This is a genomic window from Streptomyces sp. NPDC001351 (genome assembly GCF_042896045.1).
In the GTDB taxonomy this organism is placed as follows: domain Bacteria; phylum Actinomycetota; class Actinomycetes; order Streptomycetales; family Streptomycetaceae; genus Streptomyces.
The window spans coordinates 1-114,102 of the sequence record NZ_JBIAWS010000011.1 but is presented as its reverse complement, the minus strand read 5'-3'; the positions used below and the strand labels follow the sequence as shown (position 1 = coordinate 114,102).

The 114,102-nt window shown below is 68.8% G+C and carries 100 protein-coding genes and 11 pseudogenes (1 of these 111 only partly in view); 85 read left to right on the top strand and 26 right to left on the bottom strand.

Translation table 11 applies throughout. From position 1 onward, the window contains the following. On the top strand, positions 1 to 175 hold the end of the coding sequence (locus ACFY1U_RS35025; RefSeq protein ID WP_389085411.1) for a helix-turn-helix transcriptional regulator. The gene continues 725 nt to the left of window position 1, outside the view; the window shows 175 of its 900 coding nt (coding positions 726-900); its start codon lies off the left edge, out of view; its stop codon occupies positions 173 to 175. Positions 176 to 242: 67 nt separating this feature from the next. Here ACFY1U_RS35025 and ACFY1U_RS35020 read toward each other — a convergent pair whose 3' ends face one another. The 3 genes from ACFY1U_RS35020 to ACFY1U_RS35010 are packed head-to-tail and all read right to left on the bottom strand — an operon-like array spanning position 243 to position 3,124. Beyond that, entirely contained in the window at positions 243 to 1,418 is a 1,176-nt protein-coding gene (locus tag ACFY1U_RS35020; RefSeq protein ID WP_389085409.1) for an amidohydrolase family protein, read from the bottom strand. A 29-nt stretch (positions 1,419 to 1,447) separates the two neighbouring features. After that, positions 1,448 to 2,563 (bottom strand): MAB_1171c family putative transporter, encoded by a 1,116-nt coding sequence (locus ACFY1U_RS35015; protein WP_389085406.1) that lies wholly within the window; start codon positions 2,561 to 2,563, stop codon positions 1,448 to 1,450. A 3-nt stretch (positions 2,564 to 2,566) separates the two neighbouring features. Then, positions 2,567 to 3,124 carry a hypothetical protein gene (locus ACFY1U_RS35010; RefSeq protein ID WP_390698105.1) on the bottom strand — a complete coding sequence of 186 codons (558 nt, stop codon included), beginning with the start codon at positions 3,122 to 3,124 and terminating at the stop codon, positions 2,567 to 2,569. Between the two features lie 671 nt (positions 3,125 to 3,795). Here ACFY1U_RS35010 and ACFY1U_RS35005 point away from each other — a divergent pair. The 10 genes and pseudogenes from ACFY1U_RS35005 to ACFY1U_RS34960 all read left to right on the top strand — a co-directional run bounded on the left by ACFY1U_RS35005 (position 3,796) and on the right by ACFY1U_RS34960 (position 12,768). Continuing rightward, positions 3,796 to 4,224: a pyridoxamine 5'-phosphate oxidase family protein gene (locus ACFY1U_RS35005; protein WP_389085401.1), complete on the top strand. Its 429-nt coding sequence runs from the start codon at positions 3,796 to 3,798 to the stop codon at positions 4,222 to 4,224. Beyond that, positions 4,218 to 4,397 (top strand): annotated as a pseudogene (locus tag ACFY1U_RS35000) (catechol 2,3-dioxygenase); the annotation flags it as partial. The gene ACFY1U_RS35005 and the pseudogene ACFY1U_RS35000, both read left to right, overlap by 7 nt. A gap of 289 nt (positions 4,398 to 4,686) precedes the next feature. Then, the gene (locus ACFY1U_RS34995) at positions 4,687 to 5,031 is read left to right on the top strand and encodes a hypothetical protein (protein ID WP_390698104.1); all 345 of its coding nucleotides are present in this window, start codon (positions 4,687 to 4,689) and stop codon (positions 5,029 to 5,031) included. Positions 5,032 to 5,437: 406 nt separating this feature from the next. Further along, entirely contained in the window at positions 5,438 to 6,751 is a 1,314-nt protein-coding gene (gene glnT, locus ACFY1U_RS34990) for a type III glutamate--ammonia ligase (RefSeq protein WP_390698103.1), read from the top strand. A gap of 51 nt (positions 6,752 to 6,802) precedes the next feature. Further along, on the top strand, positions 6,803 to 7,657 hold the full coding sequence (locus tag ACFY1U_RS34985) for a glutamine amidotransferase (protein ID WP_390698102.1): 855 nt from the start codon (positions 6,803 to 6,805) through the stop codon (positions 7,655 to 7,657). Continuing rightward, positions 7,645 to 8,319, top strand: coding sequence for a glutamate synthase (locus ACFY1U_RS34980; protein WP_389085392.1), 675 nt, complete (start codon positions 7,645 to 7,647; stop codon positions 8,317 to 8,319). The genes ACFY1U_RS34985 and ACFY1U_RS34980 overlap by 13 nt, the downstream gene beginning before the upstream one ends. Positions 8,320 to 8,344: 25 nt before the next feature. Then, positions 8,345 to 9,664 carry an FMN-binding glutamate synthase family protein gene (locus ACFY1U_RS34975; protein WP_389085390.1) on the top strand — a complete coding sequence of 440 codons (1,320 nt, stop codon included), beginning with the start codon at positions 8,345 to 8,347 and terminating at the stop codon, positions 9,662 to 9,664. Beyond that, the gene (locus ACFY1U_RS34970) at positions 9,661 to 10,746 is read left to right on the top strand and encodes an FAD-dependent oxidoreductase (RefSeq protein ID WP_390698101.1); all 1,086 of its coding nucleotides are present in this window, start codon (positions 9,661 to 9,663) and stop codon (positions 10,744 to 10,746) included. The genes ACFY1U_RS34975 and ACFY1U_RS34970 overlap by 4 nt, the downstream gene beginning before the upstream one ends. A 9-nt stretch (positions 10,747 to 10,755) precedes the next feature. Further along, complete coding sequence (locus tag ACFY1U_RS34965; protein ID WP_059190389.1) at positions 10,756 to 11,370, top strand: XRE family transcriptional regulator; 615 nt, start codon at positions 10,756 to 10,758, stop codon at positions 11,368 to 11,370. A 102-nt stretch (positions 11,371 to 11,472) separates the two neighbouring features. Beyond that, positions 11,473 to 12,768, top strand: a complete 1,296-nt coding sequence (locus ACFY1U_RS34960; protein WP_390698100.1) for an ammonium transporter — start codon at positions 11,473 to 11,475, stop codon at positions 12,766 to 12,768. 277 nt (positions 12,769 to 13,045) lie between these two features. On the opposite strand, the gene ACFY1U_RS34955 is transcribed toward ACFY1U_RS34960, so the two are convergent. Then, the gene (locus tag ACFY1U_RS34955; protein WP_390698099.1) at positions 13,046 to 13,198 is read right to left on the bottom strand and encodes a hypothetical protein; all 153 of its coding nucleotides are present in this window, start codon (positions 13,196 to 13,198) and stop codon (positions 13,046 to 13,048) included. A 965-nt stretch (positions 13,199 to 14,163) separates the two neighbouring features. Between ACFY1U_RS34955 and ACFY1U_RS34950 the strand changes: the two genes are divergently transcribed. From ACFY1U_RS34950 to ACFY1U_RS34920, 7 genes are all read left to right on the top strand, one after another. Further along, a complete protein-coding gene (locus tag ACFY1U_RS34950; RefSeq protein WP_389085383.1) occupies positions 14,164 to 15,762 on the top strand; it encodes an MFS transporter in 1,599 nt (532 codons plus the stop codon). Between the two features lie 188 nt (positions 15,763 to 15,950). Next, the gene (locus ACFY1U_RS34945) at positions 15,951 to 16,586 is read left to right on the top strand and encodes a TetR/AcrR family transcriptional regulator (protein ID WP_389085381.1); all 636 of its coding nucleotides are present in this window, start codon (positions 15,951 to 15,953) and stop codon (positions 16,584 to 16,586) included. Positions 16,587 to 17,311: 725 nt separating this feature from the next. Further along, entirely contained in the window at positions 17,312 to 18,238 is a 927-nt protein-coding gene (locus tag ACFY1U_RS34940; protein ID WP_389085378.1) for an alpha/beta hydrolase, read from the top strand. A gap of 12 nt (positions 18,239 to 18,250) precedes the next feature. Then, the gene (locus tag ACFY1U_RS34935; RefSeq protein ID WP_389085376.1) at positions 18,251 to 19,135 is read left to right on the top strand and encodes a short-chain dehydrogenase/reductase; all 885 of its coding nucleotides are present in this window, start codon (positions 18,251 to 18,253) and stop codon (positions 19,133 to 19,135) included. A gap of 6 nt (positions 19,136 to 19,141) precedes the next feature. Continuing rightward, entirely contained in the window at positions 19,142 to 20,023 is an 882-nt protein-coding gene (locus ACFY1U_RS34930; protein ID WP_389085374.1) for an SDR family NAD(P)-dependent oxidoreductase, read from the top strand. Positions 20,024 to 20,088: 65 nt separating this feature from the next. Next, positions 20,089 to 20,703 (top strand): TetR/AcrR family transcriptional regulator, encoded by a 615-nt coding sequence (locus tag ACFY1U_RS34925; RefSeq protein WP_389085372.1) that lies wholly within the window; start codon positions 20,089 to 20,091, stop codon positions 20,701 to 20,703. Position 20,704: 1 nt separating this feature from the next. Then, complete coding sequence (locus ACFY1U_RS34920; RefSeq protein ID WP_389085369.1) at positions 20,705 to 21,166, top strand: alpha-L-rhamnosidase C-terminal domain-containing protein; 462 nt, start codon at positions 20,705 to 20,707, stop codon at positions 21,164 to 21,166. A gap of 79 nt (positions 21,167 to 21,245) precedes the next feature. On the opposite strand, the gene ACFY1U_RS34915 is transcribed toward ACFY1U_RS34920, so the two are convergent. Next, positions 21,246 to 21,878, bottom strand: a complete 633-nt coding sequence (locus ACFY1U_RS34915; protein ID WP_389085367.1) for a TetR-like C-terminal domain-containing protein — start codon at positions 21,876 to 21,878, stop codon at positions 21,246 to 21,248. Between the two features lie 149 nt (positions 21,879 to 22,027). Between ACFY1U_RS34915 and ACFY1U_RS34910 the strand changes: the two genes are divergently transcribed. The 3 genes from ACFY1U_RS34910 (at position 22,028) to ACFY1U_RS34900 (ending at position 23,766) form a co-directional block, all read left to right on the top strand. Next, positions 22,028 to 22,633, top strand: a complete 606-nt coding sequence (locus tag ACFY1U_RS34910) for a TetR/AcrR family transcriptional regulator (RefSeq protein ID WP_389085364.1) — start codon at positions 22,028 to 22,030, stop codon at positions 22,631 to 22,633. 333 nt (positions 22,634 to 22,966) lie between these two features. After that, positions 22,967 to 23,221 carry a hypothetical protein gene (locus ACFY1U_RS34905; RefSeq protein ID WP_389085362.1) on the top strand — a complete coding sequence of 85 codons (255 nt, stop codon included), beginning with the start codon at positions 22,967 to 22,969 and terminating at the stop codon, positions 23,219 to 23,221. Then, on the top strand, positions 23,167 to 23,766 hold the full coding sequence (locus ACFY1U_RS34900) for a hypothetical protein (protein WP_389085360.1): 600 nt from the start codon (positions 23,167 to 23,169) through the stop codon (positions 23,764 to 23,766). Before ACFY1U_RS34905 ends, ACFY1U_RS34900 begins: the two co-directional genes overlap by 55 nt. Before the next feature lie 11 nt (positions 23,767 to 23,777). Here ACFY1U_RS34900 and ACFY1U_RS34895 read toward each other — a convergent pair whose 3' ends face one another. The 3 genes and pseudogenes from ACFY1U_RS34895 to ACFY1U_RS34885 form a co-directional block, all read right to left on the bottom strand. Next, positions 23,778 to 24,071 (bottom strand): DUF4193 domain-containing protein, encoded by a 294-nt coding sequence (locus ACFY1U_RS34895; protein ID WP_389085358.1) that lies wholly within the window; start codon positions 24,069 to 24,071, stop codon positions 23,778 to 23,780. Positions 24,072 to 24,150: 79 nt separating this feature from the next. Continuing rightward, entirely contained in the window at positions 24,151 to 26,181 is a 2,031-nt protein-coding gene (locus tag ACFY1U_RS34890; RefSeq protein ID WP_389085355.1) for a HelD family protein, read from the bottom strand. Positions 26,182 to 26,792: 611 nt separating this feature from the next. Then, positions 26,793 to 27,849 (bottom strand): annotated as a pseudogene (locus ACFY1U_RS34885) (NAD(P)-binding protein); the annotation flags it as partial. 265 nt (positions 27,850 to 28,114) lie between these two features. On the opposite strand from ACFY1U_RS34885, the gene ACFY1U_RS34880 reads away from it, so the two are divergent. The 3 genes from ACFY1U_RS34880 to ACFY1U_RS34870 all read left to right on the top strand — a co-directional run bounded on the left by ACFY1U_RS34880 (position 28,115) and on the right by ACFY1U_RS34870 (position 34,297). Continuing rightward, entirely contained in the window at positions 28,115 to 30,709 is a 2,595-nt protein-coding gene (locus ACFY1U_RS34880; RefSeq protein ID WP_389085353.1) for an alpha/beta hydrolase fold domain-containing protein, read from the top strand. A 225-nt stretch (positions 30,710 to 30,934) separates the two neighbouring features. Continuing rightward, on the top strand, positions 30,935 to 31,684 hold the full coding sequence (locus ACFY1U_RS34875; RefSeq protein ID WP_389085352.1) for an SDR family NAD(P)-dependent oxidoreductase: 750 nt from the start codon (positions 30,935 to 30,937) through the stop codon (positions 31,682 to 31,684). Between the two features lie 327 nt (positions 31,685 to 32,011). Further along, positions 32,012 to 34,297: an ATP-binding protein gene (locus ACFY1U_RS34870; RefSeq protein WP_390698098.1), complete on the top strand. Its 2,286-nt coding sequence runs from the start codon at positions 32,012 to 32,014 to the stop codon at positions 34,295 to 34,297. A 93-nt stretch (positions 34,298 to 34,390) separates the two neighbouring features. On the opposite strand, the gene ACFY1U_RS34865 is transcribed toward ACFY1U_RS34870, so the two are convergent. Continuing rightward, positions 34,391 to 35,884: a long-chain fatty acid--CoA ligase gene (locus ACFY1U_RS34865; protein WP_389085347.1), complete on the bottom strand. Its 1,494-nt coding sequence runs from the start codon at positions 35,882 to 35,884 to the stop codon at positions 34,391 to 34,393. Positions 35,885 to 36,037: 153 nt separating this feature from the next. Here ACFY1U_RS34865 and ACFY1U_RS34860 point away from each other — a divergent pair, with 153 nt between their 5' ends. The 15 genes and pseudogenes from ACFY1U_RS34860 (at position 36,038) to ACFY1U_RS34790 (ending at position 47,616) form a co-directional block, all read left to right on the top strand. Then, entirely contained in the window at positions 36,038 to 37,204 is a 1,167-nt protein-coding gene (locus ACFY1U_RS34860) for a PucR family transcriptional regulator (protein ID WP_389085345.1), read from the top strand. 63 nt (positions 37,205 to 37,267) lie between these two features. Then, the gene (locus ACFY1U_RS34855) at positions 37,268 to 38,173 is read left to right on the top strand and encodes a LysR family transcriptional regulator (protein WP_390698097.1); all 906 of its coding nucleotides are present in this window, start codon (positions 37,268 to 37,270) and stop codon (positions 38,171 to 38,173) included. Between the two features lie 179 nt (positions 38,174 to 38,352). Continuing rightward, positions 38,353 to 38,751, top strand: a complete 399-nt coding sequence (locus ACFY1U_RS34850; RefSeq protein WP_389085340.1) for a hypothetical protein — start codon at positions 38,353 to 38,355, stop codon at positions 38,749 to 38,751. Between the two features lie 51 nt (positions 38,752 to 38,802). Next, positions 38,803 to 39,819 (top strand): hypothetical protein, encoded by a 1,017-nt coding sequence (locus ACFY1U_RS34845; RefSeq protein WP_389085338.1) that lies wholly within the window; start codon positions 38,803 to 38,805, stop codon positions 39,817 to 39,819. Continuing rightward, on the top strand, positions 39,816 to 40,103 hold the full coding sequence (locus ACFY1U_RS34840) for an MmoB/DmpM family protein (protein WP_389085335.1): 288 nt from the start codon (positions 39,816 to 39,818) through the stop codon (positions 40,101 to 40,103). Before ACFY1U_RS34845 ends, ACFY1U_RS34840 begins: the two co-directional genes overlap by 4 nt. A gap of 1 nt (position 40,104) precedes the next feature. Next, a complete protein-coding gene (locus ACFY1U_RS34835) occupies positions 40,105 to 41,649 on the top strand; it encodes a phenol 2-monooxygenase (RefSeq protein ID WP_389085333.1) in 1,545 nt (514 codons plus the stop codon). A 1-nt stretch (position 41,650) separates the two neighbouring features. Next, complete coding sequence (locus ACFY1U_RS34830) at positions 41,651 to 41,971, top strand: phenol hydroxylase subunit P4 (RefSeq protein ID WP_389085330.1); 321 nt, start codon at positions 41,651 to 41,653, stop codon at positions 41,969 to 41,971. An 86-nt stretch (positions 41,972 to 42,057) separates the two neighbouring features. Continuing rightward, entirely contained in the window at positions 42,058 to 43,110 is a 1,053-nt protein-coding gene (locus ACFY1U_RS34825) for an NADH:ubiquinone reductase (Na(+)-transporting) subunit F (RefSeq protein ID WP_390698096.1), read from the top strand. 9 nt (positions 43,111 to 43,119) lie between these two features. Further along, the gene (locus ACFY1U_RS34820) at positions 43,120 to 44,223 is read left to right on the top strand and encodes a mandelate racemase/muconate lactonizing enzyme family protein (protein ID WP_390698095.1); all 1,104 of its coding nucleotides are present in this window, start codon (positions 43,120 to 43,122) and stop codon (positions 44,221 to 44,223) included. Positions 44,224 to 44,253: 30 nt separating this feature from the next. After that, complete coding sequence (gene catA / locus ACFY1U_RS34815) at positions 44,254 to 45,123, top strand: catechol 1,2-dioxygenase (RefSeq protein WP_390698094.1); 870 nt, start codon at positions 44,254 to 44,256, stop codon at positions 45,121 to 45,123. An 18-nt stretch (positions 45,124 to 45,141) separates the two neighbouring features. After that, positions 45,142 to 45,438 (top strand): muconolactone Delta-isomerase, encoded by a 297-nt coding sequence (gene catC, locus ACFY1U_RS34810; protein ID WP_390698093.1) that lies wholly within the window; start codon positions 45,142 to 45,144, stop codon positions 45,436 to 45,438. After that, positions 45,438 to 45,836 (top strand): annotated as a pseudogene (locus ACFY1U_RS34805) (CoA transferase subunit A); the annotation flags it as partial. The gene catC and the pseudogene ACFY1U_RS34805, both read left to right, overlap by 1 nt. Then, positions 45,836 to 46,162, top strand: a pseudogene (locus ACFY1U_RS34800) (3-oxoadipyl-CoA thiolase); the annotation flags it as partial. The pseudogenes ACFY1U_RS34805 and ACFY1U_RS34800, both read left to right, overlap by 1 nt. A gap of 20 nt (positions 46,163 to 46,182) precedes the next feature. Beyond that, positions 46,183 to 46,995, top strand: a complete 813-nt coding sequence (locus ACFY1U_RS34795; RefSeq protein WP_389085319.1) for an alpha/beta fold hydrolase — start codon at positions 46,183 to 46,185, stop codon at positions 46,993 to 46,995. Positions 46,996 to 47,004: 9 nt separating this feature from the next. After that, a complete protein-coding gene (locus tag ACFY1U_RS34790; RefSeq protein WP_390698092.1) occupies positions 47,005 to 47,616 on the top strand; it encodes a helix-turn-helix domain-containing protein in 612 nt (203 codons plus the stop codon). Positions 47,617 to 47,794: 178 nt separating this feature from the next. Here ACFY1U_RS34790 and ACFY1U_RS34785 read toward each other — a convergent pair. The 3 genes and pseudogenes from ACFY1U_RS34785 to ACFY1U_RS34775 all read right to left on the bottom strand — a co-directional run. Then, a pseudogene (locus ACFY1U_RS34785) lies at positions 47,795 to 48,073 on the bottom strand (IclR family transcriptional regulator C-terminal domain-containing protein); the annotation flags it as partial. A 197-nt stretch (positions 48,074 to 48,270) separates the two neighbouring features. Beyond that, positions 48,271 to 48,321: pseudogene (locus ACFY1U_RS34780) on the bottom strand (hypothetical protein); the annotation flags it as partial. 377 nt (positions 48,322 to 48,698) lie between these two features. Continuing rightward, positions 48,699 to 49,544 carry an IclR family transcriptional regulator gene (locus ACFY1U_RS34775; protein WP_389085314.1) on the bottom strand — a complete coding sequence of 282 codons (846 nt, stop codon included), beginning with the start codon at positions 49,542 to 49,544 and terminating at the stop codon, positions 48,699 to 48,701. 187 nt (positions 49,545 to 49,731) lie between these two features. Between ACFY1U_RS34775 and ACFY1U_RS34770 the strand changes: the two genes are divergently transcribed. The 9 genes from ACFY1U_RS34770 (at position 49,732) to ACFY1U_RS34730 (ending at position 58,220) form a co-directional block, all read left to right on the top strand. Next, positions 49,732 to 50,760 carry a 2-keto-4-pentenoate hydratase gene (locus tag ACFY1U_RS34770; protein ID WP_390698091.1) on the top strand — a complete coding sequence of 343 codons (1,029 nt, stop codon included), beginning with the start codon at positions 49,732 to 49,734 and terminating at the stop codon, positions 50,758 to 50,760. Next, positions 50,757 to 52,130, top strand: coding sequence for an aromatic ring-hydroxylating dioxygenase subunit alpha (locus ACFY1U_RS34765; protein WP_390698090.1), 1,374 nt, complete (start codon positions 50,757 to 50,759; stop codon positions 52,128 to 52,130). The genes ACFY1U_RS34770 and ACFY1U_RS34765 overlap by 4 nt, the downstream gene beginning before the upstream one ends. Further along, positions 52,127 to 52,474 (top strand): bifunctional 3-phenylpropionate/cinnamic acid dioxygenase ferredoxin subunit, encoded by a 348-nt coding sequence (locus ACFY1U_RS34760; protein ID WP_390698089.1) that lies wholly within the window; start codon positions 52,127 to 52,129, stop codon positions 52,472 to 52,474. Before ACFY1U_RS34765 ends, ACFY1U_RS34760 begins: the two co-directional genes overlap by 4 nt. Beyond that, positions 52,471 to 53,691, top strand: a complete 1,221-nt coding sequence (locus ACFY1U_RS34755) for an NAD(P)/FAD-dependent oxidoreductase (protein WP_390698088.1) — start codon at positions 52,471 to 52,473, stop codon at positions 53,689 to 53,691. The genes ACFY1U_RS34760 and ACFY1U_RS34755 overlap by 4 nt, the downstream gene beginning before the upstream one ends. Before the next feature lie 95 nt (positions 53,692 to 53,786). Beyond that, on the top strand, positions 53,787 to 54,350 hold the full coding sequence (locus tag ACFY1U_RS34750; protein ID WP_389085304.1) for a 3-phenylpropionate/cinnamic acid dioxygenase subunit beta: 564 nt from the start codon (positions 53,787 to 53,789) through the stop codon (positions 54,348 to 54,350). 24 nt (positions 54,351 to 54,374) lie between these two features. After that, positions 54,375 to 55,241 (top strand): alpha/beta fold hydrolase, encoded by an 867-nt coding sequence (locus tag ACFY1U_RS34745; protein ID WP_389085302.1) that lies wholly within the window; start codon positions 54,375 to 54,377, stop codon positions 55,239 to 55,241. A gap of 3 nt (positions 55,242 to 55,244) precedes the next feature. Beyond that, positions 55,245 to 56,084 (top strand): 3-(cis-5,6-dihydroxycyclohexa-1,3-dien-1-yl)propanoate dehydrogenase, encoded by an 840-nt coding sequence (gene hcaB, locus ACFY1U_RS34740; RefSeq protein ID WP_389085299.1) that lies wholly within the window; start codon positions 55,245 to 55,247, stop codon positions 56,082 to 56,084. A 50-nt stretch (positions 56,085 to 56,134) separates the two neighbouring features. Further along, the gene (locus ACFY1U_RS34735; RefSeq protein WP_389085297.1) at positions 56,135 to 57,712 is read left to right on the top strand and encodes a long-chain fatty acid--CoA ligase; all 1,578 of its coding nucleotides are present in this window, start codon (positions 56,135 to 56,137) and stop codon (positions 57,710 to 57,712) included. 7 nt (positions 57,713 to 57,719) lie between these two features. After that, a complete protein-coding gene (locus ACFY1U_RS34730) occupies positions 57,720 to 58,220 on the top strand; it encodes a GNAT family N-acetyltransferase (protein ID WP_389085294.1) in 501 nt (166 codons plus the stop codon). Between the two features lie 8 nt (positions 58,221 to 58,228). Here ACFY1U_RS34730 and ACFY1U_RS34725 read toward each other — a convergent pair whose 3' ends face one another. Continuing rightward, positions 58,229 to 60,595 carry a SpoIIE family protein phosphatase gene (locus ACFY1U_RS34725; RefSeq protein WP_390698087.1) on the bottom strand — a complete coding sequence of 789 codons (2,367 nt, stop codon included), beginning with the start codon at positions 60,593 to 60,595 and terminating at the stop codon, positions 58,229 to 58,231. Between the two features lie 253 nt (positions 60,596 to 60,848). Here ACFY1U_RS34725 and ACFY1U_RS34720 point away from each other — a divergent pair, with 253 nt between their 5' ends. From ACFY1U_RS34720 to dmpG, 5 genes are read left to right on the top strand one after another with little or no spacing between them, the layout of a single operon-like run. After that, on the top strand, positions 60,849 to 61,832 hold the full coding sequence (locus tag ACFY1U_RS34720; protein ID WP_389085289.1) for a zinc-binding dehydrogenase: 984 nt from the start codon (positions 60,849 to 60,851) through the stop codon (positions 61,830 to 61,832). A gap of 12 nt (positions 61,833 to 61,844) precedes the next feature. Continuing rightward, positions 61,845 to 62,783, top strand: coding sequence for a 3-carboxyethylcatechol 2,3-dioxygenase (locus tag ACFY1U_RS34715; RefSeq protein WP_389085287.1), 939 nt, complete (start codon positions 61,845 to 61,847; stop codon positions 62,781 to 62,783). 5 nt (positions 62,784 to 62,788) lie between these two features. Further along, a complete protein-coding gene (locus ACFY1U_RS34710; protein ID WP_030928114.1) occupies positions 62,789 to 63,586 on the top strand; it encodes a 2-keto-4-pentenoate hydratase in 798 nt (265 codons plus the stop codon). Then, a complete protein-coding gene (locus tag ACFY1U_RS34705; RefSeq protein WP_389085284.1) occupies positions 63,583 to 64,557 on the top strand; it encodes an acetaldehyde dehydrogenase (acetylating) in 975 nt (324 codons plus the stop codon). The genes ACFY1U_RS34710 and ACFY1U_RS34705 overlap by 4 nt, the downstream gene beginning before the upstream one ends. Next, positions 64,554 to 65,582, top strand: a complete 1,029-nt coding sequence (gene dmpG, locus ACFY1U_RS34700; protein ID WP_389085281.1) for a 4-hydroxy-2-oxovalerate aldolase — start codon at positions 64,554 to 64,556, stop codon at positions 65,580 to 65,582. Before ACFY1U_RS34705 ends, dmpG begins: the two co-directional genes overlap by 4 nt. Positions 65,583 to 65,837: 255 nt before the next feature. On the opposite strand, the gene ACFY1U_RS34695 is transcribed toward dmpG, so the two are convergent. Further along, a complete protein-coding gene (locus ACFY1U_RS34695; RefSeq protein ID WP_389085279.1) occupies positions 65,838 to 66,887 on the bottom strand; it encodes an alpha/beta hydrolase in 1,050 nt (349 codons plus the stop codon). 92 nt (positions 66,888 to 66,979) lie between these two features. Here ACFY1U_RS34695 and ACFY1U_RS34690 point away from each other — a divergent pair, with 92 nt between their 5' ends. The 7 genes and pseudogenes from ACFY1U_RS34690 (at position 66,980) to ACFY1U_RS34660 (ending at position 73,543) form a co-directional block, all read left to right on the top strand. After that, the gene (locus tag ACFY1U_RS34690; RefSeq protein WP_389085276.1) at positions 66,980 to 68,842 is read left to right on the top strand and encodes a flavin-containing monooxygenase; all 1,863 of its coding nucleotides are present in this window, start codon (positions 66,980 to 66,982) and stop codon (positions 68,840 to 68,842) included. Positions 68,843 to 68,999: 157 nt separating this feature from the next. Continuing rightward, positions 69,000 to 69,363: pseudogene (locus ACFY1U_RS34685) on the top strand (acyl-CoA dehydrogenase family protein); the annotation flags it as partial. A gap of 32 nt (positions 69,364 to 69,395) precedes the next feature. Beyond that, a complete protein-coding gene (locus ACFY1U_RS34680) occupies positions 69,396 to 70,574 on the top strand; it encodes an acyl-CoA dehydrogenase family protein (RefSeq protein WP_389085274.1) in 1,179 nt (392 codons plus the stop codon). Between the two features lie 353 nt (positions 70,575 to 70,927). Further along, positions 70,928 to 71,230, top strand: coding sequence for a hypothetical protein (locus tag ACFY1U_RS34675; RefSeq protein WP_389085271.1), 303 nt, complete (start codon positions 70,928 to 70,930; stop codon positions 71,228 to 71,230). After that, positions 71,227 to 71,769, top strand: a complete 543-nt coding sequence (locus tag ACFY1U_RS34670) for a MarR family winged helix-turn-helix transcriptional regulator (RefSeq protein WP_389085269.1) — start codon at positions 71,227 to 71,229, stop codon at positions 71,767 to 71,769. The genes ACFY1U_RS34675 and ACFY1U_RS34670 overlap by 4 nt, the downstream gene beginning before the upstream one ends. Before the next feature lie 239 nt (positions 71,770 to 72,008). Then, positions 72,009 to 72,515: a cytochrome P450 gene (locus tag ACFY1U_RS34665; RefSeq protein ID WP_389085267.1), complete on the top strand. Its 507-nt coding sequence runs from the start codon at positions 72,009 to 72,011 to the stop codon at positions 72,513 to 72,515. A gap of 170 nt (positions 72,516 to 72,685) precedes the next feature. Further along, a complete protein-coding gene (locus ACFY1U_RS34660) occupies positions 72,686 to 73,543 on the top strand; it encodes a TIGR03084 family metal-binding protein (protein ID WP_390698086.1) in 858 nt (285 codons plus the stop codon). 31 nt (positions 73,544 to 73,574) lie between these two features. Here the strand turns inward: ACFY1U_RS34660 and ACFY1U_RS34655 are convergent, their stop codons facing one another. After that, positions 73,575 to 73,748 (bottom strand): hypothetical protein, encoded by a 174-nt coding sequence (locus ACFY1U_RS34655; RefSeq protein ID WP_389085262.1) that lies wholly within the window; start codon positions 73,746 to 73,748, stop codon positions 73,575 to 73,577. Between the two features lie 34 nt (positions 73,749 to 73,782). Between ACFY1U_RS34655 and ACFY1U_RS34650 the strand changes: the two genes are divergently transcribed. The 6 genes from ACFY1U_RS34650 to ACFY1U_RS34625 all read left to right on the top strand — a co-directional run bounded on the left by ACFY1U_RS34650 (position 73,783) and on the right by ACFY1U_RS34625 (position 79,237). Continuing rightward, a complete protein-coding gene (locus ACFY1U_RS34650; RefSeq protein ID WP_389085259.1) occupies positions 73,783 to 74,940 on the top strand; it encodes an acyl-CoA dehydrogenase family protein in 1,158 nt (385 codons plus the stop codon). Between the two features lie 90 nt (positions 74,941 to 75,030). Then, positions 75,031 to 75,330, top strand: coding sequence for a hypothetical protein (locus ACFY1U_RS34645; RefSeq protein WP_389085257.1), 300 nt, complete (start codon positions 75,031 to 75,033; stop codon positions 75,328 to 75,330). After that, the gene (locus ACFY1U_RS34640) at positions 75,300 to 76,229 is read left to right on the top strand and encodes an SDR family NAD(P)-dependent oxidoreductase (protein WP_389085254.1); all 930 of its coding nucleotides are present in this window, start codon (positions 75,300 to 75,302) and stop codon (positions 76,227 to 76,229) included. Before ACFY1U_RS34645 ends, ACFY1U_RS34640 begins: the two co-directional genes overlap by 31 nt. A gap of 23 nt (positions 76,230 to 76,252) precedes the next feature. Then, positions 76,253 to 77,182, top strand: a complete 930-nt coding sequence (locus ACFY1U_RS34635) for an amidohydrolase family protein (RefSeq protein ID WP_389085252.1) — start codon at positions 76,253 to 76,255, stop codon at positions 77,180 to 77,182. Next, positions 77,179 to 77,634 (top strand): MaoC family dehydratase, encoded by a 456-nt coding sequence (locus ACFY1U_RS34630; RefSeq protein WP_389085249.1) that lies wholly within the window; start codon positions 77,179 to 77,181, stop codon positions 77,632 to 77,634. Before ACFY1U_RS34635 ends, ACFY1U_RS34630 begins: the two co-directional genes overlap by 4 nt. A gap of 73 nt (positions 77,635 to 77,707) precedes the next feature. Next, complete coding sequence (locus tag ACFY1U_RS34625) at positions 77,708 to 79,237, top strand: AMP-binding protein (RefSeq protein ID WP_389085247.1); 1,530 nt, start codon at positions 77,708 to 77,710, stop codon at positions 79,235 to 79,237. A 158-nt stretch (positions 79,238 to 79,395) separates the two neighbouring features. Here ACFY1U_RS34625 and ACFY1U_RS34620 read toward each other — a convergent pair whose 3' ends face one another. Beyond that, entirely contained in the window at positions 79,396 to 79,899 is a 504-nt protein-coding gene (locus ACFY1U_RS34620) for a ribosome-inactivating family protein (protein WP_389085245.1), read from the bottom strand. Positions 79,900 to 80,458: 559 nt separating this feature from the next. On the opposite strand from ACFY1U_RS34620, the gene ACFY1U_RS34615 reads away from it, so the two are divergent. The 5 genes and pseudogenes from ACFY1U_RS34615 to ACFY1U_RS34595 all read left to right on the top strand — a co-directional run bounded on the left by ACFY1U_RS34615 (position 80,459) and on the right by ACFY1U_RS34595 (position 83,113). Beyond that, the gene (locus tag ACFY1U_RS34615; protein WP_389085242.1) at positions 80,459 to 80,914 is read left to right on the top strand and encodes a hypothetical protein; all 456 of its coding nucleotides are present in this window, start codon (positions 80,459 to 80,461) and stop codon (positions 80,912 to 80,914) included. A 481-nt stretch (positions 80,915 to 81,395) separates the two neighbouring features. After that, on the top strand, positions 81,396 to 82,061 hold the full coding sequence (locus ACFY1U_RS34610) for a hypothetical protein (protein WP_389085240.1): 666 nt from the start codon (positions 81,396 to 81,398) through the stop codon (positions 82,059 to 82,061). 4 nt (positions 82,062 to 82,065) lie between these two features. Then, entirely contained in the window at positions 82,066 to 82,620 is a 555-nt protein-coding gene (locus ACFY1U_RS34605; RefSeq protein WP_390698085.1) for a barstar family protein, read from the top strand. A 59-nt stretch (positions 82,621 to 82,679) separates the two neighbouring features. Continuing rightward, positions 82,680 to 82,964, top strand: a pseudogene (locus ACFY1U_RS34600) (barstar family protein); the annotation flags it as partial. A 26-nt stretch (positions 82,965 to 82,990) separates the two neighbouring features. Continuing rightward, positions 82,991 to 83,113 (top strand): hypothetical protein, encoded by a 123-nt coding sequence (locus ACFY1U_RS34595; RefSeq protein WP_389085526.1) that lies wholly within the window; start codon positions 82,991 to 82,993, stop codon positions 83,111 to 83,113. Positions 83,114 to 83,130: 17 nt separating this feature from the next. On the opposite strand, the gene ACFY1U_RS34590 is transcribed toward ACFY1U_RS34595, so the two are convergent. Together ACFY1U_RS34590 and ACFY1U_RS34585 are read right to left on the bottom strand one after the other, a co-directional pair. After that, positions 83,131 to 86,139, bottom strand: a complete 3,009-nt coding sequence (locus ACFY1U_RS34590; protein WP_390698084.1) for a winged helix-turn-helix domain-containing protein — start codon at positions 86,137 to 86,139, stop codon at positions 83,131 to 83,133. Positions 86,140 to 86,720: 581 nt separating this feature from the next. After that, entirely contained in the window at positions 86,721 to 87,056 is a 336-nt protein-coding gene (locus ACFY1U_RS34585) for a hypothetical protein (RefSeq protein WP_389085231.1), read from the bottom strand. A 99-nt stretch (positions 87,057 to 87,155) separates the two neighbouring features. Here ACFY1U_RS34585 and ACFY1U_RS34580 point away from each other — a divergent pair, with 99 nt between their 5' ends. The 3 genes from ACFY1U_RS34580 to ACFY1U_RS34570 all read left to right on the top strand — a co-directional run bounded on the left by ACFY1U_RS34580 (position 87,156) and on the right by ACFY1U_RS34570 (position 91,697). Further along, entirely contained in the window at positions 87,156 to 87,770 is a 615-nt protein-coding gene (locus ACFY1U_RS34580) for a hypothetical protein (RefSeq protein WP_389085228.1), read from the top strand. Positions 87,771 to 87,780: 10 nt separating this feature from the next. After that, entirely contained in the window at positions 87,781 to 89,595 is a 1,815-nt protein-coding gene (fadD11, locus tag ACFY1U_RS34575; protein WP_390698083.1) for a fatty acid--CoA ligase FadD11, read from the top strand. An 89-nt stretch (positions 89,596 to 89,684) separates the two neighbouring features. Continuing rightward, on the top strand, positions 89,685 to 91,697 hold the full coding sequence (locus ACFY1U_RS34570) for an FAD-dependent oxidoreductase (RefSeq protein ID WP_390698082.1): 2,013 nt from the start codon (positions 89,685 to 89,687) through the stop codon (positions 91,695 to 91,697). A gap of 21 nt (positions 91,698 to 91,718) precedes the next feature. On the opposite strand, the gene ACFY1U_RS34565 is transcribed toward ACFY1U_RS34570, so the two are convergent. Beyond that, a complete protein-coding gene (locus ACFY1U_RS34565) occupies positions 91,719 to 91,850 on the bottom strand; it encodes a muconolactone Delta-isomerase family protein (RefSeq protein ID WP_389085221.1) in 132 nt (43 codons plus the stop codon). A gap of 253 nt (positions 91,851 to 92,103) precedes the next feature. Further along, positions 92,104 to 92,211, bottom strand: a pseudogene (locus ACFY1U_RS34560) (LysR family transcriptional regulator); the annotation flags it as partial. An 80-nt stretch (positions 92,212 to 92,291) separates the two neighbouring features. Between ACFY1U_RS34560 and ACFY1U_RS34555 the strand changes: the two are divergent. From ACFY1U_RS34555 to ACFY1U_RS34520, 8 genes and pseudogenes are all read left to right on the top strand, one after another. After that, positions 92,292 to 92,549 (top strand): annotated as a pseudogene (locus tag ACFY1U_RS34555) (3-oxoadipyl-CoA thiolase); the annotation flags it as partial. A 346-nt stretch (positions 92,550 to 92,895) separates the two neighbouring features. After that, complete coding sequence (locus ACFY1U_RS34550; RefSeq protein WP_389085218.1) at positions 92,896 to 93,639, top strand: IclR family transcriptional regulator; 744 nt, start codon at positions 92,896 to 92,898, stop codon at positions 93,637 to 93,639. Positions 93,640 to 93,714: 75 nt separating this feature from the next. Then, the gene (locus ACFY1U_RS34545; RefSeq protein WP_389085216.1) at positions 93,715 to 94,707 is read left to right on the top strand and encodes a PDR/VanB family oxidoreductase; all 993 of its coding nucleotides are present in this window, start codon (positions 93,715 to 93,717) and stop codon (positions 94,705 to 94,707) included. Continuing rightward, entirely contained in the window at positions 94,682 to 95,983 is a 1,302-nt protein-coding gene (locus tag ACFY1U_RS34540; RefSeq protein ID WP_389085213.1) for a cytochrome P450, read from the top strand. Before ACFY1U_RS34545 ends, ACFY1U_RS34540 begins: the two co-directional genes overlap by 26 nt. Positions 95,984 to 96,870: 887 nt before the next feature. Next, positions 96,871 to 97,407, top strand: coding sequence for a hypothetical protein (locus tag ACFY1U_RS34535; protein WP_389085211.1), 537 nt, complete (start codon positions 96,871 to 96,873; stop codon positions 97,405 to 97,407). Between the two features lie 204 nt (positions 97,408 to 97,611). After that, positions 97,612 to 98,772 (top strand): Helicase associated domain protein, encoded by a 1,161-nt coding sequence (locus ACFY1U_RS34530; protein ID WP_389085208.1) that lies wholly within the window; start codon positions 97,612 to 97,614, stop codon positions 98,770 to 98,772. A 236-nt stretch (positions 98,773 to 99,008) separates the two neighbouring features. Further along, a complete protein-coding gene (locus tag ACFY1U_RS34525; RefSeq protein WP_389085206.1) occupies positions 99,009 to 100,151 on the top strand; it encodes an AAA family ATPase in 1,143 nt (380 codons plus the stop codon). Between the two features lie 20 nt (positions 100,152 to 100,171). Then, positions 100,172 to 102,391 carry a S8 family peptidase gene (locus ACFY1U_RS34520; RefSeq protein ID WP_389085204.1) on the top strand — a complete coding sequence of 740 codons (2,220 nt, stop codon included), beginning with the start codon at positions 100,172 to 100,174 and terminating at the stop codon, positions 102,389 to 102,391. A 60-nt stretch (positions 102,392 to 102,451) separates the two neighbouring features. Here the strand turns inward: ACFY1U_RS34520 and ACFY1U_RS34515 are convergent, their stop codons facing one another. After that, positions 102,452 to 103,603: a hypothetical protein gene (locus ACFY1U_RS34515; protein WP_389085201.1), complete on the bottom strand. Its 1,152-nt coding sequence runs from the start codon at positions 103,601 to 103,603 to the stop codon at positions 102,452 to 102,454. 96 nt (positions 103,604 to 103,699) lie between these two features. Between ACFY1U_RS34515 and ACFY1U_RS34510 the strand changes: the two are divergent. Beyond that, positions 103,700 to 103,786: pseudogene (locus tag ACFY1U_RS34510) on the top strand (hypothetical protein); the annotation flags it as partial. Between the two features lie 174 nt (positions 103,787 to 103,960). Further along, the gene (locus tag ACFY1U_RS34505) at positions 103,961 to 104,170 is read left to right on the top strand and encodes a hypothetical protein (RefSeq protein WP_389085199.1); all 210 of its coding nucleotides are present in this window, start codon (positions 103,961 to 103,963) and stop codon (positions 104,168 to 104,170) included. 203 nt (positions 104,171 to 104,373) lie between these two features. On the opposite strand, the gene ACFY1U_RS34500 is transcribed toward ACFY1U_RS34505, so the two are convergent. From ACFY1U_RS34500 to ACFY1U_RS34480, 5 genes are all read right to left on the bottom strand, one after another. Next, positions 104,374 to 105,285, bottom strand: coding sequence for a hypothetical protein (locus ACFY1U_RS34500; protein ID WP_389085196.1), 912 nt, complete (start codon positions 105,283 to 105,285; stop codon positions 104,374 to 104,376). Positions 105,286 to 105,574: 289 nt separating this feature from the next. Beyond that, entirely contained in the window at positions 105,575 to 106,507 is a 933-nt protein-coding gene (locus ACFY1U_RS34495) for an RNA polymerase sigma factor SigF (RefSeq protein WP_390698081.1), read from the bottom strand. 71 nt (positions 106,508 to 106,578) lie between these two features. Then, the gene (locus ACFY1U_RS34490) at positions 106,579 to 107,130 is read right to left on the bottom strand and encodes an RNA polymerase sigma factor (protein WP_389085192.1); all 552 of its coding nucleotides are present in this window, start codon (positions 107,128 to 107,130) and stop codon (positions 106,579 to 106,581) included. Positions 107,131 to 107,624: 494 nt separating this feature from the next. Then, positions 107,625 to 111,467: a DUF4365 domain-containing protein gene (locus tag ACFY1U_RS34485; protein WP_390698235.1), complete on the bottom strand. Its 3,843-nt coding sequence runs from the start codon at positions 111,465 to 111,467 to the stop codon at positions 107,625 to 107,627. A gap of 634 nt (positions 111,468 to 112,101) precedes the next feature. Further along, a complete protein-coding gene (locus ACFY1U_RS34480) occupies positions 112,102 to 112,305 on the bottom strand; it encodes a hypothetical protein (protein WP_389085184.1) in 204 nt (67 codons plus the stop codon). A 92-nt stretch (positions 112,306 to 112,397) separates the two neighbouring features. Between ACFY1U_RS34480 and ACFY1U_RS34475 the strand changes: the two genes are divergently transcribed. Then, a complete protein-coding gene (locus ACFY1U_RS34475) occupies positions 112,398 to 114,074 on the top strand; it encodes a helix-turn-helix domain-containing protein (protein WP_390698080.1) in 1,677 nt (558 codons plus the stop codon). Positions 114,075 to 114,102 lie beyond the last annotated feature (28 nt).

The window sequence follows — 114,102 nt, the reverse complement described above, 5'->3', positions numbered from 1 at the left end:
CGTGGCCCGCCAGGTCTACGAGGGCCTCCAGCTCCTGTCCGCATCGAGGAAGGGGACCGTGGGCCGAGTGAAGGGGCGCGGGATGGGCTCTCAGGGTCTGCCGACGAACGTCATGGAGTTCGTCAACAACCTGGTCACGGAGTTGGAAGAACGAGAGCCCGACGCAGACGAGTAGCGCCTGTCCGAAGCCCGAGAGCGAAGGCTTCGGACAGCATGCGGGTCAACTGCGCTGGGTCGGTTCTCTACGGTTCGTGGTGCTGGCCGCCAGCGACAACGGCGCGAATCGCTCGTAGCGCGTCGAGGTTTTCGAGCGGATCCCCTTCGATCACCAACAGGTCTGCTCGGAATCCCGGGGCGATCCGGCCTGTCGTCTCACCCAGGCCCAGCGCGTCGGCCGCGTCAGCAGTCGCCATGTCAATGATCTTGCTGCTCGGCAGGCCCAGGTGCGCGTAGAACGACAGGGCCGGCACCAGCCCGTCGAACCCCGCGCGTTGGACACCCGCGTCGGTTCCGGCGATGAGCCTGGCGCCGGCTTCCGCCATCTGCCGGACCAGATCGAACATGGCCGCCGCCCGCTCCTCGCCAAAGAAGCGAGGGAGCATCTGCCAGTGAGGGCTCACAGCCGGGCAGACTGCGATGCCGTCGTCGACGATTCTCTTCAGGACGTCCTGCCGGAGGTCGAAGCCGTCGCCCGTCATCCACGTGCAGTGCTCGATCGTGTCCACACCCGCTTCCACGGCCGCGGCGATGCCGTCCGCACCGTGCGCGTGCGCGGCCACCGGCACACCGACCTTGTGGGCCTCGTCCACCAAGGCCCGCAGCTCTTCCGGGGTGAACTGGCTCTCCCAGCTCTTCGGCCCGTCCTTGGTCAGACCGCCTCCGGTCACCATGGCCTTGATCACGCCAGCGCCTGCCGCCAGGTTGCGTCGTACGAGATCTCGGACCTGGTCCACGCCGGAGACCTCGCCTCCCAGGAAGTGGCAGTGCCCTCCTGGAGGGGTGGCCGGTGTACCCGCAGACACGATGCGGGGGCCGGACGTGCCTCCCTTGCAGACCTCCTCGGCCAGGCGAAGCGCCAGGCCATTTCGGTCTCCCAGGTCCCGGACCGTCGTGACCCCGCTGCGCAGGAGCTGCTCCGCGCGTCGGCGCATGTCCTCCAGCAGTGTCTCGTCGCTCGACTCGGCGAGGGTGGCCACTGGGTCACTGCCGCCGTCAAATACGAGATGCACGTGGGCGTCGATCAGTCCGGGCACGACCGTCGCGTTGGGAAACGCCAGGTGCTTCACGTCCGCGCCGACACGGTCAACGAGTTGTGCGCGCGGTCCGACTGCGGCGATCGTGTCGCCCTCGACGAGGACCGCGCCGTCCTCCAGGTATGTCCCGGAGCCGGTCAGGACCCGGCTGGCGGTGATCAGCATCTCGTTACTTCTCCCTCGTTCTTCCACAGTCATGCGGTCAGCCGGAGCGCTTCCGACACCGCGATCAGCTGTCGTACGTCCGCGTCCCGGTCGTCCTCCTTCGGCACCGCGAGCGGCACTGCCTGTCCCGGGGCAGGAGAGCCCTGCCGGATCGTGACTGCGGCACGCCGCAGCCGGCTCGCCAGTTCCGCCGGCTCCAGGCGGAGCAGGTCGGCGTCATCGTCCTCGTCCACCAGATACGGGCTGATGTCGACCAGGCCGTCCCGGCATTCCACTATCCGCCGGTGGTAACGGCGGTGCACGCCATGCGCCCGCCACCGGTCCCACAGCCCGCTGGAGGCCGGACGCAGTTCGTTCCCCGGGTAGACCTCGATCAGCAGTTGCCACAGCGGCGTCAGCCGACGGTGATCCCGCCGTCGGCGCAACCACAGGCGCATCGCCGTGATCCTGGCACGGACCCCCGAATAGGTGACGCCTGTGACGAAGAGCAGACTCGACACCACCAGCCCGGCCGCAACACTGTTCATGAGCCGGTCCGGAACGGCGCCGCCGGTCCATCGCACGGCGACGAAGACCGCACGGACGGCGCAGGCCACCGCCATCGCGCCGAGGCCGATCGCGGTCATCCACAGCCCCGTCGCGTGGGGGCGACCTGACATGCGGGCATAGCGGGCGGACCACCGTCCGGCAGCACCGAGGGCGTACATCAGATACAGGCCGGCGCCGGCGTAGAAGAAGGCGACCTGCGGGATCGTCATGTCCGCCGTGCTGAACGAGCCAGCGAGGGCCTCGTGCGGCACGCTCACCGCCGCCAGCATGATCGCCGTCGCGACCACCGACACGACCAGGGCCTCCCACCGGGCGCGACGGCGTGCTGCCTGCCCGTCGGCCGAGTACAGGTAGAAGCACATCAGGAAGTAGACCGTCCCCAGCAGCAGGACGTTCTGCGCCAGCTTTGCCGCGCCGTGCCCGGCCACGGTGTCGATGCCGGTTGCTCCCCCGGGCATGGCCACGGGATAGGACAGACCCGCGCACAGCAGCGACAAGGCGACCGACCGGGTCGGAGCGTCGTGCGGGGCGCGCGACCACAGATAGAGCCGCCAGATGACCGCGGCCGCGATGATCAGCAGGAGGGTCTCGCTCACGGACTACAGCCACCCTCGCCGGTCGCCCAGAGCGGACTGGACCCGACGTACCGCCGGGTCTTCCGACAGCGGGGGAAGTTCATCGAGCACCGATGACCACTCCAGGATAATCGTGGCCGCGAGTTCGACCGAGCACTCCTCCCGGTCTTCGTACGAGCAGCGGCGGGCGACCCGTCGGATCAGCTTGGGGTCGAGCACTGGGATGAGGGACGCCCAGCCCTCAACGAAGTCGTCGGGTGACTCCTCCGGCGCCTTGGCCTGGTCCTCCTCCCACTCGGCGACAAGGATGTGGAGGATCTCGTGGAGGATGATCTGTCGCTGGTGGAGCCGGGTCGTCTCCTGCTGGTAGAGGATGACGTCCATCTGCGGCGTATCGATCCACAACCCGGAGGGCCCCGGCTTCCCCAGCGGGAAAGGTCGCAGGACGATCGGGCGCCCGCGCCTCTCGCTGAGCGCCTTGACCAGTTCCTCCACGTCCAGAGGTGGGTGGATGCCGAGCGTGCGCAGTTCCTGCCGCAGCCGACGGTGGAGGTCGCGCTCCACGGTCCGCCTCTCAGCCATCCGCCAGCGCCCGAGCCTCCGGCGTGCCACCCTCTCCCGGGCAGGCACCGTAGGTTGCGAAGAGCGACGACTCTCTTCCGCAGACATTTGAGCAATCCCTTCGTACCGGCCGATCGGGGCCCTTGCTCGGGGCCAGGCGCCAGCCACCACGGGTCAACGATGTTCTGGCCCTCGGACCGCATATGGGGGTGGCGTCGGCGCCGAGACCAGCGCCGAAGGACGCACGCCTGCCTCAGAGATCGAGCCGCGAGGAACACGCGAGGGCTTCTGCGGACTCACTGGATCGCTAACGCGAACAGCTAAGCCACCGATAGGAAGCCCTCGCAAGAACAATCTCGGACCCTACGTGAAGTTCAGATGAGATCAAGGCCGGATTGCTACATCCCAGATGGCCGACGACGGGAGGTGGCCACCCTCAACAAAACCCCACAAACCGACAATTTCATCTTTTGATCATGGCCGTGAGCTGCTGATTCACTTGCGTTCATATTGACCACCGCCGCGCCTCACGACGAGCACTTCCGTTATCTTTTTGAGATACCTAGAGGGATCTCAATCTGTATATTGAGCATCTATCGGTGCAATATGACGCCACCTCAGGCTCAGGTAGGTGTGTGTAAGGGGTCACTTCTGCGCGAATCTGTACATCACTCCGCGTTACGCTCCTGGGTATGCCTAGCGAGATATTCAGCCAGACCCCTGAACACTCAGCGTTCTGGAGCGAGTACCACTTGTGCACGCTGACCACGCTTCGCCCCGACGGAAGTCCACATGTAGTGCCCGTGGGCGTGACGCTCGACGCGAACAACGGAGTCGCCCGGGTTATCACACGCAAATCAAGTAAGAAGGTCGCCAACATCCAGGCGTCCCGCCCCGGCGAAGCCCGCGTGGCCGTCTGCCAGGTCGACGGTGGCCGCTGGGCCACCTTGGAAGGCACGGCCGAAGTGCTGACAGACGCGGAAGCGGTGGACGACGCCGTGACCCGCTACGCCGACCGTTACGGGCGGACTCCGGCTCCGGATCCGGAGCGCGTGGTCATCGAGATCACAATCGACCGGGCCATGGGCCTGGTGAACCTCACCCGGCCGAAGACTTCCTGAATGTCTACGAGCCGGGCGGCAACCGCATCGAGTTGTGCCTTCTCACCCGCCTCGTCCTCGCGCCCGACTGGCCGCTGATCACCTGGACCGAGGGCGAGCGCAAGAAGGGGCAGGCCTGGGGCCTGAAGACCATCGAGTCGTTCCACGTGCACGGGACGCCGTCCGTCGCCTAGCCGGCGGGCGGACGGGACATTGGGCTCATGCGGGAGCCTGTACGGGGGCGGCTCGTCCGTGGGTCGTGCTGAGCCTCGCGGTCTCGCCGGACGCGAACCGGCGGGTGCCGGCGGTGCTGCGCTACCTGGGCGGATGAGCCGACGACGCCTGAAGAGGACTGCTGACCAGCGAAAACACCGAACCGCTCCTAAACTTGCAGCGGAAGCGAGCCCTCCAGTGGTGCGTCCTGGCGCGTCCGGTGCTGGAAGGCGGCGGTGGCGCTCTATGTAGTACGTCGCGGTGAGGGCGGTGAGCCATCCTGGGCTGCTGCGCGAACGGAACGAGGACAGCCTCGTCGTCGGTGCCGGCGCTGCTGGTGGCGATTCCTGCCTCGCCCTGTGCGGTGCCCCCCGCGGTAGCGCTGCGTCCGGCCGGCAGGTTGCTGGACTGTTCGGGCTGATCAGCACGCACCGCGACGGCTGGCGCATCACCGTCGCCGACCTGGCACGCCACAGCCGCGACGGCGAGGGGGCGGTCAAGAGCGGCCTCAAAGAGCTTGAACACCACGGCTTTGTGGTGCGAGTACGCACCCGCCAAGACGACGGCACCCTCGGCGGGGTCGTGTACGTCATCACCAACCAGCCGGATGTGTAGTCGTGCAGGTCGCATCCGGAGCCGGGTTTTCCACCAGTAGATGAGCCGACGTCGGCTGACCCGCCGCTCGCACCGGCTGCCGACGAGCTGCATCCCGGGATCCGCCTGCTGCTCGACATCGCAAACAGCCGCCCCGAGTTCCTGCTGACGGCAAGGCGCTGACTGACCAGGGGCGGGTGGTGACCGTGATGCTGGAGAGCGGCTGGAGTCCCGAACTGCTGCGCCACGTCATCACCAGCAGGCCGCTCCCGCACCCGGTACGCGGTTGGCCCGTGCGCTGCGGCCGAGTGTGTCGGCTAACGGAGACCTTGCCCAGCGGAAATCGTCCTGTAATACCGACACCGTCTACTCGTATGCAACAGCGGTTCACTACAGGAAACATCTTCTACTGGGCAGGGAGGAACCCGTGCGGACCGATCCCGATCTCGCGGAGCTGGTTCATGCCGACAACACCGAGTTCGTTCTAGCGGTCTTCGTCGACCTGACCGGCAAGCCGTGCGCCAAGCTCGTCCCGGCCCAGGCCGTCGAGGAACTCCGCGACGAGGGCGTCGGGTTCGCCGGGTACGCGGCCGGCGCGCTCGGCCAGCAGCCCAGCGACCCCGACGTCATCGCTCGGCCCGACGCCCGCTCGTACACGCCCGTCCCCTTCGTCAAGCCCGGCCTCGCCCTCGTCCACTGCGACCCGTACGTGGAGGGCGAACCCTGGCCCTACGCCCCGCGCGTCATCCTGCGCAGGCTGCTGGAGCGGGCCGCGGAGCAGGGACTGTCGATGTCCGTCGGTGCCGAGGTCGAGTACTTCCTCGTCAACCGGGACGAGCACGGCGTACTCAGTGTCGCCGACGCCAAGGACACCGCCGCCCAACCCTGTTACGACGCCCGCGGGCTGACCCGTATGTACGACCACCTCACCTCCGTCTCCAGCGCCATGAACTCCCTCGGCTGGGGCAACTACGCCAATGACCACGAGGACGGCAACGGCCAGTTCGAGCAGAACTTCAAACACGCCGACGCCCTCACCACGGCCGATCGGGTCATCACCATGCGGTATCTGGTGTCGGTGCTGGCCGAACAGCGGGGCATGACCGCCACGTTCATGCCGAAGCCGTTCACCGACCGCACCGGCACGGGCATGCACCTGCACATGTCGCTGTGGCGGGGCGAGGAACCCACGTTCCCCGCCACCACCGACGAGCGCGGACTCGGCCTGTCCCCGCTCGCCTACTCCTTCGTCGCGGGCATCGTCGAGCACGCGCGGGCGCTGCAGGCCGTCATCGCACCGACGGTCAACTCCTACAAGCGCACCGGCGCGGTCTCCACCCGCTCTGGCGCCACCTGGTCGCCACGCGTTGCGAGTTACGGCGGCAACGACCGCACCCACTTCGTCCGCGTCCCCGACGGCAACCGCATCGAGCTGCGCGGCGGAGACGGCGCCGCCAACCCTTACCTCGCCGCTGCCGCCGCCCTCGCCGCCGGTCTCGACGGCATCGAGCGCGGCCTCGACCCGGGCGAACCGGGCGCGGCGGGCAAGGGCCCTGAACTCCCGCCCACCCTGCTGCACGCCGTCGAGGCTCTCCAGGCCGACGAGGTGATCAGCGGCGCCCTGGACGCGGCCGGGACCGGGGTGAGCCGGTACTTCGCCGACCTCAAGCGCGAGGAGTTCTTCGACTGGCACGCCACGGTCGGCCCCTGGGAGCTCGACCGTTATCTGACCGCCTTCTGACCGCCTCCGTCTTCCGGCCGCATTCCGAAGGGACTTGAGATGTGCGGAATCGTGGGGCTCCATCTTCGGGAGCCCTCACTCGAACCCCGGCTGGGCGAGCTGCTGGCCGCCATGCTGGGTCAGGTCGTCGAGCGTGGCCCCGACTCGGCGGGTGTCGCGGTCTACGGCGACCCGCGGTTGTCTCCGCCGGGACGCGAGGTCGTCTCCCTGCTCGGGGTCACCCCCGCCGAGGCGGAGGCCGCGCTGCCGGGTGCTGTCGCCGTCCAGGCCGACGCGACGACGGTCGTGCACGCGGACACGGACGTGCTCGCCACGGTGGCCGATGCGCTGCCGCACGCCACCCTCATCGGGTCCGGTATGGATATGGCTGTGCTCAAGGGCACTGGAAATCCGGTGGAGTTGGCGCAGTCCTTCGGGCTCGCGTCCGTCACCGGCTGGCAGGGGGTCGGGCACACGCGCATGGCCACCGAGTCGGCCGTGACGCCCGAAGGCGCCCACCCCTTCTCCGTCGGTCCCGGACAGTGCCTGGTGCACAACGGCTCCTTCGCCAACCACGCCACCATCCGCCGTGAACTGCGCGCCCAGGGCGTTGAGTTCGACAGCGAGAACGACTCCGAGGTCGGCGCCCGCTTCGTCGCCCATCAGTTGGCACAGGGCGCCGACCTGGAGAAGGCGCTGCGGCTGCTGTGCGAGCGGTTCGACGGTTTCTACACGCTGCTGGTGTCCACCGGCGACTCCTTCGCGGTCGTCCGCGACGCCATCGCCTGCAAGCCGGCCCTGATCGCCGAGACCGACGCGTGGGTGGCGATGGCCTCCGAGTACCGGGCGCTGGACGTCCTCCCCGGCATCGAGAACGCCCGCATCTTCGAACCCGAGCCGGAAGAGGTGTACGTATGGCGACGCTGATCGACCTGGCCGAGACCCCGGTACGGGAGCTCAACCAGGCCCTGCACGACCCCGAGGTCACGTCCTGGCGTGTCCTCAACCCGCGCGGCGCGCACGCTGTGGCCTGCGGCATCCGGGACGATCTCGCCGTCGACATCGAGGGGCACGTCGGCTACTACTGCGCCGGCATGAACCAGCGCGCCACGGTGACCGTCCACGGCAACGCGGGCACCGGAGTCGCCGAGAACATGATGTCCGGCACGGTGCGCGTGCGCGGCAACGCGTCCCAGTCGGCCGGGGCCACCGCCCACGGCGGCCTCCTGGTGATCGACGGAGACGCCTCCGCCCGCTGCGGCATCTCCATGAAGGGCGTGGACATCGTCGTCGGCGGCAACGTCGGCCACATGAGCGCCTTCATGGGGCAGGCCGGGCGGCTGGTGGTCTGTGGGGACGCGGGAGACGCGCTCGGGGACTCCCTGTACGAGGCACGCCTCTACGTCCGCGGCACGGTCAAGTCTCTCGGTGCCGACTGCGTGGAGAAGGAGATGCGTCCAGAACACCTAGCGGAACTCGCCGAACTGCTGAAAGCGGCTGAGCGGGACGAGGACCCGGCGGACTTCCGCCGTTACGGTTCGGCCCGCGAGCTGTACCACTTCAAGGTCGACAACACGGCGTCGTACTAGTCGTTCTGAGGGAGTTCGAACAACCATGGACACCGCATCCCACGGTCTGCGTGAGTCGGCGACCTTCGACCGCGCCACCATTCATGCCATCCAGCGCGCCGCCGAGACCGGCATCTACGACATCCGTGGCTGGGGCGCGAAGCGGAGGCTTCCGCACTTCGATGATCTGTTGCTGCTCGGCGCCTCCATGTCCCGGTATCCGCTGGAGGGTTACCGCGAGCGCTGTGACACAGACGTCGTGCTCGGTACCCGGCACGCCAAGAACCCTCTGCGGCTCGCGACCCCCGTCACCATCGCCGGCATGAGCTTCGGTGCCCTGTCCGCCCAGGCGAAGGAGGCCCTCGGGCGCGGGGCCAGCGAGGTGGGCACGTCCACGACCACCGGTGACGGCGGTATGACGCCTGAGGAACGCGGCCACTCCAAGCACCTCGTCTATCAGTATCTGCCGTCGCGCTACGGCATGAACCCCGACGACCTGCGGGCGGCCGACGCCATCGAGGTCGTCCTCGGCCAGGGCGCCAAGCCCGGCGGCGGGGGCATGCTGCTTGGCCAGAAGATCACCGAACGGGTCGCGGGGATGCGGACATTGCCTGTCGGTGTCGACCAGCGCAGCGCCTGCCGCCACCCCGACTGGACGGGCCCCGACGACCTCGCCATCAAGATCCTGGAGCTGCGCGAGATCACCGACTGGGAGAAGCCGATCTATGTGAAGGTCGGCGCGACCCGGACGTACTACGACGTGAAGCTCGCCGTGCACGCGGGCGCGGACGTCGTGGTCGTCGACGGTATGCAGGGCGGCACGGCCGCCACCCAGGACGTCTTCATCGAGCACGTCGGCATCCCCACCCTCGCCGCGCTGCCCCAAGCCGTGCGCGCCTTGCAGGAGTTGGGCGTGCACCGCGAGGTCCAGCTGATCGTTTCCGGCGGCATCCGGGGCGGCGCCGACATGGCCAAGGCCCTCGCGCTCGGCGCGGACGCGGTCGCCATTGGCACGGCGGCACTGATCGCGCTCGGGGACAACCACCCGAAGTACGACGCCGAGTACCGCGAACTCGGCTCCGCCGCAGGTTACTTCGACGACTACCAGGATGGCCGCGACCCGGCCGGCATCTCCACCCAGGACGAGGAACTCGCCGCCCGCCTCGACCCCGTCGACGCCGGTCGCCGGCTCGCCAACTTCCTGCGGGTGATGACCATGGAGGCGCAGACCCTCGCCCGCGCCTGCGGCAAGGGGCACCTGCTGAATCTTGAGCCCGAGGACCTGGTGGCGCTGACGATCGAGTCCGCCGCCATGGCCCGTGTCCCGCTCGCGGGCACGAACTGGATCCCCGGGGAGGGCCTGTGATCGCAGTCGTGGGTGCCGGTCTGATGGGTGCGGCCACCGCCTGGCAACTGGCCCGCCGCGGCCACGAGGTCACGCTGATCGAGGCGTACGACATCGGCCACAAGCGGGGGAGTTCGCACGGCAGCTCGCGGATCTTCCGACGGGCCTACGGCGAGAAGCTCTACGTGGACCTGACCGGGCAGGCATACGAGGAGTGGCGCGAGCTGGAGCGCGACAGCTCGACTCCCTTGCTGCGCCTGACCGGTGGGCTCGACTTCGGGGCGGGACGTGACCCGAAGGGCCTGGGCCAGGTGTTGGGGAAGGCCGGTGTGCCGCACGAAGTCCTTTCCGCCGAGGAGGCGTCGGAGCGCTGGCCGTACGTGCGCTTCGACGGACCGGTCCTCCACCACCCGGGCGCCGGGGTGATCGACGCCGACGAGACGGTCGCGGCGTGTCTGCGCAGGGCCATCGAGCACGGGGCGGACGCGTGGATCGGGGTGCGGGTGACCGGCTTCGAGGTGGGGGAGAAGGTGCTCCTGCGCACGGACGACGGCCGTGAACTGACCGCCGACACCGTGGTGATCACCGCCGGAGCCTGGCTGCCCGAACTCGGACTGCCGGTCCCGCTGCCGCTGTTGAAGGTGACCCAGCAGCAGGTCTTCCACTTCCGTCAGCGCGACCCCTCGGTCGTGTGGCCGACGCTGGTCTTCAAGGACGACACCCTGCAGACGTACGGTCTGCCGTCGGGCGGCGACGGCGGCCCGCTGCCCGCGGTGAAGGTCGCCGAGCACGACCGGGGCACCCCCACCACCGCCAGTACCCGCAACGGTGTCGTCGACCCGTCGTCGCGCACCCGCGTGAGCGACTTCGTCCGCGACCGGCTGCCCGGCCTCGACCCCGACCCGGTCGCGGAGGCGACCTGTCTGTACACCACCGCCCCGAACGACGACTTCGTCCTCGACCGGCACGGTCCGCTGGTCATCGTCTCCCCGTGCTCCGGCCAGGGCGCCAAGTTCACCCCGCTCATCGGCGCGATGGCCGCCGATCTCGCCACCGGCCGGGCCGAGCCCCACGACCGCTTCCGCCTGAAGCCCACCGCGTAGGATGCGGCGGTGACCGATCAACCGGAACCCGCGGCGGACCTCGACGACAAGGCCCTGGAGCGCATCATCGCGGTCCGGGCCCGCGAGTACCGGCAGGCGGCCGGGCTGTCGGTCGGCGAGATGGCACAGCGGGTCGGCATCTCCAAGGCCATGCTGTCGAAGATCGAGAACGCCCAGACCGCGTGCAGCCTCACCACCCTCTCCCGGCTCGCGCGCGGTCTCGACGTCCCGGTCACCGCCCTGTTTCGCGGCATGGACGACGAACGCGAGGCCGTCTTCGTCCCCGCCGGGCACGGCGCCCGGATCGTCCGGCGCGGCACCAAGGTCGGCCACGAGTACGCCCAGCTCGGCTCGCTGCGCGGCGCGCACAAGCGGATGGACGCCCTGCTGGTCACGCTCACCGAACAGAGCGAGGTCTTCCCGCTCTTCCAGCACGCCGGCACCGAGCTCCTCTACATGCTGGAGGGCGAGATGGTCTACGGGCACGGCAAGTCCCGCTACACCCTGCGCCCCGGTGACGCCCTCCAGTTCGACGGCGAGGCCCCGCACGGCCCGGAGCGGCTGGTGGAGTTGCCGATCCGCTTCCTGACGGTGACGGCCTTCGGGGACAGCCCGCAGCACTGAAACCCGGCTTTAATCGGCCAAGAGCGTGTCCTGTAACGCACCTTGTGTCTACTGCGGTGAAACGAAGTCTCCTGCAGCTGGACCTCTCCGTGGAGTGTGCGCATGGACACCGGAAGTACCGCTTGGATGCTCGCCAGCACGGCACTGGTCTGTCTGATGGTGCCCGGACTCGCGCTCTTCTACGGCGGCATGGTCGCCGCCAAGAGCGTCCTCAACATGATCATGATGACCTTCGGGGCCGTCGCCCTCGTCGGCTGCATCTGGGTCGTCTACGGCTACTCGGCCTCCTTCGGCGACTCGATCGGCGGCGCTGGCATCCTCGGGGACGTCACCGAGTACTTCGGCCTCGGCGGCGTCATGAAGGACGACCCGAAGGCCGTCATCCCGCTCTCCGTCTTCGTCGCCTTCCAGGCCCTGTTCGCGGCTCTCACCGCCGCCCTGATCTGCGGCGCCATCTCGGACCGCATCAAGTTCGGCGCCTGGATGGCCTTCACCGGCATCTGGGTCACCCTCGTCTATCTGCCGGTCGCGCACTGGGTGTTCGCCTTCGACGGCAAGAACGTCACCGGCGGCTGGATAGTCAACAAGCTCGGCGCCATCGACTTCGCCGGCGGCACGGCCGTCCACATCAACTCCGGCGCCGCCGCCCTCGCCGTGATCCTCGTCCTCGGCAAGCGCATCGGCTGGGGCAAGGAGGGCGCCCAGGAACGGCCCCACAACCTCCCCCTGGTGATGCTCGGCGCGGGCCTGCTCTGGTTCGGCTGGTTCGGCTTCAACGGCGGCTCCGCCCTGACGTCCTCGAACGCCGCCTCGGTCGTCGTGCTGAACACCTTCACCGCCACCTGCTCCGCGATGCTCGGCTGGCTCCTCGTCGAGAAACTCCGCGACGGCCACCCCACCAGCCTCGGCGCCGCGTCCGGCGCGATCGCCGGACTCGTCGCGATCACCCCGTCCTGCGGCGCAGTCTCCCCGGTCGGCGCGCTCGTCCTCGGCGCCATCGGCGGCGGAGTGTGCGCCCTCGCCGTCGGCCTCAAGTACAAGTTCGGCTACGACGACTCCCTCGACGTCGTCGGCATCCACCTCGTCGGAGGCGTCACCGGCACCCTCCTGGTCGGCGTCCTCGCCACGTCGGACGCCCCCAACGGCGTCGACGGCCTCCTGTACGGTGGCGGTCTCTCCCTCCTCGGCAAGCAGGCCGTCGGCGCCTTCGCCGTACTCGCCTACTCCTTCGCCATCACCTGGCTCATCGCCAAGGCGCTCGACAAGACGATGGGCCTGCGGGTCCGCCCCGAGGCGGAGCGGGAGGGCGTCGACGTCCACCTGCACGCGGAGAGCGCCTACGACCTCACGCACACGCCGGCCACCGCCCCCGCCCCGGAGCCTGCCGCTGCCGGGTGAGCCAGGCGCGGCCTCCGTCGTAGGACTGGCACCAGGCGACCGGATGGACCGACCCGTGCCCGGGGTGGTGGTAGTTGCCTGCCACACCCTGGGCACGGGTGCTCCCGTCGAACTCGGCCAGGACACGCACCTTCGACGGGGCGGGGACGAAGGTTGCACCACTCGTCGCTGAAGGCCCAAGCCGACAGCAGCCCGCCGCCCGTACGGCCCCGCCATGCGTACGATCCCCGGCCGCTCGGGCCCGTGGTCGTAGAAGTTCGCCCCGCCCAACAGGCCATCATGGCAAGGCCAGTTGGTACTTCCCAAAAGCGCTGCGGATGCCGACGAAGCCGGCGCCGTGCGTGGTCGCGTTGCCCGCGGGGTTGGCGAAGGCGACCGTCGTGCCGCGCTGGATGCTCCAGTACTGCGGTGCCACGGCATGTTGTGCCACCAGGTTCTCGGTGGCTCCGGGGCTCTGCGTCGTGCTGTCCCAGAGGTGGGTGGACCGGCGCCGGTCTTGGCCTCGCCGGGATAGAGGTCGGCGATCCGCCGTATCGTCAGGCACTGCAGATAGGCGACCTGGCACGTTGCCGTGCTTGGCCTGCAGTTTCGTGCCGCAAGTGTCAGGTGCTCTCACATGCTCAGTGGTCGTTGATCGAGACGATCGTGGAGCGGCCAACGGGTTGGCCGCAGTGGGAGACCCGGCCCCGTGCCCGCCGTCGAAGGCCCTGGAAAACGGCACCAAGAGCCGCTCACCAGGCTTGTCCTCACCCACGACGCCAAGTTCGACGTCCCGCTGCTGGTGTGGGCCCTGCGTCTGCCCCTCGCGTACGTCGGGGCCATGGCGTCCCGCCGGACTCATGCGCATGAAAGCCGACCGCGGGGTCGATCGCGGCCGACCTCGTTGCAGCCAGCCGACGCCCCGGGACATCCGCTCAAGGCCACCCAGGGTCCGATCCACCGCCGCTCGCGTACGAGGCGCAGCGGCCAGGAGGGGGCGGGGCTCGGCCCGGCTGAGGGCGCTGAACGGCGCCGGGATGGGGTTCGCATGCGTGGGATCTTGTTCGGACGGCACGCCTCAGAACCGCGTTTCCGCAGGTAGGAGTGGTGTGCCGAGAGCTTCGCGGCGGACGTCTGCGCCGTCCACGCTTCACGAGGGCCCGCATCGATGACCGGACCGCCGTAGTCCTGTGCGTCGGCGCCATCGATGAGGCAGACGCACGGGAGCTGGGTATGCCGCTGCCGGGCCGCGGAGCTGCTCGCCGACCTCGCTGTGCAGCCGCCGAGCCTCCCACCCTGACGGCATCACATGCCATATGTCACTCCGAATTAACTTGGCACTCGAATGCCACATGGCACTTAGTGCCATAAGCTGAGCTCATCCGATCGAACCGTGAGTTCAGGAGACCCCTCACCGTGAGCAAGCCCACCCTTGCCGAGGCTTCCGTCCAGAAGCCGGCCCCAGCCGCCCCGGGCATTCGCCGACTGCGCGGCCATCCGTGGCTGTCGCTGCTGGCCGTCGCGCTCGGCGTGATGCTCGTCGCGCTGGACGGGACGATCGTCGCCATCGCCAGCCCGGCCATCCAGAAGGACCTGGACGCCTCACTGTCCGACATCCAGTGGGTGACCAACGCCTACCTGCTGGCCCTCGCGGTCAGCCTGATCACCGTCGGCAAGCTCGGCGACCGCTTCGGCCACACGAGGATCTTCCTGATGGGCGCGGTCGGCTTTGTCGCCTCCTCCGTCGGCATCGGCCTGACCACTGACATCAAGGTCATGATCGGCCTGCGCGTGGTGCAGGGTTTGTTCGGCGCGATGCTCCAGCCGACCGCGCTCGGCATCGTCCGCGCCACGTTCCCGCCCGAGAAGCTGAACTCCGCGATCGGCATCTGGGGCGCGGTGGTCGCCGCGTCCACCGCGGCCGGCCCGATCGTCGGCGGTCTGCTGGTCGAGCACGTCAACTGGGAGTCCTGCTTCTACATCAACGTGCCTGTCGGCATCGTCGCCGTCGCTATGGGTCTGCTGTTCCTGAAGGACACCGAGCGAGACCAGGACTCCAAGTCCTTCGACGTCCCTGGGATCGTGCTGCTGTCCGGTGCCCTGTTCCTGCTGGTGTGGGCCCTGATCAAGGCCCCCGACTACGGGTGGGGCGACGCGAAGACCCTTGGCTTCTTTGGCGCCACCCTGGTCGTGGGCCTGCTGTTCGTGCTGCGTGAGAGCCGCACGAAGGAGCCGCTTCTGCCGCTGCGCCTGTTCCGCTCCCTGCCCTTGTCGGCGGGCACCGTACTGATAGTCATGCTGGCGTTCTGCCTGTTCGGCGCCATGTTCTACATGACCTTCTACCTGCAGAACGTGCACGGCATGAGCGCCGTCGACGCCGGCGTGCGGATGCTCCCCCTGACGGGCCTGATGGTTGTCGGCTCACCGCTGGCCGGTGTGCTCATCAACCGGTTCGGTCCACGGCCGCCGATCGTCGTCGGCATGCTCGTGACGGCCGGAGCCCTGTTCGGTCTCGGCGGCCTCGACACCGGTTCGGGCGCCAACGACACCCTGGTGTGGTTCGGCATGCTGGGCCTCGGCCTGGCCCCGATCATGGTCGGCGCCACCGAGGTCATCGTCGGCCACGCCGAGGTCGAGCTGGCCGGTGTGGCCGGCGGTCTGCAGTCCACCGCCATGCAGGTCGGCGGAACCCTCGGCACCGCGGTCCTGGGCGCGGTGATGACCGCCAAGGTCAACGACGTCTTCACCGAACGCTGGTCGGACGCCCACCTGCCCCCGCTCCGCGGCGAGCAGCTCGCCCAGGCCAAGGAGGCGGTCTCCGTCGGCGTCGCCCCGGTCGCCCCCAAGACCCCGGCGCCCGTCGCCGAGGTCATCACGGACATCACGCACCACGCCTTCATGGACGGCATGAGTCTCGCGTTCGTCGTCGCCGGCGTCGTCGCCCTCGTGGGCGCTGCGATCGGTCTGCTGACCAAGCAGGGCCGCAAGGTCGAAGGCACGGCAGTGCACATCTGACGTCCTGCCAGGCGGGTTTAGCGGCCCGCCCCTAGACGCGGGGAGCGCACCGCCCGGTCTGAGCGGCGCCGGGCGGGTCTTCTTCTGGCGCTCCCCGTCCGGCCGGGGCCCTCGTGGGGACGGCGGGCCCCGGCCTCTCCTTGTGACCTGTGGCAGACTTCCCGCGGAAAGAGCGGAGGCAGGACGATATGACGACTGCGGCGAAGCCCGGTCTGCGGGAGCGCAAGAAGATGCGCACCCGGTATGCGATCATCTCGACCGCCGTGACCCTGTTCGTGGAACGCGGTTACGACGAGACCACCGTCGCCGAGATCGCCGAAGCCGCCGAGGTCGCTCCCCGCACCTTCTTCCGCTACTTCGCCACCAAGGACGAGGTCGCCCTGGCCCTGATCACCGAGGTGGACGAGGCTATCTTTCCCGCCCTGGAGGCACGCCCGGCCGAGGAGCCGCCGGTCACCGCGTTGGCCAATGCGGCCCGTACCGTCGTAGAGCAGCTGATGCAGGCGGACGACAGCACTGGGGAGCTGTGGACGCGCATCGTGTGGCTGCTGGAGTATTCCCCGCCGCTGCTGGCCGCCCACTACCAGCGTGCCCTTTCGATCGAGGACCGTCTCGCGCGCAAGCTCGCCGAGCGCGAGGGTGTCGACCCGGACATCGACCTGCGCCCCTTCCTCGCCGTCGGCGCCGTCGGCACGGCCCTGCGCGCGGCCCATCACCACTGGGCGGCTCTTCCTCAGGGCACGGCGGAGGATCTGGCTCGGCTGCGCGAGCACGCCCTGCAGATTTTGAACGAGCCCCTCGACCGCCACTGGGCAGAGGGCTGAGCCCGGAGCCGAGGCGCCAGGCGATGCCGCCGGGGTGACGGGAGCCTGCTGTGGTGCGATGCGACGAGCTCCTTGACGTCAGTGCGGAAAGCCGGTCGAAGACGTCCTGGGCGGCTTCCGTGTAACGGAGGCCGTAAGGGGGCGGAACTCCACACCTTGGCGTCCATCTCATCGAGTTCCGGGTACCGCACACGCAGTGTGTCCGCGAGATGGTCCTCCCGGACGACCGTGTGGAGGTTGACGGTCGCCATGAGGGTCTCGGGCTGCTCGATCACCGGAGCCGGGGCGGGGAAGAGGCCCCCCGTATACGCGACACCGGGTCACGACGGCCTCGGCATCGGCGGCACCTCGGCCTCAGGTTGCCCACGGTCTCGATCAGCTCCATGAGACGGGCGTTCGTCTGCTCCCAGATGTCGAGGATCACGGTTTCCTTCGACGGGAAGCCGCGCCCAAAGAACCGCTGAAGGCGCAGGGGGCAACAACACACCTGCCATGAGGGGCGCGGCCCGCGTGCAGTACTCCGCGCCCTCGATCGGTGATCGCCCCACAGGCCGGCACATCCTCCGCGAAGGGCAGAGCGTGGCTCCAGAGCCCAGTGGAGACGTGACGGGTTCGTTGCCGTCGATTTGCTTTACAGCCCCGAAATGTTGGATTAACTTCTAATGTTGGAAGTGGTTCCAACTTTTCGCGATCCCAACAAGGTGAGCGGTTGTTACGGAGGTCCGATGACCGACCGATTGAATGTGACGTTTCCTTCGGGGCCGGACGAGTGTCACGCCTGGCTGTACCTGCCCGAGGGCGGGGGTCGGCGTCCCGTGGTGGTCATGGCACACGGTCTCGGTGGGGTCCGCGAGATGCGGCTGGACGCCTACGCCGAGCGTTTCGCCGCTGCCGGCTACGCGTGCCTGGTGTTCGACTACCGGCACTTCGGGGCCAGCGGCGGTCAGCCGCGACAGCTCCTGAGCATCAGACGACAGCTCCAGGACTGGCGGGCCGCCGTGGCGTACGCGCGCTCCCGGCCGGAGACCGATCCCCGGCGCGTGGTGCTGTGGGGCACCTCTTTCGGCGGCGGCCATGTCCTGGCGACAGCCGCCCAGGACCCGGCCGTCGCCGCCGTCATCGCCCAGGGCCTGTTCACCGACGGTGTCGCCTCTGCCCTGGCGATGCGCCCGGACACCTCGGTGAAGGTGATGGCCCGCGCGGTCCGTGACGTGGTCGGCGCCCGCCTTGGGCGCCCTCCCGTCATGGTCGCGACGGCGGGGCCGCCCGGATCCGCCGCGTTGATGACCGCTGCGGACGCCGAGCCCGGCTACCTGGCCCTCGTGCCCGACGACGCGCTCTTCTCCAACCAGGTTGCGGCGCGGTTCGCCCTGGACATCCTTCGCTACCGGCCGGGCCGCCGGACCGCGAAGATCGCATGCCCGGTGCTGTTCTGCGTATGCGAGCACGACAGCGTGGCCCCCGCGCGGCCGACCCTGCGCCATGCCCGCAGGGCGCCGCGCGGCGAGATCCGCCTCTACCCCGACGGCCACTTCGACATCTACCTCGGCGAGCCCTTCGAACGCGTTGTCACGGACCAGCTCGCCTTCCTGGCGCGGCACGTCCCCATCGGCTCCGCACCTGGTGAAGCCCCGGGACCCACGACACTCTGAAAGAGGTACGAGATGCCCACCTACCCGATTGCGGGGAAGACCGTCTTCATCACCGGCGCCGCCGGAGGCATCGGTACGGCCACCGCCCGCACGCTGCACTCGCGCGGAGCCAACGTGGTCCTCGCCGACCGGGGCATCGACGCCACATCGGCCCTCGCCCGCGAGCTCGGCGGCGACCGGACACTGGCGCTGTCGGTGGATGTCACCGATCGCGCCGCACTGGCCGACGCGGTGGGCCGTACGGTCGACCGGTTCGGCGGCCTGGATGTCGTCTTCGCCAACGCGGGGATCGCGGCCGATCCGCCGGCGACGATCGCCACCATCGACCCGGCCATGTTCGAGCGCGTCGTCGAAGTGGACCTGCTGGGCGTCTGGCGCACCGTTCGCGCCGCACTGCCGCACGTTATCGCGGCGCGCGGGCACGTCCTGGTCACCGCTTCGGTGTACGCCTACTTCAACGGCATGACCAACGCCCCCTACGCCATGTCGAAGGCCGGCGTCGAGCAGTTCGGCCGCGCCCTGCGCGCCGAACTCGGCATCCACGGCGCCAGCGCCGGGGTGCTCTACCCCGGCTGGGTCCACACGCCCATCGCTGGAGCAGCATTCGGAAGCCACGACATCACCACCCGCATGCGTGAGATCGCCTTCCCGTCCCTGCTCGGCAAGGCCATCGCCCCCACGCGCGTCGCGGACGCCGTCGTCCGCGGCATCGAGAACCGGTCGGCCCGTGTCATGGTCCCCCGCAGATGGGTACCGTTTTCGGCCCTGCGCGGCGTCCTCAACCCCGTCACCGATCTCATCGCCGAACGTCACCCCGAACTGCGCCGACTCCTGCGCCGACTCGAGGAATCCGCCGACCCCGCAGGCAAGTCCCCGCAGACCAACTCACCGAGGTAGGCCGTCATGACCCGTTACGACCTGGCGGGGCGCACCGTAGCCCTCACCGGTTCCACCGGCGGCCTCGGCATCGCCCTGGCCAACGCCCTGCGCGAACGGGGTGCCAACCTCGCACTGCTCGACCTCGACGCCGAGGCGGCCCAGGCCCAGGCGGAGAAACTGGGGGGCGACACAGTCGCCCGGGGCTGGGCCGTGGACGTCCGTGATCTCGCCGGACTGCAGGCGGCCATGGACGAGGCCGCCGCGCACTTCGGGCGCCTTGATGTCGCCGTCGCCGGCGCGGGCATCGACACCATAGCCCCCCTGGCGACGATTGACCCTGCCGCCTACGAGCGGGTGATCGACATCAACCTCAACGGCGTCTGGCGCACCTTCCGGGCGGCTCTGCCCCACGTCGAGGCCGAACGCGGCTATCTCCTCGCGATCTCCTCCATGGCCGCCTTCGTGCACTCGCCGCTCCAGGTCTCCTACACCGCGAGCAAGGCCGGCGTGTGGGCGATGTGCGACAGCCTTCGCCTGGAGGTTCGCCACCTGGGGGTCGGTGTCGGCAGCGCCCACCCCACGTTCTTCCGCACTCCGATGATGGACGACGTGACCGCGGACCCGGCCGGGCACGCCCTCTGGAGCGGCAACTCCAAGGGGATTTGGAAGATGGTGCTGCTGGAGAAGGTCATCGCCGGCATCGTCCGCGGCATCGAGCGCCGCGCTGACCGCGTCGTCGTCCCCCGGTCCCTCACCCTGACCGCGAACGCTCCCGGTCTGTTCCGGCCGGTACTCGAACGTGTCGGCTTCCGCCCTCAGACGGTCCAACGCGCCCTCGGCCTCGCCTCGGCGTCAGGCTGGCACGACCCGGCGGCGCATGAGCGCCACCAGGCCGGTTCCCGCTGAATTCCAGGCTGAAGGAAGCGGCCCAGGGGTCGGCCGTTCGGGCACCTCGTAAAGTAGCGAAGACCATGACAACCAAGGTCACACGCACGACACGTCGGGCCGCCGCAACCCGTGCGGCCATCGTCGACGCCGCCGAGGAACTGCTGGCCTCCGGAGGCCCCGAGGCGGTCACCTTGGAAGGCATCGCCGAACGCGCGGATGTCGCCGTGCAGACGGTGTACAACCGGGTAGGCGGCCGCGCGGCCGTTCTCATCGCGGTTGCCGAGCGGGCACTCGAGGACAACCGGACCTACATGGACGACGCCTACGCTGCCCCGGGCACCCCCGTGGAACGCATCAGGGCCGCCTCGGCCGCGTACGTCCGCTTCGCCGCCGAGCGCCCGCACCAGTTCCGCCTGCTGGCCGAGCCGCCGGACGAACCCGCGGCCCTGGAACGGGTCGCCGCGCTCGTCGACGAGCAGAACGCCAAACTCGCCGCCGCCCTGGCCGACGGGGTGGCCGACGGCTCGCTCGCCGCCGACCTCGACCCCGTCACCACCGCCACCGCTCTGTGGGCTGCCATGAACGGCGTTCTCGGCCTCTCCTGGCGCGCGGACCGACTCCGCGCTGACGCCTCCCATGTGACGGAACTCGTCGCAGCTGTGGAAAGGGTGGTTCTCCGCGGGCTGCTCGCCCGCTGAAGTGCGTGCGGGGCCGCGTCACCGTACGGCGGCCGGCCTGGCTTCCGCCACGCTCGGATACCGCCGCCTGCGGATCGGTCCCCCTCCGGGTGGCGGTGTCACCCAGGCCGGAGCACGTCTGTGCACGCCGTACGGCACCGCCGAGGTGTCCTGGGCGCTATCCGGGCGTGAACCCACCGTGGAGGCCGTCGTCCCTCCGAACACCACGGCCGACGCCGTACTGCCGGACGGCAGGGCGTCATCGAGGTGGGCTCCGGAGCCGCGGCGAGACCACCGTACGGGTGCTCGCCGGAGTGATGCGCGACGGCGAGAAGTTCCTGACCGACCTGGAAGGGCGGGCTTTGAGTCGCTTCCTGCGGCGGCCTTCTCCGCGATCTCGGCGAGGACCTCGGAGGTGCTTGCATCGAGTCCGTCGGTGGACGGAGCAGGGCTCCTCACGGAACACCTCCCCAGCTCGACCTGATGGAGGAGTGGCGTGACACGTCCGGCGCGTGGCTGTCGGGGTGGGGGGTCAAGTTCGGCCTCCGCGGTGGTCCGGAAGCTCATTCGCGGGGGTCGTGGGCGCACAGCCCGTGCAGGAACATGTCGAGGAACTGCTCGCGGACACCGTACGCACTGACCCCGCGGAGCCGGGCAATGTGCGAGCTGTACCCCGCGATGGAACCGGTGAAGGTCTCGGCGGCCACGGAACGGTCGATGCCGGCGCGCAGTTCACCGCGGAGTTGCGCGTCCCGGAGGACGTCCTCGACGACGGCGAGGGGCTTGTCGATGCAGTCGCGCTGGAATCTCGCGTACAGCTCGGGATGGTCGGGCAGCTCGAAGGAGCAGCGGGCGGCGATGAGCCAGCGTGGGCTGTCGAGGGCGTCGGCGATGTCGTCGTAGAGGGCGTTGAGGTCACCGACGAGACTGCCGGTGCGGGGCGGGACGAGGTCGAGGGCGAGGGTGTTGAGCCCCGCGATGATGAGCTCGTCCCGCTCGGTCCAACGGCTGTAGAGGGTGCGCTTGGCGACCTTGGCGCGGGCGGCGACGTTGTTGATCCGGAAGCCAGCGACACCATGGTCGGAGAGTTCGTCGACGACGGCGCGGAGGATGCGGTCGTCGGCGGTGGTGTCGCGGGGGCGGCCCGGTTTGGCGGGGCCGGGTTCGGCCGGGACCGGCGACGCGATGGCTGCCATGACTGGCTCTCCCCTCATCCCGAGACGACCCACGGCTCAGGACCCGTGCCCCTATTATGCGACCGAAACGGTTTCGTATTCACCGCAGCCTAGGTTACCGTGAACACGTGCGAAACCGTTTCGCTCGAAGCTCGAACGAGGTGCCTCGGATGACAGCGACGGACCAGGCCACCACGCCACGCACGCGCCGCAGCCGCATCGCCCCGGAACGCGAGGAGGAGCTCTTCGCCGCCGTCCTCGACCTCCTCCGCGAGGTCGGTTACGAGGCCCTGACCATGGACGCGGTGGCGATCCGCACCCATTGCAGCAAGGCCACGCTCTACCGCCAGTGGTCGGGCAAGCCGGAACTGGTCGCCGAGGCACTGCGCCGGACCAAGGGCAAGGTCGTCGGCGACATCGACACAGGTTCCCTCGAAGGCGACCTGCGCGCGGTGATCGAACAGCTGGACGACGAGCAGCTCCGCAGAGAAGCCGCCCTGGTCCGCGGCCTGATGCACGCCGTCCACACCCACCCCGACCTCATGCGGGCCCTGCAGAACCTGATCGTCGACCCCGACCCCGCCGGCCTCGCGGCGATCCTCCGGCGAGCGGTGGCTCGGGGTGAGGTACGAGCGGACTGCCCGGCACTGCAGTACGTGCCGTACGTATTGATCGGTGCCTTGGTGGCCCGGCCACTGGTGGCCAACCGGCCACCGGACCGGGCGTTCCTGCTCCACTATCTGGACTCGGTGGTCATGCCGTCCCTGACTACCTGACCCTGAGAGGTAAACAGCAACCTGATACAGCACATCCGCGATCAAGCAGCATGATGCAGCAGTTGGGGATAGCTGCGCATCCAACGGAGGTGTGAGCGACCGCCTGGCCGTTCTCCGGGCGTTGGTTCACGGCAACGTGCGCCAGCTCGTCGCGGTGCATCGCCGGGTGCTGGCCGAGCTGGCGGAGCGGCGCCCCTGCTGCCCGGCGCGGCCGCGCCGGGCGTATATCGATGTCGACTCGTTGCAACGGCGGGTGTTGGGCGGCACGAAGCAGCGCGCGGCGTTCGGGCACGGCAAGATCGCGTCGAAGCCGCTGCTGCGCAGGCTGAACGTGTGCTGGCCGCCACTGTGTCCACGCCGCTGGCCGCGTGCCGCCGCAACGGGGAGTACTTCTCGGTCACCGTGCGGATGGGTCCCAAGGCCGAACAGGCGATCACCGGCATCGCTGACGACGCATGGACCGCGATCAACTACGCCAACGCCACCTACGACGATCCCACCGACACCTGGATTTCCGACCCGAGATCGCCGAAGTGCCCTACACCGCGTTCGACTCCAAGGCCGCACACCGCACCGAAGGCAGCATGAGCGTGCGGCGGGCGAAGCGGCTCAAACGCAAGGCCGCCGCGCAGGGCCAGGGCGAGCTGTTCGCCACCTACCGGTATCACGCGCTGTTCATCGACAGCCCGTTCCCACTCCTCCGCGCCGAGTCCGACCACCGCGGCCACGCCGTCGTTGAGCAGGTCTTGCTCGCGGTCACCGCCCACACGCTCACCCGAGCACTGGGTGCACTGGCCTCGGCTCGCCACGCGAAGGCCCGCGGCGCCACCATCCGCACCGAACTGATCGCCGTCGCCGCCAATCCCGCCCGCAGCGGACGCGACCAGATCACCCCGTCACGGGCGCCCGTGGTCACGCCCATGGCGGTTACCGCGATGCTGGGGGCTCTTGCTGCCAGCTTGTTCACAGCGATGGGGCGGACAGTGGGAACCGCGCTCCGGCTCGAGAGAGGTCTCTCACCGGTAGCGCGCCGCTCGTCCTCACCTACGCCGTGGTCCACTGCGAAGGGATCACGGCCGGTGCCGGCAGGAGCACATGGCGATGCCGGGACGGGTCGTGGGGCATTGTCGTAGTCGGCGTGATGTCAGGTGTGGTCGCAGTCACGGCAGATGCGGAGAGTGCTGTTTCCGCTGGCAAGTTGGCTGCGGTGGTACACGAGGAAGCAGGCCGTACAGACGAATTCGTCGTCCAGCGGCGGAAGTACCGGGATGGCCAGTTGCTCGCTGGAGAGGTCGGCGCCGGGCAGTTCGAGGCCCTCGGCGGCCTCGAACTCATCGATGTCGATGGCGGGAGCGGATGTGGGTGTGCTCCGGGCGTTGAGCTCCTCGAGGTTGTCGATGACGCCGTCATTGCGTGGGGCGTCGTAGTCCTTTGCCATGCCACCTTCTCTGTCTTGATGCTTACGGTGCCTGCGCATGTCTGTGGCGCATGCGCGATAGGAAGCGGACGGTGATACGTCAGGCGGGCTGGGCGGTGATCGTGCAGAGCCTCTTGGTGGCCCGGGTCAGGGCTACGTACAGGTCCCTTTCCCCGCCGGGGCGGGCTGTGATGATCTCCGCGGGGCTCATGACGACGACCCCGTCGAACTCCAGACCGCGCGCTTGGGACGCCGGCACGACGCGTGCGAGCTGCGCGATGCCCGCGGCCGTCAGTTCGTCCACCCTCGTGTCCGCGCAGATCACCCCGACCAGTTCTCCCGGGTGGGCGGTGTGCTGGGCACGAATCTCCTGGGCGACGGTGGCGACCAGCCCGTCCAAAGGTGCGGTCAGGGTGCGCGGAGCCTCACCACGTCGCAGCGACCGTGTCGGCGTCTGGTCCGGAGCGATCCGCGCGAGCAGGTCGCGCACACTGTCCAGGACTTCCTGGGTGGTGCGGTAACTGACGGTCAGGTTGTGGAGGTTGAACCGCAGGCCGACATGCGGACTCAATGCCTCCTTCCAATCGCGTGCTGTCGCGACCGGGCCGGCCTGGGCGAAGTCGCCCACGAGCGTCATCGCCCGTGCCGGGCAGCGGCGCACGATCATCCGCCACTGCATGGCGGTCAACTCCTGTGCCTCGTCGACGACGACGTGCCCATACGTCCGCTCCGGCGGCCCGTCGATCAGGCTCGCCGCCTCGTCCAGCAGTGGTACGTCGGCATCCGTCCACGGGGCGTCCGGACTGCGCAGCAGACCTGACCGCTCGTCCGCGGTCAGCCGGGGCAGATGCTCGGCGAGAGAGGCAGGGTCCGTCAGGAGAGCCCTCACGAGGTCGCCGGGTACCAGCCGCGGCCACAGCGCCTCCACTGCTCGGTCGACGGCGGCGTCGTCGAGGAGATCGGCCCGGACGGCGTCCGCGTCGAACTCGTCGGCCGGTCCCGGGGCGGGCGCGCCGTCGTGGCCGTGGCGCAGGTCGGCCGCTGTGAACCGGTCGAGGTTCCTGCCCGTCAGCTGGGCGACCTCGGCATCGATCTGCTCCAGGAGGTCGCCCATATTGCGTTCCAGCGCATCGGTGACGGCGTCGACCAGGAGCTCCTTGAACACCTGGCGTGCGGGGTTGTGCCCCAGCCCGGTCGCCACGGCGGCGTCGCGTGCCACGGCGACTCTCTCGCCCGAGAGGTGAACCACATCCTCTCCGACCCGCACAGCGAAGTCGCCGTCCGGAGCCTGGTGGACGCGCAGCAGAGAGGCCAGAGCGTCGGCGAGGACGGAGCTGCCCTTGATACGCGCCGCATCGAACGGCTCCACCGCGTCCGGGAACACTCCGGCCAGTTCCTGGCAGGTCGCCAGGACGACGTCGTTCTCGCCGAGCGAGGGCAGGACCTGGGAGATGTAGTCGAGAAACCGCGAGTTCGGCCCGACCACCAGAACACCCTGCTCCGCGGCGCGCGGGAACGCGTACAGGACATACGCTGCCCGGTGCAGGGCGACCACCGTCTTCCCCGTGCCGGGCCCGCCTTGTACCACCGTCACCCCGCGGTGCGCGGAGCGAACGATCTCGTCCTGCTCGGCCTGCAGCGTCGCGACTGCCGCTTGCATCCGGCCCGTACGCCGTGCCGAAAGAGCGTCGGTCAACGGGCCGTCGCCCACTACGTCTTCGGCAGTCGGGGCGGAGTCGTCCAGCAGTTCGTCGCTCACTGCGACCACCGTGCGATCCTCCAGGCGCAGATGCCGACGCCGCCGCAGGTTCATCGGGTGAACCGGCGTCGCCTCGTAGAAAGGCCGCGCCGCGGTCGCACGCCAGTCCACGAGCAGGGGCAGGTCGTCGGCCTCCGTCTGCAGTCCGATCCGGCCGATACGCAGAGCGGTGCCGTCCGTCCAGTCAATGCGGCCAAAAACCAGCCCATTCTCGGCGCCCTCAAGCCGACCGATCTCCTTGGCCAGACGTGCAGCGGCGACCTCTCGCTCATATACCTCACCGGCACTCTCGGCCGGAGCCGTGAGTACATCCGCCCGGCGCGCCCGCGCCTCGGAGAGCCGCTCGGCGAGCAGTTCGTACAAGGCGGACACATGAGCTCGTTCCAATTCGACCTGACGCACAGCGAGGTCGTTGACCTGCGACAACAGGGGGCTCCTCTCGGCTCGAGCCACCACTATGCGGTCGAAATTATTCAAAAGTAAGTCTTGACTTACTTGGCTTGATCATCACCTACGGGAGGGGAATATGGATGACCTGGGGGAATGCGGATATGCGTTTGGCTCGGCTTACTCAATTTGCTTTAACGCCGCATGTGTGTCCCCAGATCGGTCGTGGACGGCTGAAGACGGCTGCTCACCCACCGCTGAATTCCGGCGGAACCTGCTGTGACATGTGACAAAGCCGCCGCGTTGCGGAGGCAGGCATCGGCTCACCGTGCGGGTGGGCACGAAGGCCACGTCGCGGGTTGGTCATCGACGGTGCTCCCCTTCGCCACGGTCCAAACGAGACGGCCGCGGCGACCGCCGCCCGGTCGAAGAGGAAGTGTCGGCGCAGGTTTGAGGGGCTGATGGGATTGCCGCCGCGTCCGAGGAGTCCCTGGGCGGCGAGGTGGGTGGAGAGTCGTTCGGGGGTGGGCTCGGCGCCGTGTCGGGACTGGTAGTTCATGCACTCCAGGTAATAGCGGTCGGTCAGGGCCAGACGGCCGCTTGGCCGGGATCCGCCGGGCGATGTTGAGCTGGCCGCCGATCTTGTCGTCGGCGTCGAACAACGTGACGTCGTGGCCGCGTTGGGCGGCCGTGACCGACACCGCCGGCCCGGCCGGACCTGCCCCGACCACGGCCAGGCGCTTGCGGCGGCGCGTCGGGGACAGCACCAGCTCTGTCTCGCGGCAAGCTCGCGGGTTGACCAGACAGGAGGTGATCTTTCCGCTGAAGCTGTGGTCCAGGCAGGCCTGGTTGCAGCCGATGCAGGTGTTGATCGTGTCTGGGCGTCCGGCGCGTGCCTTGGCGACGAAGTGGGGGTCGGCGAGGAACGGAAGGGCCATCGAGACCATGTCTGCTCGGCCTTCCGCCAGCAACTCCGCCGCGATCTCCGGGTGTTGATGCGGTTGCTGGGCACCAGGGGGACAAAAACGGATCCCTTCAGGCGCTCGGTGATCCACGAGTACGCGCCGCGGGGTACTGAGGTCGCGATGGTGGGGACGCGTGCCTCGTGCCAGCCGATCCCGGTATTGATGATCGTGGCGCCGGCCGCCTCGACCGCCTTGGCGAGCGTGACCACCTCGTCCAGGGTGCTGCCGTCGGGGACGAGATCGAGCATGGACAGGCGATAGATGAGGATGAAGTCGGGGCTGACACGTTCGCGTACGCGGCGGACGATCTCCAGGGGGAAGCGAACCCGGTTCTCGTAGCTGCCGCCCCAACGGTCGGTGCGGTGGTTGGGCGCCGGGGCGATGAACTCGTTGATCAGGTAGCCCTCGGATCCCATGATCTCGACGCCGTCATAGCCGGCTGCCCCGGTGAGCGCAGCCGCCAGGACGAACGCCTCGATCGTCTCCTCGATCTCATCATCGGTGAGCGCCTGCGGCACATAATTGTTGATCGGCGCCTGGCGGGCGCTGGGGCGACCAGGTCGGGGTGATGGGCATATCGGCCGGTGTGCAGGATCTGCATCGCGATCCGGCCACCCTCGCGGTGCACCGTCTCGGTGACGAGCGCGTGCTGCTCCGCCTCAGCCTCTGTGGTCATCTTGGCACCCGGCAGCGGGACATCGGCAGGGCTCCTGCCGCTGCGTCGTGCTGCGACATGTGAGCAGTTGTATGACCCCGGAGGATGTTATGCAATCAGTTGCAGAAGATCGCCGAAGTCTCGCGAATCCGGCTGTTCACCCCATTCACCAGCGGTTTCGCATCTGAACCGGGTCGCCGAAGCCGACCGACCCGGCAGAAGACAGGTAGGGGATCAGGTATGCCATCAGGTATCCCTACCCGTAGCCCTCGCAACGTGCCGAACTCAGAGTCGGTACATGACCGAAACACATGTCGACGCAGTCGTCGTGGGTGCCGGCTTCTCCGGCCTCTACGCCACCCACCGCCTCCGCAACCAGCAGGGCCTGTCGGTTCAGTCCTTCGAGGCGGCCTCGGGACCGGGCGGCGTCTGGCACTGGAACCGGTACCCCGGCGCGCGCTGCGACTTCGAGAGCATCTTCTACTCCTTCTCCTTCGACGAGGACCTGCAGCGTGAGTGGCGCTGGAAAGAGCGGTACGCCGCGCAGCCGGAGATCCTGGCCTACCTGGAGCATGTGGCCGACCGGTTCGACCTGCGCCGCAGCTACCGGTTCAGCACGCGCGTCACGTCTGCGGTCTGGGACGAAGCCGCTCAGCGCTGGGTTGTCGGTACGGACGACGGCGGCGTCACCATCGCGCGGTTCTTCATCAACGCGGCCGGCGCCTTCTCGGTGAACAAGCCGAACGACTTCCCGGGCCAGGAGACGTTCCGAGGCACGGTCGTCCACACCAGCCGGTGGCCGGCCGACGGCGTCGATCTGGCGGGCAAGCGTGTCGCCGTGATCGGCACCGGCTCGACCGGTATCCAGGTCATCCAGACGATCGCCCCGCAGGTCGCCGAACTGACCGTGTTCCAGCGGACCGCGAACTTCGCCTGTCCCCTTGGGAACCGTCCGCTCACCGATGAGGAGTTCGAGCAGGTCGTCGCCGACTACCCGAGGCTGCGGGAGGAGTCGCGCAACAGCCTGGCAGGCGCCGCGTTCCCGCGCGCCACGCGCTCCGCGATGGCAGACAGCCCCGAGGAACGCCGTAAGACGTACGACACGTACTACAACGGCGGCGGCTTCCGGATGCTCGCGTCCACCTACTTCGACCTGACCTTCAATCCGGCCGCCAACGAGACGGCGGCGGACTACATCCGGGACCGGATCCGGGAGCGGGTCAAGGACCCGAAGACCGCGGAACTGCTGACTCCGAAGGGGCACCCGTACGGTGCCAAGCGCGCCACGTTCGAGACGAACTACTTCGAGACGTTCAACTTGCCGCACGTGCGTCTCGTCGACGCCCGGACGACCGCGATCGAGCGGATCACCGAGAAGGGCATCGCCACCACGGCCGAGGAGTACGAGTTCGACGTGATCGTGCTCGCCACGGGCTTTGACGTGGGCGCGGGCGCCCTGATGCGGATGGGCGTGGTGGGCCGCGACGGCCTGAAACTGACCGACCACTGGGCGGACGGGCAGCGCGCGTACGTCGGAATGGCCAACCACGGCTTCCCGAACCTGTTCCACGTCAACGGTCCGCAGAGCGCGGCGGCCCTCTTCAACAACCCGACCGCCATCGAGGACAGTGTCGACTTCATCGCCGACCTCATCGCCTATACGGACGCGCACGGGCACCGGACGGCCGAGGTGACGGCTGCGGCCGAGGACCGGTACAACGACCTGGTCCTGGAGGTCGCCGAGGCGACCCTGTTCCCCAAGGCGGTCACCTGGTACATGGGCGACAACATTCCGGGCAAGCCGCGGAGGCCGATCTCCCTGTTCACCGGCGCGCCGATGTACCGCGCCATCTGCGCCGAGGTCCAGGCGACCGAGTACGCCGGCTTCTCGCTCGACGGGGACGAGCGAGCCCTGCCGAACACGATCAAAATCGACGGTGCGGCGGTCTTCCTCCTCGCCGGCCAGATGAACATGGGCGCCAAGCCGCTCGAGGAGTCCTCCCTGGAGGAGATCCGAGGCGCCATCGAGACCTTCAAGCACCTGCAGCTGCCGGTTCCCGAGGATGTCGGCATCACCGACACCCAGTACCCGACGGACGGTGGTGAGCGGACGGTGCGCCTGTACCGGCCGCCGGTCGAGGGCCCGCTGCCCGTGGTCGTCTTCCTCCATGGCGGCGGCTGGATCGCGGGCAGTCTCGATGCGTACGACGAGCCCTGCGCGTCCCTCGCCCGGCGCCTCGGCGCTCTCGTCGTGTCCCCGGACTACCGGCTCGCCCCCGAGCACCCGTTCCCGGCGGCGGTCGACGACACGATGGCGGCGCTGCGCTGGGCGGCGGAGAACATCGCCGAGTACGGCGGCGACCCGGAGCGGATCGCCGTCGGTGGCGAGAGCGCCGGTGCGAACCTGGCCGCAGTGGCCGCGCTCCGCGCCCGGGACGAGGGCGGACCGCGCCTTGCCGCCCAGGTCCTCGTCACTCCGCCCGCCGATTTCACCGCCGACACCGAGTCCCGCAAGACCTTCGCGCGCGGCCCGATCATCTCCACTGAGCTGGGCGCCCGCATGGCGGCCTGGTATCTCGGCGACCCTGCCAACGTGACCTCCCCGTGGGCTGCTCCAGCACGGGCGCGGGACCTGTCGAACCTGCCGCCCGCACTGGTGATCACCATGGAGATCGATCCGCTGCGCGACGAGGGGGAGGACTACGCGCGAGCGCTGACGGAAGCCGGTGTACCCACCGTCTGCCGGCGCCTCGACGGTCTGATCCACACCACGTTCGTGCTCTCCGGTGCGATTCCGCGCGCCGCCGAGATCCAGGACGCCATCCGCGACTTCCTCGCGCCGCTGCTGTCGGCCGAGGCCCGGACGGCGAAGGCCGCGGCCACCCTCGGCTGAACAGGCCCGTCGCTCACGGCACACGAGCCGTGAGCGACGGGTCCCAATGGCTTGCCCGGCGTCTGGCCGGGCCTGTGCCTCGCGCGGCATCGATGGCTTGATGCCCACGGCGCACCGCTTCTGACGCTCGCTCAACGCACGCCAGGGATACCAATCACCGTCCGGCATGCGATGACGGGGCACCACAACACGATCACCATGACGTAGATAGGAGAGGAAATCAGCATGACCGGAATTCTGGAGGGCAAGCGTGCACTGCTGACTGGCGCGCACCGGGGCCTCGGCCTGGCGGTCGCCGAAGCGTTCGTCGCCGCCGGCGCCCGCGTCGTGATCGCCGACATTGAGGGGGCCGACAAGGCAGCTGCGGAGATCGGCCACGACACCGTCGGCGTCACCTGCGACGTCCGCTCCAGTGACAGTGTGGCCGCGGCGGTCGCCGAGGCCACGCGTGCCCTGGGCGGACTCGACGTGCTGGTCAACAACGCCGGTGTCGAGTCCTTCGGTCCCCTCCACGAACTGACCGAGGACGAGTTCGACCGGATGTACTCGGTCAACCTGCGGGGGACATGGCTGGTCTACAAGCACGCGGTTCCCGCCCTGACGGACGGCGGCGGCGCGATCGTCAACATCGCCTCGCTGGCCGGCGTCGTCGGGCTCCCCCTGATCGGCGCCTACTCGGCGGTCAAGGCCGGTGTCGTGCGCATGACCGAGGTGATGGCGCTTGAGCTGCGCGACCTTGGAGTGCGCGCCAACGCGATCTGTCCCGGCGTCATCGAGACCCCCATGAGCGAGCGCCTTTTCACAGAGAGCGAGGCCGGAACGCAGCTGAAGGAGCTGTTCATCCAGGGGCAGGGACGGCTCGGCACACCTGGGGAAGTGGCCTCTGTGGCCACCTTCCTGGCCTCCGAGGGCGCCTCGTTCGTCAACGGCACCGCCACCGTGATCGACGGGGGGTGGAACGTGAAGCGAATGTGAGAGGGCTGATCTGCTCACCGCCGGCGCAGCCGTGCTCTCCGGCGGTGTCAGGCGCCGAGACTCTTGGCGAACCTGAAGGCGGCGACCCTCACTCATCGGACCGGGACGGCCCACGCCCCGGGTGAACCCGATGTTCACGTCATCACAGAGACGGCGGCCCGGCGGGCCGCCGCCGGGGCAGGGCCGAAGGCAGCGATCGCCGGTGTTCGCGAGAATTGATCAGAGCCACGAGGGTGTGTTCGGGTTGGACTCGCCTAAGATCTCTGCATGACTAGCGCCCAAACCCCTCAACGAGGAGGGAACCGGGTCGGTCCGTCTCTGAATCGCTTGATCGCGCGAAGGAGCGATCTCGACGTCGCACAGCGGACACTGTCGGAATCCAGGCTGCTGACCTTCGTCGGGGCGGGCGGTGTGGGTAAGACGCGGCTGGCCCTGGAATTGGCCTATCGAGCTCGCAACGGCTTCCCCGACGGCGCGTGGCTGGTCCGACTGGCCGATCTGAGCATCGGTGCAGGGGGCGCGGAGGTGGAGGCCGCGGTGGTCAGCGCCTTGGGCATCAACGATCAGTCCGCCACGCAGCCGCGTGAGAAGCTGCTGTCCTTCTTGAGCAACCGCAAACTGCTGCTGGTTCTGGATAACTGCGAGCACGTGCTGGATTGGGTGCGGGCGGTGGTGCCGGTCATGCTGCGCGAGGCTCCGCAGTTGCACGTGGTGGCCACGAGCCGGGAACCCCTCGGTGTCGAGGGGGAGGTGCTGCGGCCGGTGCTGCCACTGAGCGTCCCCGAAACTGCCACCCCGGCTGCGCAGCTGATCGCGGACGGGTCGGTGAGCCTGCTGGTGGAGCGGGCGCGTGCCGTCGATCCCGAGTTCGATGTCACCGAAGACAACGCTGAGGCCGTGGTCGAGCTGTGCCGACTGCTGGAAGGCATACCGCTGGCCATCGAGCTGGCAGCAGCGAAGCTGCGAGCGCTGACCGTCGAGCAGGTGGTGGAACGGTTCGGCCGACGACTGGCGTCGTTGACCGCGCCGGATGCCGAGTCCCGGTCGCGGCACGGATCACTGCGGGCGATGGTGGACTGGAGCTACCAGCTTTGCCCGCAGACCGCGCAGATCCTCTTGCGCCGTTTGTCGGTGTTTCCCGCAACCTTCGATCTTGAGCTCGCTGAAGAGGTATGTGCTTTTGGCGAACTGCACCCCGACGACGTCTTTGATTCCATCGAGCGTCTCGTAGGGCAGTCGATCCTGCTGGCCGAGCGCGACGTCGGCACCATGCGGTACCGCCTGCTCGCTCCCGTCCGTGAGATCGCGGCCGAAAAAGCCGAACAGGCTGGCGAAGCGGACGAGTTGCGGCGCAGACATCGCGACGTGATGCTGCGCCGGGCCCAGCGGGTCCTCGACCAGTGGTGCGGTCCCCAGCAGGAAGCCCTGCTGGAGCGGATGCGCCTGGAGCACGCGGACCATGTCGCAGCGGTGCAGTGGAGCCTGTCCACTCCGGGGGAGGAACGAGCCGCTCTGCGCCTGATGGCACGGCTGCGCTACCACTGGCTGTCCGGAGGGTTCCTCGCCGACGGCCGGACGCGGATGGAGGCGGCGCTCGCCGCGGTCACCGCGCCGTCGCCGGAGCGGGCCGAGAGCGTGTGGGTGATGATCTGGATCGCGTTGCTCCAGGGGGACCACCACAGTGCCGGACGGTGGCTCAGCACACTTGCGGACCTCGCCGAGGAACTGGACGACCCCGGCGCGAAGCTGCGTGTCACCCACTGGGGGGCGCTGTGGGCGCTCTTCACCGGAGACGCCGACACCGCGGTGCAGGGCTTGCGGACCGCTGTCGACGGACACCGCGACCACGGTGATCGTGAGTTGGAACTCGCCGCTCGCTATATGCTCGCCACCGCGCTCGCCTGCGCCGGCCGGGCAGCCGAGGCCGTGGAGATCAGCCGCAGCACGGTGGCGTTGTGCGAGACGTACCCAGACAGGTCCGCCCGCGCCTTCTCCCTCTGGGCTGCGGGCCTGGCCGAGTGGACGTTGGGCCACCTGGAGGAGGCGGAGCGATCGGCCCGTGCGGCACTGCGAGTTCAGCTCTCGTCCGAATGGATCGGCGTCGCTCTGTGCACCGACCTGCTGGCTTGGGTGGCCTACGACCGTGGTGAGGCGGACCGCGCGGCCGCCCTGTGTGAGGCGGCACGGCGAGTGTGGTGTTCCCTCGGCACGTCGATCGCCGCATTCGGGCCGCAGCTGTCAGAGTTCGCGGAACGCCACTGCGCCCACCGGCCCGATCCGCCGAGTTACGGGGGTGGCGAGCCCTCCGTTCCTCTGTGGCGCCTGCGGGATGTGATCGATCTGGCCTTGGGCGCCGAGGGGAGTACGGCCGTGGCCCGGCGCGCCGATGCGACCGAGCCACTCACCAAGCGGGAGCTGGAGGTCGCCGCCCTGATCGAATCCGGCTTGTCCAACCGGGAGATCGCCCATCGGCTGGTGATCGCGAAGCGCACCGCCGACGGTCACGTCGAGCGGATCCTCGCCAAGCTCGGGTTCACCTCGCGGGCCCAGATCGCCGCGTGGATGGCCCGGCGACGCGCACAGTTCGCCGGGCGTACGGGCGGGATCGCATAGCGCCGACCGCACCTGGCTGCGACCGCTGTTCGCCCGTCAGACGTGAGGGCCTCCGAGCCGCCACAGCTGCTCGGAGGCCATCATCCGTTGTCCTCAGATGCTGGGTGCGGTGATCTCCCGCTTGAGGATCTTGCCGGTGGGCCCGGTCGGCAGCGAGTCGGCCAGCCACACGCGGCGCGGGTACTTGTACGCCGCCACCCGCTCCTTGACGAACTCCTGCAGCTCCTCCGGCGTGGCCTGCCCACCGGGGCGCAGTACGACCGCGGCGGCCACCTCCTCACCGAGCTTGTCGTCCGGCACACCCACGACGGCGGTCAGGGCGACGGCGGGATGCTCGTGCAGGACCTCTTCGATCTCGCGCGGATAGACGTTGTAGCCGCCCCGGATGATCAGGTCCTTCTTGCGGTCGACGATGTACAGGTCACCGTCCTCGTCCCGCCGGGCCATGTCACCGGTGCGAAACCAGCCGTCGGAGATGGCCGCCGCAGTCTCCTCGGGACGGTTCCAGTAGCCCTTCATCACGTTCGGGCCGCGCACGACCAGCTCGCCCACCTCGCCCGTGGCCACTTCCTGCCCGTCGGCGTCCAGCAGCCGTACCTCGACGTCACGGACGGGCGTCCCCACCGAGCCGGGCTTGCGCGGGCGGTCGGGGCGGCAGGCGGAGACGGCGGGGCTGGTCTCGGACAGGCCGTAGGCCTCCGACACCATGCAGCCGAAGTGGCGCTCGAAGCCGTGCAGGATCTCCACCGGCAGTGCGGCCCCGCCCGAGATGCACGTACGCAGGGCGGACACATCGACGTTCGCGGCAGCCGGGTGCTGCAGCAGCGCCGCGTACATGGTGGGGACGCCCTCGAACACGGTGGCGCCCTCGCGAGCGAGGATGTCGAGCACGGTCTCCGCGTCGAACCGGGGGACGAGCACGAGCAGAGCGCCACTCTTCACCGCGGCGTTGAGGGTGGAGGTCTGGCCGAAGATGTGGAAGAGGGGTAGGCAGCCCACCACCACGTCGTCCGAGCTCATCCTGGCCAGGTCGGTGACGATGATCTCGGTGTTGTGGCGCAGGTTCGCATGGGTCAGCGAGGCGCCCTTGGGGCGGCCGGTGGTACCGGAGGTGTAGAGCAGGACCGCGATGTCATCCCCGTCGACCGCGGCGACCTGTCGATCGGGCTCGTGCCGCCCGAGACGCTCGGCGAAGTCGGCGGGCTCGACGACCAGGTGCCGCACACCGGCGGTGGCAGCGCCCTTGTCGCCCTCACCCGGCGCCTCGTGCCACTCGAAGAGCAGCACGGCACCGCAGTCCCCCAGGTGGTAAGCGACCTCCCGCTCCTTGAGCAGCGGGTTCAGCGGCAGGACTATGCCGCCGGCGCGCAGGACGCCGTAGTAGAGGATGACGAACTCGGGTGAGCTGGGCAGCATCAGGGCGACCCGGTCGCCGGGCCGGACCCCCTCGGCGCGCAGCAGTGCGGCGGCTCGGGCGCTCGCCTCGTCCAGTTCCGCGTAGCTGATGGTCGCCGTTCCCAGCCGCAGCGCCGGGCGCTCGGGCTGTCGGGCGGCCGTCGCCACCAGGAACTCCGCGAGATTGGGCATGCCTGTCTCCTCTTGCGACTACGTGCATCGCGCGTCCCAGCGATGCTTGGCGGCATGCTGCCGCCCGTGATGAGGAGGGTCTATGGCAGCGCATACAGCCTCGCTGTGGACTGCTTGTTCCCAGGAACAAGGACACCGCCATAAGCTGCGGAGATGGACCTCTCCGCTGTCGCTTCGGTGCTGCAGGAGCGCCTTCACGAAATCAGTGAGGTGTTGGCGGTGCGCATTCGTGCCGAGGTTGATTCCTACGCCGATGATTCGGTTGTTCCCGGGGAATCGCTTCGATTTTCCCTAGAAAGCAATGCGCGCGTCGTCCTGGCGTATTTGGCCGAGGGCGGCGAGCCCGACGTACACCCGGCACGCGAGACCGGGCGGATCCGTGCCGAGCAAGGCGTCCCGTTGGCGGAAACCCTGCACGCCTACCGGACCGCGTTCGACTCCCTCTGGGCGCAGATCGTCGATGAGGCCCGGCAGTACCCCGAGATCGATCAGGCGCAGCTCGCAGCCGGGTCCTCGGAGATCTGGGTGTTGTTCGGCCGATACGCGGAGGTGCTCGCCACCGCATACCGGGAGACCTCCGCCGAGTTGAGTCGGCAGCGGGAGGCGAGACGTTCAGCAGTGGTCGAGGCCCTGTGCAGGGGTGACATCGCGGACCGTGTCGGCCTCGACGACGCGGCTCGCCATCTCGGGCTGCCCCAGGAGGGACCGTATGCGGTGGTGGTGGCCACGGGCCTCGGGGCGGGAGAGGAACCGTTGCCCGGTATCGAGGCGGCGTTGCGCGAGGCCCAAGTGTCCTCGGCCTGGCGGCTGCTGCCGGATCAGCAGATCGGCCTGCTGTCCCTCGCCCTGCCGGACGCCGAGACGCTGAGCCTGCGGACCCTGCGGCGGCGCCGCGCCCGGGTCGGGATCAGCCCTCTTTTCGACTCACTCAGCGACACCCCCCAGGCATTGCGCTTCGCACGGCTGGCGCTCACCGGGCTGCCCGGGGAGTCGGCGGGCGTGGCCCGCTTCGACGACTGTCCGCTGGCTATGGTCGTCGCGGCGGCGCCTGAGGAGGCGACCCGCCTGGTGCGCCTCGTCCTGGAACCCGTGCTCGCTCTGCCCTCGCGCGACCGGACGCGTCTCCTGGAGACTCTTGGCCACTGGTTCGCCGCGGGCGGTCGGGCGCCGGACGCTGCAGAGCGTATGTTCCTGCATCCGAACACCGTCCGTTACAGGCTGCGCCGGGTGGAGGAACTGATCGGTCGCCCCCTGTCCGATCCCCGCACCCTGGCCGATCTGGGGCTGGCGCTTGAGGCCTTGCGTGCCCTTCCTCGCTGATCAGCCTGTACGGGCCGGGAGCATCGAAGAGAAGGGGTCAAGCGCCCACCTATGCTCGCCAGCATGGAACTACGGCACATCCGGTACTTCGTCGCAGTTGCCGAGGAGTGCCACTTCGGGCGCGCCGCGGAGCGTCTGCGCATCGCGCAGCCTCCGCTGTCGCAGCAGATCAAACAGTTGGAGACCGAACTCGGGGTTCAACTGCTGACCCGGTCGACCCGCCGGGTCGAGCTCACACCCGCCGGTGCCCGGTTCCTGGAGCGGGCGCGCGGCATCCTCGCCGCGGTGGACGCCGCTGCGGACGAGGCGGGACGCGTCGCCGCGGGCCTGGTCGGCAAGCTGGCCATCGGTTTCACCGGTTCGGCGACGTACGAGCTGCTGCCGACGGTGGCTCGCGCGCTGCGCGAGGAGTTCCCGGGGATCGAGCTGGAGCTCAAGGGGGAGATGCTCACGCCGCGACAAGTGGAAGCCCTGCACGACCGGTCCCTGGACATCGGCTTCCTGCGCCCCCCGGTGCGCGACCCCGGGCTGAACGTCCTGGTTTTTCGCCGGGAACCGCTCATCGCCGTGCTGCCGGAGGGGCACGAACTCGCCGACCGGAAGAGCGTGCCGCTGGTCGAACTGCAGACCGAGCCATTCATCTGTTACCCCTCCCACAACCGATCGGTGGTGTACGACGCCGTTTTCGATGCTTGCCAGCGGGTGGGCTTCCGGCCTTCGGCGCTGCAGGAGGTGACCGAGACCTCGACGCTCGTTGCCTTCGTGGCCGCCGGACTCGGCGTCGCGCTGGTGCCCGCCTCGGTGCAGCACCTGCACATCACCGGGGTCACGTACCGGCCCCTCGCGGGCACGACGGAGGAGGTCGAGTTGGCCGTCGCCACCCGAGCCGGCGAGGACTCCGCGCTGCTCGCCCAGGTGATGCCTCGCCTGCGATGGCTGCTGGGCGGTGGCCGACCTGCCACGCGCTGACGGCCGCGGCCCCGCCCACCGCGGAGCGGTCGAGTGTGACGCGCCAGATATCAATCCATTAGTAATCGATATTTCACACGTCATTGCGGCTCTGTAACACTCGGAGCAACCGCAGGCCGCGGCAGTGGCGCACCGCCCGAGCGGCCCGGCGGACGTCAGCTCGGACCAAGGAGCGCGCGATGACGCCGTTCATGATTTCCGTGATGTCCCTGCTCGACGGGGCGCCACCGCCCGTGCCGGAGACCGAACCGAGCCAGGCCGGCCCGGTGGCGGTCGTCACCGACACGCAGGTCGTCGTCCGGTCCCTCGCCGAGCAGCTGGTCTCTGAGGCGAACGCGGTCCTCCGGGACCACGGCACCGCCTTCACCCTGGCGGACGAGACCGGTCCCGGGAGCCTGTCCTTCACCATCGGCTGCGGCGAAGCCGAAGCCCGGGTGGAGACCGCCGTCTCCGGCCGTACCGCCGTCGCCCGGCTCACCGCCGCCGGTCTCCCGGACGACGGACCGCGCCGCCTCACCAGCGAGGACGAGCTTCAGGCACTCCTGCTCGGCCTGATCGCCGCCTCCGTACGCCGCTGATACAACGCGGCAACCGTCCCTGATGCCGATGAAGCCCGTCAGGAGAAGCTCGTGCAATACGAACTGCGCTACCGGGTCCTCGAACCGAGGCGCCAGACCTACCAGAACGTGATCGACCGCCTCGGCGACCAGCCGGCGAGCCGCTATCTCGAAGCGACACTCGACGTCGAGCCGAGGGAGAACTTCCACTACCGGCCCACCTGGGCGCAGGACCGCGAGCTGTATGACGAGCGGTTCTCCGCCCTGCGGCTGACGGATCCGTACAGCTACACCGATCCGCGCCAGTACTACTACACGCCGTACGTGACCCAACGGGCCGCGCTGCACGACGAGTTCGGCAAGACGCTGGGCTACCTGGAGGCGCGCGACCTGCTCGCGAAGCTGCCCGAGGGGTGGCACACGGTCTTGACCTCGGTGGTCGTCCCGCTCAGGCACTACGAGTCCGGGGCCCAGCTGGTGAGCGTCTCCGGCGCCCGCTTCGCCTACGGCACATCCCTGGAGCAGTGCTGCACCTTCGCAGCGTTCGACCGGATCGGCAACGCGCAGATGCTCTCCCGGGCCGGGATCGCCGCCGCCGGCGGCACCGCCGAGGCGCTCAAGGAGGCCAAGCGGCAATGGCTTGAGGGCGAGCACCTCCAGCCACTGCGCCGCCTGACCGAGGAGATCATGGTCGTCGAGGACTGGGCGGAGGGCCTGCTGGCCGTCGACCTCGTCGACTCACTCATCTACCCGCTGCTGTACCAGCACCTCGACGAGACCGCGCTGCTCGGCGGGGCCGGCGCGTACAGCCTGGTCGCACAGCACCTGGCCACGTGGTTCGCCGACCAGCGCCGGTGGCTGGACGCGCTGCTCACCTGCTGGGCGAACGACCCGGAACGCGGCGAGGACAACCGCGCAGCACTGACCCGGATCGCCGCCACCTGGTCCGACCGGGCACACGACGCGGTCGCGGCCCTCACCGAATCGATCGACCGGACGCTCCCGCAGGCGGCCAGCACCACTGTGCTCGGCGACCTCGCCGGCGCCCACGCCACCGCATGGACCAAGACCACCGGAGGCGCCGCATGAGCACCGGAACACTGCGCCAGGTCGGCATCGACCTCCAGGAGTCCGAGGAGAATCGGGCCTTGATCGAGGCGATCAAGGACGACAACCCCGAACTGACCCTCCGTCACCTTCCCGGCCTCGTCAAGCTGCAGGCGGCGGGCCGGATCGTCATCAACCGCGAAAGCGTCGAGAGCCGCCTCGGGCGGGAGTGGGAGACCGGCGAGTTCCAGCTGGCCATCGTCTCCTACACCGGCAACTTCTCCGAGTGGGACGACGACCAGATCGTCGTGAGTTGGGAGCACTGACATGAGCGTGCCCACGAAGAAGGCCGCCTCGAAGCCGGCCCGCAAGCTGCCGCTCAAGGAGCGCTATGCGCTGCTTACCCGCGACCTGGACTGGGAGCCGGGCTACGTCGACCGTGAGCAGCTCTTTCCGCACACCCGCTACGAGGGCATCAAGATCCACGACTGGGACGGCTGGCAGGATCCCTTCCGGCTGACGGTGGACGCCTACTACAAGTACCAGGCCGAGAAGGACAAGCGGCTGTACGCCGTGCTGGACGGCTTCGCGCAGAGCCAGGGGCACCTGTCGCTGTCGGACGCCAGCTACCTGAACGCCATCAAGCTGTTCATCCAGGGCGTCACGCCCCTGGAGTATGCGGCACACCGGCACTTCGCCTACCTGGCCCGCCACCTGGAGGGCCCGGCCCCCCGGTTCGCGGCGCTGTGCCAGAGCGTGGACGAACTGCGCCACTGCCAGACGCAGATCCACACCATCAGCAACTACAACAAGTACTACGGCGGCTTCCACAGCTGGTCGAAGATGCACGACCGGGTCTGGTACCTGTCGGTGACCAAGTCCCTCTTCGACGACGCGATGACCGCCGGGCCGTTCGAGTTCCTCATCTCCATCTCGTTCAGCTTCGAGTACCTGCTGACGAACCTCCTGTTCGTGCCGTTCATGAGCGGCGCCAGCTTCAACGGCGACATGCCCACCATGTCGTTCGGCTTCTCCGCCCAGTCCGACGAAAGCCGGCACATGACCCTGGGCCTGGAGGCCATCAAGTTCCTGCTGGAGCAGGACGAGGGCAACGTGCCGATCATCCAGGACTGGATCGACAAGTGGTTCTGGCGGGCGTACCGGATGTCCGCGCTGGTCGCGGCAATGATGGACTACATGCTTCCCAAGCCGGTGATGAGCTGGCGCGAGGCATTCGAGCTGTACTTCGAGGAGCAGATGCTCGGCGGGCTCTTCCCCGACCTGGAGTACTACGGCATCCAGCCGCCCCGGCACGTGAGCGCTGCGATCGCCGAGAAGGACCACCTCTCGCACCAGGTCTACAAGATCCTGCACAACTTCTCGTTCGCCGCCGCCTTCACCACCAAGACGCCCGACGAGGCCCACATGGCGTGGCTGGCGGAGCAGTACCCGGACTCCTTCAACCAGTCCTACCGGCCGGTGTGGGAGAAGCACCGCAAGATCGAGGCCGACGGCGGCCGGGTGTTCTTCCAGGGACTGCCGCAGCTGTGCCAGGTCTGCCAGGTACCGATGGCCTTCACCGAGCCCGGAAATCCGGCCCAGATCTCCTTCCGGCGCAGCACCTTCCGCGACGAGACCTTCCACACCTGCAGCGACGGCTGCCAGTGGATCTTCGAACGGGAGCCGGAGAAGTACGTCCAGGCCTGGCTCCCCGTCCACCAGATCTACCAGGGCAACTGTGGCGGCCCCACCATTCCCGAAGTGCTCGCTTGGTACGGCATCCAGGAGGGTGACAACGGCGAGTACACGGGTTCCCCCGACCAGCTCGCCTGGGCCGCATGGCACAGCGACGGCGACGGCAAGGCGGTGTGAGATGACGGTCAAGGCGCTGTACGACTACGAGTTCCCGTCGGCCGACCGAGCCGAGGTGTTCGGCGACGACCAGCTGGTCTACGTGCACTGGCGGGGCAACCCGCTGTTCTGCTCGGCCGCCTGCTTCCGGGTGCCGAAGACCATGACGTTCGCGGCGTTCGTCACCTCGACGGTGCACGGCTGGGCCGCGTCCGATCCCGACTTCGACCCGGACTCGGTCACCGAGTGGCGGCTGTTCGACGAACCGCTCTCCGGCGGGCAGGACAAGTCGCTCGCGGATCTCGGCATCGGACACAAGGCGCTGCTCAGCTTCGCGGCCTGAGCGGCCACCGCAATCACCCGCGGGTGCGGGCGCCGGCTGGCCCGTAGCCCCTCCCGCACCCGCGGGTCCGGCAAGGGAGAACCGCAGTGACCACTCACACCGTCCGCATCGAGCCGCTCGGCGCGGAGATCGAGTGCCGTGAGGACCAGACGGTGCTGGATGCCGCTCTGCGTGAGGGCATCTGGCTGCCGCACGCGTGCACGCACGGCACCTGCGGAACCTGCAAGGCACAGATCCTCGAGGGCGACGCCGACCTCGGTGACGCCTCTCCGTACGCGCTGCTGGAGAGCGAGCGGGAGGAGGGTTGCGCACTGCTGTGCGTGGCCTGCCCCCGAAGCGACCTCGTCGTCGAGGGCGAGGTGGACGTCGAGGAGGGCGTGGACATCCATCCGGTGCGGGACCGGGCGGGCCAGGTGGCCGTCGTCGACGACATCGCCCCGGACGTGCGGCGGGTCGTCATCACGCTGGACGAGCCGCTGGCATTCAACCCGGGACAGTACGTCCTGCTGGACGTGCCCGGCGGCGAGCAGCGGCCGTACTCCATCGCCAGCAGCCCCGCCGACGGCGGTCGTATCGAACTGCACATCAAGCGTTCCGAGGACGGGTTGTGCACCGACGGCTGGATCTTCAAGAGCCTGACGGCGGGGGAGCGGGTGACACTGTCCGGCCCCTACGGCCAGTTCTCCTTCCGGCCGCTGCGCGAGGAACCCGTCTTGTTGCTGGCCGGCGGCACTGGTCTCGCCCCGATGGTGTCGATGCTCCGGCACCTGGTCGAGACCGGCATCGAGCGCGAGGTCGTGCTTTACCACGGCGTCGCCCGCCAGGACGACCTCTACGACGCGGAGTGGTTCGAGACGCTTCAGGCGGAGCACGACTGGTTCACCTACCGTCCCGCGCTCTCCCGTGACAGCTGGCGGGGCCGCAGTGGGCGTGTCCCCTCCCTGCTGGCCGAGGACTACCCCCGCGCCTCCGGCCACGTGGCCTACGTCTGCGGCAGTCCGGCAATGGTCGCCGACACGATGAAGGCCCTGATGAAGGCGCGCCTCTTCCCACGTGACATCTACCGGGAGGACTTCTTCGACGCGGCCGACCGCGCTGCCGGCACTCACGTCGTGCGCAGTCCGCTCATCCGCCGATAAGGACCAGACGTGAAGATCACCAGGATCGAGACGATCCCGTTCGCCATCCCCTACCGCAAGGCGCTGCGCTTCGCGAGCGGAGAGGTGGGCACGGCCGAGCACGTACTCGTCCGCGTCCACACCGAGGACGGGATCACCGGCACGGCGGAGGCGCCACCCCGCCCCTTCACCTACGGCGAGACCCAGACGTCGATCATCGCCGTGATCGACACCGTCTTCGCCCCGCAGATCCTGGGCGAGTCCGCGCTGCGCCGCGAGGCGATCTGGGCCCGGCTGGCCAGGACGGTCGGCAACCCCACCGCCAAAGCCGCCCTCGACATGGCCCTGTGGGACGTCATAGGCCAGTCGCTGGGCGTGTCGGTGACCGAGCTCCTCGGCGGGTTCACCGACCGGATGCGGGTCGCCCACATGGTCGGCTTTGCCCCGGCAGCCGAGATGGTGGCCGAGGCCGAGAAGCTACGCGCCGAGTACGGCATCACCGCCTTCAAGGTGAAGGTCGGGCGCCGCCCCTACCGGGACGACGTCGAGGCCACCCGCGCCCTGCGGGAAGCCCTCGGCGAGGACGTGGAGCTCTACATCGACGGCAACCGGGGCTGGACCGCGGCCGAATCGGCCCGGGCCCTGCGCGAGCTGGAGGACGTGGGTCTCACCTTCGCCGAGGAGCTGTGCCCGGCCGACGACGTCCTCGCCCGGCGCTGGCTCGCCGAGCACAGCAGCATCCCGCTGTATGCCGACGAGAGCGCCACCCGGCCCGCCGAGGTCACCCGCGAACTCCTCGCCGGGGCGGCGCACGGGGTGAGCGTGAAGACGGCACGCACGGGCTTCACCCAGTCCCAGCGCATCGTCCACCAGTGCGAGGGCCTGGGCGTCGACGTGGTGATGGGCAACCAGATCGACGGCCAGATCGGTTCCCTGTGCAGCGCCGCGTTCGGAGCCGCCTTCCAGACCACCGCGCGGCGCCCCGCGGAACTGTCCAACTTCCTCGACATGACCGACGACCTGCTCGCCGAGCCGCTGCGGATCGAGAACGGCACGCTCCGCGTACGCCCGGCCGCCGGCCTCGGCATCGAGATCGACGACCACAAGCTGAAGCACTACCGCCAGGACACCTGACCCTTCCACCAGCTCGAAGGAGAGCCGGACATGACCGACGTCACCACACAGCAGAGCACGGAGCAGAAGGCCACCGCCGCTGCCTCGGGAGCCTCGGCGACCGAGCGTTTCCAGGCCAAGGAGCGCAGCGAGGCCGCCAGCAGCAAGGAGCGGGTCAGCACGCTCGCCTCGGAGGTCCTGGCCGCGGTACACGACGTGATCCGCCGTCACGAGGTCACCTACGCCGAGTACGACGCCCTCAAGGCCTGGCTGATCCAGGTCGGCCTCGACGGCGAGTGGCCGCTCTTCCTCGACGTGTGGGTGGAGCACGTGGTCGAGGAGGTCAACAACGAGGTCCGCCCCGGCAGCAAGGGCACCATCGAAGGGCCGTACTACGTGCCGGGCGCCCCAGCCCTGTCCGCGGACGCCACCCTGCCCATGCGTGAGGGCGAGAGCGGTACCCCCCTCGTCTTCCAGGGCCAGGTGCGCAGCGCCGACGGCACCCCGCTGCCCGGCGCCCTGGTCGACATCTGGCAGGCCGACGCCGACGGCCTGTACGCGCAGTTCGCGCCGAACCTCCCGGAGTGGAACCTGCGCGGCAAGGTCACCGCCGACGAGAAGGGCACCTTCCGCATCCGCACCGTCGAGCCGGCCCCCTACCAGATTCCGACAGACGGCTCCTGCGGCCAGCTGATCGCCGCCGCCGGCTGGCACGCGTGGCGCCCCGCCCACCTCCACCTCAAGGTCAGCGCACCCGGCCACCAGACGCTCACCACCCAGCTGTACTTCCGCGGCGGCGAGCACGTCACCGACGACATCGCCTCCGCCGTCAAGCCCGAGCTGGTACTCGACCCCGCCCCGGCGGCGGACGGCAACGGGCACGAGGTCCACTACGACCTCGAGCTCGCGCCAGAGCAGTGAAGGACCGGAGGAAACGCGATGCTGTTCGCGGTGCGCATGGGCGTGGAGATTCCGCGGGACCTCGACCCCGAGGTCCGCGCGGACCTGGTGGCCCGGGAGAAGGCCTACTGCCAGGAGCTGCAGAAGTCCGGTGAGTGGGTGCACATCTGGCGGTGCGTCGGCCAGTACGCCAACATCAGCATCTTCGACGTCGCCGACAACGAGGCGCTGCACCGGATCCTCTGGAACCTGCCGCTCTTCCCCTACATGAGCGTCGAGGTCACGCCTCTGGCCCGGCACCCGTCCGACCTCGCGGCCGGCGAGGAAGCGGCCTGATGGACAAGACGGTGGCCACCGCCTACGGGGCGGTGGCCGACATACCGGATGGTGCCTCACTGGCGGTGGGCGGTTTCGGGTTGAGCGGCGTGCCGAGCGTGCTCATCCAGGCGTTGTACGAGCGCGGGGTGAGCGGGCTGAGCGTGGTGTCGAACAACTGCGGCGCCCTGGAATCCGGTCTCGCGGTCCTGCTGGCCGCGGGCCGGATCGCCCGGGTGACCGGCTCCTACATCGGCGCCAACAAGGAGTTCGCCCGCCAGCACCTGGCCGGGGAGCTGGAGGTGGAACTGATCCCCCAGGGCACGCCGGCAGAGCGGCTGCGTGCCGGGGGCGCCGGGGTCCCCGCCTTCTACACCCCGGCCGGGGTGGGCACGCCGGTCGCCGAGGGCGGGCTGCCCCGCACTACTTCGGACTTGCCCCAGTCGAGGCTGTCAACCGCGCCCTGACCAAGGCCGGCAAGGCCCTCGCCGACCTCGACGTCCTGGAACTCAACGAAGCCTACGCCGCCCAGGTCCTCGGCTGCCTCGCCGAATGGCCCGAGTTCGACCCGGCGGTCCTCAACCCGCAGGGCGGCGCCATCGCCCTCGGCCACCCTCTCGGCGCCTCTGGCGCCCGCCTCGCCGGCACCGTCGCCCACCAGCTCGCCCGCCGGGGCAGGGGCACCGGCATCGCGACCCTCTGCATTGGCGTGGGCCAGGGCCTCGCCCTCCTCCTCGAACGCTGAGAACCTCCACAGGAGCCGCAGTGAAACGCCGCCCTCTGCTGCATCACCGGGTGCTCGGTCCCATCGACGCGCCGCTGCTCGTCCTGGGACCCTCGCTCGGCACGTCGACGACCGTATGGGACCCCCATGTGGCGGTGCTTGCCGCGAGCCACCGCGTGGTGTGCTACGACCTTCCAGGGCACGGCGGCTCGCCGAGCGATCTCGTCCGGGATCACAAGCCCGGCCGTACGACAGTCGGCGACCTTGCCCACATGGTCCTGGACCTCGTCGCCCACCACGGCCGGGACCGGTTCCACTACGCCGGCATCTCGCTCGGCGGCGGTGTGGGGGTGCACCTCGCACTGCATCAGCCGGACCACATCGCCTCGCTGGCGCTGGTCTGTTCCTCGGCGTACTTCGGCCCGCCGCAGTTCTGGCAGGAGCGCGCCGCTCTCGTACGACGCGAGGGAACCGGCGCCCTGCTCGAGGCCATGCCCGGCCGCTGGTTCGCAGATCCCGGCACAGCCGCGACCTCCCTCGGGAAGACGTTCCTGCAGGACCTCGCTACCGCCGACCCGATCGGCTACGCCGCCTGCTGCGACGCCCTCGCCGCCTACGACGTTCGGCGCGACCTGAGAAGGATCACCGCCCCTACGCTCGTGCTTGGTGGCTCCCAGGACACCGCCACACCCCTGCCACATGCCAGGGAACTCGCCGAGGGGATTTCCGGGGCGAAGTTGGGCACGGTGGATACAGGTCATCTCGCCGTGGAAGAGCCACAGGCCGTCGGGGCGGCGTTGCTGGCCCATCTCCGAATGGCGGGCGGTGCGGAGGACGCCGACCGGAGCTCGTAGAGTGGCTGTGTGTCACAAGGAAACGCCGTGGTCGCGCGCAATGTGCGCCTTCTCAGGGACCAGCGCGGCCTGTCCCTGGCCGAGTTGGCCCGCCGGGCGGGGCTGGCCAAGCAGACACTGTCGAATCTGGAGCAGGGCACGGGCAACCCCACGGTCGACACCCTGTTCTCCATCGCCACGGCCCTCGGCGTGCCGGTGACCCGGCTGGTCGCCGAGCAGGAACAGGTCATCACCGTGCAGCGGGGCGACGAGGTTGTCTGGGAGCAGCACGGAAGGTACGAGTCGCGGTCGCTCGACCACATCTACGGCTCAGGTGTCATCGAGAACTACGTGGTGCGCATCGGCCGGCACAGCAACGGTGCGGACATGCCGTCCGAACCGCACCCGGTGGGCACGCTGGAGCACCTCTACGTCATCAGCGGCAAGGTACGAGTGGGGCCTGTCGACAGCCCGCTGGAGCTTGACGAGGGGGATTTCGCGCGCTATCCGGGCGACCGGCGCCACGTGTACGAGTCACTGGCGGACGAGAGCCTGGTGCACATCGTGGTGAGCGTGCCGCGCGTCCAGCCTGGCACCGGCGGTACGAACCTGGCGCGGACCCACGGGAACGAAAGACGCTGAGCTTCGCCGCACCTGCTGTGCCGCATCTCGGCACAACCGACGTGAGCGTCCGGGCATATACCGTGGTGCTCTTGGGCGCACGCCTGGCTGGCCACCGTTCCCCGCGTCCCTTTGCTGCGGTGAGGGCGCGTGCCGCCTCTAAGGCCACGCGGCGCAGGGCCGGGGCGTATCGGGACGGCTCGAAGCGGTGGTGGGCGCCAGCAACCGAGAGCGCCGCCACCGGACGTCCAGAGGGACCCATGATCGGCACTGCGACGCAGGTCAGACCGGGGGCGGCTTCCTGCCGGTCGTACGCGATGCCGTCCTGGCGGATGCGCCGCAGCTCCTCCCGGAACCGTCGCGGGTCGGCGAGGGTGTACTCGGTGCGGGCCGGGAGGTCGGCCGACACGGCAGCCTCGGCCGCGTCGTGGTCGAAGGCCAGCAGGGCCTTGCCGACGCCGGTGCAGTACGCGGGCAGCCGGAGGCCGATCTTGGAGGGGGAGCGGGCGGCCCGGTGGCCGTGGAGCAGCAGCTGCTCGCGGAGCAGTACTGGGTCGCACCGTACACTCGCTCGCCCATGCTGAAGAGCTCGCTGCCCAGTCGGTAGTTGCTGCCGACCCGCTCGACGAGATCGTTGCGCTGGAGGATGCCCAGCAGACGGAAGGCGGTCGACTTGGTCAGCTGCGAGCGGCGGGCCAGTTCGCTGACGCCGATCTCGCCGTCCATCGAGGCGAGGGACTTCAGAAGAACCAACGCCTTGTCGACTGCGGTCTGCTGGCCGTCGGTCGGCGCGCCGTGTGGTGCGTGTGCGGCGGTGTCAGCGTGGCGCGGACGCACGGCGGCGTCCGGCGCTGATCCGGATGCGCTGTGCCGTCTTTCGGCACGTGTTCTCGCCGCGGTAGGCGCCGACCCGCAATGCTGGCGCCAGCCGCCGGTGGACGTCGGGGGCGACATCACCGCTGACCACGCCTGGCAAGGACAGCGGTGAACTTGGACGGGATCAGGCCACTCCGCTGGACCCGGCCCGTCCGTGAGGCGACCTCGGTGCCGCGCACACCGGGGTCGCCGTCCAGGTGGGTGGCCTGTTGGCTCTCGTGCGAGGGTCAAGCCGCAGACAGATTGTCGAGCCTTGAGGGGGCCGCCTGCCGGCTTGCTGTGGCCGCGTTGACCGCGCGTGCCGCTTCGTAGGCCACGCGTCGCAGAGCCGGCGCGAACCTGGCGGGCTCGAAACGGCGGTCGGCGCTCGCGACGGAGAAGGCGGCCACGGGTCGCCCGGCCGAACCCATGATCGGTACGGCGACGCAGGTGAGGCCGGGAACGGCTTCCTGGCGGTCGTAGGCGACGCCGTCCCGGCGGATGCGGCGCAGCTCGGACCGGAAACGGTCGGGATCGGTGCAGGTGTACTCAGTGCGTGCCGCGAGTCCGTCGGCGATCGCGGCCTCGATGGTGTCGTGGTCGAAGGCGAGGAGGGCCTTGCCGACGCCGGTGCAGTAGGCGGGCAGGCGGGCGCCGATCCGGGAGGGGGAGCGGGTCGCTCGGTGGCCCTGGATCTTGTTGACGTACACGATGTCGGTGTCGTGCAGCACGGCCAGGTGCACGGTCTCGTGGGTCATCTCGTACAGGTCCGCCAGATGCGGCATCAGGCACTCCTGCAAGAGCGGGGGATTGGGGCCGTAGACCCGTACGCCGATGTCGAAGAGCTGGGATCCCAGCCGGTAGTTGCTGCCAACACGTTCCACGAGGTCGTTGCGTTGGAGGATGCCCAGCAGTCGGAAGGTGGTCGACTTGGTCAGCCGTGTCCGCCGGGCCAGCTCGCTCACGCCGATTTCCCCGTCCAGTTCGGCGAGGGACTTCAGGAGGAAGAGCGCCTTGTCGACCGCGGTCTGCTGGTCGGGCTCGCCGGTCGCCGTGGCTGAGGGCTGCGCGGAAGGCGGGGAGGGGAGTGGCATGGCGGGCTCCGATGGGGATCCAGGATGGCCATTAAAATGGACGCACGTCCAGCTTAATCGGTCATTTCATCGTTGTAAAACACCGGGGACCCCGCTCGCCTCTGTGTGACGGATCCGATCGTCACCCCGTGCCGTATCTCGGCACGGTGGCTGGGCACAGCGGCCCGGAGCAGCGTCTGCTGTGGCCATGCAGCGACACGCCACCGTGGCGCCGACCGCCGTCCTCGCCGCCCCGGCTTCCCCCGACGCACAGCTCGTCGAGGAGCTGGCGGCGGTGCTGCGGCGTGCCGAGGCCTGGGGGCACCTCCCGGCCGAAGGCTGGGGGAGGATTCCCGTCGCACCACTCACTGAGGAGTACGAGGACCTGGACCTCGCCGGCACCTACGCCGTGCAGGAGGCCAACGTACGGATCCGTCTCGCGGCGGGCGAGCACCTGGTCGGACGCAAGGTGGGCCTCACGTCCTTGCCGATGCGCGAGCAACTCGGCCTGCCCGAAGCGAGCTTCGGGACCCTGTCCCAGTCGATGGTGATCCCGGACGGCGGCATCATCGACACGCGGGAGCTCATCACCCCGCGAGCCGAGGCAGAGGTCGGTCTGGTCCTCGGCCGGCGGCTGTCCGGACCCCGCGTGACGGACGCGGAAGTCCGGGCGGCCGTCTCCCAGGTGGCGCCGGCCGTGGAGATCATCGACAGCCGCATCGCCGACCGGCGCGTCTCCCAGGCCGACACCGTCGCCGACCACGCCTCCTCGGCGCGCGTCGCCGTCGGCCGTCCCGTCGACGCCACGGACGACCTGCTCAACCGGGCTCCGGGACGAGTGCGTCGGGCTGTACGCCGACGGGGAGCGCGTCGCGCTCGGCCTGGGGGCCGAAGTCCTCGGCGATCCGCTTCGGGCCGTGGCCTGGCTGGCCCGGACGCTCCACACGCACGGCAGCCCTCTCCACCCGGGCGAGCTGCTGCTCACCGGGTCTGTGCACGCCGGCGTCCCACTGACACCGGGCTCTCGGCTCGCCGTGCGGTCCGGCACCGGCCGCCTGCCCGAACTGACCGTCACCGTCCGATGAACCACCAGCAAGGAAGCGGGGGAGCCGCCATGCCACCGCGTGAACCGGAGCGCTCCGACCCTTCGGGTGTGCACCTGAACGCATGCCGAACCACCAGCCCACGAGGGCGGCGCAGCACGCGCCCGATCCGGCCCGAGGAGGCCCAGCGATGACAACCACGCCCGCCCGGCTGGGGGCACCTCCCGCCCGAAGGGTGGGGGAGGACCGCCTGGCTCGCGTACCCGAGCCGGCCGTCGACGTCAGCCCTTACTTCGACCTCGACCGCGGTCTGGTCGACCGCACGATCTTCAGCGACCAGGCCGTCTACCGGCAGGAGCTGCGTCGCGTTTTCGCGCCCAGCTGGCTGTTCCTCGCGCACGAGAGCCAGTTCACGAAGCCCGGTGACTTCTTCACCGCCTACATGGGCGAGGACCCGGTCATCGTCACCATGGGCAAGGACCGGAAACTGCGTGCCTTCCTCAACGCCTGCCGCCACCGCGGCATGCGGGTATGCCGCGCCGACGCGGGGGCGACGAAGGCGTTCACGTGCAGCTACCACGGCTGGTCCTACGACACCTCCGGGAAGCTGATCAACGTCCCCAACGGAGGGGACTACCCCGCCCACTTCGAGCAGGACCAGTGGGGACTGATCGAGGTCGCGCAACTCGACACGTACAAGGGACTCGTCTTCGCGACCTGGAACCCCGAGGCCCCGCCCCTGGTGGAGGCGCTCGGCGGACTGACCTGGTACCTGGACGCGATGCTCGACCACGACCCGGAGGGCACCGAGGCCGTCGGCGGGGTGCACAAGTGGGTGCTGGAGGGCAACTGGAAGCTCGCCGCCGAGCAGTTCGCCTCCGACTGGTACCACGTCAACATCTCGCATGCCTCCGCGCTGATGGTCATGTCACCCACCGGCAAGGGACCCAAGACGGACATCGTGCAGACGCCGGGCCGGCAGTACACCGACTCGCTGGGGCACGGGCACGGCTTTCCGACCCACCCCAAGAGCCGTTTCGACGACCGTGTCGTACACGAGTGGACCGACTACGAGGCGCTGCGCGAACGGCTCGGTGACGCCCGGGTCGAGGGACCGATGACCACCGGGCACGGCACCGTCTTCCCGAACTTCTCCTACCTGCCGGTCAACGGCTCCATCCGCGTGTGGCACCCCAAGGGCCCGGACAAGATGGAGGTCTGGGCCTGGACCATCGTCGACAAGTCGATGCCGGACGAGGTCAAGAACGCCCAACGCATCTACAACCTGCGCACGTTCGGACCGAGCGGCATCTTCGAGCAGGACGACGGCGAGAACTGGAGCGAGTGCCAGGCCACCGCGCACGGCTTCGTGGCCGGCTCCATGACGCTCAACTACCAGATGGGACTGGGGCTTCAGTCCGAGGACGGCGTCCACCCCGGCACCACCGGCCGCCTCTACAGCGACGGCGCCGCCCGCGGCTTCTACGCCCGCTGGCGCGACCTGATGAACACGCCCGCCTGGCACGAGAAGAACACCGAGAAGAACCCCGAGGACACCCCATGAGCACCACCGGCACCGGCATCCGGGTCGCCGCCGTCGGCGACATCGAGGAGGGCGAGGCGCTGAAGGTGCCCGCCGAGACCACCGGCCACCCCGACGCCATCGCAGTCTTCCACGAGGCCGGCGCCTACTACGCCCTCGACGACACCTGCACCCACGGCCAGGCATCGCTCGCCGACGGCTGGATCGAGAACGGCGAGGTCGAGTGCCCGCTGCACAGCGCCCGCTTCTGCCTCAAGTCCGGCGAACCGCAGTGCATGCCCGCCACCCTCGCCCAGCGCACCCACCGGGTCGAGGTACGCGAGGGTGAGGTCTGGCTGCACCCCGGCGAGGAGGCCGACGCATGAGCGCGCCACGGCGTATCGCCGTCGTCGGCGCGGGCCTGGCCGCCGTCTCGACCTGTGACGCGCTGCGCGCCCAGGGCTACGACGGCGAGCTCGTGCTGTACTCCGCCGAGCGCGGGCTGCCCTACGACCGCCCGCCACTCAGCAAGGACGTCCTGCTCGGCAAGTCCCGCCGCGAGAACATCCTGCTGCGGCCCGACCAGTGGTACGACGAGCAGGGCATCGAACTCCGCGACGGCGCCCCGGTCCGGGCGATCCGCCCGCACGAGGGCGGACTGGAGCTGGCCGACGGCGAGCTCGCCGCAGCCGACCGGATCGTGCTGGCCACCGGCGGCAGCGCGCGCCCCCTGCCGGTGCCGGGCGGCGACGACCCGGCCGTACACCTGCTGCGCACCTGGGAGGACGCCGAACGGCTGCGGGAGCGGCTGCTGCCGGGCGCCCGGGTGGTCGTGGTCGGGGCGGGGCTCATCGGTGCGGAGACCGCGGCCGTCGCCCACGCCCTGGGCTGCCGCGTCACCCTCATCGACCCGCTACCGGTGCCACTGACCGCAACGGTCGGGGACGACATCGCGAACGCACTGCATCGGAGGCACTCCGCCGAAGGCATCGGCGTCCTGACCGCCGGCGTCCAATGCATCGAGCGCCGTCCAGGCAACCTTGGAGTCCTGCTGCACCTCACCAGCTACGGGGCGCCCGTGCTCGCCGACACCGTGGTGGTCGGCATCGGCATGCGTCCGGCCACGGAACTGGCCGAGGACGCGGGGCTGAACGTCGACAACGGTGTGGTCGTCCACCCCGGTCAGCGCACCTCCCACCCCAATGTCCTCGCCGTCGGCGACGTCGCCCGCCCCGAGGGGCACAAGGTCCGTCATGAGCACTGGGAGGCCGCCCAGCGCGACGGCGAGGCCGCCGCCCACGCCATCCTCGGCCGCCCCCTGCCGCCCTTCGGCGCTTCCTGGTTCTGGTCCGACCGGCACGGCTCCCGGCTGGAGGCGGTCGGCACCATGGCGGACGCCGAGCGCACCGTGCTGCGCGGGGCTCCCGACGACGGCGCCTTCACCGTCTTCGGGCTGCTGGGCGACCGGCTGGTGGCCGCGGCCGCCATCGACCGACCACGCGACATCAAGGCCGCCCGGCGGATCGTCGATCGCGGTGTCGCTGTCGACGCGGCCGTCCTGTCCGACGAGAGTGCGGATCTGCGCACGCTGCTCAAGCGCTGAACCGCCACGTGCCGCCTTGTGGCACACGCGCTCCCCGAACCGCCCCCTCCGCGCTGGAATGGCACCATCCGGCGCGGCCCGCAGGAGGACCCCCGATGAGCATCCACCCCCCGGAGACCCCCCGGACGACCGCACCCGCCGTCGACGAGGACATGCGGCTCCACTTCGAGGTACAGCGCTTGTACGCCCTCGAGGCACAGCTGCTCGACCAGCACCGCTACGCCGACTGGCTGGAACTGTTCACCGACGACCTGCACTATTGGGCGCCGGTACGCACCAACCGCCTGCGGCGCCAGCAGGCCCTGGCCGACGGCGCCCCGGGCGAGGTCGCGATCTTCGACGAGACCAAGGCGAGCCTGGCCTGGCGCATCCGCCGGTTCGACTCGGGCATGGCCTGGGCCGAGGACCCGCCGTCGCGGACCCGGCATCTGATCACCAACATCCTGGTCTGGCCGGCCGACGAGCCCGGCGAGTACGTCGCCGAGTCGTCGTTCCTCTGCTACCGCAACCGCCTGGAACGTGAGGTCGACCTCTACGCCGGCGGCCGTACCGACCAGCTGCGCCGCGACCCGGACGACGGACGGCTGCTGATCGCGCGCCGCACCATCCTGATCGACCAGAACGTCCTGCTCGCCAAGAACATCAGCACCTTCCTGTAAGCCCTTGTGAACCGGAGCCCGCTCGTGACCACTGAACAGACCACAGAGGTGAAGCTCGTCGAGCACACCGCGCAGACCACGCTCGGCCGCATCGCGGTCAGCGAGGCCGGCGAGGGCCCGGTGTTGGTGATGCTGCACGGCGGCGGCCCCGGCGCGAGCGCGGTGGCCAACTACCGCCAGAACCTCCCCGCGCTCACCGAGCACTTCCGCGTGATCCTGCCCGACCAGCCCGGCTTCGGCGGCAGTTACCGCCCCACCGAGGCCGACCTCGACGCCCGCAGCATCACCGAGATCACCGTCGACGCCCTGCTGCAGACCCTGGACGCCCTCGGCATCGACCGCTTCCACCTGCTCGGCAACAGCCTCGGTGGGGCCGCCGCCATCGCCACCGCACTCGAAGTACCCGACCGGGTCGAGAAGTTGGTTCTGATGGCGCCGGGAGGAGGCTGGCTGCCCTTCGGACCGACCCCGACCGAGGGCCAGAAGGCCATGTTCCGCTACTACAACGGCGAGGGCCCCACCCTGAAGAAGATGCGGGACTTCATCGGCGTGATGACCGCCGAGCCGGGGCGCTGGACCGACACCGCGCAGGCCCGCTACGAGGCGTCCCTCGACGAGTCCCACATCGCCTTCTACCACGCCTACAACGCCGCTTTCGCCAAGCGGCACGGCATGGACCCGCTGTGGCAGCGCGTTCACAAGATCAAGGCGCCCACCCTCCTGCTGTGGGGCCGCGACGACCGCACCATCACTCTCGACGGCGCCCAGCTCATGCTCAAGCAGATCCGCGACGTCCAGCTGCACGTCTTCGGCGGCTGCGGCCACTGGGTCCAGCTGGAGCGGCAGGCCGAGTTCGAGCGCCTGGTCACCGACTTCCTCGGGGAGCACTGAATCATGGGTTGGCTGGAGGGCGAAGTCGCCCTGATCACCGGCGGGGGCTCCGGCATCGGTCGTGCCGTCGCCCTGCGCTACCTCGCCGAAGGCGCGAGCGTCGCCGTTCTCGGCCGTGGGGCCGCGCAGTTGCAGGAAGTCGTCGCCGCGGCGGGCGACCTCTCCGACCGGGTGCTGCCCCTCACCGGCGACGTACGCTCCCCGGACGATCTGCACAGGGCGGTGGACGCGACCGTCGAGAGGTTCGGCAAGCTGGACATCCTCGTCCCCAACGCCGGGATCTGGGACTACCACCGCAGCGTCACCAAGCTCGACGGCAAGGAGCTGTCCGAGGCGTTCGACGAGGTCTTCGGCATCAACGTCAAGGGCTATGTCCTCGCCGTCGAGGCGGCCTGGCGGGAACTCGTCGCCACGCGCGGCAGCATCGTGATGACGCTGTCCAACGCCTCATTCCACACCGACGGTGGCGGCCCTCTGTACACCGCCAGCAAACACGCCTGCCTCGGCCTGCTCCGGCAGTTCGCCTACGAGCTGGCGCCGAAGGTCCGGGTCAACGGCGTCGCCACCGGCGGCATGCGCACCAAGCTGCGCGGCCCGCAGAGCCTGGGCCTTCAGGACCGCACGCTGGCCGCGTCGTTCGCCAAGAACGAGGCGTCCGGACAGGAACAGCAACCGCTCATCCCGCTGTACGACTCCAGCGTCGAGCCGGAGGACTTCACCGGCCCGTACGTCCTGCTCGCCTCCCGCGCCAACAGCGGCACCGTCACCGGCGCCGTGATCCCCGCCGACGGCGGCATCGCCGTCCGCGGATTCCGTTCCCCGGCCGGTGGCGCCGGCCTCTGAACCGTCTCCTCTTCTCACTTCCGCACGACAGCCATCGAAGGAGCCGCCGCATGGCCGCCGTCGACATCAGCCCCGCCGCGGCACTGCACCGCAGAGCCCAGTACCCCACCGCCTGCGCACTCGTCTACGAGGGCCATGAGATCTCTGCCGCCCGACTCAGCCACAGGACGGCCGAGTTGGCCGCCGGGCTGGCCGAACGTGGACTGCGGCGCGGCGACCGGGTCGCCTACCTCGGCCTCAACAGCGTGACCTTCTTCGAGACGCTGCTGGCCGCGGCCCACCTAGGGGCGGTCTTCGTGCCGGTCAACTTCCGGCTCGCGGCCGAGGAGGTGCGCCACATCCTCAGCGACAGCGGTGCGCACACCCTGGTCGTCGAGGAGGGCCATCGCGCACTCGTCGAGTCGGTGATGAGCGACATACCCGCCCGCTTCCACGTGCTGGTCGACACAGATCCGCGATGCCCCGCGGCCACCGCGCCCCCCGCCGTCTGGACACCGCTCTCGGAGCTGCTCGGAGCCGACCGACGTGGCACGGAGCCGGTGGCCCTGTACGACGACGACCTGGCGGCGCTCATGTACACGTCCGGCACGACCGGCCGACCCAAGGGTGTCATGCTCACCCACGGCAACCTCTGGTGGAATGCGGTCAACGTCGAAAGTGTCGTGGACACCCGCCCGGACGACGTGAACCTCGCCGTCGCACCGCTCTTCCACATCGGCGGCCTCAACGCCCTCACCCTGCGCACCCTCGTGCGCGGCGGCACCGTCGTCGTGCGCCGCGGCTTCGACCCCGCCCAGTGCCTGGAGGACCTCGTCCAGCACCGCGTGACGACCCTGTTCGCGGTCCCCGCGATGTACGGCGCCCTGACCCGCGTGCCCGGCTTCGCCGCGGCCGACCTCTCCGCCCTGCGATCCGCGATCGTCGCGGGCGCCCCCGTCCCGCCCCAGCTGATCAGGAACTACGAAGAACGCGGCATCCTGCTCCAGCAGGCGTGGGGGCTGACCGAGACCGCGCCCTTCGCCAGCTACCTCCCGGCCGGGCTCACGGCGGAGAAGGCCGGATCGGCCGGCGCACCCATGCCGTACACGGAGATCCGCATCGTCGACCCGGTCACCGGGGTGGGCGTGCAGGACGCGGACACGCGCGGGGAGATCTGCGTGCGCGGCCCGAATGTCACGCCCGGCTACTGGAACAACCCCGAGGCCACCCGTGCCGCCTTCGACGACGCGGGCTGGTTCCACAGCGGCGACATCGCGCATCGGGACAAGGACGGCTTCTACTACATCGTCGACCGCCTCAAGGACATGATCATCAGCGGCGGGGAGAACGTGTACCCGGCCGAGGTCGAGCGCGTTCTCGCCGCTTACCCGGGTGTCCTGGAGGCGGCCGTCATCGGCGTCCCGCATCCGAAGTGGGGCGAGACCGTGCTCGCCGTGCTGACCTGCGAGCCCGGGACCACGCCCACACTGGAGGAGGTGCGCGCCTTCACCGGCGGGCACCTGGCCCGCTACAAGCTGCCCACCCAGGTGCTGATCGCCGAACAACTGCCCCGCAACGCCAGCGGCAAGCTGGTCAAGTCCGAACTGCGGAGCTGGGTCGAGAACCAGCGCCCCGCAGAGACACCGTGAGCCGGCCATGAACATCCACACCGCCGTCGTACCGGCACCGCCCGAACCCGTCCTGGGTACCGACTGGACGCTGCGCCCGCTCGACGAGCCCGCCACGGTGACCCCGCAGACGGCGCGCACGTATGCCGTCACCGAGGCCCAGGGCGGCCCGACGCTGCTCCTGCGCGTCCACCGCGTCGCCCACCACCCGCTGCACAGCTGCTATCCGTACGGCACCCACGACCTTGCCCTGGGCCTGGTCCTCCCCTACCAGGGGCCGTCCGGCCCGGCGCTTGCCGCGAAACTGCTGCGCGCCCTCGTCCCCGCACTCTTCCTCGCCGACCCCCGCTGCCGCCGCATCGTCGCCGCACCGGACGAGAGCGACACCGTCACCCAGGCCGCCCTTGAGGCGGGCGGACTCCTCCGGGTCACCGAGGCCGACCTGCCCGACGCCAGCGTGGTCCTGTTCGCCGCCGAACCGCCGGACCTCGCCGACATGTCCACCGCCCTCGACGACATGCCCCACTGACCACCGCCTCACCGCGTGGAGGGGTGGAGAGGAGCAAGCTCGGCCCAGATGGTCTTGCCGGTGCAGGTGTAGCGCGTACCCCATCTTCGGGTGAGCTCGGCGACCATGAACAGGCCGCGGCCGCCCTCGTCGAACACCCGGGCGCGGCGGAGGTGCGGACTGGTGCTGCTGGCGTCGGAGACTTCGCAGATCAGTGCCTCGTCCTTGATCAGCCTGAGGCGGATCGGGCCGCTGGCGTACCGGATGGCGTTCGTCACCAGCTCGCTGATGACCAGTTCCGTGACGAACGCGGTTTCCTCCAGGCCCCATGCGGCCAGCCGGTCGCAGGCGCGGCGGCGGGTCTCGGCGACGACCGCGGGATCGACGGGAACGTCCCAGGAGGCGACGCGGTCCTCGCCGAAGAGGCGGGTGCGGACCAGGAGCAGGGCGATGTCGTCGGTGCGCGCTTCGGGGCTCAGGGTGCCCAGGACGGTGTCGCACAGCGCTGCGAGCGAGGATGCGGGCCGGGCCAGAGCGTGGCGCAGGGCGTCGAGTCCCTCGTCGAGGTCGCGATCGCCGGCCGAGAGGAGGCCGTCGGTGAACAGGGCGAGCAGGCTTCCTTCGGGCACGGTGACCTCGGCCGCCTCGAAGGGCAGGCTGCCCAGACCCAGAGGCGGGCCGGCAGGCAGGTCGAGGACCGTGCCGGTGCCGTCCGGGTGCACCAGGATCGGCGGGGGATGGCCGGCCCGGGCAAGGGAGCAGATACCGGAGAGGGGGTCGTAGACCGCGTACAGGCAACTGGCTCCGATGGCGCCGGGGATCTCACCGGTGGCGACGGTGTCGTCCTCGGTGTGGGTGACGATGTCGTCGAGGTGGGTGAGAAGCTCGTCGGGCGGGAGGTCGATGTCGGCGAGGGTGCGCACCGCCGTACGCAGGCGGCCCATGGTGGCTGAGGCGTTGATGCCGTGGCCGACGACATCGCCGACGACCAGACCGACGCGGCCGCCGGGCAGCGGGATCACGTCGTACCAATCGCCGCCCGCCTGCGTGCCGCCGCCCGCAGGGAGATAACGGGAAGCCGTCTCCACGGCAGGAAGCGTGGTCGGGCCGTGCGGCAGCAGGTTGCGTTGCAGCGCCAGCGAGATGCCGCGTTCGCGGGTGAATCGGCGGGCGTTGTCCAGGCAGACCGCGGCCCGCGCGACCAGGTCCTCGGTGACGGCCAGATCGTCAGGGCCGAATGGCTCGCGAGGTGAGCATCTGGCGAACATGGCTGCTCCGAGGGTGGTGCCACGGGCGCGGATGGGTACGGCGATCAGCGAATGCACTCCGCGCGCGCGGGCCTGCGCCGCCTGGACAGGGTCGTCGGCGAACCAGCGGACGACCTGGGAGTCGTTGACGTGGTGCCGTTGCGCCCGGCCGCTGGCCAGACACCGGGCGATCGGCGAAGAATCAACATGGTTGCTGATCTCATCCGTGGCCGGATGCTCTCCGGACGTCGCGGACGCCACCCTGTATGCCGCCCGGCGCAGCGGGACGGGACCGGACAGGACAGGTGGGGGCACATCGCCCTGGAAGACGGGGTCGAGCAGGTCCACGCTGACGAGGTCGGCGAAGCGGGGTACGGCGACCTCGGTGAGCTCGCGTGCGGTGCCCACCACGTCCAGGCTGGCGCCGATGTGGGTCCGGGCCTCACTCACACGTGCCAGCCGCTCCCGGGACTCGTACTGCTGGGAGTAGTCGTACGCCGACAGACCCACCCCATGCACCTGGCTGGCTTCGTCCCTGAGCGGGAAGATGTCGAGAGCCCAGGCGTGCGCCTTCGGCTCGCCCGGAAGCCTCGCGAAGGGCTCGGTGAATTCGGGCTTCCCGGTCTGAAGAACCCGGCGGATCCGCTGCTCGACTTCCTCGTATGCGGGGCCCTGAAGGATCTCGGCCATGAACCGGCCGCGGAAGTCGTGCTCGGAGAGGCCCGTCGCCTGCTTCGTCACCTCGTTGCCGAACAGTATGCGTCCCTCGCGGTCATAGATGGAAAGGGAGAGGGGCTGCTCCTGGAACATCCATCGCATGAGTGAGCACTCGTCCGGGGAGTCCGTCCTGGGTACGGCAATCACCAGGTACCCGGTCGGCCGCTTGTCGGACGGCAGCGGATAGAGGCGCACCTGGGCATCCGACAGCCTGCCGTCCCGGTGCCTCAGCACTGCCCAGTCAGCGGTGAACAGATCGGCCAGAGGCTTGCCGATGACCTCTTCGGGGGCATGGCCCCACAGCGTCTGGGCGCCGCTGCTCCAATGGGTCACCCGGCCGTCCGGGTCCGTGACCGCGATGGCCGCGGCCGTGCCGAGGAAGGACCCTGTCGACGCCGGAGGGAGTCGGCCGGGCGGCTCGTCGGACGTCATTGTCGTGTCCTTGGTGGCCTTGTTGTCGTGCCCTAGCGGCCTTGTTGCCGGACTTGCTGACCATGTTCACGATCCCCCTGAGGGTGGCAGGTTTCAAGCCGGGCGGCCACGCCGCGCGCTGGTCGGCGTGCCGGGCGTCCGAGGGGAGTGCAGGGGGCGGGGCACGGGCCGCCGTCCGGCAGGAGCCCGGACGTGTGCTGCACCGTGGCACACGGGCTAGGTCCGGCCTCCGGGTGCGGGTGACCGTGGCTGCGTGCTTGCAGCAACCGCCATCTCCCAGAGCGCCGCCGACCCGCTGTCCGGGCTGGTGCTGCGCGACGTACCGGTACCTCACCCGAAGCCCGGCTGGTCCCGGGTACGGGTCGTGGCCTCTTCCCTGAACATGCACGACCTGTGGACGCTGCGGGGCGTGGGCCATCCCCCGGAGCGCCTTCCCATCGTGCTCGGCTGCGACGCGGCCGGATACGACGAGGACGGCAACGAGGTCATCGTGCATCCGGTGCTTGGCGACCCGGACGCGGGCGGGGGCGACGAGACGCTCGACCCGAATCGTGCGCTGCTGTCCGAACAGCACGACGGGGCCTTCGCCGAGTACCTGACCGTGCCCACCCGCAACCTGGTGCCGAAGCCCGCGTGGCTGTCCTTCGACGAGGCGGCCTGCCTGCCGGTCGCCTGGGGCACCGCCTACCGCATGCTCTTCACCCAGGCCCGGATCACCGCCGGCGACCGGGTGCTCGTACAGGGCGCGGGCGGCGGGGTCGCCTCCGCCGCCATCCGGCTCGCGGTGGCCGCCGGGGCCGTCGTCTACGCCACCAGCCGCAGCGAGGCCAAGCGTGCCGAGGCCCTCACCTGGGGGGTGCGCGCCGCGCTGGCCCCCGGTGAGCGGCTGCCCGAGCGGGTGGACGTCGTGATCGAGACGGTCGGCGAGGCGACCTGGTCCCATTCGCTGAAGTCGCTGCGGCGAGGCGGCACGGTCGTGATCGCGGGAGCGACGAGCGGCGCCAACCCGCCCGCGGACCTGGCCCGCATCTTCTACCTCCAGGGACGTGTCCTTGGCTCCACCGGCTGCACCCGTGGCGAGCTCGTCGCGCTGCTCCGGCTGATGGAGGCCACCGGAGTCCGCCCTGTGATCGACCGCACCCTGCCCCTCACGGACATCCACAAGGGCTTCCAGCTCATGATCGACGGCGGTCTGACCGGGAAGCTCGTCATCCACCCGTCGGCCCCGCAGAGTTAAGGACCCTCTCCCATGACCGCAGCTGTCGTCGGGCTCTCGCACTCGCCCCTGATCGGCAGGAACGACCCCGAGCCCGAGGTTCTGGCCCGCGTCGACGAGGCCGTCGAGAGCGCCAGGGCCTTCGTCCGTCGCTTCGACCCGGAGCTCGTCGTCCTCTACGCGCCCGACCACTACAACGGCTTCTTCTACAAGGAGATGCCCCCGTTCTGCCTGGCCACCGAGGCCCACGCGGTGGGCGACTTCGGTTCCCAGGGCGGGCCGCTGTCGGTCGACACCGACACCGCCAAGACGCTGGCCAAGGGGGTGCTCGACCGCGGCATCGATCTCACCGTCTCGGCCCGGATGACCGTGGACCACGGCTTCGCGCAGCCCCTGGAGGTGCTCTTCGGCGGTATCGACCGCGTGCCGGTGGTGCCCGTCTTCGTCAACGGCGTGGCGACCCCGCTCGGCCCGGTCAGCCGTATCCGCGCACTCGGCACCGCGGTCGGTCAGGCCGCGGCCGACCTGGACAAGCGGGTGCTGTTCGTCGCCTCCGGTGGTCTGTCCCACGATCCGCCGGTGCCGGTGCTCGACGGCGCACCGCCCCGGGTCGCCGACGCGCTCATCGAGGGAAACCCGCCCACCCCGGAGCAGCGTGCGAAGGGCGAGGAGCGGGTCGTCCAGGCCGGCCGCGACTACGCCGCCGGGTCGACGAAGATGATCCCGATCAACCCCGCCTGGGACAACCTCCTCCTCGACCACCTGGAGCGCGGCGACCTCGCGGAGTTCGACTCCTGGACCGTCGACGACATGGCTGCACAGGGCGGCGGCTCCGCCCACGAGGTCCGCACCTGGATCGCGGCGTACGCCTCCCTCGCGGCCACCGGCAAGTACGAGATGACGTCCCGCTTCTACGAGGCCATCCCCGCCTGGATCGCCGGATTCGCCGTGACCACGGCGGAAGGGCGGTGACCGGCATGGCAGTCACACCCGTCGAACTGGCGGCCGCCCGGCTCGCCGCCGCATTCGCCGAGGGACGGCCCGTGGCCCCGGTACGCGATCTGCTCGGTACCCAGGACGTCGACGCCGCGTACGCCGTACAGCAGGAACTCACCCGCAGCAGAGTGGACAGCGGTGCGGTCGTCGTCGGCCGCAAGATCGGCCTGACCTCCCCGGCCGTCCAGCGCCAACTCGGCGTCGACCAGCCTGACTTCGGGGTGCTCTTCGCCGACATGGACGTCTCCGCCGAGGCCGAGGTCCCCTCCGGCAGGCTGCTGCAGCCCAAGGCCGAGGCGGAGATCGCCTTCGTCCTCAAGGAGGACCTGGCCGACGGCGACCTGGACCCGGCGCAGGTGCGCGCTGCGGTCGACTACGCCGTGGCCGCGCTGGAGATCGTCGACAGCCGTATCGCCGACTGGGACATCTCCCTCACCGACACGGTCGCCGACAACGCCTCCAGCGGACTGTTCGTGCTGGCGGAACGCCGCCTCACGCTGGACGAGTTCGAGCCCCGCGAGACCGTGATGCGGCTGTACGCCGACGACGTCCTCGTCTCCGAGGGCAACGGCGCCGCCTGCCTCGGCGACCCCCTGAACGCGCTGGCCTGGCTCGCCCGGACGGCCCGTGACCTGGGTGACCCGTTGCGCGCCGGACAAGTCGTCCTCTCCGGCGCGCTGGGCCCGATGGTCCCGGCCCCGCCCGGCACCCGGATCCGCGCCGAGATCAGCTCGCTCGGCGAGGTCACCGCCGCATTCTCCGAGAAGAGGGACGCATGACTTCCCCCAAGACGTCGAAGACCAAGGTCGCCATCATCGGGTCGGGCAACATCGGCACCGACCTGATGATCAAGATCCTCCGCCTGTCGGACACCCTCGAAGTGGCCGCCATGGTGGGCATCGACCCGGAGTCCGACGGCCTCGCCCGCGCCGCCCGACTGAAGGTCCCGACGACCCACGAGGGCGTCGAGGGCCTGATCGCACTGCCGGACTTCGACGACATCGAAATCGTCTTCGACGCGACCTCGGCCAGGGCCCACCTGGCCAACGCCCACCGGCTCGCACCCTTCGGAAAGCGGCTCATCGACCTCACCCCCGCCGCCATCGGCCCGTTCGTCGTCCCGCCCGTCAACCTCGACGAGCACCTGGCGGCCGGCGCGGACAACCTCAACATGGTCACCTGCGGCGGCCAGGCCACCATCCCCATGGTCGCGGCCGTCTCCGCGGTGACCGACGTCCACTATGCGGAGATCGTCGCCTCCATCGCCTCCAAGTCGGCGGGGCCGGGCACGCGCGCCAACATCGACGAGTTCACCGAGACCACCTCCCACGCCATCGAGAGCGTCGGCGGAGCGGCCCGCGGCAAGGCGGTCATCGTCCTCAACCCCGCCGAACCCCCGCTGATCATGCGAGACACCGTCTTCTGCCTCATCGGGGACGCGGACCACGACGCCATCCGAGCCTCCGTCAAGGAGATGGCCGAGCGGGTCGCCCAGTACGTGCCGGGCTACCGCCTCAAGCAGGAGGTGCAGTTCACCCCGATCGCGGAAGGCGAGCCCGTGCACACCCTGCTCCCCGAGGGCGCGGGCCCGGTGACCACCCGTGTCTCGGTGTTCCTTGAAGTCGAGGGCGCCGCCCACTACCTGCCCGCCTACGCCGGAAACCTCGACATCATGACCTCGGCCGCCCTGCGCACCGCCGAGTCGATCGCCCGACACAGCACCACCGTCACCGCGGAGGCCTGCCGATGACTCACCGGCTCTACATACAGGACGTGACCCTGCGGGACGGCATGCACGCCATCCGGCACCGCATCGATCCTGCCGACGTGGGCCGCATCGCGGCCGCCCTCGACGCAGCCGGCGTCGACGCCATCGAGGTCGCCCACGGCGACGGACTCGCCGGCGGCTCCCTCAACTACGGCCCGGGCAGCCACACCGACTGGGAGTGGATCGAGGCCGCGGCGGACGCGATCGACAACGCCGTCCTCACCACCCTCCTCCTGCCCGGCATCGGCACCATCGCCGAACTGGAGCGCGCCTACGCCCTCGGCGTCCGCTCGGTGCGCATCGCCACCCACTGCACCGAGGCCGACATCTCGGCCCAGCACATCGCCAAGGCGCGCGAGCTGGGCATGGACGTCTCGGGCTTCCTGATGATGAGCCACATGGCCGAGGCGCCCCAACTCGCCGCGCAGGCAAAGCTCATGGAGTCCTACGGCGCCCAGTGCGTCTACGTCACCGACTCCGGCGGCCGCCTCACCCTGGACGGTGTACGCGAACGGGTCCGCGCCTACCGCGACGTACTCGACGAGAGCACGCAGATCGGCATCCACGCGCACGAGAACCTCTCCCTGTCGGTCGCCAACAGTGTCGTCGCCGTCGAGGAGGGCGTCACCCGCGTCGACGCCTCCCTGGCCGGACAAGGAGCGGGTGCCGGAAACTGCCCCATCGAGGCGTTCATCGCCGTGGCGAACATCCAGGGCTGGAAGCACGGCTGCGACCTGTTCGACCTCCAGGACGCCGCCGACGACCTGGTCCGCCCCCTGCGCGACCGCCCCGTGCAAGTCGACCGCGAGACGCTCACCCTCGGCTACGGCGGCGTCTACTCCTCCTTCCTGCGCCACGCGGAGATCGCCGCCGAGCGCTACGGCGTCGACGCCCGAACCCTCCTGCTGGAAGTCGGCCGGCGCGGCCTGGTCGGAGGCCAGGAGGACATGATCGTGGACATCGCACTCGACTTGATGTCCAACCCGGCCACCAGGCCCGTGAACTGACACGGAGGTCCATCAGGCCGGCGTTGCGGTCGCTGTGCACGGCCAGTTCAACCAGCGGGGACCGGGTGCGAAAGGCGCGCACGACGCGGGCAGCAGGGATGCGGCGATGGCGGGGAAGGTGCCGATTTGCAGGCCCGCCGCAACGCCACGCAGTCCGCGCGCTCGGCGGCGGTGATCTGAAACGCCTCGCACATCGTGGTCGCCCGGAGGGCTGGGATCTCGACTGAAGCCGTTGTCGTCGCCGTTCCGCGATCCTTACAACCTGGCGATCCAATCCGTCACGACGCGCAGGGCGTCGGCGTTGTTTTTCTCAATGATCATCCCGTGGCCGTTGCCGTGCACGCCGTGGTCGGCGAGGCGCACCAGCGCGACGTCGCAGCCTGCCTGCTCGAGGAACGCGACGAGGTGGCCGTCGAAGTGCACGAACGGCGACGCGGGCGCGCTGACGACCGCAATCGGGAAACGGCTGAGGTTGGCAAGCCTGCGCGCCGGCTCCTCCTGGAGGGTCATCGGGATCCCGCCGTCCGCGGGCGGCTCGTGCGTCACCAGCCGCAACTCGTCGGCACTCACCGCCGGTGGGTCGAAGGTAAACGGGGCGGAGGCGATGCCCCACGTCAGGTCGAGGCCGGCCTCCGGCATCTTGAGGAACGGCGGGCCGAGGACCTCGAGGGCGACGAAGGCCTTGACGAGGTGCGGCCGCGCGTCGGCGGCCAGGAACGCGCCTGGACCGCCCGCCGAGTGCGCGACGATGACGGCTGGGCCAATGCGGTCGAGCAACGCGGCCAGCCGCGCCTGCTCGAGGGAGTGCATCTCGGGTTGGTTGGCGAGCACCGGGCCGCTCGAGGCCAGCCACTGGTCGGACAGAGGATCGTCGAGCTTGCGGGCACCCGGCCACTGCGTATGCAGGTGCGCGGTCGGATGCGAGCCGGGACCCTCGGTCGGCGGCACGAAGATCGGCTCCAGGAACTCAGTCCCAAGGACCGGGCTCATCGGCCCGAGAACGTCCGGGTGGTGCGGCGACCGTCCGTGGCCCGGCCGATCGACGACGTATACGGCGTAGCCCTGATCAACCAGGAGCGGGGCCCAGCCCGGCCGGCCGTCGGGCGTCGTCAGGTAGTCGAGCCCCTGACCGCCGCCTCCATGCACGAGCACCAGCGGCACCGGGAAGCGTCTTTCTTCCGGCTCGTACCACTCGACGTACATCGGCCCGCGCAGCACGGTTCCCAGCGGTCCCTCGACCCGCTCGCCGCCGACCCAGAACGACCCGCGGCGACCAGACGCCGTCCAGCCGTGATCCTCACCCATGTTGTTCCTCCCGAGCACTGCGTCCCTGTGTGCGAGATCGGTGGCTACCCGACTCTGTACGTCAGGCTACCTGACACTCTACCGTGACCGGCATGACGACAACCGGAAACATCGACACCATCACCGACAGCGAGCTTCAGGCGGCCCGAGAGCGCTACCGCGTCGAACGGGACAAGCGACTGCGGCCTGATGCCAACGACCAGTACATCGAGGTCACTGGTGAGTACGAGAGCTACGTCGCTGACCCCTACGTCGAGCCCGGCTTCACCCGCGACCCCGTCGTTCGCGATGTCCAGGTCCTGATCATGGGGGCGGGGTTCAGCGGGCTGCTCGCCGCAGCGCGTCTGCGCGACGCCGGCATCGATGACTTCGCCATCATCGAGAAGGCCGGCGACGTCGGCGGCACCTGGTACTGGAATCGCTATCCGGGCGCGCAGTGCGACATCGAGAGCTACATCTACCTCCCCCTTCTGGAGGAAACGGGCTACCTCCCGATCGAGAAGTACAGCCGCGCGCCCGAGATCCGACAGCACGCCATCCGGATCGCCCAGTTCTACGACCTCTACCCCCGGCTGCTGTTCCAGACCGAGCTCCGCGAACTCCGCTGGGATCCCACCGACTCGCGCTGGCACGCGAGCACCGACCGTGACGATCGCATCAGCGCCCGTTACGTCATCCTCTCCAACGGGCCGGTGAACCGCCCGAAGCTGCCCGGCATCCCGGGAATCACCACCTTCACCGGCCACACGTTCCACACCAGCCGCTGGGACTACGCCTACACCGGGGGCGATGAGGGCGGAGGCCTCGAAGGCCTCGCCGACAAGCGCGTCGCCGTCATCGGCACCGGCGCCACCGCCATCCAGTGCGTGCCCCACCTCGGCCGCTACGCAGAGCACCTGTACGTCGTCCAGCGGACTCCGTCCGCCGTGGACGTCCGGGGCAATCGGCCCACCGATCCCGAGTGGGCGGCCACGCTCAAGCCCGGTTGGCAGCGCGAGCGGATGCGCAACTTCAACGCGCTCGTCAACCCAGCCTCCCTCTTTCTCGGGTCCGCTCCGAGCGAGGACCTCGTCGCCGACGGCTGGACCTCCCTGTTGGGCAGCACCATGTCGGCGAGCCTCGAGGCCGCGCAGTCCGGTGCCACCGGCGACGACGTCGGTGTCGCCTACGAACGCGCCGACCTCGCCCACATGAACCGGATCCGCCGACGCGTCGACGAGATCGTCGACGACCCTGACACGGCAGAGAAGCTCAAGGCCTGGTACCGGACGTTCTGCAAGCGCCCGACCTTCAACGACGACTACCTGCCCACCTTCAACCGACCCAACGTCACCCTTCTGGACACCGAGGGCCGAGGCGTCGAGCGCGTCACCGAGCAGGGGATCGTCGTCAACGGCGTCGAGTACGAGGTCGACTGCATCATCTTCGCCACGGGGTTCGAGATCGGCACCAACTACACCCGCCGATTCGGGTTCGAGATCATCGGACGAGACGGCGCCACGCTCTCGGCGCACTGGGCCCAGGGGCCGCGCACCCTCCACGGCTACTACAGCGACGGCTTCCCGAACTGCTTCTTCACCGGCCTCAACCAGAACGCCTTCACCCCGAACTTCTGCCACATCCTCGACGAGCAGGTCGAGCACATCACCAGCGTCTTGCTCGAGGCCGAGCGCCGAGGCAGTCACAGCGTCGAGCCCACCGCCGACGCCGTTGAGGGCTGGGTCCAGGAGATCGCCGCGACCCAAATGCCCTTCACCACCGAGCTCCAAACCACATGCACCCCGGGCTACTACAACGGCGAAGGCGCCACTGGGAAGGGGAAAGGGCTCCTCGAAGGGCTCTACGGGTTCGGGTCCGACGCCTACTTCGAAGTCGTCCGCACGTGGCGCGAGAACGGCATGCCCGGTCTCGCCTTCGCCCGACGCGACACGGAGGTGAGTCCAAATGCCGACTGAGCTTCCGCCCAGTCCCCGCACACCAGCCTTCGTGCAGATGCTTGCCGGCTGCTGCGTCCCAACCCGTACATGTCGCGCTGCCGGCGCAAGCACGGCACGACGTTCTCGCTGCGGATCCTCACGCAGTCGCCGATCGTCGTCCTCAGCGGCCGGCACCGAGGCCGGTCACCACGGCATCGGCCTGCTCGTCGTCGAGCGCGGCATGGAGGGTTTCGGGCGCGGCCGCAACCTCGACAAGATCGGGCTGCACGCCCAGGACACCTACCCGAATGTTCGTCGACGACCGCGTGCGTAAGCACGTCGCCGGCCGGCTCGACGCCGTCGGGGCCTCGCAGGCGAAGTACTGGGCCACCGAGCTGCAGAACAAGCTGGTCAACCAGGGCGTCCAGCTGCACGGCGGCTACGGCTACATGCTCGAGTACCGCCTCGGCCGGGCCTACCTCGACGGCCGGATCTCCACCCTCCACGGCGGCACTACCGAGATCCAGAAGGAGATCATCGGCCGCTCGCTCGGCCTCTGAGCCGGCCCCCACCGCTATTCGGAAGGAACACGATGGACTTCAACCTGCCCGAGACCGCGCTGGCCGTGCGGGACGGCGTACGCGCTGTCGCCGCCAGGTACGACCACGCCTACTGGTCGGAGTGCGAGGAGGCGCACCGTTTTCCCACCGAGGTGTTCACCGACCTCGGGAAGGGCGGCTGGTTCGGACTCAACATCCCCGAGGAGTACGGCGGCGGCGGCCAGGGCCTGCTCGAGGTCGCCGTCGCCAACGAGACCCTGTGCGCGTCCGGCGGCGGCGCCGGCACCTTCTTCTACGTGACGACACCCGGGTTCGGGGCGACCACGCTGGTGCGGCATGGCACCGAGGAGCAGAAGAGAGAGATCCTGCCCGGGATCGCCGCCGGCGACGTCCAGTTCTGCTTCGCGCTGACCGAGCCGGACGCCGGCAGCAACGCCATCGAGATCACGACCTCGGCCCGTCGAGAGGGGGACGACTTCCTGATCAAGGGTCAGAAGGTCTGGATCTCCAACGTCGAGAACGCCGACTGGATGGTCGCGGTGACCCGCACGATCCCGGCAGCCGAGGCGAAGCAACGCTACGCCGGCTTCACGCTGTTCCTCATCGACGTCAAGGAGGCGCTCGCCGCGGGCTCGCTGACCTACACGCCGATCCCCAAGATGGGGAGCAACATCCTCTACTCGAGCCAGGTGTTCTTCGACGACGTCCGCGTGCCCGCCCGCAATGTCATCGGCGAGCTCGACCACGGCTTCAAGGTGCTCTGGGACGTGCTCAACCCCGAGCGGATCCTCGCCGCCGCCGGCGGTGTCGGCACCGCCGACGCGGCACTCGCCTACGCCGTGCAGTACGCGACGGAGCGGGAGGTGTTCGGCCGGCCGATCGGCGCCAACCAGGGCCTCCAGTTCCCCCTCGCCCAGATCAAGGCGAAGGCGGAGCTCGGCCGGCTGATGACCTACAAGGCCGCCTGGCTCTTCGATCAGGGCCTGCCCTGCGGCAACGAGGCCAACGTCGCCAAGCTCACAGGCGCCCAGGTGGCGTGGGAGGCCGCCGACCAGGCCTTCCAGACGCTCGGCGGCATGGCGTACTCCAAGGAGTACCCGGTCGAGCGGTGGCTGCGTGATGCCCGCATCGGCAAGAACATCCCCGTTGCCGAGCAGCTCGTCCTCGCGCACATCGGCACGTCGATGCTGGGGCTGCCCAAGTCGTACTGACGCCCGCCCCTCGCCCTGTGGTCGGCGGCGGAGGGTGACCGCCCGGCGTGACCCTGTCGAACCTCGGCTCCTGTGCCATCGGAGCGAGGATCGACAGCGTCGCGTACCAGTACCGAACCCTCCTCATCCCCGCCGTTCAACGAACTCCCTCCAAGACACCGCCATCGCAGACGCCACCGTCAGACGGGACCCGAAAGGCGCCGAGGAGGCAATGCGGCGCCACCCTCGTGTCCGGGCCCGTCACATGGCAAACCTCTGCGACTCAGACGCCGACGAAGCCGCGGCGACGTGCTCAGCGTCGACCCCTCGCACAGAGTTTCTGCTAGCCTGAAACTGCTCTTGGTGGCCCCGTGATGCCAAACAGGAAGCAGGCCAGTGCGGATGAGTTTCAGGTGCTCTTAAACTGTCGCTCGTTCGCGACGCGATGGGAGGGCTTGACGGTGGCAACCGAGGGCGACGTCCTGCTGGTAGGCAGCTTGCCGTTCGACAGCGCGGTGGAGCTCGCCCGGCGATACCTGCCCGCCTTCGGCGTCGCGTCGGCGTGCGGCTTCGGCCGCGTCTCGCGCGAAGAGCTGCCGGCGATCCCGCAGGCCCATCGCGACTGCGCAGTCGAACTAGAGCGCGCCGAGGTAGCGCCAGGAGCGAGCGCATCATGAGCGCCGTCAGGGGAGTAGCGGCCGGTGCGAGCGGGGCGCTCCAGCACGATGAGCTCGCGAGCGACAGCACCCCGGCGACGGCCGAGCCAGGGATCTCGTATGCGATCGGGCGGCTGCAGACGCTCGTGTTCGCCGCCATCACTGAGCGCGTCGCCCCATACGGCCTGACCACCTTGCAGTTCACCTCACTCAGCGTGCTGAACCGCCACGGGACACCGCTCTCGAACTCGCAACTGGCGCGGCGCTCGTTCATGACGCCGCAGTCGATGCACGAGGTGATCAAGCGCCTCGAAGGCGAGGGCCTGATCAAGCGCGACCCGCACCCCGATCACGCCCGCAAGCTGCTCGCAACGCTGACTGCCAAGGGCCGTCGCGTCCTTGCCGAGTGCGAGGCCGCGGTGGCGGAGTGGGAGGAGGCGTTGCTCGAGGGGTTCAGCGAGGAGGAACGCGCGGCGTTCCTGAGAATGATCAAGTGCGCAGTCAATAACGTCCACGGCGGCTTCGAGGATCCGGGGCCGGCAGCGCAGGACCGCCGCTGATGCCGAACCTGCCGGTCTGAGAGAGCTTCGAACCGCTCAGCGCCGAGTTCCTCTGCGACCCGTTCGCAGTGATGCAGTTGCTTCCGCTCGACGACGAACCGGTGTTCTACGCGCTGTCGCTCATGCCTTGCGTGGGGACGGCCGGCGCTGGAAGTGGCCTTTACACCATGCGGAGCAGATGATCGCCTACTGCCGCTACGTAACTGCGCCAGTTCGTCGCGGCCAAACCGAACCAGCGGATGGACGATCTCGCGAGCGCCCTCCTCGGCATCCACGACGAGGACCTCAAGGCCCTGACGCAGGAAGAGGTCGCCTCGATCCTGTTCTCACTCAGCTTCGAGGAGCCCGCGCGGTGGCAGCAGCTGGTCGACTACCCGGATCTCATCCCCGGCGCTGTCGACGAGATCCTCCGGCGCGACCCATCCGTTTCCGTCTGGCGACGCGTCACCAAGGCGCCCGTGACGCCTGGAGGGGTGGATTTGCCCGTCGGAGCAAAGCTCTATCTCTGGCTGGCCGCTGCCGGCCGGGACGCGAGCGCCTTCCCAGACTCCGACCACTGCGAACCCGAGCGAGACAACTCCCGCCCCACCTTGGCCTTCAGGTGCGGGATCCACTTCTGTATCGGCTCCGCGCTTGGGCGGGCGGCTCGTGCCGGAGCAGGACATCCGCTACCACCCGAGCATCTCCTTCCGCGGGCCTCGGCGTCTCATGATCCTGACGTAGGCCTGGAGTATCAGGCTCCCTGATGTATTATTGTCAGGCGACCTTACACACAACGGGAAATGACGATGACCACGACCGGCACCGCAGGGACCGGCCTGCATACCGACGTCATGGGGCTCGCCGCCCACGCGGGCGAACCCGTTGCAGGAGACCCGAATCGACTCGAGGTGCCGCGATGAACATGTTGGACGGCGTGCTGCGCGACCTCGCCGAGGAGAGCGAGTGGCTCGACAGCTACGTGACCGGACTCCCCTCCCGCGCGTGGTTGACGGTCACGACCCCGGAAGGATGGACGGTGGCCCACCAAATCGGCCACCTGCACGACACCGACCTCCTCGCGCTCGCAGCGGTCGTCGATCCAGAAGCGTTCGCGAAGGAGGCCCGCGCCGCGAGCGACGACCCCGTGAAGCGCATCGACACGGGTGCCGACGAGCTGGCGCAACTGGGTCGTGACGAGCTGATGACTCGGTGGCGGGCCGGCCGTGCCTCGCTCGCCTCCGCGCTCGCGGATGCGGCTGAAGGGCGCAGGATCCCGTGGTTCGGGCCGTCCATGGGCGCTGCATCCATGGCCACGGCGCGCCTCATGGAGACCTGGGCTCATGGGCATGACGTCGTCGAAGCGACCGGCGGCACTGTTGTCCCCACTCCGCGGGCGCGTCACGTGTGCCACCTCGGCGTGCGCGCGCGTGACTTCGCTCACGCCTCGAGGGGCGAGCTGCCTCCCGAGGTGGACGTTCGCGTCGAGCTCACTGGTCCCGACGGCGACCTGTGGACGTGGGGCGACCCGTCGGCCACCGACCGCGTGACCGGACAAGGGCACGACTTCGCGCTGCTTGCCACCCGACGGCGGCACCTCGACGACGTCGATGTGCACGCCGAGGGCCCGACGGCGACTCACTGGCTCACGCTGGTTCAGGCCTTCGCTGGACCAGCGGGCAACGATCCGCTGCGACTGGCTGATCGGTACCCCTCCGACCGCGATACGGCCCCTGCTCTAAAGAGGGGCAGGATCCGCACCGCACGTGGCGCACGGGGGTCAGGCGACGGGTAGGACGATCACGCCCCTGCCGCGAACCTTGCCCTCATCCGGCCTGGCGGTGCACGGTCGCGAAGTCGCTGAGCGGTACGTGCCGCGCGATGTCGACCGTGAGGCTGCCGGAGTCGACCAGTGATGCGAGCTTCGAGACCACGACTGCGTCGGCGCGCATGAAGATCGTCTCGGCTCGGACGCCCCGGGCGAGACCAGATGCGCGCACGAGTCCGGACTCCGATCTGCGAAGGACCCACACCATGAACGCCCAGCTTCCGCGCACCCTCTTCGACGACGACCACAACGCCTTCCGGGCGGTCGTGCGAGAGTTCGTCGAAGGTGAAGTCGTCCCGCACTTGGACCGTTGGGCAGCCGACGGCAGCGTCGATCGGAAGTTCTACCAGGCAGCCGGTCGTGTCGGGCTGCTCGGCCCAGCCGTACCCGAGCCGTACGGTGGCGGCGGAGTCGACGATTTTCGGTACAGCATGGTCATCACCGAGGAACTGTGCCGCGTGGGCGCGAACGCCGTATCGATGAGCATCGGCGGCTTCAACGACCTCGTCGCGCCGTACCTGTGCGGTCTCGGCACTGAGGAGCAAAAGCGGCGCTGGCTGCCCCGAGCCTGCTCCGGAGAGCTGGTCACCGCGATCGCGATGTCCGAGCCCGGTGCGGGCAGCGACCTGCGGGCGATACGCACCTCTGCGACGCCCGACGGCGACCACTACCGTCTCACCGGCGCGAAGACCTTCATCAGCAACGGCATCCTCGCCGACCTGGTGGTCGTCGCCGCCAAGACCGGCCCCCCGCGCGACCGGGACGGGATCAGCCTGTTCGTCGTCGAAGGCGACATGCCCGGCTTCACCCGCGGCAGGAAACTTGCCAAGATCGGGCTGGACGCCCAAGACACCGCGGAGTTGTTCTTCGACGACGTACTCGTACCCCGCACCAACCTCCTCGGCGACGAAGGGCGCGGCCTGTCATACCTGATGCACAACCTGGCGACCGAGCGGATCAGCGTGACCGTCGCCGCCATGGCGTCCATGGAACGCACCTTGCACCACACGCTGGAGTACACCCGGCAGCGCCAAGCCTTCGGCCGCGCCGTGGCCGACTTCCAGCACAACCGGTTCGTCCTCGCCGAACTGGCCACCCAGATCCAGGTCGCCCGCGTCTTCGTCGACCGCTGCGTAACCGAGCTCGTCGCCGGCACCCTGACCCCAGAGACCGCGGCAATGGCGAAACTGTGGACCACGGAACTTCAGCAGACCGTGGTGCAGCGTTGCCTGCAGCTGTACGGAGGCTACGGGTACATGCGCGAGTACCCGATCGCCCGTGACTTTCTCGACGCCCGGGTCACCACTCTCTTCGCCGGCACGAGCGAAATCATGAAAGAGATCATCGCCCGATCATTGCCGTGATCACCTGTGGCGTGGAGACATCGCCTTTGAGGAGGCAATGGGGCGATGACGAGGAGCTGGCGCCCGCCATGAAGCAGGACCCCCTGCACGATGCCGGTGCAGACATCGGTACCGGAGCCGCCCCACCACCTGCTGGTCGTTGACGATGCGCTCGACTACACCGATCTCGCCGAGTCGGCGACGCGCACGGTCTTCATCTCCAAGGCAGCGGATGTCCCGGGGGGCCTGGAGGTCCTGCGGAGCGTCGACGGCCCGAGCGCCCAGAGCTACGCCTTGGAGCGACGGATGACCGACAGTCACCCACCAGAGCAGCAGTTCCGTCCCGCCTCGCCCACCGGGCGGGTCATGATTCAGAAGGAGTGCACCACGTGGATCTCTCAGGCAAGGTAGCGATCGTCACGGGAAGCGGCCGCGGCCTCGGACTCGCCTACGCCACGGAACTCGCCCGCTGCGGCGCCGCCGTCGTTGTCAACGACGTCGACGCAGATGTGGCCGAGGCCGCGGTCTCGACGATCGCCGACATCGGCGGTAAGGCCGTGGCGGAGGTCGTCCCTGTCGGCACGCAGGAAGCCGCGCAGGCACTCGTCGACCGCGCCGTCGCTGAGTTCGGTCGCCTCGACATCCTGGTCAACAACGCGGGAATCCTGCGCGATTCGACGCTCTGGAAGATGACCGACGAGGCGTTCGACGCGGTGATTACCACCCACGTCCGAGGGACCTTCACCTGCACCCGGGCTGCGGCGATTCGGCTGCGCGAACAGGGCGACGGTGGCCGGATCATCTGCATCGGCTCCCCGACCGGCCAGGTCGGCAACTTCGGCCAGACCAATTACGCCGCCGCAAAGGCCGGCATCGTGGGCATGGTGCGCACCTGGGCGATGGAGCTGGCTCGGGCGAACATCACCGTCAACGCCGTCGTCCCGGTCGCGGCCACCGCGATGACCGAGACCGTCCCGTTCGTCCAGCCCTACATCGAGGCCCTCAAGGAAGGCCGGGCGTTGCCGCGGTACGCACGCGAGCAGCTCGGCTTCGGCACCCCGGAGGACGCGGCCGGGCTGGTCGCCTTCCTGGCCTCGGACGCCGCCCGCGACATCACCGGGCAGGCCATCGGCATCGGCGGAGACCGGCTGTCCCTGTGGAGCCATCCGACTGAGGTCGTCGTCGAGTTCGCCGACGGCACCGGCTGGAGCGCCGACGACATCGCCGCAGCCTGGCCCGGGAAGTACGCCGCGGCACACCAGACCGTCGGCCAGCAGGTCGAGCCTTCGTCCGAAGGGCAGGCCCAGTGACTGCACAAGGGCCAGTTGCCGCCATGGATCTTGACGCTCTCACGGCTATCGACGTTCACGTTCATGTGCACGCCGACCTTCACGGCCACCACTCACTCGACGACGAGCTCAACGAGGCCGCCGCCAGGTACTTCAAGGGCGACCCCTACGACCCCACCGTGCACGACATCGCCGCCGACTACCGCGCACGGCAGATGGCAGCCGTGATCTTCAGCGTCGACGCCGAGGCGGCCACCGGTCATACAGCGCTCTCCAACGAGGAGATCGCCGAGGCAGCCGCCGAGCACCGCGACGTGCTCATCCCGTTCGGGTCCATCGACCCTGCCCGAGGCAAGGCCGGCATCCGCAGCGCCCGCCGGCTGGTCGAGGAGTACGGCGTGCGCGGGTTCAAGTTCCACCCGAGCCTCCAGGGGTTCCTCCCGAACGACCCAACGGTGTACCCGCTCTACGAAGAACTGGAGAGCCTCGGCGTACCCGCGCTGTTCCACACCGGTCAGACCGGCATCGGCTCGGGCCTCCCCGGGGGGCGCGGGATCAAGCTGCGCTACTCCGACCCGATGCTGCTCGACGACGTGGCCGCCGATTTCCCGGGACTGACCATCATCATGGCGCACCCCTCAGTGCCGTGGCAGGACGCGGCGATCTCGGTCGCCCAGCACAAGGCGAACGTCTACATCGACCTGTCCGGCTGGTCTCCCAAGTACTTCCCGCCCCAGCTCGTACACGCCATCAACCGTGCGCTGCAGAACAAGGTGCTCTTCGGATCCGATTACCCCCTCCTGCGCCCCGAGCGCTGGATGAAGGACTTCGACCAACTCGACATCCGCGCCGAGGTCAGGCCGCTGGTGATGAAGGAGAACGCCATGCGCGCGCTCGGGCTGCGCGGAGGCACAGGACCCGCCCGCCAGCAGCCCGGCGCGCTGACACGAGTTCACAACCAGGAGACAGCATGACAACCATCGTTTCGTTCGACGACCTGCAGGGCATGGAGGGCGCCGCCCTCGGCACCAGCAAATGGCTGGAGATCACGCAGGACCGCGTCAACACCTTCGCGGACGCCACCGACGACCATCAGTGGATCCACACCGACCCCGTGCGCGCGAGCGAGGGACCGTTCGGCGGGCCGATCGCCCACGGGTACCTGACCCTGTCACTGGTGATCCCGCTCTGGTCCGAAGTGCTCGAGGTGAGCGACGTGAGCACCAAGGTCAACTACGGGCTCAACAAGGTGCGCTTCCCGTCACCTGTTCCCGTCGGTGCTCGCATTCGCCTGACAGGCGCAGTTGCCCGGGTCGAGAAGGTGGGTGGGGAGGGTCTGCAGATCACCTCAGACGTCGTCATCGAGATAGAGGGTTCCGACAAGCCCGCCTGTGTCGCCCAGCTTGTGTTCAGGTTCTACCGCTGAGACATGTTCCTCAGAGAGGCCACAAGTCGTGACAATCTATCGAGGCCCGGCGGCGGACATCGAGATTCCGGACGTGACCCTCGTGGAGCACGTCCTCGGGAACGCACTGCAACGGGGCGACAAGGTGGCCTTGGTCGACGCCACCACTGGTCAACGCCTTACCTATCGCGAGCTCGCGGAAGGTGCGACCGCGGCCGCTCGCGGCCTCGCGAGCCGGGGGATGAGGCCCGGCGATGTGGTGGCGATCATGAGCCACAACCAGCCGCACTACGCCCTTGCCGTCTACTCGATCCTGGCGGCAGGCGGTGTGGTGACTCCCGTGAATCCGGCGCTGACGACCGGCGAGCTCGTCAAGCAGTTCGTCAGCGCAGGGGCCAAGGTCATCGTCAGTTCCGGTCAGGCTGCCGACAAAGCCGCGGAGGCCGCACACGAAGCTGGGATCCAGCATCATTTCGTGCTCGGCGACGGGCAGTTGGCCTCTCAGGGCGGACCAGGCGCTGCGCGCCCCTTCTCCGACCTCCTGATCGGTGAAGGTCCGCCGCCGCCTCTTGATCTCGACCCGGCCACGGCCCTCGCGGCGCTTCCCTTCTCAAGCGGGACTACCGGAGTGTCCAAGGGCGTGATGCTGACCCACCGGAACCTGGTCGCGAATCTGGAACAGGTCGGTGTCGGCTGGAAGGTCGAGGAGGCCGATGTCCTCTCGGCCGCGTTGCCGTTCTTCCACATCTACGGGTTCACGATCATCCTGAACGCTGCCCTCCGCGCCGGGGCCACCGTGGTGACCCTTGGGCGCTACAGCCTCACTTCCTATCTGCGGATGGTGCAGGACTTCAGGGTCACTCGCGCCCTCCTGGCACCGCCGATGGTCCTCGACCTGGCCACCGCGCGCGAGGTCGACGACTACGACCTCTCGTCCCTGAGGCTCGCCAGCTGCGGTGCGGCACCTCTGGACGTGGAAGTGACCCTGCGGGCGGAGCGCAGGATCGGCTGCCTCATCCGCCAGGGCTACGGGATGACCGAGGCGAGTCCGGGCACCCACCTCGTGCCCGACGATCTGTTCGAGACCACGCCGGCGGGATCGGTCGGGCTGTTGGTTCCCAACACGGAGGCTCGCCTCGTCGACCCCGTCAGCGGTCAGGACACTGGTCCTGGGGAGCGAGGGGAGTTGTGGGTCCGTGGTCCCCAGGTGATGGCCGGCTATTTGCACAATCCCGCCGCGACAGCCGAGACCGTTGTCGACGACGGCTGGCTGAGGACTGGTGACATCGTCCGGGTGGATGAGAACGGGGTGTTCTGGGTCGTCGACCGCCTCAAGGAGCTGATCAAGTACAAGGGATATCAGGTGGCTCCCGCAGAGCTTGAGTCGGTGGTGCTGACACATCCCGATGTGCTTGATGCCGCCGTGGTCGGCGTTCCGCACGCCGAGGGCGGAGAGGCGCCCAAGGCCTTCGTGGTCACCGCCCGGGCCCTTGATGCGTCCGAGCTCATGGCCTGGACGGCCGAGCGCGTTGCGCCCTACAAGAAGGTCCGGGAGATCGAGTTCATCGACGAGATTCCCAAGTCGCCGGCCGGAAAGATCCTCCGGCGGTTGCTCAGGAGTTGACCCTCATCGAGAACGGTCAGTACATCATGAAGGCACGCAGGCACCCGATCGGCCCGACCGGGTCCGTGGTCGCCCGTGCCCTTCAGCTGCCGGCCTGCTTGGAGCCCAAGCAGGTTTCCCTGTCCCTCAGCGACCTGGCCCGCTAAACAGGGATGCACTTATCCACGGCTCATCGCCTGATCGGCGAGCTGGCCGACTGGGGAGCCCTCGAGCGACAACCCGACGGCACCGTTGATGACGGACGGGGACCCGGCGTAGAAGGTGCTGTGGTACCGCATCGCCTGGCTGATCCGGTAGGAGATGAAGTCGAAGCGGGCACCCTCGGAAAAGGCCTGGACAAGGACGAGCAGGGCCCGCGCCTGGTCCTGACTGTTGCCCCTCGCCAGGTCGCTGATCGAACCCTGGATGGCACCCATGGTGATGCCGACGGTGCCGCGGTCGACCCCCGCGGCACGCTCCATGTCGTTGTAGTTGAACCAGTTCCTGTTCTGCCCGGCCTGCCCCTCATATGCAACGGGTCCGGTATCCAGCCGGACGTACTGGCGGGTCTGTTCGTTGAACCAGCCGGTCACGTACCCGTTACGCCCGTTGAAGATCAGAGTGATCGCGGTCTGACCCAACCGCAGGGTGAGGGGGAAGTAGTCGTTGTCGTTCTTTGTCATACGGATGCTTTGGTAGAGGTTTGAGCCGCCGCCCCGCTGGCGGAGGAAGTTGATGATGGCGTCGTACCTCGGCACCGGCACCGTCCACGCCTTCTGGACCTTCTAAACCCGGGGCGGCCGGGTGGCAGAGCTCCACACCGGACACCACAAGGAGCTCTGAAGCCGCGCTGATTCAGCCCGGTCGGCGGGACGATCGGCAGAACGATGCGGACGGGTTGGATGCATCGTCACACGCCGCATACCCGCCGCCCTGCGGACGGGAGTAGAACGGCAGCAGCAACGGGGCGACCAGTTCGCACAGGCTGTCAGGGGCCAACCGCTGCGACAGATCGACGTCCACAAGCGGCAATGAGACCTGTGCAACATGAAGTACGCAGGTCACGGGTGTGTGTGCGGGGCGAGCGGGGTATTCGCGCTGGTCGTCGGCGGGTGTCCATGGTGAAGATCGTCTGACCTGTCGGCCGGGGCCGTTGCCGGCTTCTGCTGCGCTGACCGCCGTGCCGCTCCTACGATCCGTGGCCGGGCCGGTACGCCGGGAGAGCGCGGGGAGGACGTGGAAATGCTGGAGCTGGAGCGGATTACCGCTCGCCCGAGTGAACTGGACGCGCTCGTCGAGGAGTTGGCCAAGCAGCTGGGGGAGGTCCAGGCCGAGCGGAAGGAGTTGGTGATCGCCGAGCGGGTCCTGAACCGGCTGGCCGATCAGGACCGGGTTGCGCAGGAGGCCGCGGCGGCCGTCGCCCCGACTGCGGTCCGGGTGGCGGAGCGGGCGGTTTTGCTGATCCCGCACCGCGGCGAGAATCCCGACGAGGCCGCGCTGCCCGCTGACTACTGCAAGATCCTGGCGATCGTGCGGGCTGCCGCCGGCCCGATGCAGGTCAAGGCCGTCGGCGAGGAGCTGGGCCTTGAGGTGACGATGCGTGGGAAGCTGGAACCGCTGCGGGCGAAGCTGACCAAGCTCGCTGACCGCGGCTGGCTGCACAAGCGTCCCGACGGCAGGTTCACCGCACGCTCGTAGGCGTAGGCAATGCGGGCGCCGACGGGGCGTAACTAGCGAGTCCTTGGCGGCAGTTGAGTTTAGGCGGGCGATGCCGTAGAAGAGCGCCTGCACCGCGTTGAGGCCCTTGTAGTGGGCGTGGACGGCGGTGACCATGTTCGTTTTCCGCGGCCTGCGGGTCGCGTTCGATCTGGTGTCCTCGTTCGGCCGGCGCCCGTCACCGGGATGGCCTGGCCCGCCATGCGCCACTCGTCGGCTGCCTCACCGAATACTGCCGACTGCGCGAGCTGACCTTGCACGCCGTGTTCACCGACCGCGAGCGGTCCGGACCGTGCGTTCACCGGTGGCCGCCCGGGGGGACTTTCTCACAGCCGGGTGTCATTTCCGTCTGTCGGACAGCTGTGAGCCGGCTGAGAGGCCACTGCTACGCACGACCGGTTTCTTGATGGCACCGGGGCGAACGGCCCCCGGGTGAAAGACCGGAACTAGCGAAGGAGACGTCTTGTCCTCCTCTCTTGACACAGCGTCCGCGTCCGACGCGGAACGCCGTACGAAGCGCCCCCGGCTCCGGGGCCGCCGCCGGATCCTGACCGTCGCGAGCATCGCGCTCGCCCTCCTGGGCGGCTCGGTTGCCGAGTCCGGCGCCGCGTTCGCGCAGCCGCCGTCGGCCCAATGCCCGGCAGCCTGCTACGCCGGCGCGCCCGCCGGCGTGCAGCAGGTGGACTGGGACGACGCGAACGAAGCGGCGACGTGGTGGGCCAACAACAACGTCGACCTCAACCAGTCCGTCAGGTCCGGCTGGTCGAGCTACTACCGCCTCGATGCGCACCCGGGAGGAGGATGGCCCGGCTCGTTCTGGGGCCGTAACTGGTACGGGTTTTACGAGCCCGGCATAGGACGTGACCAGTTCATCTACTACGGCGGCACGTTCAACGACAACGCCGGACTGGTCACCCAGGCCGAACTCAACCATGGCGTCTCGAGCAACGACGCCTGGCAGAGCTCGGCAGTCCAGGGGAACTCTCCCTACGTGGAGTACGACATCGACTACTACGGCTATGCGAAGGCGCCGCGTAACGCGAGGCGGCTCGTGCGCAACACAAGGACCGGCAACGTCTACGCCACGTTCGACCACTACCAGACGTTCTACTACCTGGGCAAATACTAGGCACGTGGAAGCCGACCGGGCCGGGGTGGTGTCACAGACAGGTGAATCCGTCCGTGACACCACCCCGGTGGTCATGAAGGAAATGAAGGGGACGATCGGATTGACCTCCAAGACTGCCTGGCTCCGCCCGTTGACGCAGGCGGCAGCCGACATCACGACACTGGGTACCGTGCGCGGCTCCCGTTGCCGTACCAGCCGGGACCTTTTCACCGAATGGGCGACCGAACTCGGCTTCCCGGACTATTTCGGCCGGAACTGGGACGCCTTCAGCGACTGTCTCGATGAAGCGGTGGCGAGAGCCTCCGACGAGAGTGCCTCCTCGGAGGGGGAAAGCGCGCCACTGGCGGTGATCGTCCAGGAGGCGGACGAGCTCCTCGCGGACGAGCCCGCGAGCGCACTGTGGGTCTTTCTGAACATCCTGGGCCAAACCGCCGGTAAAGACAGCTCAAGGCCCACGTTGTCACTGCTCCTGGACGGAACTCCGGACCGCCTGTCTCGGGTGACCGAACGCATGACGGAAGCAGGCTACCCACCGCTTCCGAGAGGGCATTTGTCTTAGACAGATCGCCCTGTAGGCCCCAATAGGCACCTCGCCAGGTAGGTGTGGTCTCGTCCGTGATGCGCTTGGCGAGGTCGTCGATCGAGGCTATTGGCCGAGGTGGCCGCCGACGTTCCCGCGCAGCAGGAGGTGCGCGGCTCCGTTGCCGTCCCAGGCACGGCCTGTTCATCGAACGAGCCCGCCGCGCCCCGCTTCCGGAGCACTTCGGGCACAGCTGGGACGCCTTCTACGACTGCCTCCGGGACACCGTGTCGCGAGCGGCCCCCAGCGCAGCCGCCACGATCGGGAGGCCCACCGCGCCGCTGACGGTCATCGTCCGGGAAGCCGGCGACCTCCTCGCCGACGAGCCGGACAACGCCCTCCCCCCCTCGTGCCCATCCTCGGCGACATCGCCGATGACGGCGGCGGCGAACCACACCTGCTGCTCGTCCTGGACGACACGCCTGACCGGCTGTCCCACCTGGAGCGGCGCATGGCGGCAGCAGGCTGCTGACGGCCGCCCCCCTCGGCTCAGGCGCGCAGCTTGTAGCCGAAACCACGGACCGTTTCGATGCGGTCGCGGCCGATCTTGCTACGCAGCCGCATCACCTGGACATCCACGACGTGCGTGTCGCCGGACCAGGCGCAGCCCCAGACCCGCTCCAGGAGGATGTCGCGGGTGAGGACCGTGCCGGGCGAAGCCGCGAACTCCCGCAGCAGCTTCAGCTCGGTGGTGGTCAGGTGGATGGGTTCCCCGTCCTTGTACACCTCCAGTGACTCGGGGCAGTACACCAGGTCGCCGAACCGGACCGCACAGGTGTCGGGCGGCTGGTCCCTGGGGACGGAGCGGCGCAGCAGGGCACGGACACGGGCGACCAGGAGCGATCCGTCGACCGGCCTGGCCAGGCAGTCGTCGGCGCCCGCCTCCAGACACGTCACCAGGTCCGCCGGGTCGTCGCGGTCCGCGATCAGCATGATGGGCACCGCGGACTCTGCGCGGATCCGCCCGGCCAGGCTCATCCCGTCCAGGCCGGGCAGCCGCTCGGCGAGCACGGCGACGTCCGGTGTCTGCTGACGGAACAGGGTGAGCCCCATCAGGCCGTCGGCGGCGCTACGTACCCGGTGGCCGCTCGCCTCCAGGATGCGCCGGGCGTTCTCCCTGGCCGTCGGGTCGCCGTCGACCAGCAGTACGTCGCATATGCGGGGTCCCTCGGCGGGTGACGGAGGCTCGGTGTCCGCGGCGGCAGGCGTGTGTCGGCGGCGCACAGTGCTCGGCGCAGTCTCCTTGACGTCGATGTCACCGTCGGCGTCGGTACCGGGATCACCCTCGGTGCCGATATCGCTTTCGGCACCGCGCTCACCGTCGGCGTCGGTGCCACTGCCGCTTTCGGTGCCGGTGTCGTGCGCGGTGTCCCTGCCGCCTTCGGGCCCGGCACCGGAATCCGTGTCGAGGGCGAGGGCGATGGCCCGGGCCGGGCTGTCGTGCCGGGCGCCTTCCGCGAGGGCCTTCTCGTATCCGGCCGGGCCGAGCGCGGAGATGACCGCTTCCTCGCAGCGGGCGCGGTGCCCGCTGGGTGTGTAGAAGGCGGCTCCGACGTCCCGGGTCAGGGCGTGCACGGCGCCCAGCAGCTGTGCCGCCCGTTCGTGGTCGCCTCGGGACGCGGTGATCCAGGCGAACACTTCCAGTGCCATCGAGGTCCCGGCGTAGTCGTTGAAGCCCCGCAGGATCTCCAGCGCGGACCGCGTCAGCGCCGTGCCCTCCTCCTCGTCGCCGCGTGCCCAGAGCACGTAGCCCAGCGCCCACTTCGCGTAGGACCCGTACAGACGCTCCCCGGATGCTTCCGCCAGCCGCACCGCGCGTTTGCCGGTCTCCTCCGCCGCGCGCGCGTCCCCGAGATGGAACTGCGTGACCGCCATCTGGAACAGCCACCGCAGCCCCTGCGGTGCTTCGCCCGCCGCCTCGTGAGCGGCCAGCGCCCCCTCGAAAAGACGCACGGCTTCCGCCGTCCGCCCCTGCAAGGCCGCCGACGCACCGCGATAGCCCTGGATGCACGTCCGGACCGACGGGTCGTCCAGCCGTTCGCCCAGCTCCTCGGCCTCGTCCAGCCACCGGCCGGCCGTCGCGAAATCTCCCTGCAGAATCGCCACCCAGGCGGCGACCCACAGCGCCCCGACCCGGACCGGGGTGGGTTCAGGTGCCGCCGCGAGAAGACGGTCGAACTGGCGGCGCCCCTCACCGAGGAACCCGTCGCAACACCAGTGGAAACGCAGCGCCGCGGCCAGGCGAAGCGCCTCCTGTGCGTCGGCGGAATCCGCGCCGCCGCGCTCCAGCGGGTGCGGTTGCGCCTTCTGGGGCTCTGCCGGGGCGGGCGCGGCCATGGCTGGGTGAAACCTCGTCCCGAGCTCCAGTGCCGCCCGGAAATTGCCGCGCTCGGCACGCATCCGGGTCAGAGCCCGTTCCTGGCCGGGGCCGAACCATTCGGAGGCGGTGCGCTCGGCGAGGGCGAGGAAGAAATCGCGGTGCCGCCGCAACAACCCCGGCTCTTCACCCGTCTCGGCCAGCCGGGCCCGGCCGTATGCGCGGATGGTTTCCAGCAGCCGGTAGCGGGGCAATCCTTCGCGTTCACAGGGCAGGACGACGGACTGGGACACCAGCCGGTCCAGGAGGTCCAGTACCTCATGCGCCGCGATGCCGTCCCCCGCGCACACGTACTCGGCCGCGTCCAGGCTGAAGCCGCCGCGGAAGGCCGAGAGCCGGTTCCACAGCAGTTGTTCGGCGGGGGTGCACAGCTCATAGCTCCACTCGATCAGCCCGCGCAACGTGCGCTGGCGTGGGAGCACGGTCCTGCAGCCGCCTGTGAGCAGAGCGAAGCGGTCCTCCAGACGCTCCACGACCTGGTCGACGGTCAGCGACCGCAGCCGCGTCGCGGCCAGTTCAATGGCCAGGGGCAGCCCGTCGAGGTCGGCGCACAGCCGGGCGGCCTCAGCCCGGTTGGCGTCGGTGACGCGGAAGTCCGGCCGGATGGCAGCGGCCCGCTCCTGCAGCAGTTCGACCGCCTCGTCCGGTATCGACAGCGCGGGGACGACGAAGACGTGCTCGCCCGTGACCCCCAGCGTCTGGCGGCTCGTCGCCAGGACACGCAGCTCCGGACAGGCCGACAGCAGCGCCTTCGCCAGCCCCGCCGACGCGTCGATCAGATGCTCGCAGTTGTCCAGCACGATCAGCGCCCGATGCCGGGCCAGATGATCCGCGAGCTGCTCAAGGGCGGGCCCGCCGCCGCGGTCCGGAACCCGCAGCGCACCCGCGGTCGCGACGGCCACCGCCGACGGGTCGCACACCGCGGTCAGGTCGACGATCCACACGCCGTCCGGGAACGCCTTCCTGGAGGCCGCGGCGGCCGCCAGCGCCAGCCGCGTCTTGCCCACGCCGCCCGCTCCGGTGAGCGTCACCAGCCGCCCCACGCCCACCAGACGGCGGATCTCGGCGACCTCGCGGTGCCTGCCGACGAAGCTGGTCAGGGGCGTGGGCAGATTACCCACCGCAGGGATGACAGCGGTCAAGAGGAGACCCCATCCATGGGCGTACCAATATGTTTAGAGGCTAGCCAAATACGTTCAGAGGTTAGCAAGAGGAGGGAGTGCCTTGAATGTGACTTTCCTGGCACAGCGGCCCGTGAGCCGGAAGCCCCGGACGACCGGGAGGGGGCGGAGCCTCATGGTTGCGAGCGCAGGGCCTTCCCCACTGGGCGGTCGGCCGTGGGCGCTCTCGCCCGGCTGTGGCAGACCAACGAACCCTGCCTCCACAGCGCCCGCGCCGACCGGAGTGAGTTCGGGTGCCGCCGCGAGAAGACGGTCGAACTGACGGCGCCATTCACCGAGGAACCGATCGGCGCACCAGTGGAAACGCAGCGCCGCCGCCATGCGAAGCCCGCGTGGGCGATGCCCACCCGGTGAATGCCTGAAATCGACCCCTGACCCGCGAAGACGTCTTCCACCGTCTTCCAGCGTCAGGGGTTGTTTTTCGTTCGTCTGCGGCCCGAGTGCGGCCCACGCGGCATCGCGGGGGCTGATCGCCGGAGAGGGGTTGCGGGGGCATTGCCGTCGATCCACCTGACCGCCTCTCAGAAGAGTGAAACATGGCCCCACACTTCGACGGACTCGACCAGATGGTCGATGTGGTCGACGTCCTGGAGTCGGCGCGAGAGTGTGAAGGAGCCCTCCCCGCCATCTATCGTTTCGTCGGCTCCAAGCACTTTCGCGAGAACGGCAGCCGCGTCATTGCCGGCTAGGTACAGCAGTATCGCGGCCGCCCAGAATCGAACCCCGTCTGACAACGCTCGATCCAGCGCCACCCGAACTAGTTTCGGTTCAAGATCTTGATCGAGTGTCAAGACATGAAAGACCGTCTGGCCGAACGTGCCGCGCTCGTCCCCGGCTTCGTCGATCTCGGCGAGCAAGGCGGCAAGATCCAAATCCGTCCAGCGAACCCCTGGTGCGGACTACGCGACTCACATTGTCAGGGATCCAGTTGTCTCTGGTCGCGAGCGCTCTGCACGTTGCTGCTGGCGTACGTCGCCGGTCGCAGCGGGTCGATGTCGGGCGCGTCGGCAGGCACCTCCGGTACGAGCCGGCCGCCGTCCGCGCATGGCTCGACGAACATCTGGCGGATCGCCATGGCCCACGTTGAACGGCGCGAGCGGCGGGGCAACAACGGCCGGGTCGTCAGGTCGTACCGCGTCCGATGGCGTGGTCCGGATGGCACGGAGCGCAACAAGAGCTTCAAGCGCAAGGTCGACGCAGACTGCTTCGCCGCCACGGTGTGCGCCGATCTCGTGCGGGGACAGTACGTCGATCCCGACGCGGGAAAGATCTTGTTCGTGACCTACGCCCGGAAGTGGCTCGCAGCTCAAACGTTCGACGAAGGGACCGGCGTCGCCGTCGAGCTGCGATTCCGACTGCACGCGTTCCCGGTGCGCCTTGGTGGCCCGTCGGCGGAGCAGCCCGAACTGGACGCTCACAGCAGTGACAGCGGTATCACCACAATGTTGCCATTCAATGGGATGGTGATGGTGACGCCAGTCACTTGCGCCCGACACTCTGCGCAAGGCCATCGCAGGCTCGCCGCCGACCGCTCGTGCGGTCGCATCGGCCGCTACGACTTTCGATCGTAAAGGCGAATCTATGACATGGCGCGCAACCCAGCCCACCACACTTTGTGAGGCGTTCCAGAGAATCGCTGTCATCGATCCCCACGCCGTTGCCGTGCGCAATGTCGGCGGCTCCCAGACCCTGACCTGGGGCGAGTACGCCCACCATGTCCGCCTCGTGGCGGCAGGCCTGGACAGCCTCGGCGTGGCGCGGGGTGACACAGTGGCTCTGATGATGTCCAACCGGATCGAGTTCTATCCGGTCGATGTCGGGGTACAGCACCTCGGCGCGACGTCGTTCTCCGTCTACAACACCTTGGCAGCCGAGCAGCTGGAGTACGTCCTCTCCAATGCCGGCAACAAGGTTGTCGTGTGCGAGCCACAGTACGTCGAGGTGATCCGCGCCTCCCGAGTCCCGATCGACCACCTCATCGTGCTCGACGAACCCGTCGACGGCGCGATCACCCTCGACGACCTGATGGCGCGCGGATCTGCCAACACCACCTTCGACTTCGAGGCGACCTGGCAGGCGGTGCAGCCCGACGACGTCGTCACGCTCATCTACACCTCAGGCACGACCGGCAACCCCAAGGGCGTCGAGATGACGCACTCCAACATCGCCTTCGAGTGCGCCGCGGTGACGTCCGTGCTCCCTGCCGAGTTCGGGGACCGGATCACGTCTTTCCTCCCGTCGGCGCACATCGCCGACCGGTTCAGCGCGCTCTACTTGCAGATGTGGGCTGGCATCCAGATCACCGTCGTACCCGACCCGCGCCAGATTGCCGCCGCCCTCCGCGACTGCCGGCCGACCATCTGGGGCGCCGTGCCGCGGGTGTGGGAGAAACTCAAGGCAGCCACCGAGAACATCGTCGCCACCGAGCCCGACGAACAACGCCGTCAAGACATGCAGTGGGCCTTTGCCGTCGCGTCCCGCAAGGCGCGGGCGGACCTCGCCGGCGAGCCGGTCTCCGACGAGTTGGCTGCGGAGTACGCCAAGGCCGACGCCGCCGTGCTGTCGTCGGTGCGGGCCGAGCTCGGCTTCGATCAACTGAAGTGGGCTATCTCGGGGGCCGCTCCCATCCCGGCTGAGACGCTCGCGTTCTTCGGCGGTCTTGGGGTGCCGATCACCGAGATCTGGGGAATGTCGGAGCTCTCGTGCATCTGCAGCGTCGTGCCGCCGGCCGAGCACCGGCTCGGGACCATTGGCAAGATCGTCCCCGGCATGGAGGCCCGGATCGCCGACGACGGAGAGTTGCTGGTCCGCGGGCCGCTGGTGATGAAGGGCTATCGCAAGGAGCCCGCCAAGACCGCCGAGGCCTTCGACCCGGACGGATGGCTGGCGACCGGCGACGTGGTGACGATGGACGGCGACGGCTACCTCACGATCATCGACCGCAAGAAGGAGCTGATCATCACCGAGGGCGGGAAGAACATCTCACCGGCCAACGTCGAGAACGTCATCAAGGCCGCCACGCCCCTGGTCGGCGTCGTCGTCAGCATCGGCGACGCTCGCCCATACATGACGGCCTTGGTCACCCTTGACGCCGAGGGCGCCGCCGCGTACGCCGCGCGCCGAGGTCTGCCGGACGCGTCGGCCAAGGCACTCGCCGAAGATCCCGAGGTCGTCGCCGAGATCTGCGCCGGCGTCTCTGCCGGTAACGCGAAACTGTCCCGGGTCGAGCAGATCAAACGGTTCCGGATCCTGCCCACCTTCTGGGAGCCGGGTGGCGGCGAGCTCACGCTCACCATGAAGCTGCGGCGGAAGCCGATCCTTCAAAAGTACGCCGCCGAGATCGCCGAGCTCTATTCCGCAACACCCGGCCCCGGGGTACTGGAACCGACGAGCTGAGGCGACCGCAACAAGCTGAGCGGCCGCGACCTCGGCCTCTGACGTCCCCGGCCAGCCGAATGGGCCACGCTCTCGAAATGGAGTTCCGCATGTCCTATCCCCACCTTCTCGCACCCGTCGACCTTGGATTCACGTGTCTGCCGAACCGAGTGCTGATGGGCTCCATGCACGTGGGGCTGGAGGAGGTCGAGCACGGCTTCGAGCGGATGGCGGCGTTCTACGCCGAGAGGGCCCGAGGGGGCGTCGGTCTGATCGTCACCGGGGGCATCGCGCCGAACGAAGCCGGGTTGCCCGTTGCAGGAGGCTCCAAGCTCACCACGGCCGCCGAGAGCGATCGACACCGCTTGATCACTGAGGCCGTCCACCAGGCTGGTGGCCGGATCGCGATGCAAATCCTGCACGTTGGCAGGTACGGCCACCATCACGGCGTGGTCGCGCCCAGCCCGATCCAGGCGCCCATCAGCGACTACCTGCCCCGCGAACTCAGTTCGGCTGAGGTGGAGCAGACGATCGCGGACTTTGCGACCTGCGCCGCACTGGCCAAGCAGGCCGGGTACGACGGTGTTGAGATCATGGGCTCCGAGGGCTACCTGATCAATCAGTTCATCGTCCGGCGCACCAACCAGCGCACCGACGGGTGGGGCGGCAGCTACGAGAATCGAATGCGCTTCCCGGTCGAAGTCGTCCGCGCGGTGCGCGAGGCAGTCGGGCCCGATTTCATCCTGATCTACCGACTGTCGATGCTGGACCTGGTCCCGGACGGGTCGACGTTTGACGAGGTCGTCACTCTGGCCAAGGCTGTCGAGTCGGCGGGAGCGACCATCATCAACACGGGAATCGGCTGGCACGAGGCCCGCATCCCGACAATCGCCACGTCGGTACCCCGCGCTGCGTACGCCTGGGTCACCAAGCGCCTCATGGGCGCCGTGGAGGTGCCACTGGTGACGAGCAACCGGATCAACACTCCAGACAAGGCAGAGGAGCTACTCGCCGGCGGATACGCCGACATGGTGTCCCTCGCCCGCCCCTTCCTGGCCGACCCGAACTTCGTCAGCAAGGCGGCCAACGGAAGCGCGCACACCATCAACACCTGCATCGGCTGTAACCAGGCCTGCCTCGACCACACCTTCGCCGGGAAGGTCACCTCTTGCCTGGTCAATCCTCGCGCGTGCCACGAGACCGAGCTCGTTCTCGGTCCGACGCGGCGGACGAAGCGAGTCGCCGTGGTCGGCGCCGGCCCAGCGGGACTCGCCGCCGCAACGGCCGCAGCCGAGCGGGGCCACCAGGTGGAGTTGTACGACAGCGCCGATGTCATCGGCGGTCAGCTGAACGTGGCGCGCCAGGTACCTGGCAAGCAGGAGTTCGATGAGACCCTCCGCTATTTCCGGCACCGGATCGACGCCACCGGCGTCGCGCTCCGGCTGGGGGCGATGGTCTCCGCCACGGACCTGCTCGGCTACGACGAGGTCGTCCTCGCGACGGGAGTTCGTCCCAGAACGCCGGACATCGCGGGCATCGATCATCCGATGGTGTTGGGCTATCTCGACGTGCTGCGCGACAAGCAGCCCGTGGGTAGGAGAGTTGTGATTCTCGGCGCAGGTGGAATCGGCTTCGATGTGGCCGAGTACCTCACCGACAGCGGACGAGACCTCAGCACGAACGTCCCCGAGTTCCTGGCCCAGTGGGGAGTCGACCCCGACCAGCGAGACGCTGGTGGACTCAAGGCTCCGCTCCGGTCACCATCCCCTCGGTATGTCACGCTCATGCAGCGAAAGTCGACGAAGGTCGGTGCCGGGCTGGGCAAGACGACGGGCTGGATCCATCGCACCGAACTCAAGCACCGTGGCGTCGAAATGATCGCAGGAGTGACGTACGACCGCATCGACGACGAAGGCTTGCACTACCGCGTCGGTGACGAGAAGCAGGTGCTCGCGGTCGACAACGTCGTCTTGTGCACCGGCCAGGAGCCCAACCGGGACCTCCACGACCCCCTGCAGTCGGCCGGCATCCCGGTGCACCTCATCGGAGGAGCGGACATCGCGGCCGAGCTGGATGCCAAGCGCGCAATCGACCAGGGCACCCGGCTCGCGGCTGCTCTCTGACTCGAGGATGGAGATGTTGGCCTATTCCCCGACGATCCGCCACAGGTGCGGCCACTTGCCGGCGCGCTGCAGATCCTGTGCGTAGGTGTTCTCGCGCGCCACGATTTCGGCTCGCATCGCGGCGTCGAGGTCGTGGGGGAAGCGGACGTCCATCCGGGGCGTGGAAGAGCGTGTGTCTCCCGCTTCAGCGGTCGGTGCGGTAGCGGGCGAGCTTGCCGGGGTCGATCTCCACGCCCAGGCCCGCTTCGGGACGCACCGCGAGCTCACCCATGGATCTGGAGCGGCTCGGTGAGCAGGTCGTCGCTCTTGTTGAGGAAGTTGAGGAGCTTGCCGGCGCGCCGGGAGGTCAGCCGGCAGGCCGCGCCGAATACGACGGTGTCCGGGCCGCGGTTCTTCGGGGTGCGTCGATCGCCTGCGACAGGGGTGGCTGCGCCATGTGGAAGCGGTCGGCGGCGCGGCCCAAGTGACGTTCCTCGGCGACGGCGACGAAGTAGCGCAGGTGCCGCAGATCCATACGGCCACCATCTCAATCTGACCCGATATCGATACTTCACCCTATCGCTGATCGCGTCTACCGTCGTTGTCATGACGTCGCTGGCCAGTGCCTTTCTCTATGCCGCGGTGCGGACCCCGTTCGGCCGGTTCAACGGCGCCCTGGCGGGTGTGCGCCCCGACGATCTCGCCGCCGCGCTGATCGAGTCGCTGCTCGTGAAGACGCCGGGCCTCGACCCGGCCGCGGTCGAGGAGGTGGTGTGGGGTAACGCGAACGGTGCGGGGGAGGAGAAACGCAACGTCGGCCGGATGGCGGCGCTGCTGGCAGGGCTGCCGACCGGCGTGCCCGCGACCACGGTCGGAACCGACAGCGAGGACTCCTCCTCGTCAACACGGAGGATCCGGCCGCATCCCACAACGTTTGGTAGCGGTCGGCAATGCGCCGATCCAACCCAGAGGGTTGAGGTTCAAATCCCCGCGCTGCTCGCTGAGGCCCGTGGTCGTTCAGCGTCTCCCACCAACCAGCGTATTGCCCGGCTCCCCGCAGCCGATCGCCGACCACGTCCAGATGGCACCGAGAACGCGGGGCCGTGGACGGTTCGGTTACGCGGGGCCAGGTATGCCGGTGTGGCTGTATTCAGGTAGCTCGTGGAGGAGGGGCAAGTTGGCCAGATCTACCTCTGGGGAGTCGGTCCTGGAACGCGTCGTGCGCATCCTTGATGCGTTCGGGCCAGACACCCCGGCGCTGCAGGTCTCGCAGATCGCCACGCGAGCCAAGCTCCCACTTTCGACCGCCTCGCGCATGGTCGACGAGCTCATCGACCAGGGCTTGTTGCGGCGCGATGCCCACCGTCACGTGCGCATTGGTGTCCGCCTGTGGGAGCTCGGCCAGCGCGCCTCACCCACACTAGGGCTGCGCGAGGCAGCTCTGCCGTTCATGGAGGACCTGCACGCGGTCACCGGCCACCACGTTCAGATAGGTGTGCTGCAAAACGACGAGGTGCTCTTCATTGAACGACTGAGTGCACGCAGCTCGGTCATCAACTTCACCCGCATCGCCGGACGGCTCTCCCTCCACGCCTCCTCCTCCGGACTGGTCCTGCTTGCACACGCTGGGCGCACCCTGCAGGAGCGCATCCTGAACTCTCCGATGGAGCGCTTCACCGACGCGACCATCACCACCGAGGCAGCACTGCGTTCCGAACTGGCCCGCATCCGACACGATGGCTACGCATTCTGCCCCGGCTACCTCCACCCGGACGCCACCGGCGTCGCCGTCCCCATCCGGGACAGCAGAAACCGCGTCATCGCAGCGCTTTCGGTCGTCGTACCGAACGACGACGCCGCGCGTTCACACATCCCCGCGCTGCTCGCTGCGGCACGGGGAACCCACCGCCTCTTGGTCGGCCCGTCGGCGGAGCAGCCCAAACTGGACGATCACGAGCAGTGACAGCGGTCACCACGATGCTGCCATTCAATGGGATGGCGGTGGTGACGCCGGTCACCGGCGAGCGACAGTCTGCGCATGTCCATCGCACTCTCGCCCGGTCGTGCGGTCGCATCGACCGCTACGACGTTGGTCGTGGCCTCCAAACGCATCGTCGCCGACGGGGTCGCCCAGCTCACGCTGCGTGATCCCAACGGTGCGCGGCTGCCGGACTGGGCGCCCGGAGCGCACATCGACCTTGTGCTGACCGCGCCCGACGGCTCGCAGTACTCACGGCAGTACTCCTTGTGCGGCGACCGATGGGACGCCTCGACCTACCAAATCGCGGTCCTCCGTGAACCCGCCGGCCGCGGAGGCTCCGCGCTGGTTCACGACCACCTCGCCGAAGGAGACGTTGTTGGCGTCGGTGGCCCGCGCAACAACTTCGCCCTGGTTCCGGCCGACCGGTACCTCTTCATCGCGGGCGGCATCGGGATCACTCCCATCCTCCCGATGGTGGCTGCAGCTGAACGACTCGGTGCCGGCTGGAAGCTGCTCTACGGCGGACGTACGCGCGCTTCGATGGCGTACCTGCCCGAGCTCCAGACCTATGGAGATCGGGTCCAGGTGTGCCCGCAAGACGAGTTCGGCCTGCTGGACCTGGCCGCTGCACTCACGGACTTCGAACACGGCACCGGCAAGGTGTACTGCTGCGGGCCCGCGCCCCTCCTGGATGCGCTGGCCGCGGCGACGCAAGAGTGGCCGGCCGGAGCAGTGCGAACCGAGCGCTTCGTACCGAAAGAACAGGACGCTCCGGCGCGTACGACCCCGTTCGTCGTCGACCTCGCCAGGACAGGCGGATCTGTGACGGTCGAGCCCGATGTGTCGATTCTCGACGCCCTCGACCGTCACGGAGTGAACGTTCTGTCCTCGTGTCGGGAGGGCACGTGCGGAACCTGTGAGACAACCGTCCTCGAAGGCGCGCCGGACCACCGCGATTCGCTCCTCTCCGACGCCGAGCGGGAAAGCGGTGACTGCATGTTCGTCTGTGTGTCGCGCTCCATCGGTGACCGACTCGTGCTGGACCTGTGAGGAGAGCGTCATGACTACGTCGAATCCAGAGGCTGCTCGGCTCCCGCTCGGAGCCTCGGAGCCACTCGGCGGCCTTGGGGGCGTTCCGACAATCGACGCCGACCCGTTCGGGCACGACATCCTCGAGGACCCGTCGGAGTTCCACGAGCAGCTGCGTGGGGCCGGCCGGGTCGTCTACCTGTCCCGCTACGACGTGTTCGCGATGGGGCGCTACGCCGACGTCCGGGCTGCGCTCGTCGATTGGCAGTCGTTCCAGTCCGCAGCAGGAGTGGGCCTCAGCAACTTCAAGTACGAGAAGCCATGGCGGCCGCCGAGCCTGCTGCTGGAGAGCGATCCGCCGCACCACGACGCACCACGCGTCGTGCTCTCCTCGATCCTGTCGGTTCGTGCCCTGCGAAAGCTCCGGGACGGCTGGATGGCTGACGCCGAGCAGCTGGTCGGTGACCTGGCCGAACGAGCGACCGGCAAGGTGCTGGAGATCGACGGGTACGCCGACCTGGCGGCCGCGTTCCCGATCCGAGTGTTCCCCGACGCAGTAGGCATCGGAAAAGAAGGCCGCGAGAACCTACTGCCGTACGGCGACCACCTGTTCAACGCCTTCGGTCCGAGCAACGACCTGGTCCAGAAGGGCGCGGACCGCATCGGCGACATCTCCACATGGGTCATCGCCCAGTGCGCCCGCGACGCCCTGACCGCCGGAGGGTTCGGCGAGGCCATCTGGGCGGCGGCTGACCGCGGCGACATTACTCACGAGCAAGCACCCCTCATCGTCCGCTCACTTCTCTCCGCAGGCGTCGACACCACCGTGCACGGCATCGCAGCTGTTCTCCACGCCTTCGCCAGCCACCCGCATGAATGGGACGCGCTCAGAGGCGACCGCGACCGCATCCGCGTCGCCTTCGACGAAGCCGTTCGCTGGGAATCCCCCGTACAGACGTTCTTCCGCACCGCCACCACAGACGTCCGGATCGGCGACGTCACCATCCCGGAGGGACGGAAGATACTGATGTTCCTCGGAGCCGCCAACCGCGACCCGCGCCGCTGGGACAACCCCGACGTGTACGACCTCGCCCGAGACCCCTCCGGGCACGTGGGCTTCGGCATGGGCATACACCAGTGTGTGGGACAGCACGTAGCTAGGCTCGAAGCCGAGGCGCTGTTGCACGCCCTTCTCGACCGCGTGTGCCGCATCGAGATCGCTGAGACGCCTGAACGTCACCACAACAACACGCTCCGAGCGTGGAAGTCGATCCCCCTGCGGTTCCACCTGAGCTGATTCCCCATGGGGGATCCCCTGCCAAGCGGGTCTCTTGTTGACCTGGGCGCCGGGTGCCGCTGAGGGTCGTTGGTGGGGAAGGCCGCCCCGTAGCAACGGTCTCGCTGGGACTGTTCGGGGGGCCTTCCCCGTCTTCTTGCTGCGGTGTCGGAACCGGACCTCGGGTGGGACGGTCCAGTGTTCGGCGATGATCGCTTGCGCCTCACTCGGGGTAACCGCACAGGCGTTGGTGTCGCAGATGACGTAGGGCATCTGGCGGTTCATCACGGTCCAGAAGCGTTCGGCGAGGTTGGCTGCGACCACGAAGAGTGCGCCGAGGTGGTCCTTGCCGCGCTCAACCTCTGCACGTAGTAGATACGCCCGGGTTACGCCGTAGCGGCCAGGAAGCAAGAGCGAATTGGGCGGAAATCGATGCTGTGGAGGCAGTCCTGCGGGTGACACCCCTTCCAGGAGAAACGACGTGGTCTTTTCTGCACCGGGTGGCGTCCGCCTACCGGTTGCAGGTAACCGACCTGACGGCGTGGTGGCAGTGGGCAAACCCCGTGCATCAAAGGCATGGTGTGCGTCCCGACGGTGAAGTGCTCCTCGACGCAGTGGCGCAGGCGCAGTTGGCCGGGTGGTGCCGTGTGCCAGCAGGCCATCTCGCGCGGGCGTTGCCGTCCTGGACGGCAGGGCCGACACAGCTGGCTGGCCGTGGCGAGGACGGGCAGGGGTGGGCGAGGTGGCGGTCGGCGGCTTCGGAGTGGGGGCCGGTGGTGTTCGGCTGCAGGTTGTGCGCAGCCCGGCGTAGCAGCGGTGGGGCGCCGGTCTGGGCGTACCGGCCGCGGTGGCGGCGGCTGTGTGCGCGGCATGGCCGGTGGCTGCTGGAGGTGGGCGAAGGACATCCGGTGGAATTCGTTGATGCCGAGGATCTGGTGATGGAGTTGATCCGGGCGCAGCGTCAGTGGGATCGAGTGGAGCGGATCGGGCAGGCGGCCGACGCGGCGCCTCGTGAGGTGTTCGGGCTAGCGCGTGCGGTGGTGGGCGGGTGGTGGGGGCGGGAGGAGTTCTGGGAGCGGGAGAGGGTGTGGGGGCCGCGCCTAGAGCAGCTGGTGGCAGCTACGCGCCGGTGGTGTCCGGATCCGGCGGGCTGGGGCGTTGAGCAGTGGCGGCTGCTGGTACGGGACGTGGTGATGTTCCCGGAGGTCGTCGCGGTGGCGCAAGCTCTGCTGGACCCGCGGATGCAGCAGCTGGTCGCTGAGAACCGTTCGGGGGCTCTGGTGCGCGGCCGGGGCAGCGGTGAGCGGCTTGCTGCCGCCTTGGGCAAGCGGCTGGGACGGGAGTGGCTGGTTGAACTGGAAGCGGACGGCCATGGCGGGCCGTTGGCGTCCTGGGCTCACGCGGTGGTACGTGAGCAGCGCCGCCCGGCGGGGTCGCCTGCGTAGCAGGGGCGGTATGGGCTGTGGTGGGTGCACAGCGCGCACCGGCCGGTGGAAGTAGGAACGGGCCTGCGCCGGCTGGTAGACCCTCTGAGCGCAGGCCCAGGCATCCGTGAGGATTCGGGTGCGGCAGGACCTGGCCAACCGGCGGCGCAGAGAGGCTGGCGGGCAGAGTTGAGGGTGCCGCGGCGGGCCGGGCACGGCCGGGGCTTGGAGCAGCGGCATGCGCAGTTGTTCGCCGAAGGCCTTGAGCAGGCCCGTCTTCATGTGCAGCGGTTCGGGCATCTGGCCGTCGCGCACACCGATGGCCGGGTGCAGGAGGGGTTTGATCTGGGGCGGTGGCTGGCCAACCGACGTGCCGACGCGACGTCACTGACCAGGGAACAGGCGGAGCAGCTTCGACGGCTGGATGTGTGGTGGAACCCACCCTGGCCCGTCGACTGGCAGCGTGCCTGGTACCGGGCCCGCGCCCACGTGCACGAGCAGGGGCCGGTACACGGCGGCGACAACCTGACCGGGCTGCCGCGCTGGCTTCAGCGGTGGCTGCGCCACCAGATCACCCATTACGATCAACTGCACGAGGGTCAGCAGGTGCTGCTGGCCGAGCTCGGCCTGACTGCGGGCGAGGTCGAACGGTTCCACGCCTGGCCCGGACGGCGGCGTCCGACCGCCGATGGCCTGACTGTCGCCCGTGCTTATGCCGCCCGTCACGGCCACCTCGCCGTGTCCCGGCCCACTGCTGTAGACGGCTTCTCTCTGGGCACCTGGCTCAGCAATCAGCGTCAGCGCCAGCGCAGCCTTGGCCGGCCCACCCGGCTGGGCCACCATCTGACGGCCCTCGACGCGTGGTGGAACCCGCCCTGGCCGGTGGCCTGGCAGCGTATGTGGTGGGCCTGCCACCACCACCTGACCGGGCTCCCTGACGGTCTTGAGTGGTGGGCCGCCGCACCGAATGGTGAGCACGCCGCAGCCTCGCTGCGCGAGCAGAGTGCGCGACGACCGCTGCTGCAACCACGGCAGCAGTCTCTGGTCGATGAGCTGTTGTCGCTGGCTGGCGAAATACCGGTGTGGCAGCCGCGGATCAGCAACGTCGCCTGGCAAACGCTGTCCGGGCTGCTGCCCGCGCGCTCGCACACCGGCGGCCGCCCCCGCAGTGATCGGCAAATCCTGGAAGCCATCGTCCACATCGCCTGCACCGGACAGGCGTGGACACGACTTCCCTCAGCTCTGGGCACCTTCCAGGCCTGCCGACGCCGCTTCCTTCGCTGGCGCGACGACGGCACCCTCAAACGAATCTGCCGCACTGTCCTGCCTGAACAGGACGCCATCTGGCAGCAACGGCTGGGCGCCTACATCGGCTTGCCTGCATAAAGAGATCCGTAGCCGCGTGCACCAAGAGCGTGGTGTACTCCTGGTCGACGCATGGCCTGCAAGGGTTGGACGGCGTGCTGTCTGCTGATCGCCAAGACGCCCAGCTCTGCTTCGCGCTGACCGACCATGCTCAATCCAACGCTGACGACGCCTCGTGAAGACAGGCCAGGCATCGATACGGACTAGCGGTGACCTGGTCGCGCATATCTCGCCCGTCAGTCACTAGTGTTCCCCCTATGACCAGGACCTTGGATGGCCATCAGGCGGACGAGATGACAGCAGTTGAGCATGATTTAGTCCATCTTGCACGTATGGCGCTCGCCGGGCGCAGCCAGGATGTTCAGACCCTGCTGCAGCGCATGGCCAGACGCTACAGCCGTACCAACCGGGCAACTGCCGAGGCGTTGCAGTCCTTGCTGAGGGAAGCGCCGACGGCGGATGCGCCGCTGCGCGGCATGGGCAACGCCGCGCCGCTGCCGCTCGACATGGACAGCCGAGTGCCCCTGATCCGCCCTGATCATCTGGCTCCGTCGGTGACGCCTGTGCTGTCGTCGGGCGTCCGCGGGGCCGTTGATCAGCTCTGCGAGGAACGTCTGGGCTGCGACCGTCTCGTGCGGGCCGGTTTGACGCCGAGCAGTAGCGCCCTCTTCGTGGGGCCCCCTGGAGTCGGCAAAACGCTGGTGGCGCGGTGGATTGCCAGCCGCCTGAACCTGCCTCTCCTTGTCCTCGATCTGTCGTCCGTCATGAGCAGCTACCTGGGACGGACCGGCGGCAACATTCGCAAGGTCCTCGACTATGCGAAGGCCAGCCCCTCGATCCTCTTGCTGGACGAGCTCGACACGGTCGCCAAGAGACGGGATGACGGTGCCGAGGTCGGTGAGCTGAAGCGACTGGTCACCGTGCTGTTGCAGGAGATTGACGACTGGCCAGCCAGCTCGCTGCTCCTGGCGGCCACCAACCATGGTTCCCTGCTTGATCCCGCTGTCTGGCGCCGCTTCGAGGTGGTGATCGACTTCGCTCTGCCCGATGCAGCACAGCTGCGGCAGGCCCTCGGGCAGTACTGCGAAGACCAGGCTCCTGACGATGTCCTCACCGCCATCGCCCAGGCACTGAGCGCCCAGAGTGCATCGTACTCGGAGGCTCATCGTGTGGTGATGACTGCACGACGCCGCGCCGCCTTGTCCGATCAGCCGGTCGGCGAGGCGCTTCTGCGTGTCTGTGGCGAGCAGGTACGGCAATTGCCCTTTGCAGAGAGGGTGCGGTTGGCAGTGGATCTGGTGCAATCTGATCACATGTCGCAACGGCGTGTACACGAGCTGTCAGGAATCAGCAGGGACACGATCCGAAACCGTATGCGGCGGCAGGAGTCTGAGGGGTAGATCTCGAGGGGGAGCAGCCAGTGCCCGGACCGCACAACTTCTTACTCGGCCATGGGGAAAGGCTCGTTGAGGCAGTCACGCTGCCACCGGGGGGAGGCTCGACACCGCTGCCCTACACCGAGGACGAGGCCCGCACGCGTCTGCGCCCGCAAGTAAGGGAGGCGGTCCAGCACTTTTCCCGGCTGCCCGCCCAGGCCTGCCCGGACGGACAGGTCGTCGGCGTCCTGACGATGCATCCGCAGTTCATCGCCAAGAGCTACCATCCCCAACGGCTGTTAGACGACCTGGGCCTGTCCTACGTCGGCGCCCGCAACGCCACGGTGCGGCCCGAGAAATGGACCAACCCGTCGCGGTCGCCCGCAGCCGCTGAGACAGCCGAGCTGTTCATCTCCGGCCGGCGGGCGGCGTTCACCCTCTGGGCCCAGCGCATGGCGGCCGGCCCGCTGCCAGGAGGCGATCAGTTACGGAAGGTCGAGTCCTTCCGCGCACCCACCCCTCGTGAGCGGCAGCGCAACATGACGCGTCTGGCCGCAGGATCACTCGTGGAAGTCGGTCTGCACCTGCCCCACCGGATCCGTTCCAAGGTCCTCACTGGCTTCGCCGACTACGTCGACTCCCTCGGCGGCACTGCCGAGGTCACCCACGCCCTACGCCTGCAGGGAATCGCCTTCGTCCCGGTGCGGCTGGATCGCGAAGCCCTCGACCAGCTGGCCCAGTTCGCGTTTGCCCGTGTGATCCGGCCCATGCCGAAGCTTAGGGCTTTCCACCCCGTCGAGCGCGCCACAACGGCCACCGGTCTCAAAGCCCCGGCCCTGCCCAACACCGAAGCAGTCGACCCCGAAGTGAAGATGGCCGTCCTCGACGGAGGCCTCCCCGAGGACGGCCCGATGGCCCCATGGGCACGCTCATACGAGGCGCCCGGCATCGGTGCCGCCGCCGGTGACTACCTCGATCACGGCCACAACGTGACCTCAGCAGCCCTGTTCGGGCCCCTCGTCCCCGGACAGACGGCACCGCGCCCCTTCGGCACCGTCGACCACTTCCGCGTCGTCGACCAAGATCCCGAAGACGGTCTCGCCCTCTACCGGACCCTGGACCGCGTCGACACGGTGCTGCGGGAGAACCCACACGAACTCGTCAATCTCAGCCTCGGTCCCGACCTGCCCATCGAAGATGACGAAATCCATCCCTGGACCGCGCTGCTGGACTCATGGCTCTCCGACGGCAAACGCCTGCTGACCATCGCCGCGGGCAACAACGGCGCCCTGGACCAGCCCTCCGGCAACGCACGCATACAGGTGCCCTCCGACAGTGTCAACGCCCTCTCGGTCGGTGCGGCCGACTCCACGCGCCCCTCATGGCGGCGCGCCTCGTACAGCGCTCTGGGCCCGGGGCGCTGCCCCGGCATGGTCAAGCCCGATGTGCTCAGCTTCGGCGGGGACCACAAGGAACCGTTCTTCTTCGCCGCACCGTACGGCCAGCAGGCGCCGCCGATGTCGCTCGGCACCAGTTTCGCCGCGCCCAGCGCCCTGCGGATGGCGGCTGGCATCCGGGCGCACTTCGGTCCCGTCCTTACCCCGCTCGCTTTGAAAGCCCTGCTCGTCCACTGCGCGGAGGACAACGAGCAGGACACCTCCGAACGAGGCTGGGGCCGGCTGCCCACCACGCTGGAGGACTACGTCGTCTGCCCGCCCCACACTGCCCGCGTCGTCTACCAGGGAAAGCTGGCCCCCAAGCAGACCGTGCGCATGTTCCTGCCGCTGCCCGAATCGGTGACCGCAGGGAACGTGCAGATCACCGCGACGTACTGCATCGCTTGCCCCACCGACCCACGGGCACCGCGCAACTACACCACCAGCGCGTTCGAGCCCTTCTTCCGTCCCCACATGGAGCGGCTCAACCCGTCCGGGAACGTGCCCAAATCCGAGCCGTTCTTCCAGGCCCGCGACTACATGACCGAACAGGAACTGCGCGCGGACGCCCACAAGTGGGAGACCGTCAAACACAAGACGGCCGTCTTCAAGGCAGACCGCCTCAAGCGGCCAGCCTTCGACGTGCGCCACGTCTTCCGCCTGGACGACCTCCCATCGGACACCGACCCAGAAGTGTCCTACGCCCTGGTCGTCACGCTGAAGGCGCCGGCCGTACCTGACCTCTACGACCAGGTCGTCCGCACCTACGCAGCCCGACTCGAGATCCTGCAACCCGTCATCGCCATCCCCATCCCCCTTCGCCCCTGACAACAGCGCATCGCCCCGCTCCGCCTCCGGGGCCGTTTACGACCCTCGCAATACCGAAGCTCAGGCGACTGGAGAAGAGGGGCGGGCTACGCGGGCAGGCTCGTCGTGTGGAAGCATGCCTGCCTCGTCGATGAGAGGCACCACAACGGGATACAGGTCTTCTCCGGCGGGGTTGGCGAGCCCATTGTGGCGCTGCGCCACGGAAAATCCGGCGCCCGAGATCAGGTCCGCGAGCTGCAGTGATGGGTGCTGTGTGGACTGCCCTCGCAGCAGGTGCCCCAGGTGCACTCCCCTGGACAGGTGGCGGAAGTCGGGATGCCCGCGGTCACGTGCTTCCCTCTCGATGTCGTCAAGGTTCGCATCGGACAGGGCTCTTTGGTCGTCCACCAGCATGTTGACCCTGCCCAGTTTTCGGGACCAGTTTGCGGTGATCGCAGAAACGGCCGGGATGAGAGGTTCCAGTGCCTGCGGGAGAATCGCGTCCGGCCCATGTGCATCCTGGACGTATTCGGTGGCTTCCTGCCGGGTGGTGCGCAGCAGTGCCAAGGCTTCGGTGACGTTGCGGCGGCGGGAACGAGCCCAGGCTTCCTCCACGACCTCATAGAAATCATCGACTGTGACCTGCTGGTCCCGGTTCTTTTGTGAGGTGAAGGCAACGGTGGACGACAACAGTCGGTCGAAGAGCGCCGGTCCCAGGGCACGCGGCCCCTCGTCGAACAAGCTGCGGGCCATCTTGCGTGCACGGCCGGCTTTGTAGAGGTTGCGTCCCTGCTTGTAGGCCTGTTCCTCGACGAACAAGTCGATCAGCTTGCCCACGACGAAGTAATGCTTGTCGATCAGATAGACCGATGCCCTCTCGTGCAAGGCACCGCCCGGTGCCAGCAGCGCGGACAAAACCAAGCGCCGCTGGCCATTCTTCGGTCCGGCGAAGACCTTGGAGAACTTCAGCTCGGGTGCTTGCAGGCGGGTGGCGGTGCGGATCTCGTCCACGATGGGCTCGGCGTCGGCGTCACTGATGGCGACTGATCCGATCGACAGGTAGCGGCTGCGCTGCTCGCCATGCAGTTGGTCCCCGTCCCACCCCGATTCGTCGACAGCCACCCACCGTCCCTCCTCCTCGATGTCCGTGGTGGCGCTGGGCTGGTTGCGGCGGGCGTAGTTCGGGCCGAGCAGGCCTGTGCCCGGGTTGGGGCTGCGGGAAGGATCACTCATGGGTGTGATGATGCGACGCACGGTGCTGGCTAGGCAACGCATTACCAGGGTGCACGGGCCGTCGGGCGTGGCCCCACCGGTCGTCGCCGCGCCGTCTACTCGGCGGTCTTCATCCCAAACGGAAACCTGCTGGTCAGCAGCGGCGCCAACCAGACGATCCGTCTGTGGAACCCCGCCCGCTGAACGACCGTCGGGCCTTCTGCCCCTCCGGCTGTTTCCGTAAGGCAGCGCGTGCCTCCGTGCGAGGACCGCCGCAGTATGGCTCCGGCGCGCAGCAGCGCGATAGCGTCAGAGTCGGCGCGGGCATGCCGGTGCCTGGTTCCCGCCGAGCGAACTGGCCAGCCTCAGGAGGCCTTTGTGGATTTCACCCCCGGTGAGCGGGATGCCATCGCCGCCCATGCGTCCGCCCTGGGAGTGTCCCCGGATGAATACATCCGCCGTACGGCAGCCGAACGGGCCCTGGCCTCGCAGCGCGAGTGTGAAGCCTTCCAGGCCCTGGCACAGCGGCGCGGCTGTACGGCCGAGGACCTGGCACACCGCGGAAGCCTCACCGACAGCGACCTCTGACCAGAGCCTTCAGCTTCCAGATCCGGCCGCAGGCCGCAACGCGCACCCGCTGTTGCCGGGTTGGCGGGAACGACTTGCGGAGCCCAGTCCTCGGCCCAGAGCACCCGCCGGCAGCGCCTGCGCATGACCGGACGGCTCGTTTCCGACCAGCCGCGGGGCGACCAGGTACCCGGGTCCCTAGATCGCCGCAATCAGGGCGGTACCTAGGGGACGCGGTGGATCAGCCCGGCTGCGAACCACTGCACCAGTGTGGTGGCCAAGTGGACCGCCATCTCCGCCTCCTGCTGGGTTTCGAGCCGCGTGAGGCTCTGCGAGCCGTGCCGAGAGGTCTGTCCTTGCCACAAACGCCGCATCATGTCCGCTACCAGCTCGATATCGTCCGCGCTGCCGGCCGCCGGAATCGCCGTGGCGAACCGCTGCGGCGAGTTGCGCATGACACCCAGCATCGTCCCAAGGGTCGCCTTGGCATTGTTCGGCTCAACGAGAGCCTGAGCGGCTGACTCCACCGCCTTGATCGCTTCGCTGTACGCCTTGGAGGAATCCGGGTCGCGCCCGTACACACACTTCCAAGCCGCCGCCAGGTGATCGGCGGCAGACCCGCTGCTCGGCGTACGCGACGCGGCGAGCGCGCCGGCCACGGCCTGCTGAGCCGTGGTGTTGACCCGAAGCTCAAGGCCAGTACGAGCATCATTCACGCGGTAGGCAGAGCCCCCGAGCGTCAGCATGTCCTGCAGAGCGGCGATGGCCCTGTTTCGATCGGCGTTGCCGTCCGCGTAGCCACTCGACCTGTAGGCCCGCGGGCTGCCAGGCTCCGGCTCGGGCGGTGCGCTGAAGCTCAGCATCGCGTCGATGACGTCGAGCAGTTGCTTGCCGGTGGTGCGGCTCGCTAGGAACTTGGCAGGCGAGTACTCGTGCCGGCCGGTGTCCACGCGCAGCCGCAGATGCAAAGCGACCCTCTGAGCGTTGTCCTCGTCGTCTTGGAGGATCTCCATGACCCATCGCCGCAGGGGAATCTCCAAGTGCTCGGGGACGTCCTCAACGAGGGCCTCACCCACCGATCGCCGGGGATCCGCCGCCAGCGGATCACGTTGCTTCTTACGGCCACTTCTGAACATGAAGCGAACCGTAGCTCCGCCCCCTGACACCTACCGAGATTTTCGGGGGCGTGGAAGGGCCGCCTGCTCGATTCGGCATCAGGTGGGGCGGCCCTCACCAGGGCGCATGGTGGAGGGCTGCCCGCGCCCTGCCGTCCTGTCGGAGCAGGGCACTACGACGCTAGGCCGCTCTTCCTCTGAGTTCCGCCCGACGCGACGATCTTGCCTGGAATACAGCCCACGCGGCTGATCCCCTCGAAGAGTTGCGCCCTCTCGGACCGCGGGCACGGAAGGTTCCACGTAAGGCAGTTCACTCCTCCACAAGAAGCCTCTCCCGCAGCTGGGCCAGCGTGCGCGCCAGTAGCCGGGAGACGTGCATCTGAGAGATGCCGACCTCCTGCGCGATCTGCGACTGGCTCATGTTGCCGAAGAAACGCAGCAGCAGGATCCGCTTCTCCCGGGGTGGGAGGTCCTCCAGCAACGGCTTGAGGGACGCGCGGTACTCGACGCCCTCGAGTGCCGCCTCCTCAACTCCCAGGGTGTCCGCAACCACTGGGGATTCATCGTCGGTGTCGGGGACGTCCAGCGACAGCGTCGAGTACGCGTTGGCGGACTCCAGGCCCTCCAGGACCTCCTCCTCCGAGATCGCCAGCTTCTCGGCCAGCTCGTGGACCGTGGGCGGTCGGCCGTACGCCTGCGAGAGCGCTGAGGTGGCCGTGGTGAGCGCGAGGCGCAGTTCCTGCAGGCGCCGCGGGACGCGCACTGCCCAGCCTTTGTCGCGGAAGTGCCGCTTGATCTCGCCGACGACCGTCGGGGTCGCATACGTCGAGAACTCGACGCCGCGCTCCGGGTCGAAGCGGTCCACGGACTTGATCAGGCCGATGGTGGCGACCTGGGTGAGGTCGTCCAGCGGCTCGCCGCGGTTGCGGAAGCGGCGCGCGAGATGCTCGACGAGCGGCAGGTGCATACGGACCAGCTTGTTGCGCAGCTCCGCGTACTCCGGGCTGCCGTCGTTCAGGGCGCGCAGTTGCAGGAACATCGCTCGCGCGTTGCTGCGGTCTGCTGCGGGCGGAGTGCGGTGGGCCGACTGGGGGGCGGGCTGCGTCTGGGTCCGCCGCTTGACCCTGGCGAGCGCGGACTCGACGTCGTGGGCCGTGGCCACGAGCGCTCCGATCGGTCCTTCACTGGCCATCAGGGTTTCGCGCAGCGCGGCAATATCGTCCTCGTCGTGGTGGTCGGCCATCACTGCTTCCCGCCCTCGACGCACCGCTCCTGCAGACAGTGCGGCTGCATTGTCCTCGTCGTGGTGGCCGGTCATCGCTGCCTCCCCTCGCCCGTGTCGATCACGCCCAACTCATGCAGCTGGCTGCGTACATCTTCCAGCGCCTGGCGGGCACGGTGCAGATGCACGCGCGCCGTCGCCACCTGGATGCGCATCTCCTTCGCGGCATCCCCCAGCGGCTGTCCGGCAATCGCGCAGCGGCCCATCACTTCGCGCTGTTTGTCGCTGAGGGACACGATGCGCTCCAGCACGGTGCGGTAGGCGCCGCGCGCATCCATCAACGATGCCAGGTCCACCTCCGCCGCGGCCCGGTCATGATGCTCGGTGTCGAAGCCGACCGAGCCTGCATCCTTCTGCAGCCGCAGCACCTCGCGCACGACGGTGGTACGCAGCCAGGCCGGCCAAGCCCGGACCGGCTCCAGGTGAGGTGCGTTCCAACGCTGCCAGCACTGAAGAAAGGCCTCCTGCACTGCGTCGTCGGCCAAGGTACGGCGCCCTCCGGAGACGAAGATCGCCTGCGCCAGAAGGGGCCGGTACCACTGGCGGAACAGGGCGTCGAACTGCTCCTCCGGCGGGGCCGTCATTGAGGATCCTGTGCGTCCAGGCGGACGCTCCATGCGGTGCCGTCCTGGTCGCTCACCTCGGCCATCCCCCCTCGGACGGACAGTGCGCGCGCCATCCGGGCCATCGCCCGGGCACGCACCCGCTCCCTCAGCAGGTATCCGCAGGCCTGGACGGCAGCGCCCGCAGTAGCCGCCCCAGTGCCCACTATCACCCAACTCCACTGCTCTGTCACGGCGTTAGCCTCCCGAGGCTCGGTGCGCTGTCACCGAGTAGAGGAATCGGGCGCCGAAAACGTGTACACGCCCCGCTGGACAGAGGGTCGGCACATCGTCGGAGCGGAGCGTGGGACCCCTTGGACCGCACCGGAACGGTGACGATGAAAAAGCCGCATGGCCCTCCTCGGGAGGGCACGACGCTGTTGGGCCTCCCCGGGCCGCGGTCGATCTGGTCTGGTACATCCTCCTGCGCGGCCCGAAGCCGGTGAGATGGGCGGCCGTCACTCTGCAGCAACGGCTCACCGCGGTGGGTTCTGCGGCATGCTGGCCTCGACGATGGCTGTTGCCATCGTCGGTGTAAACCGATGCTGCTCGGTCAGCAGGCGTGTCACGACGGGGCGAAGTTGGGCCAGGAACTCGTCGGCCGTCGGTAGTTGCAGTTCCGGGGTGGGCTGTCTGCTCAGAGTGCGCTGGCGGGATACTGCTTGGCTGCTCGCCTCGAGTGCCTTGAGTGCGGCGGGATGCAGAGTTTGCGCTGGCTCCGGGCCGATTCCGGTCGCTAGCAGGGTTTCGGCGGTCAGCTGTACGACGGCCGGGATCATCTCCTGTGGCGCCAGCAGTGCCGTTGCGCCTGCGATCGCCTGGTGGAGCCAGCCTGCGAGCTGTTCGGGAGCGTTCTCCCATACCTTCTCGGCGATGTGTGCCCACCGTGTTCTGAGCGGTTCAATCGTCCAGAAGTGGGGCCTGCTGAACGAGGCGGCTGCGGCGGCTGGTGCCCAGTCCTGCGCTTGGGCGAGGTCGGTGATCTCCTGCGTGGTGACAGGCAGATCCACGACGTGGGACTTGAGTAGCGTGCGGAGGTCGTCGCGGTAGCGCTCGTGGGTGAACTCCGGATAGTCGCTGTGGTCGGTGAGTAGGCGTAGGAGCGCAACGGTGCCGAAGGTCGGGATGCCGACCTTGATGAGCAGTTCGCGTAGTGCCGCGTCGTCGCACCACAGGGCGGTCCCAGTGTCCAGGGCATGCTGGGCGGCAGACAGCCACGCGGCGGTTTCCTGGTCGGGAACATCATGCAGGTCGAGCCGGCGTCGGATCTCGGTGAGGTCTGGGACGTCAACGGTCTGCAGGGCGGGGATGATCTGGGAGAACGCGGCGGCTTGACGGCTGTGTTCTCTCCTGTCCTGGTCGGAGTATTTCGTGAGGATGAAGCGTCCGCCACGTACGCCGAGTTGGCCGGAGGATCGCAGCATCTCGTCCAGGGCGTAGCGGGTGTTGATGATGTCGTCGAACACGGCGCGTGGGACGGGGGCAGCGACGAAGACGGCCCTGAGCTGGTCGAACCGTCCGGGGAGGAGTGTGGTGAGGGCCAGGGCGCTGGGGTCGAGCACGGCGGTGCGGTTCAGCGCGTCGTTTGCGGCCCGGACTTCGGAGGCGACGTGTTGTGGGTTGAGCGTGCAGGCGGGGATGAGCCCGGCGGCCCGATGAATCACCGCGAGGGCGACGGGGCGTCCTGCCGCCCAGGCAAGCATCCCGGTCGTGAGGGTGCCGACGCGTACGGCGTCTGCGGCGGCTTCGAGCAGTGGTTCGCGGGGGCCCAGGGTTCGTTCGACGTGCTGCAGGAGGTCTTGAGCGCCTTGGATGGTGGTGAGTGAGCGGGTTGCTATCGCATCGGCTAAGAGGTCTTGCAGTCTTCGGCCGAGTTGATCTGGCAGTACGAGCGCTGCAGGTGCTGTCTCATGGCAGGCCGGGTCCGCCGTTTTTGCGGAGGTGGCCGAGGTGCGTTCGGGGGCCGGTTCTCCGGTGGCGAGGAGGACGCCGTTCAGGAGTGCTCCGGTCAATTCGGGGTCCTGGCAGCGGTAGCGCTCGGCGAGGTCGACCGCTGTCTCCGCGAGTGCGGGCGTCCATCCCGACCATCCGGTCAGGGTGAGCCATGCCCGTGCGTCGTGTGTGTTGCGGATTTGCGGGGCGAACCGGGCAAGCGTGTCGCGTGCGGTCTCCAGCTTGCGGGCGTTGAGCTGGGCGTGGATCGCCGCCCAGGCAAGGGGCAGTGTCTGTGGGGGGACGGTTCCTGCTGCTCCTTCCAGGGCGGTGATGTGCTCGATGCCGGTTTCTTCGGCCAGCCCGACCAGGGCGTGTTCTTCCATGTCGTCCCAGTCCGCGCGTTCCTGGGCCCACTGGATGACCATCCGGCGCAACTGGCTGCGCAGTTCGGCTGACAGGAACGGGCGTCCCAGCAGTGTCAGGGTTTTCAGACGGGCCTGTTCCCTGTCGCCGGCCCGGTCCCACCGGTCGATGGCGAGTGCCCTGAGGTGGGTGTCGCCGAAGCGCCGTCCGGCGCGTTCAGCAGCTTCCGCGGCCAGCACCAACTGTCCTTGGTGCTCGTACTGTTCGACGAGTGTCATCGCGGCTACCACGCTGTGGCTTTCCCAAATGCGCAGCCGGCGGATGGCGGCATCGACGTCGCCGTTGACGGCATCGGCCACGGCCCGGCGGGTCTGGTAGACGGCTTCGGGCAGAGCCCCTTGTTCACGCAGTTCGTCGAGGCGAGGCACCGGCCAGAGGCCGTGGCTGGTCAGGGCGAATGCGGCCTCCGCTCGATGCTCGTCGGTGGTTGCGCCGTCTGCCGCGGCCTGCCAGGCGGCGATGCGCTCGGCACGGCCTACAGCAGGATCTGCCTCGCGTGCGTACGCGGCCAGTTGGAGCTTCTCGCCATGTCCGGTGATGTGAGCAGCGAGTGTCTCCGCGAGGTCCGTGCGGCCCGATTTGTGGGCCAGCCGTACCGCCTCGACCAGGAGGGTCTGGGAGGTGATCTCTGGTCCGTAGGCGTCTCCCTCTGGCTCGGCGATCGCGGTGTGGATGGCGGCGGTGATGTCACCGGACATCACTCGGGCCTCGAGGAGGATGGCCGCGGCGCGGGCGCTGGGGCCCCGCCAGCGTCGGTACTCGGCGCGTGCGGCCTGTGCCAGACGCTGGGCTCGGCCGGTGTCGAAGGACGCCTGGTGGGGCGCGCCGACTGCGCTGCGGCGCAACAGGCACTGTGCGAGGTCGAGTTGCACAGCAGGTTCATTGGGAGCAAGTCGCAGCGCCCTTTCGAGCATGTCCTCGCCTTCCTCGTGGCGATCGGCTGCGAAGTGGCAGTAGGCCGTGAAGCGCAGGATGTTGACGTCTTTGATCGCGGCTGGATCCCCGGCCGCTAGTGCAAGTTCCACGGCGTCCGGCAGGCGTGCGGGGTGCTGTCCTCCGGCGTCGAGGAAAGCTCGGGTGGCCGCGACGAGCACGGTGGTGCCTTCCTCCTGAGCGGCGTCCAGCAGTCGGCGCGCGTGCTCGGGAGCGTGCTCAACGGCCGAGAATGCAGCCAGGGCTAGCAGGCGTCCGCGGTCGCCCGGGGCCGCGGCGGCGGCACGCTCCAGGGCTTCGGCAGCGGGTATGCCGACTTCGTGAGAGCTGGCGTAGGCGGCAACAGCCCGCCAGACTCCTTCTTCGCGCTCGGCCTCCACATCGGTGAACCAGACAGGCGGAGCGCTCAATAGCTGCCGGACGGCTTGAGTCGGGTCGTCGGCATCCGCAAGGAAAACGGCCAGGTCTAGAGCGTGAGCGGCGCGGGCTTGGTGTTCACGCAGCAGTTGGATGCGGGTATCGCCCGGCAGACGATCTGCTGCATGCTGGAAGGGGTCGACGTCGTCCTGAAGCCGAGCGGGGCGGGCCAGCGCCTCGGCATTGGCCTGGTCTATCTGCTGGTCGACGGGGACGAACACCTTGTAGTTCTTGCCCGTCCTCACCAGGGTGTCGGGGGTGACGTGTTGCCAGTGGACACGTTCGGTGTTCGGGTCAAACAGCAGCAGGGTGACCGGCAGAGAGTGGTTGCTCCAGTAGGCCACGTGCGCAGCGTCGCAGGGATACCACCAACCCCCTTCGGCGGCAGCCGTGAACTGGCTCTCCCCGGACTTGATCTGCACTGCCAACAGGCGTCCGGTCGGTTTGCCCGTCGTTTTGGCGGCGAGGCTGGCGCCGGTGACGACTTCAAGGTGCGCGTCGATCCCAACGTCACTCGTCTCCTGCTCACGAAACAGCCAGCCGAGCCGGGTGATCACCAGATAGCCGGTCATCGTGACGCCCGCACGGTCAACGAGATGAGTTGGGCGCACAGTCGTCACGTCATGTTCTCTTTCTGCCCTGGCACGTGAGTGCACCGTGGTGCTCAACAAAATCCTAGGAGGCACCACTGACAATGTCGGGGCTGGCTGAGTGCTGGCCAGGGCAGCGCCGGCTCCCGCGGGCTCCTTCCAGCGTGGGCACACCAAGACGTGGGCTGTCCGGCGCGCTTTCAACACGCCCTTCGCTCGTCGGAATTCGTGTTGGCCGTCGTACCAGCGGTAGCGGAGCCTGGATGCCCCCGTCGGGCGTCGCCTCACCGGTCATCGCCGCGCCGTCGACTCGGTGGTCTTCATCCCCAACGGGGACGAGGAACTGGCACACCTCGGAAGCCTCGCCGACAGCGACTCTGACCAGAGCCTTCAGCTTCCAGATCCGGCCGTAGGCCGCAACGTGCACCCGCTGTTGCAGGGTTGGCGTGAGCGGCTTGCGGCGGCCCCAGTACTCGGTCCAGAGCACCTGCTGGCAGTGCCTTCGCTTGACTGGCGCGGCTCGTTTCCGGCCAGCCGCGCCACTGGTCCCATCGTGGACAGCATCGGCCCCGTTCCTGGCAGTTGAGATGGGGCGGCGGGGCCGTGTGTTCTATGGCTAAAAGGTTAGGTTCAGGCGGCACATCTCACTGCAAGGTCAGCCTGCGAGAGCCACAATGGCCGTCACCAGGGCGGCGGTTACGGTCACGGTGGCGGCGAAGGCGGCAGCAGCTCGGGTGATGGCCGCCGGATAGCTAGCGCCATCGCGGCGTGAAAGGTAACCCGCTCCGGCTGCGGCCGTGATGGCAAGCACGATGGTGGCCAGGACAGTGAACAGGGCCAGGGCGAAGCGGTTCGACACGGTGACGGCTCCTCTTCTGGGACGGGGCAGCACGGGGATTGTGCTGACTGCAAATGTGGTGGGGAGCGCGTTCGCCAGGGTTCAGGTGAACGATGATGGACACCGTCGCACACGTCGTAGTGAGGAAGCGGGGGCATCGAGGGTTGAGCGGGGGAACCCAGAAGGGAAATGGGCAGGCACTGGCCAAGTTGCAAGCGCTTTTGGAGCAGGGGCGCGCCAAGGCCCGGCTGGATCAAACGCAGCTCGCGCGGCGTGCTGGACTGGGTCGCACGACGGTGAGCCAGGCCTTGCGAGCGATCGATCAAGTGCCATCTGTGACGACAGTGGCTGCGATGGCAAAGGCCCTGGGTCTGGATGCCGACCGGCTGCTGGGGCTGCAGATGCAGGCGGACGCGGAGGCCCAGGGCCTGACGCGGACAGCTTCGGACGGCGCGGAGGAGGGTATCGGCCACCCGATCTGCGCCTGCGACCCGTATGACCTGGAAGTCCACCCCGCGGGTGCGGAGGGCGACGCCGCGAGCACGGCAGCGAGTACTGCGCTGCCCCGGACAGCACGGGTCCCAGTCCTGCCCGGATATGTGCGGCGCGGGCACGATGAGGTCCTCGAGCAGGTCGTGCAGGCAGCGTCCGCAGGGCGCAGCGGCATGCTTGTCCTGGTCGGATCGTCCTCCACGGGCAAGACCAGGGCGTGTTGGGAGGCTATCCAGCCACTTGCCGACCAGGGGTGGCGGCTGTGGCATCCCTTCGACCCCACCCGGGCCGAGGCCACTCTCGCTGACATCCGGCGTGTGGGGCCGCGCACCGTGTTGTGGCTCAATGAAGCCCAGCACTATCTGGGTGACGCCCAAAAGGGCCCGGACATCGCCGCCGCAGTCCGCTCCCTGCTCACCAACCCGGGTGTCCGGCCGGTCTTGGTGCTGGGAACCCTCTGGCCCGAATACGACCGCGCCTACACGACGCTCCCCTTTCCGGGAGAGCCGGACCGCTACGCGCAGGTCCGTGCGTTGCTGGCCGGACGGACTGTCCCCGTGCCCGATGCGTTCGACGACGCCGCGCAGTCGGCGGCCCGTGACCTTGCGGCGGCCGGCGACCGGATACTCGCTGCAGCCTTGGAACGTGCCGAAGCAGGGCGCGTCACGCAGGACCTGGCCGGTGCGCCTGAGCTCCTGCACCGCTTCCGCACGGCCAGTCCGCCAGCACGTGCCATTCTTAATACGGCGATGGACGCCCGTCGGCTCGGCGTTGGCCTCCACCTTCCGCTGGCATTTCTCACCGATGCCGCCGTCGACTACCTCACCGACCGGGAATACGACGCGCTGAGTCCGGACTGGGCGGAGAAGGCTCTGGCGGAACTGGCGGCACCCGTGCACGGACGGCTCGCCCCTTTGCAGCGCGCCCGGCGGCGTCCCTCCCGCCGCGCTCCCGGTGCTCCTCGAGATCAAGACACTACACACGGCGTCGTCTACCGGCTGGCTGACTATCTGGAGCAGCACGGCCTAGCAGAACGCCGCTGCCTGTGCCCGCCTGCCTCGTTCTGGGAGGCCGCGCACCACCATCTCACCGATGTCCAGGACCTCGGCAGGCTCGCCCACGCCGCGGAAACGCGGCACCGGCTCCAATGGGCCTACCACCTCTACAAGCGCGTGGATCCCTGGTTCGCGCTCAAGCGGCAGGTCGTCTTCCGCCTGCGTGCAGGCGACAGGTGTCGGCGTACAAGCGAACGTGCGCCACCTCGTACGGATGAAAGTGCACCATTTTTGATGCGGTGACGGGGCGTCGGCCGTGAGTCTGCTGCTG

What these genes read in the sequence shown, in the direction of transcription:
- ACFY1U_RS35020 (WP_389085409.1), bottom strand. Translation starts at nt 1,418, where the DNA reads ATGCTGATCACCGCCAGCCGGGTCCTGACCGGCTCCGGGACATACCTG.
- ACFY1U_RS35010 (WP_390698105.1), bottom strand. Translation starts at nt 3,124, where the DNA reads ATGGCTGAGAGGCGGACCGTGGAGCGCGACCTCCACCGTCGGCTGCGG.
- ACFY1U_RS35005 (WP_389085401.1), top strand. Translation starts at nt 3,796, where the DNA reads ATGCCTAGCGAGATATTCAGCCAGACCCCTGAACACTCAGCGTTCTGG.
- ACFY1U_RS34980 (WP_389085392.1), top strand. Translation starts at nt 7,645, where the DNA reads ATGGCGACGCTGATCGACCTGGCCGAGACCCCGGTACGGGAGCTCAAC.
- ACFY1U_RS34975 (WP_389085390.1), top strand. Translation starts at nt 8,345, where the DNA reads ATGGACACCGCATCCCACGGTCTGCGTGAGTCGGCGACCTTCGACCGC.
- ACFY1U_RS34960 (WP_390698100.1), top strand. Translation starts at nt 11,473, where the DNA reads ATGGACACCGGAAGTACCGCTTGGATGCTCGCCAGCACGGCACTGGTC.
- ACFY1U_RS34945 (WP_389085381.1), top strand. Translation starts at nt 15,951, where the DNA reads ATGACGACTGCGGCGAAGCCCGGTCTGCGGGAGCGCAAGAAGATGCGC.
- ACFY1U_RS34940 (WP_389085378.1), top strand. Translation starts at nt 17,312, where the DNA reads ATGACCGACCGATTGAATGTGACGTTTCCTTCGGGGCCGGACGAGTGT.
- ACFY1U_RS34935 (WP_389085376.1), top strand. Translation starts at nt 18,251, where the DNA reads ATGCCCACCTACCCGATTGCGGGGAAGACCGTCTTCATCACCGGCGCC.
- ACFY1U_RS34930 (WP_389085374.1), top strand. Translation starts at nt 19,142, where the DNA reads ATGACCCGTTACGACCTGGCGGGGCGCACCGTAGCCCTCACCGGTTCC.
- ACFY1U_RS34925 (WP_389085372.1), top strand. Translation starts at nt 20,089, where the DNA reads ATGACAACCAAGGTCACACGCACGACACGTCGGGCCGCCGCAACCCGT.
- ACFY1U_RS34915 (WP_389085367.1), bottom strand. Translation starts at nt 21,878, where the DNA reads ATGGCAGCCATCGCGTCGCCGGTCCCGGCCGAACCCGGCCCCGCCAAA.
- ACFY1U_RS34910 (WP_389085364.1), top strand. Translation starts at nt 22,028, where the DNA reads ATGACAGCGACGGACCAGGCCACCACGCCACGCACGCGCCGCAGCCGC.
- ACFY1U_RS34895 (WP_389085358.1), bottom strand. Translation starts at nt 24,071, where the DNA reads ATGGCAAAGGACTACGACGCCCCACGCAATGACGGCGTCATCGACAAC.
- ACFY1U_RS34880 (WP_389085353.1), top strand. Translation starts at nt 28,115, where the DNA reads ATGACCGAAACACATGTCGACGCAGTCGTCGTGGGTGCCGGCTTCTCC.
- ACFY1U_RS34875 (WP_389085352.1), top strand. Translation starts at nt 30,935, where the DNA reads ATGACCGGAATTCTGGAGGGCAAGCGTGCACTGCTGACTGGCGCGCAC.
- ACFY1U_RS34865 (WP_389085347.1), bottom strand. Translation starts at nt 35,884, where the DNA reads ATGCCCAATCTCGCGGAGTTCCTGGTGGCGACGGCCGCCCGACAGCCC.
- ACFY1U_RS34860 (WP_389085345.1), top strand. Translation starts at nt 36,038, where the DNA reads ATGGACCTCTCCGCTGTCGCTTCGGTGCTGCAGGAGCGCCTTCACGAA.
- ACFY1U_RS34855 (WP_390698097.1), top strand. Translation starts at nt 37,268, where the DNA reads ATGGAACTACGGCACATCCGGTACTTCGTCGCAGTTGCCGAGGAGTGC.
- ACFY1U_RS34850 (WP_389085340.1), top strand. Translation starts at nt 38,353, where the DNA reads ATGACGCCGTTCATGATTTCCGTGATGTCCCTGCTCGACGGGGCGCCA.
- ACFY1U_RS34840 (WP_389085335.1), top strand. Translation starts at nt 39,816, where the DNA reads ATGAGCACCGGAACACTGCGCCAGGTCGGCATCGACCTCCAGGAGTCC.
- ACFY1U_RS34835 (WP_389085333.1), top strand. Translation starts at nt 40,105, where the DNA reads ATGAGCGTGCCCACGAAGAAGGCCGCCTCGAAGCCGGCCCGCAAGCTG.
- ACFY1U_RS34830 (WP_389085330.1), top strand. Translation starts at nt 41,651, where the DNA reads ATGACGGTCAAGGCGCTGTACGACTACGAGTTCCCGTCGGCCGACCGA.
- catA (WP_390698094.1), top strand. Translation starts at nt 44,254, where the DNA reads ATGACCGACGTCACCACACAGCAGAGCACGGAGCAGAAGGCCACCGCC.
- catC (WP_390698093.1), top strand. Translation starts at nt 45,142, where the DNA reads ATGCTGTTCGCGGTGCGCATGGGCGTGGAGATTCCGCGGGACCTCGAC.
- ACFY1U_RS34775 (WP_389085314.1), bottom strand. Translation starts at nt 49,544, where the DNA reads ATGCCACTCCCCTCCCCGCCTTCCGCGCAGCCCTCAGCCACGGCGACC.
- ACFY1U_RS34770 (WP_390698091.1), top strand. Translation starts at nt 49,732, where the DNA reads ATGCAGCGACACGCCACCGTGGCGCCGACCGCCGTCCTCGCCGCCCCG.
- ACFY1U_RS34765 (WP_390698090.1), top strand. Translation starts at nt 50,757, where the DNA reads ATGACAACCACGCCCGCCCGGCTGGGGGCACCTCCCGCCCGAAGGGTG.
- ACFY1U_RS34760 (WP_390698089.1), top strand. Translation starts at nt 52,127, where the DNA reads ATGAGCACCACCGGCACCGGCATCCGGGTCGCCGCCGTCGGCGACATC.
- ACFY1U_RS34755 (WP_390698088.1), top strand. Translation starts at nt 52,471, where the DNA reads ATGAGCGCGCCACGGCGTATCGCCGTCGTCGGCGCGGGCCTGGCCGCC.
- ACFY1U_RS34750 (WP_389085304.1), top strand. Translation starts at nt 53,787, where the DNA reads ATGAGCATCCACCCCCCGGAGACCCCCCGGACGACCGCACCCGCCGTC.
- hcaB (WP_389085299.1), top strand. Translation starts at nt 55,245, where the DNA reads ATGGGTTGGCTGGAGGGCGAAGTCGCCCTGATCACCGGCGGGGGCTCC.
- ACFY1U_RS34735 (WP_389085297.1), top strand. Translation starts at nt 56,135, where the DNA reads ATGGCCGCCGTCGACATCAGCCCCGCCGCGGCACTGCACCGCAGAGCC.
- ACFY1U_RS34730 (WP_389085294.1), top strand. Translation starts at nt 57,720, where the DNA reads ATGAACATCCACACCGCCGTCGTACCGGCACCGCCCGAACCCGTCCTG.
- ACFY1U_RS34725 (WP_390698087.1), bottom strand. Translation starts at nt 60,595, where the DNA reads ATGACGTCCGACGAGCCGCCCGGCCGACTCCCTCCGGCGTCGACAGGG.
- ACFY1U_RS34715 (WP_389085287.1), top strand. Translation starts at nt 61,845, where the DNA reads ATGACCGCAGCTGTCGTCGGGCTCTCGCACTCGCCCCTGATCGGCAGG.
- ACFY1U_RS34710 (WP_030928114.1), top strand. Translation starts at nt 62,789, where the DNA reads ATGGCAGTCACACCCGTCGAACTGGCGGCCGCCCGGCTCGCCGCCGCA.
- ACFY1U_RS34705 (WP_389085284.1), top strand. Translation starts at nt 63,583, where the DNA reads ATGACTTCCCCCAAGACGTCGAAGACCAAGGTCGCCATCATCGGGTCG.
- dmpG (WP_389085281.1), top strand. Translation starts at nt 64,554, where the DNA reads ATGACTCACCGGCTCTACATACAGGACGTGACCCTGCGGGACGGCATG.
- ACFY1U_RS34695 (WP_389085279.1), bottom strand. Translation starts at nt 66,887, where the DNA reads ATGGGTGAGGATCACGGCTGGACGGCGTCTGGTCGCCGCGGGTCGTTC.
- ACFY1U_RS34690 (WP_389085276.1), top strand. Translation starts at nt 66,980, where the DNA reads ATGACGACAACCGGAAACATCGACACCATCACCGACAGCGAGCTTCAG.
- ACFY1U_RS34680 (WP_389085274.1), top strand. Translation starts at nt 69,396, where the DNA reads ATGGACTTCAACCTGCCCGAGACCGCGCTGGCCGTGCGGGACGGCGTA.
- ACFY1U_RS34675 (WP_389085271.1), top strand. Translation starts at nt 70,928, where the DNA reads ATGCCAAACAGGAAGCAGGCCAGTGCGGATGAGTTTCAGGTGCTCTTA.
- ACFY1U_RS34670 (WP_389085269.1), top strand. Translation starts at nt 71,227, where the DNA reads ATGAGCGCCGTCAGGGGAGTAGCGGCCGGTGCGAGCGGGGCGCTCCAG.
- ACFY1U_RS34665 (WP_389085267.1), top strand. Translation starts at nt 72,009, where the DNA reads ATGGACGATCTCGCGAGCGCCCTCCTCGGCATCCACGACGAGGACCTC.
- ACFY1U_RS34650 (WP_389085259.1), top strand. Translation starts at nt 73,783, where the DNA reads ATGAACGCCCAGCTTCCGCGCACCCTCTTCGACGACGACCACAACGCC.
- ACFY1U_RS34645 (WP_389085257.1), top strand. Translation starts at nt 75,031, where the DNA reads ATGCCGGTGCAGACATCGGTACCGGAGCCGCCCCACCACCTGCTGGTC.
- ACFY1U_RS34635 (WP_389085252.1), top strand. Translation starts at nt 76,253, where the DNA reads ATGGATCTTGACGCTCTCACGGCTATCGACGTTCACGTTCATGTGCAC.
- ACFY1U_RS34630 (WP_389085249.1), top strand. Translation starts at nt 77,179, where the DNA reads ATGACAACCATCGTTTCGTTCGACGACCTGCAGGGCATGGAGGGCGCC.
- ACFY1U_RS34620 (WP_389085245.1), bottom strand. Translation starts at nt 79,899, where the DNA reads ATGACAAAGAACGACAACGACTACTTCCCCCTCACCCTGCGGTTGGGT.
- ACFY1U_RS34615 (WP_389085242.1), top strand. Translation starts at nt 80,459, where the DNA reads ATGCTGGAGCTGGAGCGGATTACCGCTCGCCCGAGTGAACTGGACGCG.
- fadD11 (WP_390698083.1), top strand. Translation starts at nt 87,781, where the DNA reads ATGACATGGCGCGCAACCCAGCCCACCACACTTTGTGAGGCGTTCCAG.
- ACFY1U_RS34570 (WP_390698082.1), top strand. Translation starts at nt 89,685, where the DNA reads ATGTCCTATCCCCACCTTCTCGCACCCGTCGACCTTGGATTCACGTGT.
- ACFY1U_RS34565 (WP_389085221.1), bottom strand. Translation starts at nt 91,850, where the DNA reads ATGGACGTCCGCTTCCCCCACGACCTCGACGCCGCGATGCGAGCCGAA.
- ACFY1U_RS34545 (WP_389085216.1), top strand. Translation starts at nt 93,715, where the DNA reads ATGTCCATCGCACTCTCGCCCGGTCGTGCGGTCGCATCGACCGCTACG.
- ACFY1U_RS34525 (WP_389085206.1), top strand. Translation starts at nt 99,009, where the DNA reads ATGACCAGGACCTTGGATGGCCATCAGGCGGACGAGATGACAGCAGTT.
- ACFY1U_RS34515 (WP_389085201.1), bottom strand. Translation starts at nt 103,603, where the DNA reads ATGAGTGATCCTTCCCGCAGCCCCAACCCGGGCACAGGCCTGCTCGGC.
- ACFY1U_RS34500 (WP_389085196.1), bottom strand. Translation starts at nt 105,285, where the DNA reads ATGTTCAGAAGTGGCCGTAAGAAGCAACGTGATCCGCTGGCGGCGGAT.
- ACFY1U_RS34495 (WP_390698081.1), bottom strand. Translation starts at nt 106,507, where the DNA reads ATGGCCGACCACCACGACGAGGACGATATTGCCGCGCTGCGCGAAACC.
- ACFY1U_RS34490 (WP_389085192.1), bottom strand. Translation starts at nt 107,130, where the DNA reads ATGACGGCCCCGCCGGAGGAGCAGTTCGACGCCCTGTTCCGCCAGTGG.
- ACFY1U_RS34475 (WP_390698080.1), top strand. Translation starts at nt 112,398, where the DNA reads ATGATGGACACCGTCGCACACGTCGTAGTGAGGAAGCGGGGGCATCGA.